This is a genomic window from Shewanella sp. P1-14-1, from assembly GCF_001401775.1.
In the GTDB taxonomy this organism is placed as follows: Bacteria; Pseudomonadota; Gammaproteobacteria; order Enterobacterales; family Shewanellaceae; genus Shewanella; species Shewanella japonica.
On record NZ_LKTL01000006.1, the window covers coordinates 115,343 to 209,224 of the forward strand.

Below are 93,882 nucleotides of genomic sequence, written 5' to 3' on the forward strand. Positions count from 1 at the left end.
AGACCCTTTAGCCACAGGTATGCTACCCGTTTGCTTAGGTGAAGCAACCAAGTTCTCTCAACACCTTTTAGATGCGGACAAGCGATATTTGGTGACAGCTAAATTAGGTGAAAGAACAGACACCAGTGATTCTGATGGTGAAGTTGTTCAGATCCGACCGGTTAAGTTTGAGCAAAAGCTGTTAGAGGATTCTTTAGAGCATTTTCGCGGTGACACCATGCAAGTGCCTTCAATGTTCTCTGCACTAAAGTATCAAGGGCAGCCTTTATACAAGTATGCTCGTGAAGGCATTGAGGTTCCTCGAGAAGCCCGTCCTATTACCGTATTTGAGTTGCTATTTGTTAGCCTAGAAGGCGATGACTTAACACTTGATATTCATTGCTCAAAAGGCACATACATTCGTACCATCATTGATGATTTAGGTGAAATGTTAGGTTGTGGCGCACATGTCACTATGCTGAGACGAACCCAAGTTGCAGGCTATCCATATGAGAAAATGGTGACGCTTGAGCAGTTAACTGATTTAGCTGAACACGTCGATAAAGAAGATGAGTCTTCTTTTAGCGTGTTAGATGATTTGTTGTTGCCGATGGACACTGCTGTAGCAAACTTCACTGAAGTTAATTTACCGGATGCTTGTGAGCAATTTATTATGCAAGGTCAGCCTGTTCAGGCTGCAGGCTTAAAAGCAGGTGAATTGGTCAGAATGACGTTAGGTGAGCAGCGTCGCTTTATCGGAATTGGCACCATGAATGATGATGGTTTGCTGGCTCCTAAGCGTCTAGTTGTTGATCACAGTGCAGAATAATCATTAATTACTAGCTTTTATCGACTGTTAAGTGTTTTTTATTGCGATAGTGACTGAATATAGTTAGAATGTCGCCCCCTCTGGCTGAGTTAGTGATTGGCTAGAGTTAATTTAATTTTTTCTGGAGATAAATATGTCACTAAGTAATGAACAAAAAGCAGCTATCGTAGCTGAATACAGCCGTGGTGAAAACGACACTGGTTCAACTGAAGTACAAGTTGCTTTATTGACTGCACAGATTAACCATCTGCAAGGTCACTTCAAAGAGCACATCCATGATCACCATTCACGTCGTGGTCTATTACGTATGGTTAGCGCACGTCGTAAACTTACTGCTTACTTAAAGCGTAAAGACGTAGCTCGTTATACTGCTCTTATCCAGAAGTTAGGTTTACGTCGTTAATAACGATGTTTAATTTGATTGTGTTTACATAGTCAAATTCTAACCGTAAAAAAGGAGGCTTAAGCCTCCTTTTTTATTATGTCCAATTTAGTCATACATCATCGCTTTACGTCTTTTTTAAAAGCAAGTCGCTGGCATTTAAACCTGTTCTAACGGCATACTCATTTCAGTAAAATATTGCGCTTCAAACTCGTCTAGCGGTAAGGGCTTACTGAAAAAGAAGCCTTGGCCAATTTGGCAATTATGCTGCTGAAGCCAAGTGAGTTGTTCTTGGTTCTCAATACCTTCTGCAACAATATCTAAATTCAGTTGCTGACCTAACATCAAAATGGTCGAAGCAATTGATGCATCATGGGGTAAATCAGATACAAACCCTCGGTCAATCTTCATCGTTGTAATAGGCAGATGCCTTAAGTATGACAATGATGAATACCCTGTACCAAAATCATCAACCGCTATACCAAAACCTGCACTTTTTAGCTGCTCTAGCTTAGCAATTGCTTGATCGACATCATTCATCAAAGAGGTCTCAGTTATCTCAATTTCTAAGAGTTCAGGACGAATTTGATATCTAAGCGCTAATTGTTTTATGTCAGAAACCAAACTGGCATCAGCGAACTGCTGCGATGCCACATTCACTGCAATTGGAATCGCATAATTGTATTTCTTTTCCCATTCACGAATGACCTTACAGCTTTGCTCGATAACCCAGCGGCCTATAGGAATGATTATCCCCGTTTCTTCTGCGATAGGTATGAAAGACATCGGCGGCACGAGTTCGCCATTCTTTTGCCAACGGATAAGTGCTTCACACCCCATAATTCGATTCGTTTTTAGATCAAGTTTTGGTTGGAAGTATAATAAGAATTCATTGTGCTTCAGGGCATCATGTAGTGAGGCTTCTGTTTTGAGCCTCACAGCGGCATTCTCGGTCATTTGTTGCTTAAAGAAAGCCCATTGATTAGAACCTGCAGCTTTAGCACTGTACATAGCGATATCAGCGTGTCGAATAAGATCCTCTGCGCCAGGGCCATCTTCAGGATAAATAGATATACCGATTGATGCCGCAGGGTGAATGGCGTGCTCGTTAAGTTGTACGGGGGCATTAAGTTGTTTTTGCAGTTTATCGACGAAGTCAGCTGCTTGATCTGGTGTTTCTATATCATCAGCGACAATAACAAACTCATCTCCACCTAATCTTGCTACGCTGCCTCTGTCACCTACAACGGTTTCTAAAATCCTCGCGACACGTGCCAAGAATTGATCCCCAATAGCATGACCCAATGAATCATTCACGTTTTTAAAGCGGTCTAAATCGATAAAGAGTAGTGCAAAGTGCCTTTTGTGAACCCGTGCTCGTTGAATAGTTACATCCAAAGTTTCGAGCAATAAGGTGCGGTTAGGCAAACTGGTTAATGGGTCCCGAGTTGCCATTTTTCTGAGTTTATTTTGAGTCTGACTAAACTGTAATAAAATCTGGTTGAACTTTGAGGTCACTAGCCCAAGCTCATCATCTTTGTGAGCCTTAGCCATAGGCAGTAAGTTTTCATCGGGTAAATCTGGGTCAATTTTATCAATTGCTTCACTAATTTGGGCAATGGGTTGAGTCAAAAAGCGGTGGAAAACGATAGTTAATACTAAGGTGAGTAATAAAGCTCGTGCTAACGTAGCAATAAAGCCGAGTTGTAACTGATTAAATAGGTTATTGGTCATCTCTTGTGTGTTGTAAAAGATGGTAAGCGTTCCAATCAGTTGCTGTTTTTTATTGCCTTCAAAATAAAAAGGGCGGTATAGCGGTCGTGAAATCTCATTTAAGTCTTTAAATAAAAAGTGGCTTAAATTGTCGTAGTTTTCAGAGAATTGTTTTGGTTGATTACTGGCTGTTACGAAAAGGCTACCATCATCTAAGGTAATGACTGCAGAGCTAATATTATCAATTTTGATAATACCCTCTAAGGTTTGTTCGGTTTGTTTATCATCTAGTGCCCAAACTGCATTAGAGGCAGTTTGTTCTACTGAATTAAGTAACTCTTCTTGAGAGGCGGTAAGCTGCTGTTTGGTTGTGACGACAACTAAAGCTATCTCGACAACAAAAATGGCAATCGCAAAAAACAAAGCAGTAAATACAACTAAGTTAGTTTGCTTCCATGTCAGAGATTTAAACCTTGGTGTCATTCAAACGATTCCATTTGTTTTTATTACATTTTCATAGAGCAGATATCGATTAGAGAGTAAATCTGCTGTGCCTAATCACTTATTAATTTATATCGCTTTCGCATCATCTCACTTTAGACAAAATCAGATTAAATGTCATTAATTATAGCGATAACCTTCCTCAACAAGAGAGGTGCTTCAAGCAGTTAAGCAATTTTGAGCGGCTTTGTCATCCTGCTGTCATCAAATGCAAGTATTTACAATGGCTGTTATCGGCTTCATTTTCGGTAAATTTAATTATTTTTTAGCGGTATATTGCGATGCGCTTTAACTATTGTAAAAAATTGCAGTATACTTATGCGCGTAATTTAAAGGTCAATAATTAAGGAATGGGTCACGTGAATCCAATTGTAAAGAGTTTTGAGTATGGTCAACATACCGTCACCTTAGAAACAGGTGTTATTGCACGTCAAGCAGATGCTGCAGTTTTAGCGAGCATGGGCGATACAACAGTATTAGTAACTGTTGTTGGTAAAAAAGTAGCGGATCCAAGCCGTGACTTCTTCCCATTAACAGTTAACTACCAAGAAAAAACCTACGCAGCAGGTAAAATCCCTGGTGGTTTCTTCAAGCGTGAAGGTCGTCCTTCTGAAGATGAAACACTGATTGCTCGTTTAATCGACCGTCCAATTCGTCCTTTATTTCCGAACGGTTTTAAAAACGAAGTTCAAGTAATCATTACGGTAGTTTCAGTTGATCCACAAATTGAACCAGATATGGTTGCAATGATTGGTACTTCAGCTGCGCTTTCTATTTCAGGTATCCCATTTAATGGCCCAATCGGCGCAGCACGCGTTGGTTACATTGATGGCGAATATCTATTAAACCCAACAGTTGATCAAGTTGCTGAAAGTGATCTTGATTTAGTTGTTGCTGGTACTGAATCAGCTGTATTGATGGTTGAATCAGAAGCAAAATCATTAGCTGAAGAAATCATGTTAGGTGCGGTGACTTACGGTCACGACCAGCAGCAAGTTGTTGTTCAAGCTATTGCAGAATTCAAAGCAGAAGCGGGTAAACCTACTTGGGATTGGACTGCTCCAGTACAAGATCAAGATTTAGTAGCTCAAATTAAAGAGTTAGCTGAAGAAGGCATGACTGCGGCTTACCAAATCGAAGTTAAGCAAGACCGTTATGCTCAAGTTGGCGTAGTTAAAGCGGCTGCTAAAGAAGCATTGATTGCTCAAAATCCTGATGTTGATACTCGTGAAGTTGACAACTTATTAGGTAGTCTTGAAAAAGACGTAGTTCGTGGTCGTATTATCAGTGGCAAGCCACGTATCGACGGTCGTGAACCAGATATGATCCGCGCATTAAACGTATTAGCGGGTGTACTTCCACGTACACACGGTAGTTCTTTATTTACTCGTGGTGAAACTCAAGCATTAGTAACTTGTACTTTAGGTACTGAACGTGATGCTCAAAAAATTGACAGCATCATGGGCGAACGTACTAATCGCTTTATGCTTCATTACAACTTCCCTCCTTACTCTGTTGGTGAAACAGGTATGGTTGGTTCACCTAAGCGTCGTGAAATTGGTCACGGTAAATTAGCTTGGCGTGGTATCAATGCTGTTATGCCTTCTGCTGAAGAATTCCCATACAGTGTTCGTGTTGTATCTGAAATCACAGAATCAAACGGTTCAAGCTCTATGGCTTCTGTTTGTGGTACTTCATTAGCGTTAATGGATGCGGGTGTACCTATCAAGACTTCTGTTGCTGGTATCGCAATGGGTCTAGTAAAAGAAGGCGACGACTTTGTTGTTCTTTCTGATATCTTAGGTGATGAAGATCACTTAGGTGATATGGATTTTAAAGTAGCGGGTACTCGTGACGGTATTACTGCTCTGCAGATGGATATCAAGATTGAAGGTATCACTAAAGAGATCATGGACATCGCACTGCAACAAGCATACGGCGCACGTGTTCATATTCTTAACGTTATGGACCAAGCAATTGGTGGCGCACGTGAAGATATCTCTGATCACGCTCCACGTATCACGACTATCAAGATTAATCCTGAGAAGATCCGTGACGTTATCGGTAAAGGTGGTGCAACTATCCGTGCACTTACTGAAGAAACAGGCACAACAATTGAACTTGATGACAACGGTACTGTGAAGATTGCATCTTCAAACGGTGAAGCAACGAAAGAAGCTATTCGTCGTATCGAAGAAATCACTGCTGAAGTTGAAGTGGGTCGCATCTATAAAGGTAAGGTTATCCGTATCGTTGATTTCGGTGCATTCGTTAACATCCTACCTGGTAAAGACGGCTTAGTTCACATCTCACAAATCAGTGAAGAACGTGTTGCTAACGTTTCTGACCATCTTGAAATGAATCAAGAAGTTGACGTTAAAGTGATGGAAGTTGACCGTCAAGGTCGTGTAAGACTATCTATCAAAGAAGCGAACGCTAAAGAAGAAGCTGCTGCAGAATAATATCTGACACCAAGCTTTAATTAAAAGGAGATCTTCGGGTCTCCTTTTTTGTGCCTATAATTTGTCGATAAATGCTTAGTGTAGACGTTATGGATATTGAATGAATACGTTGAGCAAGTCATGTAAGTTATCAATTTCAACCGTAGCTTATTAACTCTAAAGCTGGCTATATCATCAGTTATGCTGGTAAATGAAATTTTATTGGTATCTGCATAGCCCTTATGGAGATTGGTTGATATGATGCAAAGTAATTATAGAACCTGATAAGGTATTTAAATGGAACAGAAATTACGTACCACAGTTGTCGCATTATGTGTGGGTGCCAGTTTGTTATTGTCAGGTTGTGCCTCTTTATCTGGTAGTACCGATAGCGCAGCGAATGGCAAAATCATGGTTGCGCCAAATGTCCCAGACTACAAACTTGAAGTAACCTTAGCCAAATTAAATGAAATTCTTGGCACGATGGAACTAACGCCTGAACAACGAGCGCGTTTTCATTATGATCGTGGCGTAATATATGACAGCGTTGGTTTACGTTTACTTGCAAGAATAGATTTTCATCAAGCCATTAAACTACAGCCTAATTTAGCCGACGCTTATAACTTCTTAGGGATTTATTACACCCAAGAGGGGGAGTTTGAAAGTGCTTACGAGTCATTTGATGGCGTACTTGAGTTATCACCTGAATATGATTATGCCTATTTGAACCGTGGTATTGCTTTGTATTACGGCGAGCGTTATGAATTAGCCGCTCAAGACATGAAAGACTTTTTACGAAAGGATCCTTCTGATGGCTACCGTGCTTTGTGGTTATACCTAGTCGACTCACCAAGAGATACAGAGTCTGCACAGCTAGCATTAGCGGAAAATCGTCAGTCATTGAATGATCAGGCTTGGTCGTCAGTGTTAGTTGACTACTACTTAGGTAAAATGACTAAAGAGCAGGTTTTTGAGGCTGCTAAGGTCAATTTAAACCAGCCTAAAGAATATTCTGAGCGCTTATGTGAAGCCTATTTTTACATTGCCAAAAAAGCAGTTGAGCAACAAGATTACCAACTTGCTATTGATTACTACCGATTGAGCTTGGCAACTAATATTTATGATTTTGTAGAGCATCGCTATGCAAGAATCGAACTTGCTCAAGCGCAGCAGCAATTAATTGAACAAGAATCGGCTCAAACAAACTAATTGAGTGAATATCTAAAAGGCCGATAATGTTATTATCGGCCTTTTTCTATTTACTCCTCAGGGCTAAGATTTATAAGCTCAGATTTTCTAGTTCAAATTCTGCAGTTAAGCAAGGCTAGTTCAAACTTCACTGACATCGTCAATCAGCTTTTGGTTTTGACTCACCAATACTCAAGACTTTACCTAGCCAACTATCCTCGGAAACGCTATAATTTGCGCCATTTTATTTATGCTAGGGCAAAGTAACTCATGTCAGCTCACACAGTCGAGGTCGATAAACGTCGTACCTTCGCGATTATTTCGCATCCCGATGCCGGTAAAACGACTATCACCGAGAAAGTTCTTTTATTCGGACAAGCTATCCAAACTGCAGGTACTGTAAAAGGTCGTGGTTCAAAGCAGCACGCAAAGTCTGACTGGATGGAAATGGAAAAAGATCGTGGTATTTCTATCACGACGTCTGTGATGCAGTTTCCTTATAGTGATTGCTTAGTCAATCTTCTTGATACACCTGGTCACGAAGACTTCTCGGAAGATACCTATCGTACCTTAACAGCAGTTGATTCATGTTTAATGGTCATTGACTCTGCTAAAGGTGTCGAAGATAGAACACGTAAACTGATGGAAGTTACTCGACTTCGTGACACGCCGATTGTCACTTTCATGAACAAATGTGACCGTGATATTCGCGATCCTATGGAAGTGATGGACGAAGTAGAAAATGAGCTGAAAATTGCCTGTGCTCCAATTACTTGGCCAATTGGTTGTGGTAAATCCTTCAAAGGTGTTTACCATATTCTACGTGATGAAACTGTGCTTTATCAATCTGGTCAAGGTCATACGATTCAAGAAGTCCGTATCGTTAAAGGGCTTGAAAATCCAGATTTAGATGAAGCCGTTGGTAGTGAGCTGGCTGAGCAATTACGTGAAGAGTTAGAGCTGGTTATTGGTGCTTCACATGAGTTTGAACTTGAGCCTTTTTTGAAAGGTGAACTTTCACCGGTCTTTTTTGGTACTGCATTAGGTAACTTTGGTGTTGATCATGTACTTGATGGTCTAACAGAGTGGGCTCCTAAGCCACAACCTCGTGCAACCGAGATGGGTGATATCCATGCTGAAAATGAAAAGTTCAGCGGCTTTGTATTTAAAATTCAAGCTAACATGGACCCTAAACATCGTGACCGTGTTGCGTTTATGCGTATTGTTTCTGGTAAATATCAGAAAGGCATGAAAATGCACCATGTTCGTGCCGGCAAAGATGTGCGCATTTCTGATGCGTTAACCTTTGTTGCGGGTGACCGTGAGCAAGTAGAAGAAGCATACCCTGGTGATATTATCGGGTTACATAACCACGGTACTATTCAAATTGGTGATACCTTCTCACAAGGTGAGAAGCTTAAGTTTACGGGTATTCCTAACTTCGCACCTGAAATGTTCCGCCGTATTCGCTTAAAAGATCCGCTGAAGCAAAAGCAATTGCTTAAAGGTTTAGTGCAGCTAGCTGAAGAAGGCGCTGTGCAGGTATTTAGACCACTTGATACCAATGACCTTATTGTTGGTGCTGTTGGTGTGCTGCAATTTGAAGTGGTTGTAGGCCGTCTTAAGAGCGAGTACAACGTAGAAGCGATTTATGAAGGCATTAGTGTGTCGACAGCCCGTTGGGTTTATTGTAAAGACGAGCGTAAGCTAGAAGAGTTCCGCCGTAAGTGCAGTGCAAACTTAGCACTAGATGGTGGCGATAACTTAACGTATATCGCACCTACCATGGTAAATCTGAATTTATCAATGGAACGCTACCCAGATGTTGAGTTTGCCAAAACACGAGAAAATTAATCCATAAACTCTAAAGAGTCGGTATTGATGAATATTAAAGGCGGATTTTCCGCCTTTTTTTATGCTCAAATAGGCCAAATAAATCGGTTTGTATAAACGGAATAATCAGTATATTTTGGAGCAAGAAATACTTATCAGCATCGACTATTCCATTATTTGTGTGCGATAAGCTTTTAGCATTCAGTATCTTTTAAGCCGTTTTTGATAGGTTAAACTTAGCAACGACGATTAATAATAACCTGATGTGTAAATGATTTTAGTCAAAGGGAGAGATATACATGATTGATTCTCATGCACATTTAGATCTTGCTGACTTTGATCATGACAGGGCTGAATTATTTAATGCTATGGCATTAAAAGGAATAAACTCGGCTTTAATCCCTGCGATTAGTGAACAGCATTGGGAAAATCAATTAGCGATAGCACAGCAATATCATTGCTATTTTGCTTTGGGTATTCACCCTTGGTATGTTCCCGAAGACATTAACGCATCACTCGTATCACTGGAGAATATGCTCGCCAAACATGCGGCAAATGACAGACTTGTAGCCGTTGGTGAGTGCGGATTAGATAAGCTAAAACCAGACTTTGATAGACAGCAACAGCTATTATCTGGACAATTAAAAATTGCAATTAACATGGAGTACCCAGTGATTCTTCATGGAGTGAAATGTCACCAAGAGTTATTGTCATTATTAAACCGATTCCCTAATCCCAAAGGGGGCGTTATTCATGGTTTTTACGGTGCGCCAGAGTTGGCAAGTCGATATATTGAACTAGGATATAAATTGGGTATCGGTGGCTTATTACTCAATCCAAAAGCCAAAAAGTTAAGAAAAACGATCACTGAATTGGATATTAAACATTTCATAATTGAAACAGACTCGCCTAGCATGACCCCCTATAATGCAACCGAAAAACGAAATACTCCGCTTATTTTGCCAAATGTGGCCTCTGAGATCGCAAATTTACAGAAAAAAACAACTGTTTTTATATTAGAACGATTGAATAAAAACTTCTCCCAACTGTTTGAGCTGTCGTAATTTTTTTTTAAACATGGTTATTAATAAATATTAATGTTTCATAAGATCCTGAAATTAAACTCTAAAAGTATGATCTAATCCACGATTTTCATCTGCTCCTCAGTTATAATCATTAACGGAAAATAGGTGAGTTAACAACAATTATACAAATCGTTAACATAAATAAGGGTGATGATTAATGGATATACTAATGAGTCTAGTTGGGGTGGTTACCATACTAGCAATCGGTTATGCACTATCAAACAACAGAAAAGCTATTAATGTTCGTACTGTTGGTGGCGCTTTAGCAATTCAAGCATTCTTTGCTGGTTTTGTTTTATACGTTCCAGTTGGTAAAGACATTTTAAAAGGTGTTTCTGACGCAGTATCTAGCGTAATTGGTTACGCTCAAAATGGTATTAACTTCTTATTTGGCGACTTAGCCCAATTTAAAGTTGGTTTCATCTTCGCGGTAAACGTACTTCCGGTTATCGTATTCTTCTCTTCTTTAATTGCAGTTCTTTACTACTTGGGCATCATGCAGTGGATCATCCGTATTATCGGTGGTGGTTTACAAAAAGCATTAGGCACTAGCCGTACAGAGTCTATGTCTGCAACGGCTAACATCTTCGTTGGTCAAACTGAAGCTCCTTTAGTTGTACGTCCTTTCATCGCGACAATGACTAACTCTGAATTATTCGCAATCATGGTTGGTGGTTTAGCATCAATCGCGGGTTCAGTATTAGCTGGTTACGCGCAAATGGGTGTACCGATTGAGTACTTAGTTGCTGCATCATTCATGGCTGCTCCAGGTGGTCTTATGATGGCTAAGCTAATGCACCCTGAAACTGAAGAAGCTAAAAACGAAATGTCAGATCTTCCAGAAGATCCTGACAAGCCAGCAAACGTATTAGACGCGGCTGCTGCAGGTGCTTCATCTGGTATGCATTTAGCACTTAACGTTGGTGCAATGTTGATTGCTTTCGTTGGTTTGATTGCAATGATCAACGGTATCATCGGTGGTGTAACAGGTTGGTTCGGTCTTGAAGGTATTACTTTAGAGCTAATCTTAGGTTACATCTTCATGCCATTAGCATTCTTAATCGGTGTACCTTGGAACGAAGCATTAGTTGCTGGTTCTTTCATCGGTCAAAAGATTGTTGTTAACGAATTCGTAGCATACCTTAACTTTGCTCCTTACTTACTAGATGCATCAGCTGAAGGTTACCAAGTAGTAGCAGAAACAGGCATGATGATGACTGACAGAACCAAAGCGATTATCTCATTCGCATTATGTGGTTTTGCTAACTTATCTTCTATTGCAATTCTATTAGGTGGTTTAGGTGCAATGGCTCCTAGCCGTCGCCATGACTTAGCTAAACTAGGTATCCGTGCTGTTATTGCCGGTTCTTTAGCTAACTTAATGAGTGCGACTCTAGCTGGTTTATTCTTAGCGATTTAATTGTCTAAGACGACCTTGAGTTGAGTAAATGAAGGCTGTTGTTACCTCGGTAATAGCAGCTTTTTTTTAGGTTTTTTTACCTAAGTTAATTGAAGTTTAATCTCGCTAGCCCATTGGCTGGCATATGACTTGCTTTGTTAAATCACCAGTTTTTTATATTACTTTACTCAAAAAATGCAGTTTATTAGTCATAAATGTTCTAAGTTGTTAGTAGAAAGTAGAGATATTGTTCACATTTTGGGATTAAGTATTCGTATTTTTACCAAATAATATTGAGCTTTTATCCAATCTATGTACAATGCAAACGTTTATAAAAATCGCCACCCACGAAGGTGGTAAAATAAATATATCAATGGGGTTGATAATGAAAAACGTTAAAACTTTAGCTTTAGCTGCTACAACTATCGCTGCTATGTCTGCACCTGCAATGGCTGCTGACCGTGGTGAAGATATCCGTTCTGGTGATTACAGCTGGATGCAGTTCAATGCAATGTACGCATTTGACGAATTACCAAGTGCTGGCGAAAGTGGCCACGATTACTTAGAAATGGAATTTGGCGGCCGCGCTGGTGTTGTTGATTTATACGGTTACGTAGACGTATTCAACTTATTCACTCAAGATTCTGGTGACAAAGGCTACGGTGAAAGCCGTATGTTCATGAAGTTTGCACCTCGTTTCTCTTTAGATGCAATCACTGGTCTTGACCTTTCAGTTGGTCCTATCCAAGAAGTGTACTTCTCTACTCTATTCAACTGGGGTGGTGGAGCAATTGGTGAAGACGTAAACTCTTCTTTCTGGGGTTTAGGTGCTGACGTTATGGTTCCATGGTTAGGTAAAACTGGCATGAACTTATACGCTCACTACGACATGAATGGTAAAGATTGGAATGGTTACCAGTTCTCTGCTAACTGGTTCAAGCCTGTTCATAACTTCGATAACGGTACTTTCGTAGCGTTCCAAGGCTATGTTGATTACCAATTTGGTGCTGATGATGAGTACGGCGATGAGTTCGTTCCAATGTCTAGTAATGGTGGTGCAGCATACTTCGGTCTACACTGGCATTCAGATAACTACGCACTTGGTTACGGCCTAAAAGGCTACAAAGATGTATACCTTCTTGAAGATGGTGCTGGTATCGTTGGTCTAGAAACAACTGGTTGGGCTCACTACCTAACAGCTACTTACAAGTTCTAATCTAATTTGTAAGCTTTGGAGCCACATTATGTGGCTCCAAATTTATTGCAAAATATGTTAGTATTTACTTAAGTACATACAAAAATTTGTTAGAATGTATTTAGATAAATATTAAAGTCCAAACAATTTAAAATAGTGAACTAATATACTAGTGGTTCGGTATCAAATGTTTGGATTGATTTGCGCGCTAAAAGGGAATTTTCGCGGAATGGATGAAACAATTATTCTTTGTTTCACCTCTTCCGGTCTTCAAGGATTCAAGTCGTGGTACTCGTTATCAGATTGAATACTTAGTTCAGTAACTTATCAATTAATTTACTGGCAATGCTCGAAGGCCCGGCCTCTACATCAATCAACTGCCAGCTTTATGCATTGCCAAAACAAGATTTTTATTAGGTTTTTGTTTCGGAGAGCAAACATGAGTGATTTAAAAAAAGCAGCACAACTTGGTATCTCATTAATGGATTTAACCACATTAAATGACGATGATACTGATCAAAAAGTCATTGATTTATGCCACAAAGCGAATACTGCTGCTGGCCATACTGCTGCCATTTGTATTTATCCGCGTTTTATTCCAATTGCTCGTAAAACATTGAATGAGTTAGATTGCGAAGATATCAAAATTGCTACCGTAACTAACTTTCCACACGGTAACGATGATATTGCTATTGCTGTATTAGAAACTCGTGCTGCTGTTGCTTATGGCGCAGATGAAGTTGATGTGGTTTTCCCATACCGTTCATTAATGGCTGGTAACGAGTCTTTAGGTTTTGAGCTCGTTAAAGCATGTAAAGAAGCGTGTGGTGATGAAGCGATCTTAAAAGTGATTATCGAATCAGGCGAGCTTAAAGATCCTGCGTTAATTCGTAAGGCTTCTGAATTATCGATTGATGCTGGTGCCGACTTCATTAAAACTTCAACGGGTAAAGTTCCTGTTAATGCGACATTGGAAGCTGCAGAAATTATGCTGACAGTTATCAGTGAGAAAAACCGTAATGTTGGCTTTAAGCCTGCAGGTGGTGTGCGCGATGCTGCACAAACAGCTGAGTTCTTAGGCGTGGCAGAGCGTATTTTAGGTGCAGAGTGGATTTCTCCAGCTAGCTTCCGTTTTGGTGCATCAAGCTTATTAACTAGTTTACTTCATACTCTAGACCTTGCTGATGCTCCTCAAGGTAAACAAGGATACTAAGCAGGTCGATTTGCTTAGTTAGACGTCTTAACGGTTTTAATTGATAGCACCAAGTAACATTGCATTATTTATTTGGTGCCATCTTGTTAAGGTGAAACTCTTGATTTTAAGTATGAATAAAAGGGTTTCATTGGAGGAAATGTTATGTTTCTCGCTCAAGAAATTATTCGTAAAAAACGTAATGGTGAAGCACTTAGTTCTGCTGAAATTCAATTCTTTGTAGACGGTATTACCCAAAATACTGTTTCTGAGGGACAAATTGCTGCATTCGGCATGGCTGTTTATTTTCAAGATATGAACATGGATGAACGTATTGCACTGACCACAGGCATGCGTGACTCTGGCACAGTACTTAATTGGGATTCGTTATCGTTAAACGGACCGATTATTGATAAGCACAGTACTGGCGGAGTCGGTGATGTTATCAGTCTGATGCTTGGCCCTATGGCTGCGGCTTGCGGCGGTTATGTGCCAATGATTTCCGGTCGTGGTTTAGGCCATACTGGTGGTACTCTCGATAAGTTTGACGCAATTCCTGGTTATCAAACCGAACCTTCAAGTGAACTCTTCCGTAAAGTAGTTAAAGAGGCTGGTGTCGCCATCATTGGCCAAACTGGTGATTTAGTCCCAGCTGATAAGCGCTTTTATTCTATTCGAGACAATACAGCGACAGTCGAGTCTATTTCTTTGATTACTGCTTCTATTCTTTCAAAGAAACTCGCAGCGGGCCTTGATGCACTAGCGATGGATGTCAAAGTCGGTAGTGGTGCGTTTATGCCTACTTACGAAGCATCTGAAGAGTTAGCTCGAAGTATTACTGCTGTTGCTAATGGCGCGGGGACTAAAACCACTGCATTACTCACTGACATGAACCAAGTACTAGCCTCATGTGCAGGTAATGCTGTCGAAGTTCGTGAAGCGATTAATTTTCTCACTGGTAAATATCGTAATCCGCGTCTATATGAAGTGACTATGGGCTTATGTGCGGAAATGCTAGTGTTAGGTGGCATTGCCCAAAATGATGCTGAAGCTCGTACTAAGCTTAATGCTGTACTTGATAATGGTAAAGCCGCTGAGATTTTTGGCCGTATGGTGTCAGGTCTTGGTGGGCCGGCTGACTTCATTGAGTCATTCGATAACTATTTACCTCATGCATCGATTATCCGTCCTGTTTATGCCAGCCAACAAGGCTTTGCGCACAGCATGGATACTCGAGAGCTCGGCTTAGCTGTTGTTACTTTAGGTGGCGGACGCAGAAAGCCTGGTGATAAATTAGATTACAGTGTCGGATTAACCGATGTCTGTGCTTTAGGTGATGAGATTACTCAAGATAAACCTATTGCTATGATACATGCTCAATCAGAAGCGGCATTTGAAGAAGCTTCTGCCGCGGTACAACAAGCGATACATATTAAAGATTCGGCGCCAGAAAAAACGCCTGAAATTTATCGCTATATCCGCGCATCGGATTTATAAGGAGCTCAAATATGAAACGTACATTTATTATGATGCTGGATTCATTTGGTGTTGGTGCTGCAACTGATGCTGATAAATTTGGCGATGTCGGTTCAGACACCTTTGGCCATATTGCAAAAGCATGTGCAGAAGGTAAAGCAGATATTGGCCGTCAAGGTCCACTTAAATTACCTAACTTAGCAAAGTTGGGCTTAGGCCATGCAGGTTTCGAAAGTACAGGTAAATTTGCTGATGGCTTCGGTGATAACGTTGAGCTCATCGGCGCTTATGGCCATGCAGACGAGCTAAGTTCAGGTAAAGATACACCGAGCGGTCATTGGGAAATGGCAGGTGTACCGGTTCTTTATGAGTGGGGCTATTTTTCAGATTTAGAAAACTCATTCCCACAAGAATTGACTGATAAAATCCTGGCTCGTGCCGGTTTAACTGAGTTTTTAGGTAATTGTCATGCATCAGGTACTACCATTCTTGAACAGCTTGGTGAAGAGCATATGCGCTCTGGTAAGCCTATTTTCTATACTTCAGCTGACTCGGTATTTCAAATTGCCTGTCATGAAGAAACGTTCGGTTTAGAGAACCTGTACCGTTTATGTGAAATTACTCGTGAAGAGCTTGAGCCTTATAATATTGGCCGAGTGATCGCCCGTCCATTTGTTGGTACTGGTCCTGATAATTTTGCACGTACAGGTAATCGTCGCGACTACGCTGTTGAGCCACCGTCAAAAACCGTGCTAGATAAATTAGCTGCTGCAGGTGGTGAAGTGGTTAGCGTTGGTAAGATTGCAGACATTTACGCTCATTGCGGTATTACTCAAAAAGTGAAAGCAACAGGCCTTGAGGCGCTATTTGATGCGACACTTGAGCAAGTCAAACAAGCGGGTGATAACACCATAGTGTTTACCAACTTCGTTGATTTTGACTCTCACTATGGTCATCGCCGTGATATCGCGGGTTATGCCAAAGCGTTAGAGTATTTTGACCAACGTTTACCTGAATTATTAGCACTGTTAAATCCAGAAGATTTAATCGTGTTCACAGCCGATCATGGTTGTGACCCAAGCTGGCAGGGAACAGATCATACTCGTGAACGTGTGCCTGTATTGGCTATGGGGGCAGGTTTAGCTGCTGGCTCACTCGGTCGTCGTAACAGTTTTGCTGATATTGGTCAGTCAATTGCTAGTTACTTTGAACTTGAGCCGATGGAATATGGTAAATCTTTCATTTAACAATAAAAGATTATTATCTTCTAACGCTATTTTGTTAATAAATATAGTAGAATCGCACTGAGTAATTAAGGGGATGACTTAATTACTCATATTAAAGATTTAATATAAAAATATAGGGGTTTTTCATGGCTACACCACATATTAATGCTGTTGAAGGTGCTTTTGGCGAAACAGTTTTATTTCCAGGCGATCCATTACGTGCAAAATACATTGCTGAAACGTTCTTAGAAAATGTTGAGCAAGTGACTGACGTTCGTAACATGTTCGGTTTTACTGGTACTTATAAAGGGACTCGTATCTCTGTTATGGGTTCAGGTATGGGTATTCCTTCATGTTCAATTTATGCTCACGAGCTAATCAAAGAATACGGTGTTAAAAACCTTATTCGTGTTGGTACTTGTGGTGCAATCAGCACAGACGTTAAAGTTCGTGACGTGATTATTGGTATGGGTGCATGTACTGATTCACAAGCTAACCGTCTTCGTTTTAAAGGCCAAGACTTCGCTGCTATCGCGGACTACGGCTTAATGAATGCTGTTATTGAGTCAGCTAAAACACACGGTACTAAAATCCGTGTTGGTAACGTTTTCTCTGCAGATTTATTCTACACTCCAGATCCTTCAATGTTCGATACAATGGAAAAAATGGGTGTATTAGGTGTCGAAATGGAAGCTGCCGGTCTTTACGGTGTTGCACACGAATTAGGCGCTAAAGCTTTATGTGTTGTGACTGTTTCTGACCACATCAGAACCGGTGAAAAAACATCATCAGATGAGCGTCAAACTACGTTCAACGATATGATTGTGATGACATTAGATGCTGCTATCACACTTTAATTTATTTTAAAGTTTGATAAAAAGGGATAACAGTGATGTTATCCCTTTTTTGTTTTTTAAAAGAATTAAGATAAAGCCAAATAGCTTACTTTGGCTCGGCTTTATCTTTCTGCTCTTCTCTTGATTTAGCGGCGCTAGATGAGTTAGAAGCTTTCGGTGATTTAGACGCTTTCGCTTTAGCACCTTTGTTTTTCGTATCAATAGTCGTTTGGCTACCTTGATTCAAATCAGTTAGTTCTTGATATTCAATATCGGCCAATTCAGTATCACTGAGCTCTGCATGCTCATCTGAGGGGATGTGGTCTTTCAGATCTTCTCTGCTATCCATAACATCATCCATGACATCATCTATACCATCGACAGAGTCACTTTGATTAAGCTGTAATAAATGACTGTTCTTTCTTCCTTGTTTAGCTCGGGTTTTACGTCGGTCAAAGTCAGCTCGTTTAAATGACAGGGCGCGAGAGAGAAGCAAGCCTATAATTCCAGCCACAATTAACATGGTTTGTTGTAGCTTCATATTTTCTTGATACAAGGTTTTGATTTCGTCGAAGAATATTCGCAAGTTTACCCGTACTTCAATGTAGCCTAGGTTGTTGTCCCCTTGGAGTACATTTTCAATCATTGGCGGATAAGGCGAGAGTAACTCTTTAAGTTCTTCATCATCGGCATCAAGTGCTTCTTCGCTGACCGATTGAGCGAAAGCAAGCCTAACGCCTTGAGCATCATAAATGTGGACGGACATGACTTTAGGGTCATCGATGAGGGCATTTGCAAGCCACTGTAGCTGTTCATCATTTTGTAAGAACATCGCTGGAGCCGCACCATTTGCCGCTTGTTGGGCTAATAGTCTTGCCATAATCTGCGTTTGCGAATTGAGCAATTGTTGCCCGTTGTTGAGGCTAGATTTCCATAAATGAGTTAGCCCAATTAACAAGATTATCGCAATCACGATTTGAATTAATCTGCTGATTTTTTGACTTTTCTTAAGACCTTTAACAAAAATCACTTTAATCCTTGGTGTTTTTTCTATTTAATTAATACTAATCGAAATATTTAATTGTAGATAGTCGCAATCATTGAGGAAATGCAGTCGATGGAAAGTCAGAAAAACTCTAATGCTCTAACCTGGTTATTTTCAGGGGAAGATGGCTCTTTTTCTCATGGAGATTTTAGCTTAACTCGCTACTTTGAAGACGAATTTCTCAATAATATCCAAGTTAAACAGCCACATCGGTTTCGGGTTGTTTTTGATGAGGTAGATTTTGATGCTGTGTCTTCGTGGTTGAATCATCTTAATCAGGATTGTTCTGTGGCTGTGTTAATGCGCCATAACGAGCTAAAAGGGTTTGAGATCGCTTCATCCTCTCGGTTAGCGCAATTAATTGAATGCTTTCCTATTGACAGTAATGCAGAGCTATTTGAAGTCACACAAGCATTGCCGAGTATATTTAAACCGGGCTTATTGGTGATGGATATGGACTCGACTGCGATTCAAATTGAGTGTATTGATGAATTGGCCGCGATGGCTGGAGTTGGTGAAGCTGTTTCAGAAGTCACAGAAAGAGCAATGCAAGGTGAACTTGATTTTGAAGAAAGTCTTCGTCTTCGAGTAAGCAAGCTTGCAGGGGCGAGTGACAGTATTATTAATCAGCTTTGTCAGGATTTACCGCTAATGCCTGGACTTGAGTCAATTGTGGCTGAATTAAAGCCTAATGACTGGAAGCTAGTGCTAGCATCAGGTGGATTTACGCCGTTTGTTGGCCATTTAAAAGACTTACTGGGGTTAGATGCTGCCTATGCTAATGAGTTAGTCATCGAAGATGGAAAGCTAACAGGTGAGGTGACTGGTGAGGTTGTCGATGCGCAATATAAAGCCGATGTGATAGATAAAAGCGCTGTGAAATGGCAAATAGCTGCAGGTCAACAAGTGGCTATTGGTGATGGAGCCAATGATATTCCAATGGTTAAGGCGGCAGATTATGGTATTGCGTTCCATGCTAAACCTAAGTTATTAGCGGCATCAAATGCGAGTATACAGCGATTAGATTTACGCTGTTTAGTATTCCACCTTCAAGGTTAACTCGCCACTAGGGTAGCCTGCTTAGCTGGAGGTTAACCAGGTGAGGTAGTTAATTTTAAAACCGCATTACTGTTAAGCAGTAATGCGGTTTTTGTTGGCTTATAAAAAGCACTGAACCGTCGCTTATATTATTGATTAGATTTTTTACTCTAATTAACTTGAAGTTAACATTTATGCTGTTTAACCTAGGTATATTCCTTTCTGCTGATAAAACTTACCAATACCAATGAAGCAAGAATCTCACTTTCTGCCATATCGTGATGGCAAGTTACACATTCGACATATCAAGCCCTCTATGCCAATTGCTTCACGAGAACCTATACTGATGCTTCACGGCGCGATGTCGAACGGACGGGTTTTTTATAGTCCATCAGGGCGAGGTCTTGCCTGTTATTTGGCAGAGCAGGGCTATGATGTTTATGTGCTTGATACTGCAGGAAGAGGCTTGAGTGAGCCTAGAATTAATGCTTCATATTCTCTGGGACAAACAGAGGTGATTTTGGAGCAAATCCCTTTAGCTCATCAATTTATCCTATCCCAAACTGGCGCGGATAAAGTGCATTGGTGCGCTCATTCATGGGGGGGCGTATTAATGGCGAGCTGTTATATACGGTTTGAGTCATTACGCCCTGAGGTTGCCTCATTTGTGACTTTTGGTACCAAGCGAACCATTAAGGTTAAATCATTAAGAAAAACGATGATGGTGGATGTATTTTGGAACAGACTTGCTCCATTAATGACGCAATATCAAGGTTACTTAGCGGCAGATAAATACCGCATAGGGATGGATAATGAAAGCAGGCAATCATTATTACAGACTATTGACTGGGTCGGTGGTGATTGGGTAGACGCTGAAGATCACTTCGATTATTCCGAAGCGGTTAAAGGTATCAGCTGGCCGAAAACCTGGTTTATCGCTGCTCAAAAAGATTACGTACTAGGAAACCCTAGAGACGTAAAAGACATGATGCTTGAGTGTGGTTTAGAAAACGCTGATTATACACTCTTGTCAAAACGAAAAGGTTTTAAGCGTGACTATACTCATGGAGGAATGCTGACTGATAAAGTGGCTGTTTTGGATCACTTTCCATTAGTGAGTGATTGGTATAATCGATTTTAAAAACATAAAAAATACCTATAAAATAATAACGTTATTATGCTTGTGACAGGCGGTTTTGACGGCTAATCTTCTAGTAAATGCAGCTCTGGAAACCTGACTTCGACTTCTGCTGTAATATCTAACAGTTCACCACTACCAATAATTCGCCACAAACGTTCCTCTAAGGCTTTAGCTCTATGGCTGGCATGGATAGTAATGTATTCCATTTCACGGCGAATATAGCTCATATCGGGTTTTTCTGTTGCGCCCAAATAAATCCTCAATGCCATAAACTTGCCTACAGCTTGTGCATGACTAATAAATTTTATTTGTGCACTGCGATGGCTAAAATCACTGACTAACTGTGATTGAATGTTAATTGCTCCTCGACCTTGCCTTGATATCTGCAGAAAAACCTCAAAGTACTGCATGCCGTCTATGGGCTTCATTGATCTGACAGGATCAATAATGAGCTGTTTAAACTCGGTTTCATTAAACAATGGCGTGAGGTTGAAGCTGAGTGGTGTAGTTGAGCCCGCTGCAAATAAATGACTAATATCGTCGGTTTTGGTGCCAATTCCAATGCAGGCTAATTGAGCTGACTTTTTCGTTTTTTCAACAAAGTAAGGCACACTGACTAATTGTCGAAGCAATAAATTTTTCATCCCATCAGCCAGTTCTTTTAGCTCGCCCTCATCTTCTGAAAGCTGCTCAAATTTATCTCGGTTATGGTTGATTAGTTTATTGAGAAACTCCACTCCTTGGTGCGGTTCATGACCGATTAATGCGGATAAATGCAAAGTTTGCTGTTTCTTATTACCTTGAGTGCGAGCACGAATAAGTCGATATGGCAGTTGGCTTAATTGGATTTTTCCTGCGATTTCCTGCAACTTAGGAAAACTCAATATGACATCCGTAGCACTGCTAAACTGAGTATCATCTTCTAAGGTAAACTGGATACCACGTGATGAGATATCATGGGAAATACCTTGAGACTTCTTACCATTATTCTCAATTTCTATAATGGTTTTAAAGGCAAAGCGTGCTTCTCGTCTACGCTCGCTGAAAGGCATTGATAATCTTTTTATCGTATTTTTAGTCAGTTTCTTTTGATTAAAGATTTTAAGTTGATTGACGTTATCGCCTTCATTAAACCAAGCACGATAGTTTGGTCTAATATCTTCATTTGTTAAGTCTATAAGCTGTAATGTATAGGCAAAACGAGCCAGTTGTTGCTCTGTTAATGCTGAGTATTGCTGTTCATCACCAGGCAATGTCGAGGTTTTATAATTAAGCTTATGATCTACCTTTTGTTGGCATACTTTAAAAATTCGCCAGCTGGATTTAGAGGCCCCAAAACCGAAAAACAGCTGCATGGCCTGATGCTTTTTTAGTTCATGTAAGGTTGCTGAAAAATACTGAGTAATGCCTTTATTACTATGAGTAAAACAAAAGAATAGACTGTGATCTGCTTTATCAGGCGACTTGATTAAGTTAACCAATCGATTATTGGTGAGGAAGTTAGGTAATTGGTTAACTTCGTTTTCGTCAATAAAATACTGCAATATAGGCTGGTTGCCACGACTGAGTAACTGATGACTGATAAATGGCTTCCCATTTTCAACAGATAGATACAGTGGCATGTGTGACAGCATAGGTAAATAGTGACGCTCAAACCCTAAACCGGTGGCATTGACGATGACATCATTGACATCAACTTTGTAGCGAAACTTGTAACCACGAATGAGCTGACTGAGTAGTTTATCTAATTCTTTGCTATCTCCAAGACGTTTAAGGCGCATGATGGCGCTGTCATCTTTATTTTGTATATCAACAATTTGGTAATCTACACCATGTTGTAAATCTTCAAAAAAGAACTCTTCATTAAGCTCAAGTAGTTTTACTCTGAGTGGTTTATCTTGGTCAAAGCGATGTTTGGCGGGTAAACGAACTCTAGCGCCACCCACGGATAAATCTAAACTGGCACCTAAGACTTCGCCGCCGCCATCTTGTGATGCAGAAATACGAATGGAATAATTCATTCTCTCTTCGCTGCGACTGAAGTAGCTCCCTAATACAACACCAGGGACGACGAGTTCAGATAACTCTTCAGTGGGTTCTTGTTCTGTTTTGCGAAGACTTTCTTTGCGAAGTTTGTGTTGGCTCAGGACATGCTCATATACGCCAACAGTATATTTATTACGGTATAGTCCAAGTGCTTGAACAAGGGAAAGTTTAGCGGGCTCATCAAGAAAATGACGCTGTTTAGCAACGGTCACTTCTTCACATTGAAGTTCAGATTTATCTCGTAAATCAATAATTCGGGTGCAACTGGCTGAAAGGCGGTTGAGCTCCATTTTAACTAAAAAGCGAGTAGAGTTAGACTCATCGATGGTGAGTTTTTCAAAGACCTCTTTGAAGTCGGGCTCCATTAATAGCGGCTTGAGTTGTTCTATTAGCTGACTATGGTCTTCTATGCTCATTAGCTCTTTTCAGTTTAGATACGAGATATAGGTGATAAATATAAGCCTGACTGTTAATCTTATCGGCCTAAAGTAAGCTTACTTTATATAAATTTAAATTATGTGCCTGTTAAAGCAAGCAAGATAATCATTAAAATATATTATAAATGAATTGATAATTCATTCATTATCAAATTGGTTTAACTCTAAACGAAATGACATTGAAGCATGGCAAAAAATAAAACAGCGTTTGTATGTAATGAATGTGGGCAAGATTTTCCACGATGGCAAGGGCAATGTAGTGCATGTCAGGAGTGGAATACGATTTCTGAAGTGCGTATTGCAGCAGTTAAATCTACAACAAATTCAGTGGCGGGTTACGCAGGCTCTGTTGGTGGAGGTTCAAAAAAACTCGGTGAAGTTGAAGAGTTTGAAGCCGAGAAAAAATTAACGGGTATTGGTGAATTAGATCGAGTGTTATGTGGGGGGCTCACGACCGGCTCAGTCAATATTATTTCAGGCGATCCAGGCGCGGGTAAGACCACATTATTGTCTGATCTGATTGCAAGAATGTCTCAAAGCATGCCATCACTCTATTGTACTGCTGAAGAGTCGTTATCCCAATTTAAGAACCGAGTTAATCGGTTGAAGCTTAATTATAACGAAGATAACTTGTATTTAATGGCTGAAACCAGCGTTGAAGCGATTATTGCAGAACTTGAAGCCAAAAAAGTTAAATTTGCTGTGATTGATTCGATACAAGCTGTTGTGTCAGAAACGGCGAATGGCAGTCCAGGTTCGCCTTCACAGGTTAAAAGCAGTGCCCAAGCACTAACACAGTATTGTAAGCAGAATAATGTGACCATGTTTTTAGTGGCTCACGTCAATAAAAATAATGAAACAGCTGGGCCGCAAACACTGATTCACATTGTAGATTGTTTGACTCATATTGAATGTAATGATGGTCAAATCAGAACCCTACGTGCGAATAAAAACCGATTCGGTGATGTTGATACTGTGGGTATTTTCAAAATGACCGAACGTGGCATGATAAGTGTTGATAATCCGAGTGAAATCTTCTTATCTGGGTCAACAACCAATTCTCCTGGGGCTGCCATTACCTGTATTCGAAAGGGGAATCGCAACCTTTTACTTGAGATTCAATGCCTAACAACTGAAACAGAAGGCGAATTTCCACAGCGAGTCTGTGTCGGTTTAAATATGAACCGAATTAAAATGCTCACTGGCGTATTACGTAAACACACCAAAACCAAAATTTATCACGATACTTATTTTAATTTAGTCGGTGGGTTAAAAATTGATGAGTCAGAAACCTGTATTGATTTAGCACTGGTGACAGCACTCTTAAGTAGCTTGAATGATTTTGTGGTACCAAGAACCACATGCATTATGGGCGAACTCAGTTTAAATGGTGATGTTAGGCCAATCGACAGCGGTGTACCGCGTGTAAAAGAGGCGGTACAACATGGCTTTACAGAGGTGTTTATTCCGCATCGTAATTATCATAAATCGATGGAAGGTTTAGGCGCTAAAATTCATCCGATTAAAACCATTCATGAATTACTTGAGTTAATTAATTAGTTGGTTTTATCGCTTACGCTATTGTCAGCATGTGTTGACAATAGCGTTGAGCGGTTTAATCGGAAAAAGCTAGAAAGTTTAAAATTAACAAAGGTATAATCTTTATTTATTTGTAACGTTAAGCCTCATTCACTCAATCTCATCACATTTAAAATGGAATATAGCAGTGTTTATTCGATTTAAAGTCAGTTTATTATTGTGGTGTGTTTTCTCAACAAGTTTGTTCGCTAAAGAGTCCACTCCTCAAGTTTTGCGCTTATATCAGAATGAGTTTCACTTTCAGTACCATATTGAATTATTAAAAATGGCATTGGATAAAACGGCTGCTGAATACCCTGAGGCTAGAGTACAATTTACCGAACAAGTTACCCCTGGTCGCGGTTTAAAAATGTTGGAGCAAGGCGAAGTCAATGTCGCTTTTCTTGCTTCAAGTAAGCAACGTGAAAAGATGTTTATTCCGATAAAAGTCCCATTGTTGCAAGGCTTATTAGGGTATCGGTTACTGTATATTCATCAAGATAATCAAGATAAATTTAAGCAAGTTAACAGTGCAAATCAGCTAAGCCATTCATTTGTTGCTGGCTTTGGCTCACATTGGGCTGATTTAGACGTTTTACGCCATAACGAGTTGCCAACGCAGGAAGTTGGCACCGCGAAAAGTTTGTATCGTATGTTACAAGCGAAGCGTTTCGATTACTTCCCAAGAGGGGTGAGCGAGATTTGGGCTGAAAAGAAAAGGCTAGGCCCTGATTTGCCCGATCTCATTATCGAACCTAACTTAGCACTTGTTTATCATTTGCCTATGTATGTGTTTGTGAATAAACAGAATCCAGAGTTGGCGGAGCGGATTGAGAAGGGCTTACAAAGAGCCATTGAAGACTTATCGTTTCAGGAGTTATTTTTAAAATATTATAGTGACGCTATTTTAAAGGCGAAATTACCCCAGCGAACAATTATTCATTTAGAAAACCAAGATTACCTTAGCGAAAAACCTATCGATTCAAGCTGGTGGCTATAACTGACTTTGAGTCACAGCCAGATTAAGCATCGATAAGTTGATAACTTGATGCATTGAGTGTCTACCTACACATAGGGATGCTTAATCTAGATGCAGTAACTGTGCTAATTCTCTGTGCAATAACTCAGCATCACCAATGTTCAACTCTATGATTCTTTTTAAATGGCTAATGCTATCAAGGTCAATGTGCTGACACTCTAGCCCAAGTTGTTGGCTTTTATGATGCACGAGTACAGTATCCATATTCAGGACGATATCAGATTCAGGCAGTAAAAAGCTTAAGCCAATTTTTTGTCCTAACGTGAGGGATAAGGCTTCTGGCTCTGATACTAATGCGCCATTAATACTGAGATCTAATATATTGGTACGATAGGTTTTATCGTTAAAGCTGAGGGTGGCTGTCGCGGCAAACAATGTGCGAGTGTATTGTCTTCTTTCATCCATAAAATGTTACCTAGATTGTCACTCGATTTAAATTGAATAGGGAAGGAAGGGTTAATTTCACCATTCAAATAACCACTTAAGAATACGCTATCTGTATTTGATTGCCAATATAAGTCAGTTGTTATAAGAACCAACCTGATTAAAAATAACGCATTAAAAAAGGAGCATTCAGCTCCTTTTTAATGTTGAGTAAAATAAATTACTCAATGAGTTTACTGATTTACACTAGATGAGTAAATGAGCACAAAGTGCAATGACAGGCAGTGTAACGAGTGTACGTAGAATGAATACTACAAATAACTCAAAGAAGTTAACTGGGATTTTGCTACCAATTAATAACGCACCGACTTCACTCATGTAGATTAATTGTGTGACTGACAAAGCCGCAATCACAAAACGCGTTAAATCAGATTCAATAGAGCTTGCTAAAATAGATGGCAAGAACATATCAGCAAAGCCGACTACGATTGTGGTTGATGCGACATCAGCTTCCGGAATTTGCAGTAGTTCTAACAGTGGAATAAACGGCATACCTAAGTATTCAAAAATAGGTGTGTTTTCTGCAAGTATAAGGGCAATAGTACCAATGGCCATTACTACTGGGATAATACCGAACACCATATCCACGACATTTTTTACGCCTTCACGCAGTACATGTTTAACGCCGCCAGCACGAGATGCTTTATTGATTGCTTGCTCAAATCCCCACGACATAACCCCATGACCTTTAGGGATCATTTCATCATCAGGATGACGAGGTGTGTTATCTATGTATAAATCTTTTTTCCATGACAGTGGTGGTAACTTAGGAACCACTACAGCTGCGACAAAACCAGCTAAACATACTGTTAAATAAAACGGTACAAAAAGGTGTTCAAGTTTGACTTGAGAGATAACGACTAAGCTAAAGGTAATCGAAACAGCAGAAAAGGTTGTACCGATGACAGCGGCTTCACGCTCAGTATAAAGGCGTGTTTCATATTGTTTGTTGGTCATTAAAATACCGACACTACCATCACCTAGCCATGATGCCATACAGTCGATTGCACTTCTGCCAGGTAAGTTAAAGATAGGACGCATTAATTTAGTCAACATGGTTCCGAAAAACTCGAGCAAACCAAAATTTAATAATAACGGCAGCAACATACCTGCGAAAATGAACACAGAAAATAATACAGGTAGCAAGTCATTAAGGACTAATGCACCAGTATCTGCAGAATAGATAACTTCGGATCCAATCTCTAAATAAGTTAATACAATGAATATCGCACCTAAAATACGAACAACTAACCAAAAAGGTGACACATTGAGAAGGGTATTAAGAAAAGGCTTTTCTAATACCAACTTAGGCTTAAGTAATTTACTGATTACCGAAATGATAGCCATAAACACGACAATACAAGTCACCAATAAAGGCAATATGTCGGCAAAATGGCTTTGCACTGCTTTGGAAACAATAGCAATTGGAATCGTAATGGCGCCGTTATAACTGATAGGCGTCATGAATAATAACAAGCCTAGCAGTGACGGTATGACAAAGGTCAATATTGTCTTAATGTTGTATTTTTGTTTTTCTTGAGTCACTTTTTATATGCCTTTGCAATTGGCCAAATAAGCTTGGCTGATTGTGTCTAACCGTCCAGTGGGAAAAATGCTGAATGTCCATTCAGAAGTAATAAAGCGAGGCAAGGGTACCTGCTTATCTAGTCTATGTAAAACTATTCACTTTGGCGAATAGTTATTGAGTTATTTTGCTTATCTATATTCTAAAGGGTTTGGCAATAAATGCACGTAATAATTTGTTTGTAACCATAATGTTAGCTGGTTGTTGTTGTGTGTTTTGACCTTTGTTATTACAATTATTAAGGTGCTTTGTTCGATTGTGCATAGCAGGGTACTGTTGTCGTCATATAAATGAGTTACTAAACATTAGATGTGCATAGCGGTTTTATCAATGTAGATTCAGTATGATAAAGCAAACCATATAAGGAAATTTGACTGTTGTGATATTAAGTAAACGAGAAAAAATCGCCAGATTAGCTTACCTGTTTGGTTTGCTAGGGCTGCTTGGCCTTTTTCTTGGTATTAGTTTATCGGTATTGATGGAATATATTCAATTTGGCGATCAATACAGTTTACTGCAATTTTCTATCAGTGAACTTGGCACCTACAATCGTTCTTCTAGTGCGTTATGGATCAACGGAGGGCTGTTTTTTGGTAGTTTAAGCCTGACAATGAGTTGTTTATTTGGCTTACAGTTAAGTCGACGTATTTCCAGCGGACTCTTTTGGTTTTCACTCATCGTGACGTTTATTGCTTTAGCTGCAACGGGCTTATTTCCGCTTAATGTGTTTCATTTACACATCAAAGCTGTGTCTATCTACATTTACTTTGGTTTATTAGCTGCGATTTTTTGCTTTATAGAGTGCGCTATTGAGCGAAGAATTCGCTTGTTCTTACCACTGGTGTTGAGCTTTGTTATTGCGCTCATTCATGGCAGCATTTTAGCTCATGAATGTTGGCGGGAGAGCTTAGGCTTAACCCCGATTTCAGATGGTGAATTATTTCAGGCGATAGTTTCCCAATCGCCGAAACCTGATATTTGGTGGCTATCCATTTTATTCTGGTGCAGCATTGTCACTATGTGGTTATGGATATTGAGTATATGTCGCTGGTACTTCTTGCCCCTGCAACAGGGGCAATTAAGCAAGTAAACTACACTACACTTGTTGTAATCCTGCTTGACCAAACCAATAGCCATTACAGGCATTAACGTTCGAAGATGTGGTCTTATTGTCTGCTTCACTACTGTGGTTTTTAAGGTGGCTAATTAAGCTCACCAATTCATCGGCTCGCTTAATATCGTGAATATCATTGGGTGAGACCCTAAAGAAATTAACGCCCATGGCTATCATATCGGCTATTTCAGAGGTTAAGTCCAAATGAGCTGCAGATTGAGTTTGAATTCCGTTTAGACGTAATAGACTTTGCTGCTCTTGAGTTTGCGCCAAAATGCCTTTCGGATGCTGGCGGCATATTGTCTCGCAGTTATCTTTATTCAAACCAAAATGTTTTGCGGTAAAACAACGAGCCGAATGAGCGAGTGGAATATATCCATGGCCCATGACTTCGACTTCGAAGCTTGCCTTGGTTGGCTCACTAATGACACTTTTTAACCAAGCTTTTGATAATTCATAAGGCATGACAAACCGCTTCATTCCCATGGTTTGTAAAATGTCTAAACTGGCACGATTATAGTTATTAATCGTAGGGCCGCAGATAAAAGGAATATTAGCTTGTCTAGCAAGTTGCACGGCTGCCATGTCATTGGCTTCAATACTAAACTCACCATTATCAATATGCTTTTTAAGTTCAGTTAACTCTGACTGTGCTTCAATTAAAGCCATAGTCGATAACACCACGTTTTTGCCATGGCTTTTGAGCATATGTGCCAATTCAAGGTAATCTTTGAATTTTAAAAAGCGGCGGCGACTGCATACTGTTTCACCAAGATAAACAGTATCAATCTGGCTATTCGCAGCCTGTTGATAGAAATCTTCAATAGAGGCTTTATCCCAGCAATAGCTTACTGGCGCGAGAGATATTTTCATTATTATTACCTTACTGCCATTGACGTTCGTATGCGCCTAACGTGGTGACTTGCCCTTCAGAAACTTTAGCGAGTACTTGATTCCATCTAGCTTGCTCTGTAAATGACTCAGGGTGTGTTAAAAAGCTATCAATCGCTTCTCGCCAAACTCGGGTGACTTGCTCTACGTAGGCTGGGCTGCGCTGTCTTCCTTCAATCTTTAAAGACTTTATTCCTGCTGATGCTAACTGTGGCAGTAAGCTAAGGGTATTAAGACTTGTAGGTGACTCAAGTAAGTATTTGGCTTGTGTTTGATTTTCAGCGATATAACGACCTTTACACACAACTGGGTAACCTAATTGCTGATCAACATCAGAGGTATCAATGAGTACTTCATTTAAGCGTGTTAAGCATTTATGACCTTGTTCTTGCCATCTCACATGTTTTGCAGGAGAGCACGAACCACCCGTATTGGGTGATTGACCTGTGACATATGAAGATAAGTGACAACGGCCTTCGGCCATAATACATAGGCTGCCAAAGGCAAAAACTTCAAGATCAACGGTACTATTTTTAGCTAAGTCTTTAACTTGCTTTATGGATAGCACCCGTGGCAACACTGCTCGCTCAATATTGAAAGCCTGTTGATAAAAGTCTAATGCGGCTAGATTGGTGGCCGAAGCTTGCACTGAAAGGTGCAATGGCAAATGTGGATAACGGTTGCTGGCATAATGAAGCAGGGATATATCAGCGGTAATAAGTGCATCCATTTGCAGCTGGGCGGCTAAATCTATTGCCTGATACCAGCGGCTTTCCTCTCCAGGTTTTGGATAAGTATTTAAGGTTAAAAATACTTTTCTGCCTTGGGCATGGGCAAGCTTGGTGGCTTGTTTTAGTTGTTCTGGGGTGAAGTTTAAACCTGCAAATGAACGGGCATTAGTATCATCCTTTAAACCTAGATAAACGGCGTCAGCGCCCGCTCTAAAAGCGGCTTTTAATGAGGCTAAATTTCCTGCAGGGCACAAGAGTTCCATATTCTCTCTCTCAAATTTCGATTGAAAGTGAGTGTAAAGTTGAATGACGTCACATGATTTGATTTGAAACAGGTTTCAATTGATAAAATGTGAGTAAACTAGCTTAAATTGGAATCTTGTCAGTGTAGGAGTATGAATGTCTTTCGGTTTTTCAGGAAAGGTTGCTAAAAATTTGCTTAATATCGCCCCTAAAGTCGCCACCCAGTCTCTTGCTGTTGTCCCTGAAAAGGTAAAGTTGGATATTCTGGCTAAGATTTTGTCACTTTCGTTAAGTGAACAAATTAAATTTGGTGAGTTAGATTTTCTGCAAGGTAAGTGGGTTGCTATTTGTGTGCAAGACATCGCGCTCAACTTTGAAATTAGTTACGATCAACAGTTATTATTACGTCCTTTGACGCAAGCCGATGTAACTTTTACTGCCAATGTGCCTGAGTTATTACTGGTTGCTACGGCCAAAGAAGATCCTGACACGTTATTTTTTCAACGTAAGCTGCGTATTGAAGGCGATACCGAACTCGGCCTTGAAGTGAAAAACTTATTGCTCGGTATTGAGCTTGATACGTTACCAGCAGCGGTAAAGCTTAGCATTGAAAAGTTAGCTATTACGCTACAAACGTTACAAGGCTATGCTAATGAGCAGGCAGCCGCAACGGCGTAATATTCAGTCATAATGACTCAGATGATGAGCGTTAGACATGGGATGAATATAAACATCAAAAAAGGCGCTAATTAGCGCCTTTTTTGTCATGTAGTTTAAGGGTTAAACCTTACCTGTAATGACTTCATATTTATATTGCAGCTCAGCTGGGGTTTCTGCGTGGCTGGGATCAGGATCAATGCAATCAATAGGGCAAACCGAAACACAGGTCGGTTTAGCATAGTGGCCTACGCATTCGGTACATAGCGCAGGATCAATTTCATAGATCTCTTCACCCATGGTGATGGCCTCATTAGGGCACTCAGGCTCACACATGTCGCAGTTAATGCAGCTATCGTCGATTAGTAATGCCATCTAGTTCATATACCTTATAAAATTCATCTGTAACAATTGCTTATGTATATTCCATATAATGGTAAAAATTACCCTGTCCCGACGTTCAATGATTCATACAGCGGATTTTCATGCACTTAACCATGAATAATGACCTGAATGAAGACAAAGACTTAATAAGCGTTGAATGACTGCGCTGATCTAATGCGTTTTAACACGCTATAAATCTTTCAATCGATGATTATATCACACAGAGATAGCCCGCCTAGGGTTAAGCGAGAAATTCACCGGCTAGCGCATGTTTTGCAGTGGAGATTATCGCGACCACTGCTAATTCAATGAAAGGATTCATTTTTGAAGGGTTTGACCCTCTATTTCAGATTATGAAGTGAATGAGTTCGCTACTATTATGTAGCAATTATCATTTAGCTACTATGATTTAACTAAGCCCTCAGAACCACTTTTTGCTGACTTATCGGGAATAAAAAATGGAAGATAAAAGCCCAACCCAGCAACAGTATGATGATGTTTTATCATTTTCAGATCGATTACATCAATCAGGGTGCGCACCATACTCAGTGGCGAAATATACTCAGTCTTATGCGGCTCATCATCAGATAGATATCGCCATTGATGTTACCCCAACTAAAATTGTGACCATTTTCGAGCAACCCACTCAAAAAATGGTGATGCAAACTAAAAATCCACCGTCAGTCAATTTACGCAATTTGGTGGCAACCCTAAAGGCAATACACTCAAAAGAAAACTATCAAGGGGTGCCGAGTTACTCAAATTTTACTTTAGGCATTGCCAACCTATTACTGCCGCCTTGCTATTTGATGCTGGTGGGGAGCACGTATCTTGCGGCAATGATTTCGGTTTTTTTAGGGTTAATCGCCTGGTTAGCTCAACTAATGTGCACCGGGCAGCGAGCAATGCTGGTTGAGTTCATTGTGGCGTTTATTGCCAGTTTTGTGGTGGGGATATTAGCCGCTCAATTTCCTGAGTTACCGGTGTTAGCTTTATGCATCTCATCCATTGTACTGTTTATTCCAGGACTCACTGTCACCAATGGTTTAGCCAGTCTTGCCTTAAATGACTTTCGCTCAGGCATAGAGTTATTGGCCCAAAGTAGTTTGGTGGTAATAAAAATATTCATTGGCGTGGTGATGGGCTTAGGCTTATCAAGCTTGCTTGTCGGCCATGTAGCCGCTGCGCCATTTATTAATGAAATCCCTTTAGGTTTGCATATTCTGGCGTTAATTGGCATATCGGTTGCGATTGGACTGATTTTTAATGCCAGTTGGCAAGACATTATTATTGGCCTACCCGCTGCTGCAGTAGGCATGTGGGGGCCACATTGGTTTACCTCTGATTGGGTTATCGGCACTTGGATTAGCACCATGATTATCACTCTTTATGGGCTGTTAGCCGGTAAAGCACGTAAAGTGCCTGCGTTAGTGTATATTATCCAAGGGGTGATCATTTTAGTGCCAGGAAGCCGGATCATCGTTGGTGCCAGTGAGTCATTCTTTGCCACTGCAATATTGCCTATCCCCAGTATTGGTATGTCAGCATTATTGATGTTTTGTTCGATTATGGCAGGGCAGATCATGGTTTATTCTATTTTCAATGACCGCTTTTTGTTTAACCATAAACGCAACTAATCGATATTAATTGAGAAAAACTAAACACATGAAAAAAGCGCCTAATGGCGCTTTTTAGTTGTCATGTTTTGTCGACGTTTTTTGATTATCGATTAGACTGTCACATCGCGACGAATTGCTCTGCCAGGCTTAGCATCCATAAGCAATTGTCCCTTATCAATAATCGATTGGCCATTGACTAGTACATGCTGCATACCCACTGAAAGCTTATTGGGCTCAGTAAATGAGGCCATATCTTTAAAGCTATTGAGATCAAATACCACTATGTCAGCATCTTTACCCACTTGCATACGGCCTTTGTTACGCATTTGCGGCACAGCATCTTCGATGATATGACACGCATTGAGGCTGGTGCGCTTCATTGCCTCGACTAAATTGACTTCTTTATACTCAACCACGTATTTATTTACAAAGCGGGCAAAACACCCGACCGAGCGGGGGTGAGCAAAAGCATCGTTAGGCAATGGCCATACATCACCTTCAATCAATTTACCTTTGCTGTCCATCCACGGCATGGCATCAGAGGCAATAGCGGCGTTAGGAAACAACACCGAACGCTTCATCATGCGTAAGTCTTCTTTACTGTCGTCAGGCTTTAAGAAGTGAATAACGATTACTTCACCAGGGTTGGTTTTTCGTAGTTCATCGATTTTGGTTTGGGTCATAGGTACGCCATTGGCTTCCATGTAACTTGCATCGGGAACGCCAAAGCGGTCAATCCATTCTGGGCCAGCAAATAAGGCCGCGCCCACAGGTGTTGAGCCTGCGCCATAGGGGTAAGCTTCAGTGGTAATCGGCAAACCAGAATCAACAGCTTCTTGCACTAGGTCGGCGCAATCATCAATGTCTCGCACCGAGGTACTGTTGAGGTGACAAATATGCATATGTGCCCCAGTGGTGGCGGCTAAACTGATTAACTCTTGATAGGCTTCAAAGCTTGATCTGGGCTCCATGCCGTTGGCATAACGTACATGGGTGAAGGTCGGTACATCAAAACTTTTGGCCAGTTTAGCTAAGCCGTAATACTCTTTATGGCCATAGGCGGGAGCATAACCGCCATTAATACCAATCCCTAAACCACCTTCTTTTAAGCCTTGTTCAACATCAGACAATATCGTATTTAGCTGTGCGTCGGTGGCGAGATCATTTTGCCAATTTTTTAAACTAAAGGCATTCTGAAACCAAGTAATGGTGCCATCTGCGGGCGAAATTTCACTTTCAATTGCCATAATGCGGGCATAGGTCCAAGCTACTGAGGCGCCGTAGTTTATTGGGCGACCTTCTTTAGCGGTGTCATCATAATACTTACCAATGGGTAATAGGCCTGATTCCAACTCAAGGGCGGTGGTGACACCATCGAAGGCTTGAGCTCTGGCTGCGGGTAATTGTTGTCCATGGGCGTGAAGGTCGATAAAGCCTGGGGCAACCACAAGCCCGCTGGCATCAATGACTTTTTTACCTGTGAGCTTTTCTGTCGATATAGCGGCAATTTTGTCGTCTTTAATGCCTACATTGCGTACGGCATCTAAACCCGTTTCGGCATCAATGACACGGCCATTAGTAATCACTACATCAAACGGGCCTGTTTGATTTGGCATTAACTCTGGCTTTTGTGGACCCTTGTTAGTTTCTGCTGTGGCAGTCGATGAAAGTGTTATTGCAGCGGCGCCAATAGCCAGTTTTTTCATGGTATCGCGCTTGGTTTGATCAACTTCAGCGGTTAATTTGTCATCTTGATTTAACTCGGACATCATTTGCTCCTTTCTCGCCAATATCCTTGATTATCATGCTATTAATTATCAGCCAAGCATTTACAGCTTGTCATTAACAGCTTTAGTGGGCCGTTTACTGCATAGTCGTTTTATATTTAAACCACTAAGCTAGCTAACTTTTCACGCATTATTTTTTCGTCCATGCCACCTTTGGGGGCAATAAAGACTAAACGGGTTACTCTTGCTTCATCGTGTTCCCACGGCTCGCCAACAGTGACATTGGCGCGTTGGCCAGTACATTGAAATATACAGCGATGATCAGGTCGATCAGATAAATTTAAAATACCTTTCATGCGGTAGGCATCGACTGAAAACTGCTGTAATAGCGGATAGAGGCTTTGTAAAGACAGCGGCTTGTCGGTTTCGAAGCTAAAAGTATCAAAGCTGTGGTTTACATGGTCATGATGGTTGCATTGGCTGTGGTCATGGTCTGCACCTTGGTGCTGACAAGTATGCTCATGGCTAAGTTTTACTAACCGCTCAGGTACATCAAATAAAATCGGTAGTGCGACGTTTCCAAACTCCATTTCAACCAGTTTGGCAAAAGGGGCTTGGGTTTGGCACCATGCTTTAACTTTTTCCAGCTGCTCAGTTGCCACTAAATCAACTTTATTAACTAACACGATATCGGCGACTTGTATTTGTTGCTCTGACAAGCTGGCCATTGAACCTTCTAAACTTAAAATATTCTCAGCATCGATAGTGGTGATAATCGCGTTCAATGGCGCGTGTGCTTGTAGTTCAGGATCTTCAAATTGCAATGCCACTTCTTTAGGTTCGGCAATACCTGAGGTTTCAACAATAATATGATCAGGGCGCTCTTCAAGTGCCAGTATGCGCATCACTGAGACCACTAAACCTTCGGCAAGATTGCAACACACACAGCCATTTTCGAGGCTAATCATATTGTCGCTTTGGGATTTTACTAGCTCTGCATCGACATTAATTGAACCAAAGTCATTTACGATAACGGCCATACGCATGCCATCGGCATTGGTTAGGATATGGTTTAACAGGGTGGTTTTCCCGGCACCTAAAAAACCCGCTAAAATGGTCACTGGAATAGGTTTTTTATTCATTGACGTTTCTCTATATGATTTACTTTTTAACGAAAAAGCTCGGTATTACCCGAGCTTTATGATTTTAGGCATAATGGTTATGCAACCACTGGATTACGAACTGCTAAGCCAGGATTTACATCTAAATGCAATTCACCATTTTCGATAATAGGTGTACCATTTACGATCACATGATGCATCCCTTCTGAGAGTGCATTAGGCGCATCAAAGGTCGCTAGCACTTTGATTTCGTCAAGTTTAAATAAGACTAAATCAGCATCTTTACCCACTTGAATACGGCCTTTGTTTTTCATTTGAGGAACACTGTTTTCTAATATTCGACACGCATTTAAGCTCGTACGCTCCATCGCTTCGAGTAGTGTAACTGCTTTGTATTCATTGAGGTATTTACTGATAAAGCGAGTAAAACAAGCAAGCGATCTTGGATGAGCAATAGCATCACTTGGTAATGGCCATACATTACCTTCGATTAATTGCCCCTTAGGATTCATCCATGGCATTGCATCGGATGCAATGGCTGCGCCTGGAAATAATACTGAGCGGTCCATTTTATGGCGATCGGATTTACTTTCATCAGGTTTTAAAAAGTGCATTACTACCACTGTACCTGGCGCATTTGCTTGAAGCTCAGTGACTTTTTCTTGTGTTAAGGCTTTACCATTTGCTTCCATGTAGCTTGCACTTGGCACTCCCCAGCGCTCTAGCCAATCATCACCGCGGAAAACTTCTGCGCCGATCACTGATGAACCAGCACCGTAAGGATAAGCTTCTGTTGTCACCGATAAGCCTGCATCAACCGCATCTTGAACTAAATCAGCACAATCTTCGATATCTTGCACTGAGGTACTGTTAAGGTGACAAATATGCATGTGTGCACCGGTGGTTGCCGATAAACTGATCAGTTCTTGGTAGGCTTCAAAGCTTGATTTAGGCTCTGCGCTATTTAAGTAACGCACGTGGGTATAAGTAGGCATTTCATAGCGTTTAGCTAGCTTTGCTAATTCGTAGTACTCTTTATGGCCATAACCTGGTGCATAGCCAGCGTTAATACCAATGCCCAAACCTCCCTCTTTAAGGCCTTGCTCAACATAGTTTAAAATGGATTTAAGCTCATCTTTTGTCGCAAGGGTGTTTTGCCAGTTATTTTTAGAAAATGCTTGTTGAAACCAAACAATCGTACCGTCTGCTGGTGGCATTGTGGGCTCTTTTGCCGTGATACGAGCATAAGTCCATGCAACAGAGGCGCCGTAGTTAATAGGGCGGCCCTCTTTGGCTGTGTCATCATAGAATTTAGCAATAGGTAGCAACCCCGACTCCATTTCAAGAGCGGTGGTTACACCATCAAATGCTTGTGCTCGTGCAGCCGGAAGCTGTTGACCATGCGCGTGCATATCAATAAAGCCCGGCGCAACCACTAAGCCTGTGGCATCAATGACTTTTTTGCCTTGTAATTTATCTGTTGAAATGGCGGCAATACGATTGCCTTTAAGGCCGACGTTACGAATGGCATCTAATTTAGTTTCAGGGTCAATTACCCGGCCATTTTCAATAACAATATCAAATGGGCCCTTTTCATTGGCCATTAGCTTAATTTGCTGCTCAGTGAGTTTGTCTGATGCGGCTTGCAAAACTGAGGCAAATGGAAGCGCTGCAGTACCAACAGCACCCGCTGCAAGCTTAGTTAGCGTAGTACGCTTTGACTGGTCGACATTGTTAGTGGTTAAATCATTTAGCTTGGTATCGTCTTTCATTTTTTATCCTCATTTATTCATGCAATAAAAATAGTAAAAACTGGCAACATGTGAAACGGCAAGCACCATAAAAGCTACTTTAAACAGCTTTGCTCTAAATTTGGATAATGTAAAGTACACTTTGATACTTTTGTTGCGCAATCGTGTCTTTGGGGGCGAATAATAAATATTTCAGGGCTTAGGGTTACGGCTTTGTTAGCTTCGGTTGCTCGTATCGCTTTGAGTTTGTTACTGATATTGCGTTAATGATAAAATTTTGCCGCTGTAAAACTTATTACTGATATTAATTAATAGCATAGATTAGAGGAACTCACATTTGAAGGGTCTAACCCTTCAAGTTTTGACCAACCTTGGCCAATAATAAATAAATGATAGGTGATAACTGACTAAATGATAGGTCATGAGTTTTTATATGTAGTAGGCTGGATCTTGAGTGGGCGATAGAGTTGGGTAGGTGATAGAGTTGAGTAGGTGATAGAAGTTGAGTAGGTGATAGAAGTTGAGTGAAAGGTAGAGATTGAGTCAAAGGTAGAGATTGAGTCAAAGTGGTGGCTTGTATTGCATTGGCGGGTAAACACTTTCTCAACAGTCACAGTTATGGCCTAAAAGGCAATAACTGCAACAGCTGAAAACGGATAACCATCCCCTGGTTAGACTGACTTATGTAGCAGGTCTAGGTAACGGGTTCAATCGCTTGATGTGGATTGCGGCTATCTTGCCCTTGAGGCAGATTGCGCATTAAAATTGCTTTATCCAGCTCGACTTCTGCCGGCACAGCTAAGAATACAAAGTGCCCTGAACCTAACCCGGCTTCTACTGATTCACCTTTGCGATTAACTAATTCTGAAATGGTTAAGGTGATATTGCCTTGCGGGGTCATCAATTCAACACTGTCACCGACAGAGAACTTGTTCTTAACGTCAATTTCAGCTGCGCCGGCATCATTGCGTTTACCGGTAAATTCACCAACAAATTGTTGGGTATCACTGATTGAGTAGCCGTAATCATAGTTCTGGTATTCGTCATGAACGTGACGACGTAAGAAGCCTTCGGTATAACCACGATGCGCCAAGCCTTCAAGGTTATGCATTAGCGTGCGGTCAAAATCTTTACCTGCCACAGCATCCTCAATGGCTTGACGATATAACTGTGCGGTTCTCGCTACGTAATAAAAAGATTTAGTACGGCCTTCAATTTTTAATGAGTCGACACCCATTTGGGTTAAACGCTCAACGTGTTGAATGGCACGTAAATCTTTTGAGTTCATAATATAAGTACCATGCTCATCTTCATAAGCGGGCATATATTCACCTGGACGCCCAGGTTCTTGTAATAGGACAACTTCATCTGAAGGTTGACCAGCACCTAATGTCGGTGTCTCAATTTGCACACCGTTTGCATCGACGATACCTTGTGGGTTAACGGCGATGATATCACCAGTGTCAGTTTGCTTAGCTTCATGTACATCATATTTCCAGCGACAAGCATTAGTGCATGTGCCTTGGTTTGGATCGCGTTTATTGATATAGCCTGATAATAAACAACGTCCAGAGTAAGCCATACATAACGCGCCGTGGACAAACACTTCTAATTCAATATCTGGACACTGTTGACGAATCTCTTCAATTTCATCTAATGATAATTCACGAGATAAGATGACTCGTTTAATCCCCTGTTGTTGCCAAAACTTAACAGAGGCCCAGTTAATTGCATTAGCTTGCACTGATAAATGAACCGTTTGATCTGGGAATGCCTCACGCACCATCATAATAAGACCAGGATCTGACATGATCACAGCATCAGGCTTCATATCAATGACAGGTGCCATATCACGTATGTAAGTTTTTAATTTTGCATTGTGCGGTGCAATGTTACTGACGACATACAACTTTTTATTTAGCGCATGGGCTTCTTTGATGCCCATAGCCAGATTTTCCATTTTGAAGTCATTATTTCTAACCCGTAAGCTATAGCGAGGTTGGCCTGCATAAACAGCATCTGCACCGTATGCAAAGGCATAGCGCATATTCTTTAACGTTCCTGCTGGAGACAATAGCTCTGGTCTAAACATAATCACTCTCAATTTGATGGAAATTCGCACACAGCGCGGGGGGCGGCATTTTACTTAAGTATGGTCGCTGAATGCAAATAATTCATCTGTGATTGTGCTGCTTGTCTAATTTAATGTTTGCTAATTAATTGACATGCTTTATAAAGATTAGTGCTTTTTCTTTATTCTATTAAATGACATAGCTGATATAATCGAAACAAAGCAACAACAATAAAATTACAGGCGGGATCTATGACAACTGAACACCAATTATTGGTAGGGCTATTAAAGAAGCTAAAAGACGATGCTTTAGTGCTTCCGACACTGCCTGAAGTCGCCATGCGGGTGCAGGAAGTTGTTGCGCAACCAGACTCAAGTCTTAAACAAGTTGGCGACATTATTGGCCAAGATGCCGCAATTTCGGCGCGTATTATTAAGGTGGCAAACAGTGCTTTATATAGCCGAGGTAACAAAGCTGAAAATATCAGTGCTGCTGTCAATCGTATTGGACTAATACAAATAAAAGCGATTGTTACCTCTGTCGCATTAGAGCAATTATTTATCTCAACCAATGAGATGGTTTGGGAGGTGATGGATGAAGTGTGGCAAACTTCTATTGAGGTCACCGCATCAGCTGGTGCTATGTTGGCTATTTACAATAAACGTCACCCGAGTAAGAAATTAGACCCTGAAACATTAACATTGGCAGGCTTAGTCCATAATATTGGTGCTCTACCTGTGTTATCTGAGGCAGAAACAAAGCCTGATGCCTTTACAAGTATTGAACAGTTACGTGGTTTAGTCCGTAAAATGCAAGGACCAATTGGTCGTGCTATTTTAAAGACTTGGGACTTTGCGCCTGAAGTGATGGAAGTGGTTGAACGCTGGGCTGATCTTCATTATATGCCTGAGTCGGTGACCTATTTAGACTTTATTCGCTCAGCAGCTTATTATACTGGCGAGTTAAGAGCTGGGCCTGAATTGGAACAACGTCTAGATATTTTTGCAACTCGCGGCTTACCTGTAACACCGGAAGATCTAGAGAGTGACGAGTTTTTAGATGTGTATCATTCTATTAAGCAAAGTTACCAATAACAGCTGAAAATATAGCCGCCAAGCAGACATGAAAGAGCTTGGTAATGGAATTAACCCCAATTGAATAAGGAGCGATAAGTTGTGTTAAGTATTGAAATTATAATTGTATTGTTTATCGCCCTTATTTTGTTATTGGGTATTGTATTAGGCGGTTACTTCCAACAAGGCAAATTCATCGCAGAGCTGACTCAAACCTTAGAGTCGAATAATGCAACCCAGTCCCCACTTAACTTTAAACATACTCCAAGAGCATTCAAACCTCTGGTTAGAAACCTCAATTTATTCCAGCAAAACAACCCTATAACGCTTGAGCGAGATAAGTTGACAGGGTTATCTAATCGAGTTGGATTCAAGCGTAAAATGTTTGCCAAGATGCCTGCGACTGAGGGGATGCTCGTGCTGGTGGACATTCAGCAGTTTCGCTTTGTAAATGATCTCTTTGGATTTATTTTTGGTGACCAGTTATTAAAAGCTTTTGCATTACGAATTAAGGGGCTAAACAATCCGCCACAATTCGTTTCAAGAATGAACGGTAATGAGTTTTTACTTTTCTACCCTAAAGCTATTTCAGTTAACGAGTTATCTAATATAAAGCAGCATCTACAAAAGCCATTCGACATCGAGCAAACTCCAATCAGCATTAAAGTACAATTAGGGGTACTTGAGCTGCATGACCATCATGCGGATGTGAGTTTAATGCTACGTCGATTAGACTTAGCACTTAAAAAAGCCAAGCTCAGCCTAAACGATATCGCATTTTATAATCAAGATGATGACAAAGCTCAATATCGTGAATTGACAATCATTAATAGCTTGCCTAAAAGTCTGAAGCAAAACCAACTCCATATGGTGTATCAACCTAAGTTGGATATCAGCTCGGGTAAGTGTTCACAAGTTGAAGCGTTAATTCGATGGGAGCATGATGGCTTAGGTATTATACCGCCAACAGAGTTTATTCCTTTAGCTGAACATACTGGCATGATTGACTTAATCAGTAAGTGGGCTCTTGAACAAGTGTTACAGCAACAGGTTAAGTGGTTACAGCAAGGCATCAATATCAAAGTGGCAGTTAACTTATCCACTAAAGATCTTGAAAATCAGCATTTGCCAATTGATATCAGTAATTTGCTTATGCAGTACAAAGTGCCTGCTGAGAACTTAATGATTGAAATCACTGAAAGTGTATTGATGTTAGATTTAGCACGGACCATCGAAACACTAAAAGAAATTCGCGAGTTAGGAGTTAAAATTGCTATTGATGATTTCGGTACAGGGCATTCATCTTTAGCTTACTTACGTCACCTCCCCATTGATGAAGTTAAAATTGATAAAGCCTTTTTGGACGACTTTAACTGCGACTTACAAGCTAATAAGATTGTGAAAACTAGCATCGAACTGGCTAAGAGTCTTGGTTTTGATGTTACGGTCGAAGGGGTTGAAACCAAAGATGTATTTGATACCTTAATTGAGTTCGGAACTGATACCATTCAGGGGGAGTATTTTAGTAAGCCTCTTGTTGCAACAGATTTTGAGCTACGATACACGCAGCTCATTGAACAACCTTTCTTATTCCTACCAAGCTCAGATAACGTTAAACATTAAAGTGATTAACGCGCTTAAGACTGATTAAATTGTTGTTGTAACTGGCTAATCAAGTTGAGTGGCATAGGGGCCATCTGACGTTGCTGATTCATGCAGACCATCTCAATTGTGGCTGTCACAGCAGGCTTTTTAGCATTAGTACGCCAAATCTCTTGTTGCCAAACAGTACGGTACTTACTTTCAAAGTAATAACGCGTTCTAACATCAACGATATCAGCAAATTCAACCCCATCGTGACACAGCATATCTGTACGATATACCGCGAAGCCTAGCTGTTGCTGTTGCCACAATAAGTTCAGTACGTCTGCGCCAATCACATGCTCTCTCGCTCGTTCAAAATACTTTAAAAAGTTGGGGTGATATACCACGCCTGAAAAGTCTGTATCTTCATAGTAAATTTGTACAGGAAAGTGAAAAGTTGGGCTATATTCAATCGTTTTCTGAGTCATCTTGATGCTACTAAGTCATTTTATGAGGGCATTGTTACTTATTCTTAGACGTTACAACAGTGTTTTTCGGTTTGCTATGCCGATTCATTGACTGCTCAGACCAGAGTTTGGCTAATCCCCTTTAATATCTCGACAGAGGTTACTCAGTTCAAACCGTTGAAAATGCATATTTAGCCAACTTTGTTTTGCATAAATTTAGGCAGTAATACCGTTTCACCTGTTAGCATCTTATAAGCACTTTGGGTATTTACCGCTGGGCTGAAAATGTAACCTTGACCTGTATGACACTGGTACTGAATGAGTTTAATTAATTGCATTTCAGTTTCAATCCCTTCTGCGACAATTTGCATTTTTAGGTCATTACCTAAATTAATAATGTTTTTTAAGACCGCTTTTGCGGCTTCATTATCTAAAAAGCTATCGATAAAACCTTTGTCGATTTTTAAGGTATTTAATGGGAATCGGGTGAGGTAATTTAAGGATGAATACCCCTTACCAAAGTCATCTAAACTAAGTCTGATTTTTAAATCATGTAATTGGCTTAGCACCTTTTTAGCGGTTTCTACATTCTCAATCAAAAGTGATTCGGTAATTTCCAGTTCCAGCTTCTCTGCAGGGAAACCGGTTTCCACTAATATGGCTTCGATTTTTTCGCTAATATCTGGCTGAGATAACTGCACAGGGGAGATATTGACCGACACACTTCCTTTGAGCAAGCCTTCTTGGTGCCATTGATTTGCCGTGATACAAGCCTGTTTAATAACCCAATAACCAATTTCAATGATTTGACCATTACTTTCAGCTTCTGGAATAAACTTATCGGGTGGTATCAAACCTTTTTCGGGGTGGAACCAGCGCAGCAATGCTTCAAATGAACGGATATTACCTGTTTTAAGGCAAATTTTAGGCTGATAATACAACTCAAACTCATCATTGGTTAATGCATGTTGAAGCTGCTGTTTAATTGAAATTTTTTCTTGTAAGGCGACTGACAGTGCTTCATTAAAAAAGTAGGCGCTATTACGTCCTGCTTGTTTAGCAGCATACATCGCGGTATCGGCATGTTTTAGTAACGTCTTCGCATCCAGACCATCTTCAGGGTAGCAAGCAACCCCAATACTGGCAGAGCTCTTAATCCAATGTTCCTGTATTTGATAGCCTGTGTTAATTGCTAATCTTAGGCGTTCAATGATATTCACTAGCTGTGAAAGCTCGCCCGGATTTCGAAGAATAATTGCAAACTCATCACCGCCTAAGCGGGCTAATAGGTCATCACTTTTGAGGTTTGATGATAGGCGTTTGCTCACTTGAATAATCAGCTCATCACCTATGTCGTGTCCCATAGAGTCATTGACTTCCTTGAAGTAATCAAGGTCGATAAAAGCAACCGCAGCATGCTGATGTTTTTGATTCACAGTGGCTTCAAGTACAGTATTAAAACGGAATCGATTTGATAAGCCTGTTAACGTGTCGAAATTAGCTCGGTTTTTCAACTCTGTGACTTTTTGATAACGGGTTAACAAAAATAAAAAGGTCAATAACGCACACACAAGTACCAAACTAATGATGGCGAAATACCACCAGGGTTTTTTAATGGTGAATGAAAGCTCTGCAATTAACGGACTCCAAATACCATCGCTATTACTGCCTTGCACGACAAAACGATAATCACCTGCATGAAGGTTGGTATAGGTTGCTGTGGAAATGTTTTGCGAGTATATCCAGCGTTCATCAAAGCCATGCAGTTTATATCGATATTGGTTTTTTTGCGGCGCATTAAAATCCAGTGCAGCGAATGAAAATTGCACCATATTTTGTTCATAGTCTAAGGTCAATGCATCAATACTATGGTTACTGTTTAAGTGGATGTATTCTTCATTGGCAATTAATGCCGATGTTATATGAACCTGTGGGGAAAATTGGTTACTTTTAATTGCTCGTGTATCAATTTTAAAGGCACCGTTGTTTGTACCTATATACAACTCATCTTTTTGAAATGCGATGGCAGCATCTGAAAAAGAGCTATCTTTGTGATTGATAGCACTAGGAAATTTAGTGATTTTTTGAGTTTCGATGTGCATCTTGGCGAATTTAGATTGTGTCGTGATCCACAAATGCCCTTGACCATCGCCAGTGACACCTTTAAGAGTATTCGAAGCTAAACCATCTTCTTTAGTAATATATTCAAGTTGTAAATCGTCACTCCAGAAGTCACTCACTTCAATTTTGACCAGGCCTAGACCTTGGCTTGCGACCCAAACAGTATTGTTCTCATCTTGATATATTTTAACGGTACGAATATTTTGCGCTTCACTACCTAAAGGAAGGTGTTTGACTTCGTAGGTTTGTGTATTGACTCGGTATATAGCATTGGTTGTCGCTAGCCATAGCTCGCCATTATGGAGAAGCTGCTTATCAAAGGTGAAGTTTCCACCCGCGGCATAAGAATTATCATTGTGATGCAGCAGCTGCTTTAGTATCCCTTTGTCAGGGTTAAATAAAATGAGCCCTACATCAAGGTAGCCTGTGATCCATGCGTTGCCATGATTATCAGGCAGTGCTAAATAAAATTCGCTTTCAGGCAAACCATGAGGGTTATCTTTAGCATTACTGAAGTGGCGTAAACGTTCTGTATCAATATCATATACTGTCAAACCATCTGCTTGGGAAATCCACATGGTATTGGCGTCATCGATTGTTGCACTATAAATCATCGAAGGGGTTAACTCAGAAATAGGCTGCAAAGAGATTAAATCTTTATTTAACCTTAGTTTATCTATACCTTTTGTTGTGCTTATCCAAGTATTGTTATCTTTATCAAAATCGAACCAATAGACCATATTTCCGGATAATTCAGAGCTAATCGGTTTTGGTCTATATAAACGTGTTCCTTGTTTAAAATTAGAATACAGCGATGCGCCATTACCGGTACCAAACCAAACCCCACCAGACTGATCAACCATTACTATCGGGACATAATCACTTGGCATCGAATTAGGGTTAAATGCCTCATGAGTCAGGTGTGAAAAGCTCATGGTGTCTAATGTAATACGGCTAGCGCCTTTACCGTGTGTTACCCATAGCGTGTTGTCGTCTTTAAAGGTGAAACTTTGAATGTGATTGGATGGGAGCTGCTGATTACTCGGGTTATCCTTGTTGAAATGGATATTGTTGATGCTGCGAGTTTCTAAGTTGAGTTTGAATAATCCATTTCGATAGCTACCGAGCCATATTTCGCCATTCTTGGCTTTTTTGGCGCCATAGAAAATGACCGGGTCTAGTTGCTTTGCAAGTTCGCCTTCAAACTTCACTATTTCGAGTTGATCCGATTGGGTGTTGAGTGTGGCTAAGCCGTAGTCAGTGACGGCCCAAATAGTGCCATTGTGATCGCTAAAAACTCCACTGACTGAGGTTTCGTATGCTTGATTTTCATCAAATAATGAGTAGGCAGTGAACTGTTTGTTTTGCGGGTTATATTGGGTTAGTCCTGAACCGGTACCAAACCATAGTAAGCCATTTTCTTGTTCATAAATTTCTATAATCCAACTTGAACCTAAACTGGACTGGGTGGAAATCATGTTATGAATGATGATTTCATTGTCTTGGGTTAACTGGTTTAAGCCATCTTCGGTAGCTATCCAAATATTGCCACTACGATCTTCATGGATTTTGGTGATGTAGTTGTTGGATATGTGGGTCTTGTCAGATTCAGAGAACTGAAAATTGGTAAAGTTAACCCCATCATAGCGACTGGCTCCAGTATCGGTACCAAACCAAATAAATCCATCACGTTGTTGATACAGCGTGGTAATGCTAGAGGACGGCAGGCCATCACTAATCGTAAGGGTTTCCAGCTGAAATTGCTCAGCCTGAGCGTTTTGGGGTGACAGAGAAACAGCAAAAAAAATAGCCACAATAGAGAATAAAAGCAGATGTTTTAACGCTGATAACATTTAAAGCCCTTATTTTATGTGGTTATTATATCGTTACGCATTTTAACCAATTTTGTAAACGTATGTAATGCGGTAAAACAATACTTCTTGTGTGACTTTGTATCGGCAATCGTTACGTTTCTTGAGGAAATAGTTTGTTGAAATGTATTATTGCTCGAATTAGCAGCGGATTGTAAAGACTTTGCCCTGCTTAGACTGTTCTTTGTGCTACATAAGTGCGTTTAAGCAGGTTTGGTTGGAGGAGTGTTAGAGCTAAATTAAAAGCTGCTTATCGATAGGGGTATGATGGGAAATCACATCTAATAAAGATTTAGCGGTTAACTCTGTCACACTAATGACTTCGGTTTTACAGTTAAACTTTTGCGCTACTTTTGCCATCAGTAAGTCAAAGTCACCGTCACCAGAAAGCAAAATGACTTTATCTACTTGCTCGGCATAGTCTAAAACATCGATGGTAATGCCGACATCCCAGTCACCTTTGGCGCTGCCATCACTTCTTTGAATATAAGGTTTGAGTTTAACTTCAAAACCAATATGTTTAAGTGCATCTTGAAACTTAACTTGGCCATCGTCCGCCGGAGCGATGGCATAGGCAATGGCATATTCAATTTGAGTTGTATAATTGAGGTTTTGGAATAAGGCTCGATAGTTAAATGAACGCCCAAAGGCTTGTTTACATGTGTAATAGATGTTCTGCACATCAACAAATACGGCAACTTTTTCCATGTGACACCTATTATCCATTTTAATTAATTTAACTTGTTCAAGCAGGGTTTAGCCAAGGTAGGCTAAACCCTTAGAGCTAACTATGATTTGCTGGCACTTGCTTTTTGTTGCTCAATAGCCAAATTAAGTTGTTGCTCCACAAAGCCTGGCGACTTTGTTGCCCCTGATATGAGTCGATACATCGCTGGGATGACTAAGAGTGTCACTAGAGTAGCAAATGCCATCCCAAAGAACACTACCGTACCGACAGCGATGCGACTTTCTGAACCTGCACCTGTCGATAATATTAATGGGATTGCTCCAATTAAAGTAGTGAAGGCCGTCATGAGAATCGGTCTTAAACGTCTGGCTGAGGCATCGATAATTGCTTGTTCGAGAGAGAGCCCTTTATCACGCAATTGATTAGCAAACTCAACAATTAAAATGCCGTTTTTGGTGACCATACCAATTAACATGATCATGCCAATTTGGCTATAAATGTTGAGGCCTTGGCCGGTGAAATACAGCCCAAGGAATCCGCCGAATATGCCCATGGGTACAGTAAACATAACGACCAACGGATTGATAAAGCTTTCAAACTGAGCAGCAAGTACTAAGTATGCGACTAATAACGCAAGACCAAACACGATGAAAACGCTGCTCTGGTTTTCCTTAAAGTCTTTTGACTCGCCTGTATATGAAATGGTGATATCGCTTGGCAGCATTTCAATGGCTTTCGCATCGAGAAAATCTAATGCTTCACCTAAGGTATATCCTTCGCCTAAATTGGCTTTTAAGCTGATGGACTTTTGTTTATTCAAATGGCTAAGTTTTTGCGCTGAAGCCACTTCATCAATTCGGGTGATGGTATCTAAGGTGATAAGGTCGCCCTTTGAAGTGCGCATATATATCTGACTTAAATCGGCGACACTGTTAAAGCTGTTTTCATCGCCTCGTAGGTACACATCATACTCTTCGCCACGCTCAATAAAGGTGGTTTCGCTGCGACCGCCAAGCATGATTTCTAAGGTGTCTGAAACTTCAGTGACACTCACGCCAAGTTCTGCTGCACGCTCACGATCGACACTAACTAATAGTTCTGGGGTTGTTTCAGCATAATCAAGATCAGCCCCTTCTAATATCGGGCTTAAATCCGCTTCTTGTTGTAGTTTTTGCGCCCAATCAAACAACTCTTCATAATCGGAGCCACCTAATACAAACTGTACTGGCTCACTTGATTTACCTCTAAAGCCTGGCAACATTGGGCGTACCATGACGTCAGGGATACCTTCTAGTACTTTTGCGACTATCCCTAACGCTTGCTGGGCATTAATATTTCTGTCTTGCCATTCTTCCAGCTGAATAATAACAAAACCAGTCTGATCGCCAGCCCGGCCACCAAATGCCGGAGCTTGAATACTAAATGATTTTATAACGCCATCACCTAGCATAGGTAATAGTCGCTGCTCAACGATTTCCATATTGGCAGACATGCGATTGTAGCTAGTGCCTTCGGCGCCTTTAATGAAGGCAAAAATAACGCCTCGGTCTTCTTGAGGGGCTAATTGAGCAGGTACTTGATTTAACAACCAGCCACTACCAGCCACGCACGCAACAATAACCAATGGTGCAGCCATACGGAATTGCACAGCTTTACTCACGACACGGCGGTATTGTGTTTCTAGTGCATCAAATAACCCGTCTACCCATAAGTTAAAACGGTTAGGCTTTACATTGGCTTTTAGCAATTTACTACCGAGTACAGGGGTAAGCGTTAATGCAATAAGCGATGAAAATAACACCGACATTGCTAGCATTACCGAGAACTCAGTAAACAGTAATCCAACCATGCCTTCCATAAATGAAATGGGTAAAAACACCATAACTAATACTGCAGTAGTGGCGACAACTGCAAAGCCAACCTCGCGAGCTCCTTTGTAGGCAGCAAGTAAAGGAGGTTCACCTTTTTCAATGTGATGGAAAATATTTTCAACGACAACAATAGCGTCATCAACAACCAGTCCGATGGCTAGGATCAGCGCCATCAATGTGAGAAGGTTAATTGAAAAACCGAATGAGTTAGCCGCAATAAATGCCGCAATTAACGAGACAGGCACAGTCACCGCAGGAATTAACGTCGCACGGACTTGGCCGATAAAAATATACAGCACCAATATCACTAATACTGCAGTGATAATTAAGGTGTTATAGACCTCATCGATTGAGCGAGAAATGAAAATGGTAGAGTCATAATCGACCACGAGCGCCGTACCATCAGGTAAGAAGTCTTGGATTCTATCGACTTCTTGATGAACCCATTTCGCGACATCTAATGGGTTCGCATCAGATTGGGCCACAATGCCTAAAGAAAGGTTAGCAACGCCATCACTTTTAAAGGTTGAGTTCTCGTTCTCTGCACCGATAAATACATCCGCGACATCTTTTAGGTAAACAGGTGTGCCATCGTCGGCAGTACGAACGACTAAGTAGTCAAAGTCCTCTGGGTGGTTATAGAGTCTTGCTGTACGAACCGTCATGACCGTAGTGTCGTTACGAACTTCGCCGCCTGGCGTTTCAACGTTTTCAGTCTTTAGTGCTGATACGATGTCGTTGGCTGACACATTACGTCCTGCCATGAGTTCAGGTTTTAATTGAACGTACATGACTTTGTAAAGTCCGCCCGTGATGGAAATTGAGCTGACTCCTGTGATCAAGTTAAAACGATCTTCTAATACTCGTTGGGAGTAATCGGTGAGCTGAGTTCGGTCCATCGTTGATGAACTCAGGTTGACATAAATAGACGGCTCGCCTGAGCCATTGTCTTTAGATACTACAGGATCGTCAGCTTCATCTGGAAGGCGGCGCTGAGCTCTCGCTACAGCATCACGCACATCACTCACGCCTTCTGTTAAATCCCAGCCAAGTAAAAATGTGACTGTAATGCGGGACATACCATTACGAGTGACAGATTCAATTTCATCAACACCACTAATACCCGTTAACTCATCTTCAATCGTGGTGGTAATTTGGCTTTCCATAATAGTGGCTGAAGCGCCACTATAGGTGGTCATTACCGTGACTACCGGATTTTCAACATCCGGCATTTCTCGAATCGACAGTTTTGACAGTGAGACTAGGCCAAATACACCCAATAATAAGCTGAGTACAATAGCGACAACAGGACGCTTGACTGAAACATCAGAAAGCCACATTAGCTTTTCTCCTGCTGGTTACTTTCTTCTGCTGTGTTTTCATTGGCTAGGCGCTCAGCTGTATTTTGCTGTTCAAGCACATCCACTAATACCCCATCACGCATGTTAACTAATCCTTGAACTACAACATGGTCACCGATATTTAAGCCGTCAGAAATTAACACTTCGTTGTCAATACGAGCGCCCAATGTTACTTCTGTGCGTTTTGCTATGTTGTCTTCGTTGATGATATACACAAAACGCTTTGTGCCAGAGTATTCAATTGCTTGGACTGGAATGACAGGTTCAGAAACTGCAGGGAAGTTAAGTACTGCAGCCATCATCATACCTGGCTTTAAACGGTTTTCGGGGTTATCAAACTGTACTCTCACCCGTAAGTTTAAGGTGTCTTGATTGATGCGAGAGTCGATGGCAATGATTTTGCCTGTAAATACTTGTTCAGGCCAAGCACGACTTTGTGCACTAACGGCCATGCCATTTGAAAGTAACGATAAGTAATGCTCAGGTACTTGTAGATCAAGTCTCATGCTAGATAGATCGTCAAAAGCAAGCAATTCAGTACCAACCGAAATCATCTTACCAACACTAAAATCAATTAATCCTGCTGAGCCTGAAAATGGAGCTTTAAGTGTGTGATAGTTTAGATCGGCTTGAGCGGAGGCAAGGCGAGCTTGAGCCATATCGACATTAGCGCGTTGGGCATCAATTTCAGTTTGGGTAATGGCATTACTTTTGATTAGCTTTAAAAACTCTTTCAATTTTCTTTGTTCATCAGCAAGGTAGGCTGCAGCCTCGGCTGTTGCGGCTTTAGCTTTCGCATTATCGAGCTGAACAATAGTTTGACCCGCTTTAATGTCTTGATCTGGTTTAATGAGAATATCACTGATTTGGCCAGCAACCTGTGAGGAAATAAACACGGACTGTTCAGCATCTAATTTGCCAATCAATGATAACGATTGCGATAACTCATGTTGATCAACAATGCCTGTTACCACAGGAATAGTTCTTTGCGGTTTATTGTTGCTATCGGGTTTAGATTTACTGGCCTGGCTAATACCACTAAATGAAAAAGCGGCGGCCATAACGCCACAAACAATAATAAGGAATGCTAATTTTTTCATTGATGAACTCTAAAAATGCCTATGCTGATGTGAGTCTATTTTAATAAAAAAAGCAGCATATAAGGGTAAAGGAATGTAAAGCGTAGCAGATAAGACTGTAACAAAACATGCTGATAACATTAGTGTTTAGTTATTGGATCTGAGTTGTGAACTCGTGTCTAAGTTGGTATCAATTTTTTAACAGTTACCAGAGGGAAGATACAGTAAAGCAGGTTGATTCTTTAAATTGGTATGCTAGAAAACAAAAAAACCACTTAGTCATACTAAGTGGTTTTTTATTCTAATATGAGACGCTACAGTTTTGCTGAAGGTGTTCCATTAAAGCTTTCGTTTTGCTCTGTAGTCGATGCTTCAATTCCCATGAAATATTCATAGCTCTTGTTTGATAGGCTCATTTGAGGCTTATCTTTAGCTGCGACATTCGCTTGTTTAGGCTTCATTTTCATGGTTTGTTTTTTGGTTTTTTCGGTCTGTGGCAATGTCACTAAGTCATTATTACGAGATGTTTCGTTAAAGTTATAGTTGAAAACACCATTGCCTTGAATGAACTCAACACTCGACTTATCTTTCGTTTGATAAGAAGCCAAAATACCGTGTTGACCTAATGGCACTTCATGAAAAATTTCACGACCAGTCCCAACTTTAACACCATCGACAAACCAATCAGCGGCGACATTACTAACTAATGTAATCATGGCTGATTTAAGGCCTAGTTCTTCATTAATTAGTGAGTCAATTTTACTGTTATATGAAGGTTTGAATGCCATCTTAATTTTATAGTTTAAGTTGCCTGACATATTCATACTGGCGTCGATGACGTCATATGAAAGTAAAACACTGCGCTCATTCAAAAAAGGATCAGTTTTGATTGTATTAGTCACAATGTAGCTTTCTGAATCTTTCAAACAATCGTTAATTGACTGAAATTTACTACATAAGGTTGAACCATCTAAATCAACTGATTGAACCGTGTCAGCTTTTGAAACGTCAGCAATAACACGCTTGGTGATTTCACTTTTAAGTGCGGCTAGTTGCTCATCTTTGTTTGTGCGAGTTTCATTAATGACATCATATTCTGCCATTATCGATTTGTATTCTCTCTTAAGCGATTTACCGTCGATATCATACTTGGTTTCAAGTTGATCTATTTTAAGGACAAGATTTTCTAAATCACGGTAAAAAGAACTTAGGTTAGCGCGTGACAAGATTTTAGCTGGTAACTTAGAAACCAAATGTTCATATTCAGTTTGCTTGCTTTTAATCTCAACACTTAAGGCGTGGAAATCTGATTCTTTCTTTTTGTGCGTTGACAATTTATCGTTGGCAGAAATGAGTAAATCATCAATATTATACTTTTGCTCAATTTCTTGTAGTTTTTGGGTTTCGCTACTCGAAATAATCTCTAAACCAAATGAGCTGCTGGCATAAAAACATAATAAAATAAAAGTAATTCGACTATATCTCACTGATTCCTCCATTTTTGTGTAATTGTTCGTGCATAGCCTTGTGCTACTGCAACTGGTCAACAGTAAAATAATCCGTCAATAATTTTATAGTACTTAAGTTAATTTGTCTTTACAAATAGATTGTGGTTTTTTGACGCTTTTTTACAACAAGCCAACAGCAGGGCGGTTTGACTGATATATTGTTACCTTATTATACCTGATGTTGCTTTATCCTCTTGTGCTTAAGTTATTGTTAATGTTCTTTAAAGAACCAAGTTTTTGTTGGCTATGTTAGTTATGTTGTTAACGCGAGTGAATGAGCTCAACAGAGTAAGTTAACCATGAGGCATTTATAAATTTAACAAATTGCAGGTTTTCAGACAGTCGTCATTTTTATGACTGCCTTTATAGGTAAGTGGTTATTTTAGCGATTAGTGAAAGTAATTGCGGGTAAACATAAAAAAGTCCTATTTAAAGTGAAAACTCGAATTAACGAGTTTCACCATCAATAGGACTTTTATAATGGCAATACAATCAACTGACTAAGGCTATTATTAAGTGATTAATTTTAGTCAGAATCAGATAATGATAATCCTGTGACTATTTAGCAATACGCTTGTACTTTAAACGATGTGGCTCAATGGCTTCAGTACCAAGGTGTTCTTTCAACCAGGCCGTGTATTCAGTGTAGTTTCCTTCATAGAAGTTAACTTGACCTTCATCACGATAATCTAAAATGTGAGTGGCGATTCTGTCTAAGAACCAACGGTCATGAGAGATAACCATGGCACAACCAGGGAACTCTAATAACGCCTCTTCTAGCGCACGCAGTGTTTCAACATCTAAGTCATTGGTTGGTTCATCGAGTAGGAGTACGTTACCACCTGCTTGTAGCAGTTTGGCTAAATGAACACGGTTACGTTCACCACCAGATAAGGTACCAATGATTTTTTGCTGATCGCCACCACGGAAGTTAAAGCGCCCAACGTAAGCACGACTTGGGATCTCTGTGTTGTTGATACGCATGATATCTTGTCCATCTGAGATTTCCTGCCAGACGGTATTCTTGTCGTTCATTGAATCACGGAATTGCTCAACCGAAGCAATTTGTACTGATTCACCCACTTCGATGCTGCCGCTATCAGGTTGTTCAGCGCCTGAAATCATTTTAAATAATGTTGATTTACCCGCACCGTTTGCACCGATAATACCGACAATCGCACCTTTAGGAATTGAGAAACTTAAGTCATCAATCAACACTCGATCGCCATAAGACTTAGTTAAGTTATTAACCTCAATTACTTTGTCACCTAAACGAGGCCCTGGTGGAATGAACAATTCATTAGTTTCGTTACGCTTTTGATAGTCGTTGGTGTTCAATTCTTCAAAGCGAGCCATACGGGCTTTGCCTTTAGATTGACGACCTTTACTGCCTTGGCGTACCCATTCTAATTCTTTTTGAATGGTTTTTTGGCGGGCGCTTTCAGTTGCAGACTCTTGTTGTAGACGTGCATCTTTTTGCTCAAGCCAAGATGAGTAGTTACCTTCCCAAGGAATACCTTCACCACGGTCAAGTTCTAAAATCCAACCCGCAGCATTATCCAAGAAGTATCTATCATGGGTAATCGCAACTACGGTGCCAGTATAATCTTGTAAGAAACGTTCAAGCCACGCAACAGATTCAGCATCCAAGTGGTTAGTTGGTTCGTCAAGTAACAACATGTCTGGCTTTTCAAGTAGTAAGCGACAAATTGCGACACGGCGACGTTCACCACCTGATAGCACTTCGATTTTTTCATCCCAATCAGGTAAGCGTAATGCGTTAGCTGCTCGGTCTAAAATAACATCTAGGTTATGAGCATCTTGAGACTGAATAATTGCTTCAAGCTCACCTTGCTCTTTTGCTAATGCATCAAAGTCGGTGTCGGGTTCAGCATAAAGTGCGTAAACTTCATCCAGACGAGTCAGCGCGTTCTTAGCCTCACTGACTGCTTCTTCAATTGCTTCACGAACTGTTTGTGATTCATCAAGCTTAGGTTCTTGTGGCAGGTAACCAATTTTTAGGTCCTGCATCGGACGTGCTTCACCTTCGATTTCGGTATCTAAACCTGCCATGATTTTTAGCAAAGTTGATTTACCAGAACCATTTAAACCAAGTACACCAATTTTGGCGCCAGGGAAAAAACTAAGTGAAATATCTTTGAGGATTTGTTTTTTAGGCGGAACAATCTTTCCTACCCGCAGCATACTATAGACAAATTGAGCCATTTTTAAGGTTCTTTAGTGACCAATGATGATGATAATTCTACTTTATTTTTTGTTTAACTCAAATTTTGGATTAATCAAATTAAAGATAATTTCCAATGAAATTCATGTTCTAAATGCTGGGATTGTGACGCAGAGCAGAGTAGAATACCGCGCAACCCTATATATAAGAACTGCTGTTGGAGACACCAATGCTAAAGAAAGCTATGAATATCGCGGATTACGATCCACAACTGTTTCAAGCCATTGAAGATGAGACTCGTCGCCAAGAAGAGCACATTGAATTAATCGCATCAGAAAACTATACCAGCCCACGTGTTCTTGAAGCACAAGGTTCTCAGTTAACCAATAAGTACGCAGAAGGTTACCCTGGTAAGCGTTACTATGGTGGTTGTGAGCATGTTGATATTGCTGAAGAATTAGCTATTTCACGTGCTAAAGAGTTGTTCGGCGCAACATACGCTAACGTTCAGCCGCATTCTGGTTCTCAGGCAAACTCAGCTGTTTTCATGGCGCTTTTACAAGGTGGTGACACCGTTTTAGGTATGAGCCTGGCACACGGTGGTCACTTGACTCACGGGTCTCATGTGAGCTTTTCAGGCAAATTATACAATGCGGTTCAGTACGGTATCGATGAAACGACTGGCAAAATCGATTATGCAGAAGTTGAGCGTTTAGCTGTTGAACATAAGCCTAAAATGATTATTGCTGGTTTCTCTGCATACTCTGGCATTATCGATTGGGGTAAATTCCGCGAAATCGCTGACAAAGTAGGTGCTTACTTATTTGTTGATATGGCCCACGTTGCAGGTCTTGTTGCTGCTGGTATCTATCCGAACCCGTTACCACATGCACACGTAGTGACAACGACGACACACAAAACACTTGCCGGTCCTCGTGGTGGATTAATTTTATCTGCATCAAACGATGAAGATATCTATAAAAAACTAAATTCAGCAGTATTCCCTGGCGGCCAAGGTGGTCCATTAATGCACGTTATTGCAGCTAAAGCCGTTGCATTTAAAGAAGCATTAGATCCAGAGTTTACGACTTACCAAGAGCAAGTTGTTGCCAACGCTAAAGTGATGGCTAAAACCTTTATCGAACGTGGCTATGATGTGGTATCTGGCGGCACTGATAACCACTTATTCCTGCTTGATTTAATCAGCAAAGATATGACTGGTAAAGATGCTGATGCTGCCTTAGGCAAAGCTAACATCACAGTGAACAAAAACTCGGTGCCAAATGATCCACGTTCACCGTTTGTGACTTCAGGTTTACGTATTGGTTCTCCTGCAATTACACGCCGTGGTTTTACTGAAACTGAATCAGTTGAGTTAACCAACTGGATGTGTGATGTACTTGACGATATTAATAATGAAGCCACGATTGAGCGTGTGAAGAATCAAGTGCTTGAATTATGTGCTAAGTTCCCTGTTTACGGTTAATACCTTTCAAGTGTTCTGTAACAGGAACGTGATTGAGTAAGACTGGCTTTATTCAATTTATCTTGGCAGGATAATCTTATCGATAAGGTTAACCTTATAAAGTAAATAGGATAAACTTTAATGGCTGTAAGTACCGAGTACTTACAGCCATTTTCTTTTTAATTTCAGGAGCGAATATGCATTGCCCATTTTGTAGCGCGACAGATACTAAAGTGATTGACTCTCGACTTGTGGCTGATGGCCACCAAGTACGTCGTCGCCGGGAATGTACAGAGTGCCATGAACGCTTTACGACCTTTGAAGGTGCTGAGCTGGTGATGCCTAGAGTGATCAAACAAGATGGTACTCGTCAGCCATTTGATGAAGAGAAACTTCGTGGCGGTATGCTCAGAGCAGTTGAAAAACGCCCTGTTTCTATGGATCAAATTGAGCAAGCGTTAACAAAAATAAAATCCACGCTTCGTGCGACAGGCGAACGAGAAATTGACTCTGCTATGATCGGTAACTTAATGATGGAGCAGTTAATGGTGCTTGATAAGGTTGCCTATATTCGCTTTGCTTCTGTTTACCGTGCATTTGAAGATGTGTCTCAATTTGGTGAAGCAATCGCTAAGTTACAAAAGTAACCGCTTTATCATTACTTGCCGCTAGCAAAATATTGCTTTTTATCGTTTTGGTGCAATCAAGAAGGTTTTTATGTCTCAGTGGTCTATCCTTGATATTTCAATGATGAGTCTGGCAATTTCATTAGCAGAAAAAGGACGTTATACAACTCGGCCTAATCCAAATGTAGGCTGTGTGATTGCCGTTGGCGAGCAGATTATTGGTCAAGGTTATCATATTAAAGCGGGTGGTCCGCACGCTGAAATTCACGCTTTAAATGCAGTACAAACCACTCAGCAGCAAGATAAATTAAGCCAAGCCACTGCCTATGTCACCCTTGAACCATGCAGTCATTATGGCCGAACCCCTCCTTGCGCATTAGCGTTAATAAGTGCGGGGATAAAAAGGGTTGTTATTGCTGAGGTTGATGCCAACCCGCAAGTGGCAGGTAATGGTATTCGGATGCTACAAGAAGCGGGAATTGAGGTTGAAGTGGGATTATTAACCGAGCAAGCCAAACAACTTAATCTTGGGTTTACTAAGCGAATGCTCACTGGCTTGCCACTTGTTACCATTAAGCTTGCTGCCAGTATTGATGGCAAAACGGCATTGTCTAATGGGGTGTCTAAATGGATTACAGGACCTGAAGCTCGAGCGGATGTGCAAAAGTTACGTGCTCGACAATGCGCCATTATTACTGGTGTAGAAACGGTACTTGCTGACAATCCTTCGATGAATGTCCGTTATGAAGAATTAGGCAGTGTAAAAGAGCATTTAGCAGCAAATGAAATTAAACAACCATTAAGGGTTATTCTAGATAGTAAAGCTAGGCTAACAAATGACTTTGCACTGTTTGAAATAGCGTCTCCTATACTGTTGGTTTCATGTGTGGAATACCCCGCAGAAGTGAGAGAAAGATTTAACAATCATGTTAGTTGTATCACTATTGGTGCAAATGATGATGGACGCGTTGATTTACATGCGTTATTTACTTATTTAGGTAAGCAATGCAATACGGTTCTCGTAGAGGCTGGAGCAACATTAGCGGGTAGTGTCATCAAACAAGGCTTAGGTGATGAATTGTATTTATATCAAGCGATGAAGTTACTGGGTAGCCAAGGTCGTAATTTAGTCCAGCTTGATGATTACCAAGCCATGTCAGATATCCCTAAAATACAACTTAACGATACGCGTCGAGTCGGTGCAGATCTAAGAATGATATTTGCTCTATAAGCAACAAGATTTTTTGCCATTATTTAAACGGTATTAGGCAACGAACACTGTTAAATAATATTGAATAAGATAACAAGTGAGTATTTATGTTTACCGGCATTATTGAAGCCCTAGGCACATTAAGAAAAATTGATCGCAAAGGCGATGATATTCGTTTAAATGTTGCTAGTGGTAGTTTGGATTTATCTGATGTCAAACTAGGAGATAGTATTGCAACCAATGGTGTGTGTTTAACGGTTGTACAATGTTTACCTGATGGTTATGTTGCAGATATTTCAGCTGAAACTGTCGCACTAACTGGTTTTGCTGATTATAAAGTCGGACAAAAGGTTAACCTTGAAAAAGCGGTGATGCCAACGACGCGTTTAGGCGGCCATATGGTAAGCGGGCATGTTGATGGCATTGCAAGGGTTGAGCAACGAAATGTGCGCGGAAAAGCCATCGAGTTCTGGTTACTCGCACCAGAAGACTTATCTCGATATATCGCTCATAAAGGCTCAATAACCATTGACGGAGTTAGCTTAACAGTTAACGAAATTGATGGGCATCGTTTTAGGTTAACGATTGTGCCACATACAGCCGAAGAAACGACCTTGTTGGCTTTGCAAGCCGGCAGTATGGTCAACATCGAAGTGGATTTAATTGCACGTTATTTAGAGCGCTTGATGAACGCTGAAAAAGCCACAAAATCCGAAGGCGGCATCACTATGGAAATGCTAGCCAACGCCGGATTTATGCGATAGAAAATAGAATACCCGAATATATTTAGCCTATGTTGCTGATATAGAAAACTAAACATAAAGGTCTTAACATGGCACTACACAGTATAGAAGAGATCATCGAAGATATTCGTCAGGGTAAAATGGTTATCTTGATGGACGATGAAGATAGAGAGAATGAAGGCGATCTTATCATGGCGGCCGAAAAGGTGACGCCTGAGGCAATTAACTTTATGGCGACCTATGGTCGTGGATTGATTTGCCAAACGATGACCAAAGAGCGCTGTATGCAGTTAAATTTACCTTTAATGGTAACTAATAATAATGCACAGTTTTCGACAAACTTTACTGTATCAATTGAAGCTGCAACAGGTGTAACAACAGGTATTTCAGCTCATGATCGTGCTGTTACAGTTCAGGCGGCTGTTGCAAAAGATGCTAAAGCCGCTGACTTAGTTCAGCCTGGGCATATTTTCCCATTAATGGCACAAGATGGCGGCGTATTAACGCGTGCTGGACACACTGAAGCTGGTTGCGATTTAGCTCGATTAGCAGGTTTGGAGCCTTCAGGTGTGATCGTTGAGATTTTAAATGATGACGGCACGATGGCACGCTGTCCTGATTTAGAAGTGTTTAGTGAAAAACACGGTATTAAAATGGGGACAATTGCTGATTTAATTGAGTACCGTAATACCAAAGAAACCACTGTTGTGCGTGAAGCAGAATGTAAACTACCCACACGCTTTGGTGAGTTTACTATGGTGACATTTAGAGACACCATCGATAATCAATTGCACTATGCATTGGTAAAAGGTGAAGTGAAAGCTGATTGTTTAGTCCGTGTGCACTTGCAAAATACATTTAACGATTTACTTCACTCTGAGCGAGATCAAAAACGTAGCTGGCCACTAGAAAAAGCGATGGAACGCATCGCTAATGAAGGTGGTGTTTTAGTGTTATTAGGCCATGAAGAGCATTCAAGTGAGATGCTAGCCAAAGTAAAAGCGTTTGAAGCAGAAGACAAAGGTCAAGCACCAACAGCGGCGAAATGGGTCGGCACCTCACGTAAAGTGGGCATCGGTTCGCAAATACTCTCAAGTCTTGGTGTCAGCACGATGAGGCTATTGAGTTCGCCGAAACATTATCATTCGTTATCGGGCTTCGGTTTAGAAGTGACTGATTACATTGCAGAATAATTCACTAATTTAGTGAAGTTAACATTTATCATTAATTGCACAGGACTCAGGGCATTTTGCTGTGGTATTATACCGCCACTTTTGCCCAGAGCTGGGTGCTTTAGCTAATTTAGGTAAGATAATGAACGTAGTTCAAGGTAATATCGAAGCAAAAAATGCCAAAGTGGCGATCGTTGTATCGCGTTTCAATAGTTTCTTAGTTGAGAGTCTGCTTGATGGCGCAATAGATACACTAAAACGTTTTGGTCAGGTTGAAGATGACAACATTACTGTTGTTCGTGTTCCTGGCGCTGTTGAATTACCGCTGGCTGCACGACGTGTTGCTGCTTGTGGGAAATTTGACGGTATCATTGCACTTGGTGCTGTGATTCGTGGTGGTACTCCGCATTTTGATTTAGTTGCAGGCGAGTGTAACAAGGGTCTAGCTCAAGTTGCTTTAGAGTTTGATATTCCTGTTTCATTTGGCGTGTTAACCACAGATACTATTGAGCAAGCTATTGAGCGCTCTGGTACTAAAGCAGGTAACAAAGGTACTGAAGCTGCCCTTGGCCTACTTGAAATGGTTAATGTTCTGCAAGAATTAGAACAACAGTTGGTATAGTAGTAGGAAAAGTAATGAAGCCTTCAGAGCGCCGTAAGGCACGCCGTTTAGCTGTTCAAGCTATCTATTCGTGGCAGTTAAGCCAAAATAACGTTGCTGACGTTGAACACGAATTTTTAACTGAGCAAAACATTAACGGTGTTGATGTAGCTTATTTTCGTGAGTTGCTATCAGGTGTAGCAACAAAAGCGACTCAACTTGATGCGCTTTTAAAGCCACATTTAGATCGTGATATTGAAGACGTATCGCCAGTTGAGAAAGCCATTGTGCGCTTAGCTGCGTATGAACTCACTTATCGTAAAGATGTGCCATTTAAAGTGGCTATCAACGAAGGTATCGAATTAGCGAAAGCCTTTGGTGCCGATGACAGTCATAAGTTTGTCAATGGTATGCTAGATAAGCTTGTTACTCGTAAGTAATAAATAAAACGGTATCTTCGGATACCGTTTTTGTATGGCTTACCGATTTCTATAACAGTAGGTGGGCGGGCAACCGTACCAATTTTATCGTGAAAGAATTCCAACTTATTGAACAATTTTTCCGTGATAAAGGTCAGAAACGTCGTGATGTTCATCTCGGCATTGGTGATGACTGTGCATTAGTACAACCAGCTGAAAACAAATCTATTGCAATTTCTTGTGACACCCTCGTCGAAAATATTCACTTCCTACCTTCAATGCCTGCGCATGAGTTAGGCTATAAATCAGTGGCTGTAAACTTATCTGATTTAGCTGCAATGGGAGCTGATCCCGCTTGGATGACCCTGGCGTTAACCTTGCCTGATGTTGATAACGACTGGTTACAGCAGTTTAGTGAAGGGCTGTTTGAAGCTGCGGAATACTACAGTGTGAGCTTGATTGGTGGTGATACTACTCGTGGCCCACGCAGTATCAATATCACGATTCATGGTCAAGTTCCTACCGGTAAAGCCTTAACTCGTGGTGGTGCAAAAATCGGTGACTGGATTTATGTCACTGGTACCTTAGGTGATTCCGCATTAGGCTTGGATATTTTGCTAGGTAAGCAAGATGTTGACCCTCAGTTTAAAGAGTTTTTGATTAATCGCCATTATCATCCAACGCCAAGGATCTTGGCTGGACAAGCTCTGCGTTCATTAGCAACCAGTGCAATTGATTTATCTGATGGCCTTAACTCCGATATTGCTCATATATTAAAAGCTTCAAACGTTGGAGCCGTCATTGATGTCAATGAATTACCGTTATCGACTTCATTGGTTGGCTCAGTGGGGCCAGAGCAAGCAATCAATTATGCTTTGACTGGGGGCGAAGATTACGAGCTTCTTTTCACTGTACCTGAAGCACAGCGGGGCGCTTTAGATACAGCCTTAATTCACGCAGGTGTTAAATTTGTCAAAATTGGACAAATATGCGCGGGTGATAAATTAAGGTTGGTATCCAATGGCGAACCATTTGAGCTAGACCTAAAAAGTTTTGAGCACTTTTAATGAATCTATTATCAAACGATCCAGCGGTAAAAAAATTATCACTTAAAAATCCAGTGCATTTCCTAGCACTTGGGTTTGGCAGTGGGTTAGCAGCTAAAGCCCCCGGCACTTTCGGTACATTAGCAGCAGTGCCATTAGTTTACTTAATGGGGCACCTTAGCTTAACCGCATTTATTATTATCACTGTGTTAAGTACGTTTATTGGCTTTTATATATGTGATAAAGCAGCCAAAGACATGGGAGTCCATGATCATGGCGCCATTGTCTGGGATGAGGTTGCCGGCTTAATGATTACCATGATAGCTGCCCCTGCGGGCTTAATATGGTTGGTCATTGGTTTTGCACTATTCCGTTTTTTTGATATTTTGAAACCTTGGCCTATTCGTTGGCTAGATGCCAAAGTTCATGGCGGCTTTGGTATTATGATTGACGATGTTTTAGCAGGCTTTTTTGCATTAACCTGTCTGCAGCTTATCTATTACTTCGTATAAGTCTTGATTGATAATCACTAAAAAGCCCACCAATTGGTGGGCTTTTTAGTGATTAGTGCGCACTTTACTATCTTAGCTATTGAAGTAGCTCTCGAGCGTTAGCAAGTGTGTTTTCTGTAATAACATCACCAGCTAATAACCTAGCTAATTCACTGATCCTTTGCTCTTTATCAAGGGGTTTCATTTGTGTTTCAGTGCCACCACTTTTACTAAACTTGTTCACCAGCATATGTTGGTGACCATTACCTGCAACTTGAGGTAAATGGGTCACACAGATAACTTGAGTAGATTCCCCTAAACTGCGCAGCATACGTCCTACAACAGCCGCAGTTGGCCCAGAAATACCGACATCGACTTCATCAAATATGAGTGTCGGGGTGGCAACTTTTTTCGCAGTAATAACTTGAATACCTAAACCAATACGTGATAACTCACCACCAGAAGCGACTTTTGCAATCGGTTGAAGGGGTTGCCCTGGGTTAGTGGTCACTTGAAATTCAATTTGATCGCTACCAGTAACAGATTGAATGTCTGGGTTAAAATTGACTTCTATAGAAAACTTACCCTTAGGCATATTCAATTCGTGAATCGAACGAGTGACAAGTTTATTAAGCTCTTTTGCATAGCGAAGTCGGCTTTGGCTGAGTTTTTGAGCGCTTTTAATATAAGCTTGTTTACTGTCGTCAACTTGCTGTTGAATCTCATCTAGTCGGGTTGCATCGTTATTTAGCTCTTTTAATTCTATGGCTAATGCTTGATGGTGTTCAGCTAAATGTTCTGTTTGAACATGATGCTTTCTCGCCAGTTGCATGGCCTTGGAAATTCGTTGTTCCAAAAATGCAAAATGTTCGGGATCTAGCTCTATTTTGCTTAAATAGTCTTGAACTTCACTGGTACTTTCTTGTACCTGAATTAAGGCTTCATTGAGCATGTTTGCAACACTTTGCAATGCTGGATCAAATGATTGTAATTGATCGGCAAAACCTATCACCCGATTTAATGAGGACTCAATATTGTGCTCATCGTCCTCGCTAAGCAATTGAAGCGTTAATTGACAATTTTCAATTAAATCACTGCCGTTAGCCAAGCGTTTGTGTTCTTGCTCTATTTGCTCAAATTCACCTGCCTTTAAAGCAAATTCGTCCAGTTCTTCGACTTGGTATTGTAGAAGTTGTTTGCGGGCAATACGCTCTTGTTGGTTTAACTGTAATTGTTTTAATTCATTTTCAATTAGCTTACAGCGTTGATAGCTTTTACTGACATTGTCGATAAGGATACTGTGGTTGGCATAGCTATCGAGTAAGGTAAGTTGATGCTCACTTTTAAGCATGGCATGGTGAGCGTGCTGCCCATGAATTCCGACAAATAATTGTCCTAGTGCTTTAAGTTGAGTGAGTGGGACAGGGTTACCATTAATGTAGGCTCTAGAGCGACCGTCGGCGCTAATCGTTCGACGTAAAATACATTCTTCATCGACATCAAGATCATTATCTTCAAGCCAGCGTTTAGCATACGGCACATCTTCAAGCGAAAACCGTGCAGAAACTTCAGCTTTGTTTGCCCCTGGGCGAACGGTATTGGCATCGGCTCTATTGCCTAAGCATAGGCCTAGCGCATCGATAGCGATAGATTTACCGGCACCAGTTTCACCTGTGATGCTGGTCATTCCGGCTTTAAAGTCAAGTTCAAGAAAACGTACAATCGCAAAATTATTAATGCTTAATTGGCAAAGCATAATCAATCCCTGTGTAAAGAAACACCAAACCACTGTATTTATGAACAGTCTACACTGTTTTTATATACAGTAAAGTGCTGGTTGCTAATTTTTTTGAGTTGTATTTATGCGGAAGTTTTTAGCAGCAAGAAGTTTAGTATTTAGTTGAGCTGTTCAAGTAATTGTTCAATCAGGGGAAGGCTAATAAAGGTGGCAAGGGTACTAATCAAGATGCATTTAGCGCTCGATAACCCATAGGTTTGATAACGCTGTGCGAGTAAGTAAACACTTGCTGCAGTTGGTAATGCAGCTAAGATGACCCCCATGATAAGTAACTCGTTATCGACATTAAAATAGCGTAGTAAACCATAAGCAATCAATGGCTGAATCACGAGTTTAAGTATATTTAATATGCCCATTTCGATTGTAAGATGGTGAGGTGGTGTTTCAGGCTCTGTACCTCCATGCATTGCTTTAGCGAGAACCATACCAATCGCAAACAGCGCACATGGGCTTGAGGTATTGCCAATTAACCTCATCATCATGCTGATGCTATCAGGAATTGGGATATACAAAGCTGATGCCATGACTCCTAAAGTGCAACCAATAACAATGGGATTACTAATTAACGCATTCAACATAATAAGCACAGGGTGTCGTTTTTGCTTTTTATTGATGGCAAGTTCCATATTGACCATTGCAAAGGCAAACATAATGACAGATAACAAACTCGCAATAGCAGCAGCTGTGATTGCGTGATTGTTATCTGGATAAAGCATCATCATTAGTGGAATACCAATAAATGCGGTATTACCAAAGCTGGTATTTAACCCTCTGATAGCGGCTAGTGCCGGTTGTTTTTTATCTGCGATAGATGAAATGAGCACCGTAATGAAATAGGTCATAACCATTGCAATACCAAAGGCCGCAATAAAGCCCCATTGCATGATCTCATGTATATCGGTTTCGGCTAACGCAATGAATAAAATAGCGGGGAACGCCACGTAATAGACGTATTCGTTTAATGTAAAGTCGGTATCATGAGGAAGCACTTTTAGTTTTTGGACAATAAAGCCTAGCAACATGATGCCAAAGACAGCAATAAGGGGAGTTAAAATGTTGGCCATCATCTTCTCCTTATGTGTGTCTATTGGAAGTCAATGACATTGTTGATTTGACAGTCATTGGGTTGGCGAATAAGTTAATGATGCAAGTGCAACTCTGAGCGCACGAACGAGTGAGCTCAAAGTTTATCTATAGGCTGAATGCCCATAAATCTTGCCAATAAATATTCCTAACAAAAAACTCAGTTACTGAACACTGATCCCAATATTAGAAACACCAGCGTCGACTATTTCTTTACGTAACTCTTTAACGAATTCAGCTGATAATTTAGGGTTAGCTTCAATAATATCCAGTAGCATCCCTTGTAGTTCTTTTTCTTCCTGCATCACAGGATGTGCGAAAACAAACTTTTCTACGACTTCTTCGTTTAATTCATCTTGAAGTTCATCAACACTGATAGCTTCAATGTAGTTGGCTACTGTACTTGAAGATAATTTACTGATGTTGGTAATGTCTTCTTCAATTTTACCCTGAATACCGCCAAGTAAGGTGGTTAACGCGACAGCTGCATCCATTGCTGGGTAAACTCCGTATGCTTCAAAGTTACTTGGCTCAGGGGTGTTGTCTTCTAAGCGTTGTAAATGAATGTCATAGTTAAATTTAAGTTTTTTATCGTATTGAGATTGCCACAATAGCTCTAAGACAGTGCTGAGTGTTTTTGGCTCGCCAAATTCGCAAACTTCAGAAAATAACTGATAATTTGGCAACATGCGTTGGCAAAGTGCGGTAGCAAATAATTGCTTTTGAGGTAAAGACAACGCTTTTAAACGTTTAAAAAAACCGGGTTTATGACTCATTGGGTACATCCGCTGATAACTGTGATATCACTTGATTTGCTGCTGATTCTACCTTAGTTAACTCATCAAGTAACTCAAGTATTTCTGGTTCAAGATCTTCAATGCTGGTTTTGTGCTTTAGCGCAGACTCAATTTCTTGGCAAAGCTTCTGAGTGTTAGGTACACCACAGTAACAACTTGCCCCATGAAGTTTATGCACGGTCTGTAACATGAGTTCGCTATTGACGGTTTTAAGGGCTGTTTCAATGTTAACAACGTTATCAGGCAATGAATCAACTAACATCTGCAGCATTTCGAGGGCTAAATCAGGTTTTTGATTCGTTTGAGCAAGGCATAATTCCCAATTTAAAGTGTGCATATCAAAATGGGTAAACTTAGGTTTATTGATCCAGCGATCAATAACTCCTTTAAGGGCTGCCTCATCAATCGGCTTAGGCAGATAACCGTCCATGCCGCTACCTAAAATTAATTCTCGCTCTTCTGCAATTGCGTGGGCAGTGACGGCAATGATTGGCGTATTGCGGTTTTGTGACTCTTGACGAATCAACTTGGTAGCCGTGATGCCATCAGTGCCAGGCATTTGAATGTCCATAAAGATGACATCGAATACTTGTTGTTTAGCATACTTAATCGCATCATCACCGTTATTCACCGATACCACATTTACCACGAGTTCTTTTAGTAAGGTATCAATTAACTTAAGGTTCGCTAAGTTGTCATCTACGGCCAGAACATTAAGGTTTTTACGTTCATAAACTGTTTCAGGCAATGTTTCAGTTAATAACGCTGTTTGCGTTGGTGGATGTATCAACTGATTCGCTAAATCATAGTCACTGACCGGCATACTCATCAGTATGTCTGTATTAGGTCTTAATCCTTGGTTTAAGATTTCTTGTTGCTCGATACCGTCATGCAATAACACCAAGCAAGCTGTCTTTTCACGAGCAAGTTTTAAGAAGCTGAGTAACTGCTCATTATCTTTAAAGCCATGGCAGCCTAAAAGAATATAATCGTAGTGCACTTTACTCGAAGACAATGTGGTTTCTAAATGTGGTAGTTGTCCCACAGACGTTAAATGCATTCCCCAAGCTTCAAAGCGGCGATTAAAGGTATCACGAGTGAGCTCTCGTGATTCAAACAGTAATAGTGTTTTATCCCGCAAAGACTCTAAGTGTAATACTTCACCGATATGGAATTGACTTAGCTCAAGCGGCAGCATAAACCAGAATGTTGACCCTTTATTAGGCGTAGAGGTAAAACCGATTTGCCCGCCCATTTGATTGATTAAACGTTTGGTAATCACTAAGCCTAATCCTGTACCGCCAAAGCGTCGAGATATAGACGAATCAGCTTGCCCGAAAGCTTGGAATAAATATTCTTGTTGGCCTTCATCGATACCGATACCCGTATCAATCACTTCGCAGCGCAAGGTAATGTTTTCATCTCGCTGGCCAACTAAATGCATTTTTAAAATCACACTGCCTTCATCAGTAAATTTAATCGCATTACCAATTAAATTCGTCATGATTTGACCTACGCGCATTGCATCACCGCTGACACTTTCTGGCACGTTGTCATCAATATCGACAACTAATTCAATGCTTTTTTCATGGGCGCTACCCGCCACGATACTGATGGTGTCGGCAATGGTTTCTCTCAAAGCAAAAGGCATTTTTTCAAGGACCATTTTACCCGCTTCGAGTTTAGAGAAATCAAGAATGTCATTAATGATGCCGAGTAAGTTACTGGCACTTCTTTCAATGGTTCTGATGTAATCAAGCTGGCTAGAGTGCAGGGGCGTTTTAATCAGTTGTCGAGAAAAACCAATGACACCATTAAGCGGAGTACGTAACTCGTGAGACATGTTTGCTAAAAACTCAGATTTTATTCGGCTAGCTTCAAGCGCCCGTTTTTTAGCTAAGTCCAACTCAACGTTTTGAATCTCAATTTGCTCTAAGGTTTCACGTAGATCAGAAGTCGCTTGGTCAATATTTTGCTGCATTTCATCGTGATATTCAGACAAGGAGCTTGCCATGGCATTAATGCCACGTTTCAGTAAATCTAGCTCACCGATAAGTTGTCCCTCAAGGCGAGTATCGAGCTTTCCTTCACGGATTTTTGCGACGACCCGAACCATTTCTGTAATTGGGTAGTTCACATGCTTTACTAATCGAAAGGTGAAAAATAGATTTAACTGCACCCCGATTAATACAATAACAAAAGCCGCTATCGCTGCCCGATGTTGTTCTAATAATGCATTTTCTTTGTTTAATAATATTGAAATGTAGCCCAGTATTTGCTGACCTTCAGCATTATTGATAACGCTAGTTCCTGTCGGAGCAGGAGAGGCTGTTGCAATATAGTTATTGGTTTTGGGCGCAATACCGGTATGGGATAAAATAGGCACACGAATGACCATAGTATCGTCTATGGTTTCATATTGGCTGGCGATTAAATTTCTCAGCGCTAGTGGATATCGCATACTTTCGAAATCTTTATGGTAGTGCGAGGTGACAAACAGTTGGTTGTCGCTATCAAAAATGGCGATAGAGTGAATCAAAGAGGAGTTGTTTAATTGCGATGCGGCTAATAAGCGTTTAGTGGCTTCTCTATCTTCGGTGACAAGACCAAATTCACTTGCAATAGCCAATGGTTCGACAATACTACGGCCTTGGGCGATTAAGGTTTCTTCAAGTTCATAAAAACGGTTTATGGTGAAGTAACTTCCAAGTAGAATACCCACCATCACGGTAGGCGCTAACGCAAGTACAAGCACCCACGAACGGAGGCTGTATTTGGTCATGTTGTTAGCATTATTCATCGTGAAGTAATTATTCCTAAAGACTTTTATCAAATATGTTGTCTAGATTGCCAGAAATAGAGCACTCTTGACCAGTTTTTTATTCCATACCAGAGGCCAAAATGGCGCAATTTTTTAAAGCAAAACCGAACAAAACGAAGCAGTTATCAGCTAAGTTGAGTTTAACGGTAACACAACTTGATCACCTTGGCGCTGGTATAGCACAGCATAATGGTAAGGTCGTGTTTATACCTGGTGCGCTCCCTGGTGAAAAAGTGACGGTACAGCTAACAGAACAAAAGAAAAAATACGCTAAAGCGAAATTAATCGGTATAGACGAAAAAACACCAAATCGTGCCAAAGCAAAATGTCCACATTATCAACAGTGTGGCGGTTGTGATTTACAACACTTAAGCATAGATGCACAACGTCAACATAAACAAGCTGCCTTAACTAATTTAATGAGCAAACTGGCAGTAGATGTCGAAGACGGTATTCTTACTGAGCCTGTCGTCAGTGAAGATTGGCATTATCGCCGAAGAGCAAGGCTAGCTACGCTGTTTAATAAGAAATCAAAAATGCTCGAATTAGGCTTCCGTGCTGCCAATAGCAATAATATTGTGCAAATAAAACAATGTGATGTATTAGCGAAGTCATTATCAAATTTAATTACACCGTTTACCGCATTACTTAATCAACTTCATGCTAAGACAACGTTAGGGCATGTGGAGTTAACTGAAGCAGAAAATGGCGTGTTTGCGGTATTACGCATCACTAAAGCTTTGAAAGAAAGTGATAGTCAGTTACTCATCGAGTTTGCCAAAGCGCAAAAGATTCATTTGCTAACTCAAGATAATGAAGGTCAATTACAGTCTCTGTTTGTGGCAGATGAGCCTCCAGCCGATGTCATTACTGAGAATCATATTAGATTACCTTTTTATCGGTTAGCTGAAGGCCAAGTTCAGTGCCAGTTCAGTCCTGGTAATTTTGTGCAAGTGAATGCGGATATTAATCAAAAGATGGTTGCTCAAGCTATTGAGTGGCTAGCACCTAAAGAAAATGAACGAATTTTAGATTTGTTTTGTGGCGTAGGTAATTTTAGTTTGCCATTGGCGTTACAAGCCGCAGATGTGGTTGGGGTTGAAGGCGTGCCTGAAATGGTGGCTCAAGCCAATCAAAATGCGAAAGAAAACCAATTAAACAATATTCATTTTTACCATGCCGATTTAAGTGCTGATTTATCTGAGGCAAGCTGGTTAGGACAAATTGATAAATTACTTCTCGATCCGGCTCGTGCCGGTGCATATGAAAGCTTGCAATGGTTGTCTAAAATGAAACCTGCAAAAGTGGTCTATGTATCCTGTAACCCAGCGAGTTTAGCGCGCGATAGTCAAGTGTTAATTGAGCAAGGTTATCAATTAAGTAAATTGACTATGTTAGATATGTTTCCACAAACGCATCATATTGAAGCGATGGCATTATTTGAAACTCGCTAAGTTGAACCAGCCAAAGCAAGTCGGCTCATTTTTTGGTTAATGGCTAAAGGTTTTTGGGGAATGTTGCTCACGTAACACTAAATTCATTCTAGATGATTTATTATTGATATTACGTGTCGCCAATACCCAGAACAACTCACTTTTGGCCAAACAATAAGCTGAAATTTGAATTTTACGTAAGAATTTGTAAATTGAGTAATATTAATTTGACATAAAATACTCAACCCTCAAGATGACTATTTTTATCTGTGCAGGGCGAAATGCACTGCGTTAGTTTTGTTGATATTGCTTGTTTCATTGTAAGGGTAAAATAAGTACCGAAAAGGAAGTTTACTATGGTCTCAGTCCGAGAAGCACATTTCAATTCATCAGATTTTAATATCGATGAATGGGTTAAGCGTTATATAGAAAACGCCGAAGAAGCCCAAATGTTGCTGGAACTTATTCAACAGCTCGATGCTTTGCCAACCGCAACGCCAGATGTTCATCGTGGATTACTTGACCGAGCACGAGAGATGGTCGAGATTCTTGCCCCTTTAAACATGGACATCGAAACCCTGCAGGCCTCACTGCTTTTTATCGTTCATGATGAAGGCATATTATCCATTGAGGATATCGAAGAAAAATTTGGTGCAAGTTTAAGTAAACTTGTGGCGAGTGTTGTCACCATGGAAGCCATTGGTGCACTAAAAGTCAGTCAAGATTCTCGTGCAGCCGAACCGCAAATTGATAATATTCGTAAAATGCTATTGGCTATGGTCGAAGATGTTCGTGCTGTAGTAATAAAACTTGCTGAGCGGTTACGTTTACTTCGTGAAGTCAAAAATGGCGATGAAGAAACTCGGGTTTTGATTGCGCGTGAAGTTGCTGATATATATGCCCCTCTTGCCAACCGGTTAGGTATCGGCCAACTCAAATGGGAACTAGAAGACATCTCTTTTAGATACCTGCACCCAGTTGTTTATAAAGATATTGCTAAGCAATTAGACGGTAAACGTGTCGATAGAGAAGTGTTTGTCGATAAGTTTGTTACTCAGCTGCAAGAGCGTTTAGATAAAGATAATATTCGCGCTAAAGTCTACGGTCGTCCAAAGCATATTTACAGTATTTGGCGAAAAATGAAGGGTAAAGATCTTACCTTTGATGAGCTATTTGATGTACGAGCGGTGCGAATTGTCACTGACCGCTTGCAAGACTGTTATGGTGCTTTAGGGGTTGTGCATACCTTGTGGCACCATATTCCGCGAGAGTTCGATGATTATGTCGCAAACCCTAAACCTAATGGCTACCAATCTATTCACACTGTGGTTGTGGGCCCAGAAGGCAAGACCGTTGAAATACAAATCCGCACAGAAACCATGCATCAAGATGCAGAGCTCGGTGTGGCAGCTCACTGGAAGTACAAAGAAGGTACTGCTGGTGGTAAACAAAGTGGCTATGAAGAAAAAATTAACTGGCTACGTAAGATTTTATTGTGGCAAGAGGATGTGGCTGAAACTGGCAACCTTGTCGAAGAAGTGCGCAGTCAGGTTTTCGAAGACCGAGCATATGTATTTACCCCCAATGGTGAGGTAGTCGATTTACCGCTAGGTTCCACGGTACTGGATTTTGCTTACTACATTCACTCCCATGTCGGTCACAAATGTATTGGCGCTAAAGTGGATGGGCGTATTGTGCCGTTTACATACCAAGTTGAGACCGGTGAACGAATTGAAATCATCACCTCAAAACACCCTAACCCAAAACGCGATTGGCTTAACCCTAACTTAGGCTACATTAAGTCATCTCGTTCACGCTCTAAAATTCAGCACTGGTTTAAGCAACAAGACCGTGACAAAAACATGGTTGCAGGTAAAGAATTACTAGAGGCTGAACTAGCAAGAGTGTCGCTGAAACTTAAAGATGCTCAAGTTGCGGTTGAGCGTTTTAACATGAATTCTATGGATGACATGTTAGCGGCGATTGGTGGGGGGGATTTACGTTTAAACCAAGTGGTCAACTTTGTTGAAACTAGCTTGCGTAAAGAGCCGAGTACAGAACAAGAAATTGTCGAAGAAATCATTAAACGCTCCCATACAAAGCCTGCTCGAAAAGGCAAAGGCCAGGTCGAAGTTAATGGGGTAGGCAATTTATTAAGCCACATTGCAAGTTGCTGTAAACCTGTTCCTGGAGATGAAATATTTGGTTATATCACCATGGGGCGCGGCGTATCAGTACATCGTAGTGATTGCTCACAAGTTAAAGAGTTAATGCGTGCTCACCCTGAGCGCAGCGTGGAGGTCGTTTGGGGCGAGAACTATTCAGGTGGTTATCGCATTAAAGTCCAAGTGAGCGCTCACGATAGAAGTGGCTTGTTAAGAGATGTCACAACGGTGCTTGCGGCTGAAAAGTCCAATGTGATGGCGATGAGCTCAACATCGGATGAAAAAAATCAAACTGCTGCAGTCGACCTTGAATTAGAACTGTATAATTTAGATGGCTTATCAAGAATATTAGTTAAGCTTGGTCAGATAGAGGGTGTGATTGAAGCAAGACGGTTATAATCATTCGACTAGTTGAAAGTGATACGTTTTAATTAAGGTGGTAAATCAACTGGTTTACCACCTTTTTCTTTCATAGCTTTAGTTTACTGTTTGTCCCATTTTTAAAACGCGCAAAAGAGTATTTACCATGTCACAAACTCCAGATTCTGCTGAATTAGATGCCCTGTTAGTAAGCCAGCCAAAAAACATTATTCAACCATTGTTAAACATAATGGAAAAACTGCGAGATCCTGAAACGGGATGCCCATGGGATAAACAACAGACATTTGCGAGCATAGTGCCGTTTACGCTTGAAGAGGCTTATGAAGTCGCTGATGCCATTGAGCAAGCCGACTTAACATCATTACCAGATGAGCTAGGCGACTTGTTATTTCAAGTGGTGTTTTACTGTCAATTAGGAAAAGAGCAGGGCTTATTTGATTTTGCCACCGTAGTAGATAAAATTTGCGATAAATTAACCCGCCGACACCCGCATGTATTTCATCAACAAAGCGCTCTAAAGCTAGGTTCAACTAACAGTGCGCCAACTAACACTGTGCCAGCTAACAATGACAAGGCAATAGACAACTCCGAAAAAGTCAAACAGTCTTGGGAGGCGATTAAACAAACAGAGCGTGAACAAAAACAGCAGTTTTCTCTACTTGATGATATTCCAGTATCACTTCCAGCGTTAAATCGCGCGATTAAAATTCAAAAACGAGTTGCAAAAGTCGGCTTTGATTGGCCTGACTTAGCCCCTGTTGTCGCTAAAGTCCATGAAGAAATAGACGAAGTCATGGAAGAGGCGAAACATTTACAAGCTGAGCCAGAAATCTACCAAGCTAAAGTGGTTGATGAAATGGGGGATTTACTTTTTGCTGTAGCCAATATGGCGCGGCATCTAGGTGTTAATCCTGAATCTGCTTTACGACAAGCGAATCAAAAATTTGAGCGTCGATTTAGAGGTGTTGAAAGTTTAGCTGAAAAAAGTACAAAACCCATGAGTGAGCACACACTCGAAGAGCTAGACGCATATTGGGATACCGTTAAGCAAACCGAGCGAAGTAAATAATTGCAGGCTTGATAAGAGCAAGTTGTTTATAGAGATTGAACTTAACAATTTTGAGCTAAACAACGATGAACTTAACGACGATGAGCCCATTATCTAGCATTAATTAAGTCAAAAGTTGAAAGGTAGCGCCAGTCATTATTCATTAAGGTATCAGTCGTTAAAATACTGGGCGTTAAGCAATTAGGCGCTAAGGTACTTGTAACTAAGGTACTTGTAACTAAGGTTCTTGTGGTAAAGATATTGGAATAGATTTTGGTCATAAGTATTTGAAATAAAGTGTGGCATTCACAGCAGAAGCAATGAGTCTTACTTATCGCCGTGTTTAATCGCACCACTAAGAATAGAATCAATTGGTTAAATTACACTTTGTTGCGGGGATAGATGGGTAACTAGCTCGCTAAAACAGTGAGCATAAGTTTTATATCAATTTAATGAGTTTATTGTTTGTTGTTATCAGGCTAATTTGGTAGAATGTCGCCCCGTCCTAGTGCTTTCTTACAAGCACGTATTTTTCAAACTCACATTCTCAGGTTCAGCATGACTACAAGGTATATCTTCGTTACTGGTGGCGTTGTTTCTTCACTAGGTAAAGGCATTGCAGCAGCGTCGCTCGCAGCAATTTTAGAGGCGCGTGGCCTCAATGTAACCATTATGAAACTGGACCCATACATTAACGTTGATCCAGGTACCATGAGCCCGACTCAGCACGGTGAAGTATTCGTGACTGAAGATGGTGCTGAAACTGACTTAGACTTAGGTCATTACGAGCGTTTTATTCGTACCAAAATGAACCGTCGTAACAACTTCACTACTGGTCGTATTTACGAGCAAGTATTACGTAAAGAGCGTCGTGGTGATTATTTAGGCGCAACCATTCAGGTCATACCGCATATTACTAATGCGATTAAAGAGAAAGTACTTGAAGGTGGTGAAGGCCATGATGTTGCTATCGTAGAGATTGGTGGCACTGTGGGTGATATTGAATCATTGCCTTTCTTAGAGTCTATTCGTCAATTAAGTGCAGAGCTAGGACGTGATCGCACTTTATTTATGCATTTAACCTTAGTGCCTTTCTTAGGTGCTGCTGGTGAGATTAAGACTAAACCTACACAGCACTCTGTTAAAGAGTTGCGTTCAATTGGTATTGCGCCAGATGTACTTGTATGTCGTGGTGACCGTGCGATCCCTGTGAATGAAAAAGCAAAGATCTCGCTATTCTGTAATGTAGAAGAAAAAGCCGTTATCTCGCTTAAAGATGTTGACAGTATCTACAAAATCCCAGCGTTACTGCGCTCGCAAGGTCTTGATGAATTAGTTATCAAGCGCTTTGGTATTGATTGTAAAGAAGCAGATTTATCTGAGTGGGAAAATGTAATTTACCAAGAAGCTAACCCAACAGGTGAAATCACTATTGGTATGGTGGGTAAATACATTGAATTACCTGATGCTTACAAGTCAGTCAATGAAGCATTAAAACATGCTGGTCTGAAAAATCGTTTAACCGTTAATATCACATACGTAGATTCACAAACTGTTGAAGCAAAAGGTGCTGAAGTTTTAGAAGGCTTAGACGGTATCTTGGTTCCTGGTGGGTTCGGTGAACGTGGTGTTGAAGGCAAAATTTATGCTGCTAAATACGCCCGTGAAAATAACGTACCTTATTTCGGTATCTGTTTAGGTATGCAAGTGGCATTGATTGAGTTTGCTCGTAACGTTGCGAACCTTGAAAATGCGCATTCAACAGAATTTGATTCTTCAACTGACCACCCAGTTATTGGTTTGATCACTGAGTGGATCAATGAAGAAGGTAATATTGAGAAGCGTCATGAAGAGTCAGATCTAGGTGGCACGATGCGTTTAGGCGCTCAGCTTTGTCATTTACTGGAAGGTTCTAAAGCTGCAGCGGCGTATAATTCGAATACGTGTGTTGAACGTCATCGTCATCGTTTTGAAGTGAACAACAACTACGTTGAGCGATTAGAGAAAGCAGGATTAGTATTCAGTGGTCTTTCATCTGACCGCAAGTTAGTTGAAATGATCGAGCTGCCAAATCACCCTTGGTTTGTTGCGGGTCAATTCCATCCAGAGTTCACCTCGACGCCACGTGATGGCCACCCGCTATTTGAAGGGTTTGTAGCTGCCGCTGCTGCCCATCAAAAAGGTGATGCTAGCTAAATAATGAAAGCCATTGATGCCAACATCAATGGCTTTTTTTTATCCATAGACAATCTTGTGCGCTTTGATAGTTGCTGCGCTAACATAATAGGTCTATGCTATGCTGCGAATTGATTTTAAATTACCAAACTGAAAGTGAAATACCAATAGTGATTCATTATTTAGATTAATGTTACTGATTATTGGTATTGATTTTCTATTTTAATTTTATCTTACATATATCGAGGATATTATGGCTAACATTATTAACGTCATTGGTCGCGAAATCATGGATTCGCGTGGTAACCCAACAGTAGAAGCTGAAGTACATCTTGATGATGGCTCTTTTGGTATGGCTGCTGCACCATCAGGTGCATCTACTGGTTCACGTGAAGCATTAGAATTACGTGACGGCGACAAAGCACGTTACTTAGGTAAAGGTGTCTTAAAAGCAGTTGAAGCGGTAAACGGTCCAATTGCAGATGCACTAAAAGGTAAAGATGCATTGGCTCAAGCTGAACTTGACCAAATCATGATTGACTTAGATGGTACTGAAAATAAAGCTAAATTTGGTGCTAACGCTATTTTAGCTGTGTCTTTAGCTGCGGCTAAAGCTGCTGCAGCATCAAAGAAAGTGCCTTTATACGTTCATATCGCTGATTTAAACGGTACGCCTGGTGTTTACTCTATGCCACTACCAATGATGAACATCATTAATGGTGGTGAGCATGCTGATAACTCAGTAGATATTCAAGAATTTATGATTCAGCCTGTTGGCGCTGCTAATTTCCGTGAAGGTTTACGCATGGGTGCTGAAGTATTCCATAGCCTAGCGAAAGTCTTAAAAGCTGACGGTCATTCAACTGCAGTGGGTGATGAAGGTGGTTTTGCACCTAACCTTCCATCTAATGCATCAGCATTAGCTGCAATTAAAGTCGCTGTAGCGAATGCTGGTTACGAGTTAGGTAAAGACATCACACTAGCGATGGACTGTGCCGCATCTGAGTTTTATGACAAAGAAGCAAATATCTATGACCTTAAAGGTGAAGGTAAAAAGTTCACTTCAGAAGAGTTTAACTACTTCTTACAAGATCTAACGAAAGAATACCCAATTGTTTCAATTGAAGATGGTCTTGACGAGTCTGATTGGGACGGTTTTGCACACCAAACTAAATTGTTAGGTGACAAAATCCAATTAGTTGGTGACGATTTATTCGTGACAAACACTAAAATTTTGAAGCGCGGTATCGACAACGGTATTGCTAACTCAATCTTAATCAAATTTAACCAAATTGGTTCGTTAACTGAAACGTTAGCTGCTATCAAAATGGCTAAAGATGCTGGCTTTACTGTCGTTATTTCTCACCGTAGTGGTGAAACAGAAGATGCAACAATTGCAGACTTAGCTGTTGGTACTGCTGCAGGCCAAATTAAAACGGGCTCATTAAGCCGTAGTGATCGTGTGGCTAAGTACAACCAACTACTTCGTATCGAAGAAGCACTAGGTGAAAAAGCACCTTATAACGGTTTAAAAGAAGTGAAAGGCCAAGCTTAATTTCAAATCTTAGCTAAATCTTAAAAAGGTCACCACTAGGTGGCCTTTTTTGTTGTACTATAGCATTACTATTATTTTTAAATTTCGCCGAAAACCAACTATATGAAACGACTTTTACTATTACTTTTTATCTTAGTAGGCTTGTTGCAGTATCGACTATGGTTAGGCGAGAACAACCTTTCTCAGTATATGAATTTGCAAAAGCAAATTGCCAGCCAACAAGAAAGTAATAATAAACTTATTGCAAGAAACCTCGTGCTTAAAGAAGAGATTATTGATCTTAAAAGTGGCACTGAAGCAATTGAAGAACGTGCTCGCAATGAGCTAGGCATGGTAAAGGAAGGAGAAACTTTCTATCGTGTCGTAGGTAATAACCCTCGTAATAATTCTACCTTTGGTCAGTAAAAAATGATGAAGTCTGTAACATCAGATGTGATTGCCATTGTGCCGGCAGCTGGCATTGGCGCAAGAATGGGCGCCACTATTCCTAAACAGTATTTAGCACTTGGTGAGCAAAGTATTTTAGCCCACACCTTAGATAGCTTAATCGCTCATGCTGATATCAGTGAAGTCATTGTTGCTTTGCATCCTGACGATCGATTCTTTGAGACATTGTCTCAGGCTGAACATCCAAAGATAACAACTGTTATCGGCGGAGATGAACGAGCTGATTCTGTGCTCGCCGCTCTTAGCGCTATCTGTAAAAATGATCACAGCACTCAGCCTAAATGGGCATTGGTTCATGATGCAGCAAGGCCATGTTTAACCCAAACTGATATCGATAAATTACTGTCTTCTCGAGAGCGATTTCCACAAGGCGCTATTTTGGCTATGCCGGTAAGAGATACCATGAAAAGGTGTGAGTCATCGAGTCAGTCAATTGCAGAAACCGTGTGCAGAGATAATTTATGGCATGCATTGACGCCACAGCTATTCCCAGCAGGGCAGTTGCAACAACATCTATCATCAGCACTTGAGCAAAATATTACGATTACAGATGAAGCCAGTGCAATGGAGTGGGCTGGCGTGAACCCAGGCTTGGTCAACGGTAGAGCTGACAATATTAAAGTGACTCACCCTGATGATCTGCAACTTGCAAAGCTATTTTTAGCGCATATCAACAGCAAATAAGCTTGATAAACCTATACGCATAAACATTAACGAAAAGTGATAATGATGAATATACGAATTGGACATGGTTTTGACGTACACAAGTTTGGTGGCGATAAGCCACTTATTTTAGGCGGTGTCACAGTACCTTATGAGACGGGATTAATTGCTCACTCAGATGGTGATGTTGTGCTGCATGCTGTTTCAGATGCGATTTTAGGCGCTATGGCGCTTGGAGATATCGGTAAGCATTTTCCTGACACCGATGCTGAATTTGCAGGGGCTGATAGCCGTGTTTTATTAAGACATTGCTTTAATCTGGCAAAGCAGAAGCAATTTATTGTAGGCAACCTTGATGTCACTATTATTGCTCAAGCGCCTAAAATGCTACCTCATATTGAAGCCATTCGTCAGTGTATTGCGACTGATTTAGAGACGCATGTTGAGAATATTAATGTTAAAGCGACAACGACCGAAAAGTTAGGTTTTACAGGTCGCAAAGAAGGTATAGCCGTTGAGTCAGTTGTATTAATGACACAAAAATAGTTAAACCGTTTTCTTGTAAGTGCCGTTCAACTTACAACCCCAATGAGTTAGAGAAAATATCATGAGTTCGTTACATTACCTTTTTGGTAAGCCTGCATGTAAAGCTGATTTACGTACTGTAAACAGTGATTTTATCGTTAAAGAAATGCTCCCTTTCAGTCCAACAGGTGAAGGTGAGCATCATATGATCCATGTGCGTAAAGAGGGCTTGAATACCAATCAGGTGGCTGAAATCTTGGCTAAATTCGCTAAAGTTCATCAAAAAGAAGTGACGTACGCGGGCCAAAAAGATAAAAACGCCGTTACTGAGCAATGGTTCGGAGTCAGAATTCCGGGAAAAGAAACCCCTGACTGGCAGTCTCTTTCAACACAAGATAATAATGATGCAAAGGCGAATGAAGTTGACTTAGCGAATAAAGAAAATACCCCTCGCTTAACCATATTATCTAGTCAGCGCCATAGTAAAAAATTGCGTATTGGGGCATTACTTGGAAATCGTTTTGAACTCACCCTGCGCAATGTCAGTGACAAGGCTGAGTTTGAGAAACGTATTCAACAGGTAATGCAAACTGGTGTCCCTAATTATTTTGGGGAACAGCGCTTTGGCCATCAAGGTAAGAATTTGATTTTTGGCCAGCAAATGCTAGCTGGAAAAAAAGTAAAAGATCGAAAAAAGCGCAGTATGTATCTTTCGGCAGTTCGCTCTAATGTGTTTAATCAAGTGGTGTCTTATCGATTAAACCATCATAGTATTGCTCCTCTGACAGGAGATTGCGTCATGCTTGCGGGGAGTAAAAGTTTTTTTGTGACAGATAAATGGGATCCTGAAACATTAGCAAGATTATCAAGTAATGATATTCAGTTATCGGCGCCGTTATGGGGAAGAGGTAGCATACTCCCTCAAGCTGATGCTGCTAATGTTGAGCAAGCTGCGTTAATAGCACTAACAAACGATCTACAAGGGTTAGAGCAAGCTGGATTAGAGCAAGAAAGACGGCCTATGCTGTTAAAACCGCAAGCATTGAAATATCGTTTTGAACAAGACACCTTGCTCATAGAGTTCATATTACCTGCAGGTAGCTATGCAACTTCCGTTTTGCGAGAGTTATTGGATTATCAAGATGTGCAGGAAGTTGCACGTCAGCAAAGGGTTGCAGAACAACAAATGCAAGCAGAAAACCTACAAAAAGCGCAAGAGTCGACAAAGTGATTAATATACTTGTTAGTAATGATGATGGAGTAACGGCTCCTGGTATAAAAGCCCTTGCTGTTGAACTTGCTAAAATCGCGAAGGTAAAAGTGGTCGCTCCTGATCGTAACTGTTCTGCAGCGAGTAATTCTTTGACCTTGACTAACCCATTAAGAATTAATAACTTAGATAATGGGTATATTGCGGTTAATGGCACACCTTCCGATTGTGTTCATTTAGCAATTCGTGAGCTATGTGATAATGAACCCGATATTGTCGTATCTGGCATTAATGCAGGCGCAAACATGGGTGATGACACATTATATTCAGGCACTGTGGCAGCAGCGATGGAAGGGCGCTTTTTAGGACTGCCTGCCATTGCTGTGTCTTTAGTTGGTAAAGAGCTGATACATTATCAAAGTGCTGCAATTTATGCGGCTAGAATTGTACAAGGCTTGCTTGAACACCCCATTAATAATGATCAAATTTTAAATGTTAACGTCCCTGACTTGCCTGTAGAAGAAATCAAAGGCATACGCGTGACTCGCCTAGGCTCGAGACATAAAGCTGAAGGCATGATCAAAGCTCAAGATCCTGCAGGGCGAGATATATACTGGTTAGGCCCGCCAGGTAAAGAACAAGATGCGAGTGATGACACTGACTTTGGCACTGTAGAGCAAGGTTTTGTTTCAATCACTCCGTTAACTGTCGACTTAACTGCATATAATCAGCTTGCTGGTTTAGAGAACTGGATAAATAAACTATGAGCCAGGTAGCCTCAACAGTTGCCATTAATTTAGCGAGAAAGTTACACGAAGCTGGGATTCGTAATAATGCCGTCTTACAAGCCGTGTCTAATACTCCAAGAGAGCTATTTTTAGATGGCGCTTTGGCGCATAAAGCTTATGAGAATACCGCCTTACCCATTGGGCAAGGACAAACGATTTCTCAGCCTTATATTGTCGCAAGAATGACTGAATTGTTGTTACAACATAATCCTAGCAAAGTGTTGGAGATTGGCACAGGTTCAGGATATCAAGCTGCGATATTGGCTCAGTTAGTGCCCCAATTGTGTACTATTGAACGAATTAAAGCGTTGCAAATTCAAGCTCGGCAGCGATTAAAGCGTTTAGATTTGCATAACGTTTCTTTTAAATACGGTGATGGTTGGAAAGGGTGGCAGAACAAAGCTCCTTTTGATGCCATTATGGTGACTGCTGCTGCAGCTTCAGTGCCAGAAGCTTTATTGATGCAGTTATCAGAAGGCGGTGTGTTAGTGATCCCTGTTGGAGAAGACTCTCAGCAGTTATTAAAAATTACTCGTCACGGGAATGAGTACAGTTCACAGATTATTGAGGCAGTAAAATTCGTCCCATTAATTAATGGCGAACTCGCTTAATTAGGGTGATATTTCCTATCATTTTGGAGAACATGCTTGAAGTATCACAATTGGGTTTTCATCACTTTCATATTGCTTTCAATTGCGGGTTGTAGTTTTCAAGCTCATACTCCAGCACCTGTGAGTAGCATTTCGGCTTCTGCTGGGCCGAAATACAATAAAGGCTCGATCACCTCTGGCACTTACAAAGTAAAACGTGGCGATACTTTGTATTCAATTTCTTGGGGGGCAGGCAAGGATTTTAGCGATATTGCTAAATATAATCGCCTCAAAGCACCTTACACAATTTACCCCGGGCAGACGCTGAAACTCTATCAGCCTACACCTAGCAAAACGTCAGCTAAACCGGTTGCTGTAGCGAACAGTAAACCTAAGCCTGCAAAGAAACCTGTGGCAAAACAAACTACAGCTACAAAACAGGCTAGCACTAGCGCTGATAAAAATAGTACAAAAAAAGAGCTTGATCACAAAGCAAAGCCTGCGTATTCTGTAAAAACTACCCAAGAAAAAACGGTACAAGTAGCGAAAAATCCTGTTTCACGCTTACCAGATAAAGTAAGTAAGTGGAATTGGCCAAATAAAGGTCGAATAATAGGGTATTTCTCTACCACTCAGCAGGGGAATCAGGGCATTAAGCTTGCGGGTTCTCGCGGTGATATTATTAAAGCCGCAGCTGATGGAAGAGTGGTTTATGCCGGCAATGCACTTCGTGGATATGGTAATTTAGTCATTATTAAGCATAACGAAGATTTTTTAAGTGCATATGCCCATGCTGATGCAATATTGGTCAAAGAAAAACAATATGTAAATGCAGGACAGACAGTGGCAAAAATGGGTAGCACAGGGGCAAACCAGGTGATGTTACATTTTGAGATCCGTCTCCATGGTAAGTCAGTTAACCCATTAAATTATTTACCTAAACGCTAACTGTTTAGTTCACATTAAAACGGAGGATAGGCAAGTGCAGTAGATACTTAAATTTTATCAGGTTTGGGAGAGCACCATATGAGCCAGAAACAAAACGCTGCAGTAGCAGAAGAGCTTATGGATTTAGCTAAACAACCAGAAGAGGTTGCACTAAAGGCAGGAACTAAAGCCAAAACAGCACAGCAACCCGATATCGATCAACAAGTTCAAGATGATCTGCAAAAGAATCTTGACGCCACTCAACTATATTTAGGTGAGATTGGTTTTTCCCCTTTGCTTAGTGCAGAAGAAGAAGTCTTCTTTTCACGTAAAGCACTCAAAGGCTGCGAGAAATCTCGTAACCGCATGATAGAAAGTAACTTACGTTTAGTTGTTAAAATTGCCAGAAGGTATAACAACCGTGGACTAGCGTTACTTGATCTTATTGAAGAAGGTAACCTAGGACTTATTCGCGCGGTCGAAAAATTTGACCCAGAGCGAGGCTTTCGTTTTTCAACTTATGCGACATGGTGGATAAGACAGACCATTGAGCGCGCTATCATGAATCAAACTCGCACCATTCGTTTACCTATTCATGTCGTTAAAGAGCTTAACGTGTACCTTCGTACCGCAAGACAATTGGCTCAAAAATTAGATCATGAGCCCACGGCTGAAGAAATCGCAGATACGTTAGATGTTTCTACTAGCGATGTAAGCCGCATGTTAAAGCTAAACGAAAAAATCACTTCTGTAGATACGCCATTAGGCGGCGAAAATGATAAAGCCTTATTAGATGTCATTGCTGATGATGATTCGGTTGGACCTGATTACAAAGTACAGGATGAAGATCTATCAAATTCGATAGTAGGTTGGCTAAATGAGCTAAATACTAAGCAAAGAGAAGTGCTCGCGAGACGTTTTGGTTTATTAGGTTATGAGCCTTCTACATTAGAAAATGTGGGTGCTGAGATTGGCCTAACGCGTGAACGTGTCCGCCAGATCCAAGTTGAAGCTTTAAAACGATTGAAAGATGTTTTAGGTGCACAAGGCTTGTCAGTTGAAGCGTTATTCAGAAGCTAATTTGTAGGAATAAGCTTTAGTATGCTTTCAGTGAATAAGGACATTAATCATGTCCTTTTTTATTGTCTGTTGAAAACGAGGAATAAGAAACAATGAATAAAAATGTCATTAGTTTTATCAGTATTGTATGTGTTGTGATATTGACTGGTTGTCAAAGCACAAGAGACACAATGATAGAACAAGGTTATCCCCTAGCTTATGCCGATGGTTTTCAGGATGGGTGCGATAGCGGTAACAAGGCTGGCGGAAGTTTGTTTGATGAGTTTAAAAAAGATGTCAATCGCTTTAATCAGGAGCAGGATTATGCTCAAGGCTGGACTGATGGATTTAGACAGTGTGAAACTGAGCAAGAATCAATACAGCGCCAAGTAAGAATGAGCATCGAGCAACAGAAATTACAGCAACAGACCAAGAGTAATGAGTTAGCTGAGCAACATGCATTAGAGCGAGAAGTCATGAAAGGAGTTGATACGAGTAGTCTAAAATCATTAGAGAAGTGAGCAGGCTATACTCAATACTGTTAGTGAATAAAAAAACGCTGCGAAAACATCGCAGCGTTTCTTGTACTGAGTCTATAAATAGATGTATTAAAGCTGAGCTAGCCTTTTAAGTTCATACAACATATCTAAAGCCTGTTTAGGCGTTAAATTGTCTGGATTTATCTGAGCTAACTTGTCTGTTGCAGCAGATGACTGGGGTTCAGGTAATGTCAGATTTAATGCTTCTTGAATCGGTACTTGATTGTTATTAGCAAAGTCACGACTTTCAAGCATATGCAGTTTTTGTTTCGCCGCTTTGATGACGTGGGCTGGTACCCCTGCTAGTGAAGCAACTTGTAAGCCATAACTTTTACTCGCAGCGCCCTCTTGAACAGCATGCATAAAGGCAATTGTGTCCCCGTGCTCGACGGCATCTAAATGCACGTTAGCGGTTCCATTAATCTGTTCTGGCAATTGTGTTAGCTCAAAATAGTGGGTTGCAAACAAGGTTAATGCAGCCACTTTTTCAGCTAAATACTCTGCTGCTGACCAAGCTAGAGATAAACCGTCATAGGTCGAAGTACCTCGACCGATTTCATCCATTAAAACTAAACTTTTCTCTGTAGCATTATGAAGAATGTTAGCGGTTTCTGTCATTTCGACCATAAAAGTAGAACGTCCAGAAGCGAGATCGTCAGAGGCGCCGATACGTGTAAATATTCGATCTACAGGGCCGATAATTGCTTTTTGTGCAGGTACAAAGCTACCTATATGAGCCATAAGCGTGATTAACGCAACCTGACGCATATAAGTCGACTTACCCCCCATATTGGGCCCCGTTACGATAAGCATTCTTCGCTTAGGTGCGAGGGTGACTGGGTTGGCAATAAATGGTGTTTGGCTAACTAATTCGACCACAGGATGACGGCCAGACTCGATATGAATACCAATGTCATTACTGATTTCTGGACAATGATAATCCAGTGTTTCAGCTCGCTCTGCAAAGTTGCTTAGCACATCTAATTCGGATGCAGCTTGGGCAAACAGTTGTAGTTCATGCAATTTAGGTAAAAGTAAATCAAATAACTCTTCCCAAAGCTGCTTTTCAATTGCTAATGCCTTTCCTTGACTAGATAGCACTTTCTCTTCGTATTCTTTTAACTCTGGTGTGATGTAGCGTTCGGTATTCTTTAGTGTTTGACGACGCTGATAGCTCAAAGGAACTTGATCTGATTGTAAGCGACTCACTTCGATATAGTAGCCGTGAACCCGGTTGTAGCCGACCTTTAAGGTATTGATGCCTGTTTGTTCTTTTTCACGGTTTTCTAATTGTACTAGATAATCAGATGCCCCTTCACTTAGGCCACGCCATTCATCTAGTTGTGCGTTGTAACCCGCTTTAATTACGCCGCCATCACGGATAAGCATAGGCGGATTATCGACAATCGCATTTTCCAATAGCTGTTGCTGCTCTGGAAACTCGCCTAATAAATTGGCTAGACGTTGGAGTTCACTTTGTTGGCAGTGACCTAAAGTTTGCTGAATTTCAGGTAATAAAGCCAACGCCTGGCGAAGACGGGCAAAATCTCGTGGGCGTGCGCTGCGAATAGCTAGCCTCGCCATGATACGTTCGATATCGCCAAGGGCTTTTAATTGCTGGTGTAAGTCTGCATATAACCCCGTATCAATTAACTCAGCAACTGCTTGTTGCCTTTGGCTAATATGCTGTTGGTCACGCAGCGGTTGGTGGATCCATCGCTGCAACATACGACTTCCCATCGGCGTCGCTGTCTTATCGAGTACCCAAGCTAAGGTATTATCACGTGAACCAGATAAATTAATAGTAAGTTCTAAGTTTCGGCGGGTGGCGGCATCAAGAATGATAGTATCAGCCTGATTAAACATGGTAATGCTATTAATATGAGGCAAAGCTGTTTTTTGTGTGTCTTTGACATATTGCATTAAGCAGCCAGCTGCTTGTAGCGAAAGCCTAGCATTTGTAATACCAAATCCATGAAGATCTTTGGTACCAAATTGCTCTAGAAGTAATTGAATACTGGTATCGTAATCAAACTCCCATTCAGGTCTTCGACGTATGCCTTTGCGATTTTCAATTAATTGGCGGTCAAGTAAATCTTCACTGTAGAGCAATTCTGCAGGACTGGTACGTTGCAGTTCAGCTTCCAGTGTTTCTTCATTTTCAAGTTCAACAATAACAAATCGACCAGACGAAACATCTAAAGTCGCGTAGCCAAATCCACTCTTACCCTGATATACCGCAGCAAGTAAGTTATCCTGCTTTTCTTGTAGTAAGGCTTCGTCGGTTAAGGTACCTGGGGTAACAATTCTTACAACTTTACGCTCAACAGGTCCTTTGCTTGTAGCAGGGTCACCGACTTGTTCACAAATAGCGACAGATTGACCAATTTGAACCAATTTTGCGAGGTAACCTTCAACGGCGTGGTAGGGAAGTCCTGCCATGGGAATCGCGTTACCACCACTTTTCCCACGTGCAGTTAATGAGATACCTAACAGTTCAGATGCCAGCTTAGCGTCTTCATAAAATAATTCATAAAAGTCTCCCATACGATAAAACAACAGCATTTCAGGATGCTGTGCTTTCAGCGTTAAATACTGGCGCATCATGGGAGTGTGCTTTTCTAAATTTGGGTCTTCATTTACGGTCATTAAGTGATTGCTCTTACTTTATTTTGAATTAGGCTAAGTCTGGGTCAATATAGGCGGTCATCTTAACAACAATTGATTTGATACCCAATAGAATCGCAACGATGCTATGCCGTCTTGCCCTTGTTTACTGATTTTTTGAACAATACTTATTGTTGTAAACTCAGGTATTTACCCAACCTAGAAGTACTGTATACAGTGGTTTTGTTTGTCTACTATTTATCGTTATTAATATATTTTCGTTATTAACTGTATGATTTTTAATGTGTAAATAATAGTAAGGTAAAAAAAAGGAAAAAAATTATACAGTAACTATTGATACTGTATGATTATACAGTATACTGAGCTCATATTACGAAACAGACAAATTTATTCGTTACCAAGTTCGTTATTCGAACTGAGTCACCTTAAAGGGATAAAGAGAATGAAAGCAGATCCAAATAAAGAGAAAGCGCTGAATGCTGTATTAGGTCAAATTGAAAAGCAATTTGGTAAAGGTTCAATCATGAAGTTGGGCGCTGATCGCACAATGGATGTTGAAACCATTTCTACAGGTTCGCTTTCGTTGGATGTTGCCTTAGGTGCTGGTGGTTTACCAATGGGACGTATCGTTGAAATTTACGGTCCAGAATCATCGGGTAAAACAACGTTAACACTTGAAGTTATTGCTGCAGCACAACGTGAAGGCAAAACGTGTGCGTTTATTGATGCTGAGCATGCTCTAGACCCTATCTATGCAAAAAATCTAGGTGTCGATATTGATAACCTATTATGTTCACAACCTGATACTGGTGAGCAAGCGCTTGAAATCTGTGATGCGCTAACACGTTCAGGTGCTGTTGATGTAATCATTGTCGATTCTGTTGCAGCATTAACACCAAAAGCTGAAATTGAAGGTGAAATTGGTGATTCTCATATGGGCCTTGCCGCACGTATGATGAGCCAAGCAATGCGTAAGCTTGCAGGTAACTTAAAACAGTCAAATACGCTACTTATTTTCATTAACCAAATTCGTATGAAAATTGGTGTTATGTTTGGTAACCCTGAAACCACAACGGGTGGTAATGCACTTAAATTCTACGCTTCTGTACGTTTAGATATTCGTCGTACAGGTGCGATTAAAGACGGCGATGCTGTCGTAGGTAACGAGACTCGAGTAAAGGTTGTTAAAAATAAAATTGCAGCGCCATTTAGACAAGCTGAATTCCAAATTCTTTACGGTAAAGGTATTAACCGTACTGGTGAGCTCGTTGATTTAGGTGTAGCACACAAGCTGGTTGAGAAAGCTGGTGCTTGGTACAGCTACCAAGGCAACAAGATTGGTCAAGGCCGTGCAAATGCGGGTAAATACCTAGTTGAAAACCCTGCTGTAGCTGAAGAAATTGAAGCAAATTTACGTCAAATGCTATTAAGCACTGAAAAAGAAGCGGCACCAGCTGAGTCGGATGAAAACATCGATTTAGAAACAGGTGAAGTGTTCTAATCACGTTTTAACAGTAATGAAAATAACTATCGCGGTCGACATGAGTCGGCCGCGATTTCTTTGTGAGTGCTCTATTCATTGGCATATGTGATCGAACGCCGCGCATAAAGATATGACTTCATTAAAGACGTCATTTAGCTCGTATTACGGCACAGATTATTAAAAACCAATTAACCGATTACAGTAATCGCCCCTCATAGCAAGAAAATCGCTAATCTAAATACGCTTGGATCTCGCACCTTCAGTTTGTTTAAGTATATAATGTTGCCAATTTAAAGCTGATATTCAGCTTCATGATAAATAGAATTTATCCATTTAGGGCGATTTCATGTTTCAGACCACCACAGAATTAAGAAGCGCATTTTTAGCGTATTTTGGTAACAACGGACACCAAGTTGTCGACAGTAGCTCGTTAGTACCACATAACGATCCAACGTTATTATTTACAAATGCGGGTATGAACCAATTTAAAGAAGCTTTTCTAGGATTGGAAAATCGTGGTTATTCACGTGCAACGACATCGCAACGTTGTGTCCGTGCTGGTGGTAAGCATAATGACTTAGATAATGTAGGTTACACCGCCCGTCACCATACTTTCTTTGAAATGTTAGGTAACTTTAGTTTTGGTGATTACTTTAAAGAAGAAGCCATTTCATATGCGTGGAACTTTTTAACCCAAACACTGAAATTACCAACAGAAAAACTTTGTGTCACTATTTACGATACTGATGACGAAGCCTTTGAAATCTGGAATAAGAAAATCGGTGTTGCTGCTGAAAATATTATTCGTATTGGTGATAACAAAGGCGCTCCTTATGCCTCTGACAACTTCTGGCAAATGGGTGATACAGGTCCTTGTGGTCCATGTTCAGAGATCTTTTATGATCATGGCGAGCACATTTGGGGCGGCCGCCCTGGTACACCAGAAGAAGATGGCGATCGCTTCATTGAAATCTGGAATATCGTTTTCATGCAGTACAACCGTCAAGCTGACGGTGAAATGAAACCGCTACCAAAACCTTCAGTCGATACAGGTATGGGAATTGAGCGTATTGCAGCTATCATGCAAGGCGTACACTCAAACTACGAAATTGATATTTTCCAAGCGTTAATCAAAAAAGCGGCGGAAATTATTGGGGTTGAAGATTTAGAAAATAAATCACTGCGCGTAATTGCTGACCATATTCGTTCTTGTTCATTCTTAATTGCTGATGGTGTGATGCCGTCGAATGAAGGCCGTGGTTATGTATTGCGTCGTATCATTCGTCGTGCAGTGCGCCACGGAAATAAGTTAGGTGCAACCGATACGTTCTTCTTTAAATTACTGCCTACCCTGATTGAAGTCATGGGCGATGCGGGTAAAAGTTTGGTTGAAGCTAAAGCTATTATTGAAAAATCATTAAAAGCTGAAGAAGAACAATTTGCCAGAACACTAGAGCGTGGCTTAGGTATTTTAGATGCTGCGTTAAACGAGTTAGATACTAACGTTTTAGATGGTGAAACAGCCTTTAAACTTTACGATACCTATGGTTTCCCAGTGGATCTTACAGCTGACGTCTGTCGTGAACGTGATATTACCGTTGATGAAGCCGGTTTCGAAGCTGCGATGGCTGAGCAAAGAAGCCGTGCACAAGCTGCTGGTAATTTTGGTACTGATTATAATACTGGTCTTAAAATCGAAGGTGAAACTGAGTTTTGTGGTTACACCGAATTAAACGGTGAAGGCAGTGTTTCTGCAATTTATGTTGGTGGTGAATCAGTCGAGACGTTAGCAGCAGGTCAAGAAGCGGTAATCGTATTAGATAACACGCCTTTTTATGCTGAGTCAGGTGGTCAGGTAGGTGATAAAGGCTTACTTTCAATTGGCGAAAATGTTTTTGAAGTTGCTGATACGCAAATCTTCGGTCAAGCATTTGGTCACGAAGGTAAGTTAACAGCAGGTACATTGACTGTAGGCCAAAAAGTCACTGCAGAAGTGGATAAGAAATTACGTCACCGTACACAGTTAAATCACTCGGTGACTCACTTATTACATGCCGCCCTTCGTAATGTTTTAGGTACTCACGTAAATCAAAAGGGATCTTTAGTTAACCCTGAGCGTTTACGTTTTGACTTTGCGCACTTCGAAGCCGTAACTGCTGCAGAGCTCAAGCAAGTAGAAGATATGGTTAATACCCAAATCCGTCGTAACCATCAGCTAAAAACTGCTGTGATGGGTATTGATGAGGCAAAAGAGCAGGGCGCTATGGCTTTGTTTGGTGAAAAGTACGACAGTGAAGTACGCGTTGTGACTATGGGTGATTTCTCGATTGAACTCTGTGGTGGTACACATGTTGGCCGTACAGGTGATATTGGTTTATTCAAAATCACTTCTGAAGGCGGTATTGCGGCGGGTATTCGTCGTATTGAAGCGGTGACTGGCGCTGCGGCAATGGAGTATGTTGCTGAACAGCAAGCACAACTTGATAAAGCGGCTTCATTGTTAAAGTCTGACTCAGCTTCAGTTGTTGCTAAGCTTAAAGCGCAACTTGATAAAGTGAAGCAACTAGAAAAAGAAATGTCGCAGCTAAAAGATAAGTTAGCTGCTGCAGCTAGTGCAGATATTGCTGGTGAAGCCATTGAACTAAACGGCGTAAAAGTTCTAGTTAAAAAGCTTGAAGGCGTTGATCCTAAATCATTACGTGGTTTACAAGATGAGCTTAAGCAGAAGCTAAACTCAGCCATTATTGTGCTTGGTATTGCTAATGAAGGTAAAGTAAATCTTATTGCTGGTGTGAGTAAAGATTTAGTCGGTAAAGTGAAGGCTGGTGAGCTTGTTGCTATGGTCGCTCAGCAAGTTGGTGGTAAAGGCGGTGGTCGTCCTGATATGGCTCAAGCTGGCGGTACGCAACCAGAGAAACTTGATGATGCATTAGCATTAGTTCAACCTTGGTTAACAGAGCGTTTAGGCTAACGGTTAATTAAGATTAAAGTCACTCTCATAGAGCAATGAACATAAAGCATCTAATATTGATAGCGGGTAAAGATGTGATTGATTTACCAGTGATTGTTAGTTGCTTTATGGCTTGAGTGATTGTTCAAGGTTTGGCATAGTAGAAACGTAATAATGACAGCGGTATTACGAAACCACATTTTTGAATAAAAACAGATTTAACGCACTGAAAATCATGTAAGTATAGTTTTTTATGCTTATTTGGTTATGAAAGCGACAAATTGTTTTGAAGGTTCTGTTTTAGCTTTGTCTAAAGAATGAACGTCAAATGTTAACAGCTTGAAACAATCGGACTTTAAAAATACCGAATTTCTTTATTTTTTGATTTTTTACAGTAAAAAGCTTAAAAATTTTATTGATTTAGTGTCGTTACTAATGATTTGTATTAAGCTAACTATATTAAAACGCGCATATTACGGATAGAAGCTGGTGTATGCTGATTGGACTAAAGGAGCAATCGAATGCTGATTTTGACTCGCCGTGTAGGCGAAACATTAATGATAGGTGATGAAGTTACAGTTACTGTGCTTGGCGTAAAAGGTAATCAGGTACGTATCGGTGTAAACGCACCTAAAGAAGTATCAGTTCATCGTGAAGAAATTTACCAACGTATCCAGTCAGAAAAATCTGGCAATACGACCCCAGAAGGGGGCAATTTCTGATAAATCAGAATTGTTAGCTATACGAATAAGGCCAGCGAAAGCTGGCTTTATTGTTTTCGGATGGTAAATAATGCTGGATCAATGGAAGCTATCGCTGTTGCTTTAATCATTTTTAAGCGTTTTTAATCATCATTGCTGTGACGCTTCTTTTTTATCTTTGAGTCGTTGACGACTTGAGTGTTGTTCTAACCCTCTAATTATTTCGATCTTCATTTATTTGCTCTAATCATTATGCACACAATTATTCTCAAATAAGCTGATTTTTAGTTTATGGGCAGGTTTATCTACTTCATTTTAATGAATGACGATGACGGCTACAAAAATGATGGTTTATTGTTTTTATCTATAAAAACAAAAATCGGGTAAAAGAATTGATAAATATTGTGGCATATGTCGGCAATGTGATTAAAAACAGTTCAAATGAATATAGTTTCTGAAAAAGGGTTTGACTTATTTTCTTCAAACAGTAATATACCGCCCAAGAAAACGGAGAGGTGGCCGAGTGGCCGAAGGCGCTCCCCTGCTAAGGGAGTATGGGCTTTAACTCCCATCGAGGGTTCGAATCCCTCCCTCTCC

71 protein-coding genes and 1 tRNA gene (1 of these 72 running past the window's edge) are annotated in these 93,882 nt (G+C 40.7%); 48 read left to right on the forward strand and 24 right to left on the reverse strand.

Annotation, left to right across the window (positions count from 1 at the left end; translation table 11 throughout):
• On the forward strand, nt 1-808 hold the 3' portion of the coding sequence (gene truB, locus AN944_RS06105; protein ID WP_055023714.1) for a tRNA pseudouridine(55) synthase TruB. Its footprint begins 137 nt before the window's first position; only the last 808 of its 945 coding nucleotides appear in the window; the start codon falls outside the window, past its left edge; its stop codon occupies nt 806-808.
• A gap of 133 nt (nt 809-941) precedes the next feature.
• A complete protein-coding gene (rpsO, locus tag AN944_RS06110) occupies nt 942-1,211 on the forward strand; it encodes a 30S ribosomal protein S15 (protein ID WP_055023715.1) in 270 nt (89 codons plus the stop codon).
• 138 nt (nt 1,212-1,349) lie between these two features.
• On the opposite strand, the gene AN944_RS06115 is transcribed toward rpsO, so the two are convergent.
• Complete coding sequence (locus tag AN944_RS06115) at nt 1,350-3,386, reverse strand: bifunctional diguanylate cyclase/phosphodiesterase (protein WP_055023716.1); 2,037 nt, start codon at nt 3,384-3,386, stop codon at nt 1,350-1,352.
• A gap of 377 nt (nt 3,387-3,763) precedes the next feature.
• On the opposite strand from AN944_RS06115, the gene pnp reads away from it, so the two are divergent.
• From pnp to deoD, 10 genes are all read left to right on the forward strand, one after another.
• Nucleotides 3,764-5,866 (forward strand): polyribonucleotide nucleotidyltransferase, encoded by a 2,103-nt coding sequence (gene pnp / locus AN944_RS06120; protein WP_055023717.1) that lies wholly within the window; start codon nt 3,764-3,766, stop codon nt 5,864-5,866.
• A 276-nt stretch (nt 5,867-6,142) separates the two neighbouring features.
• Entirely contained in the window at nt 6,143-7,054 is a 912-nt protein-coding gene (gene nlpI, locus AN944_RS06125) for a lipoprotein NlpI (protein ID WP_055023718.1), read from the forward strand.
• Nucleotides 7,055-7,303: 249 nt separating this feature from the next.
• Nucleotides 7,304-8,887, forward strand: coding sequence for a peptide chain release factor 3 (gene prfC, locus AN944_RS06130; RefSeq protein ID WP_055023719.1), 1,584 nt, complete (start codon nt 7,304-7,306; stop codon nt 8,885-8,887).
• Between the two features lie 278 nt (nt 8,888-9,165).
• The gene (locus AN944_RS06135) at nt 9,166-9,930 is read left to right on the forward strand and encodes a TatD family hydrolase (RefSeq protein WP_055023720.1); all 765 of its coding nucleotides are present in this window, start codon (nt 9,166-9,168) and stop codon (nt 9,928-9,930) included.
• A gap of 178 nt (nt 9,931-10,108) precedes the next feature.
• Nucleotides 10,109-11,371 (forward strand): NupC/NupG family nucleoside CNT transporter, encoded by a 1,263-nt coding sequence (locus tag AN944_RS06140; RefSeq protein ID WP_055023721.1) that lies wholly within the window; start codon nt 10,109-10,111, stop codon nt 11,369-11,371.
• Between the two features lie 364 nt (nt 11,372-11,735).
• Complete coding sequence (locus AN944_RS06145) at nt 11,736-12,566, forward strand: outer membrane protein OmpK (RefSeq protein WP_055023722.1); 831 nt, start codon at nt 11,736-11,738, stop codon at nt 12,564-12,566.
• A 418-nt stretch (nt 12,567-12,984) separates the two neighbouring features.
• Nucleotides 12,985-13,758 (forward strand): deoxyribose-phosphate aldolase, encoded by a 774-nt coding sequence (deoC, locus tag AN944_RS06150; protein ID WP_055023723.1) that lies wholly within the window; start codon nt 12,985-12,987, stop codon nt 13,756-13,758.
• Nucleotides 13,759-13,902: 144 nt separating this feature from the next.
• Nucleotides 13,903-15,234 (forward strand): thymidine phosphorylase, encoded by a 1,332-nt coding sequence (deoA, locus tag AN944_RS06155; protein ID WP_055023724.1) that lies wholly within the window; start codon nt 13,903-13,905, stop codon nt 15,232-15,234.
• Between the two features lie 11 nt (nt 15,235-15,245).
• Nucleotides 15,246-16,460 (forward strand): phosphopentomutase, encoded by a 1,215-nt coding sequence (locus AN944_RS06160; RefSeq protein WP_055023725.1) that lies wholly within the window; start codon nt 15,246-15,248, stop codon nt 16,458-16,460.
• Between the two features lie 125 nt (nt 16,461-16,585).
• Entirely contained in the window at nt 16,586-17,296 is a 711-nt protein-coding gene (gene deoD, locus AN944_RS06165) for a purine-nucleoside phosphorylase (RefSeq protein ID WP_055023726.1), read from the forward strand.
• A gap of 85 nt (nt 17,297-17,381) precedes the next feature.
• On the opposite strand, the gene AN944_RS06170 is transcribed toward deoD, so the two are convergent.
• A complete protein-coding gene (locus AN944_RS06170) occupies nt 17,382-18,305 on the reverse strand; it encodes an AhpA/YtjB family protein (RefSeq protein WP_082419930.1) in 924 nt (307 codons plus the stop codon).
• An 87-nt stretch (nt 18,306-18,392) separates the two neighbouring features.
• Between AN944_RS06170 and serB the strand changes: the two genes are divergently transcribed.
• Nucleotides 18,393-19,379, forward strand: a complete 987-nt coding sequence (gene serB, locus AN944_RS06175; protein WP_055023727.1) for a phosphoserine phosphatase SerB — start codon at nt 18,393-18,395, stop codon at nt 19,377-19,379.
• A 226-nt stretch (nt 19,380-19,605) separates the two neighbouring features.
• Nucleotides 19,606-20,499, forward strand: a complete 894-nt coding sequence (locus tag AN944_RS06180) for an alpha/beta hydrolase (protein ID WP_055023728.1) — start codon at nt 19,606-19,608, stop codon at nt 20,497-20,499.
• Nucleotides 20,500-20,561: 62 nt separating this feature from the next.
• On the opposite strand, the gene AN944_RS06185 is transcribed toward AN944_RS06180, so the two are convergent.
• Nucleotides 20,562-22,961, reverse strand: coding sequence for a PilZ domain-containing protein (locus AN944_RS06185; protein ID WP_055023729.1), 2,400 nt, complete (start codon nt 22,959-22,961; stop codon nt 20,562-20,564).
• Between the two features lie 207 nt (nt 22,962-23,168).
• On the opposite strand from AN944_RS06185, the gene radA reads away from it, so the two are divergent.
• Nucleotides 23,169-24,542 carry a DNA repair protein RadA gene (gene radA / locus AN944_RS06190; protein WP_055023730.1) on the forward strand — a complete coding sequence of 458 codons (1,374 nt, stop codon included), beginning with the start codon at nt 23,169-23,171 and terminating at the stop codon, nt 24,540-24,542.
• Nucleotides 24,543-24,708: 166 nt separating this feature from the next.
• Nucleotides 24,709-25,560: a transporter substrate-binding domain-containing protein gene (locus AN944_RS06195; RefSeq protein WP_055023731.1), complete on the forward strand. Its 852-nt coding sequence runs from the start codon at nt 24,709-24,711 to the stop codon at nt 25,558-25,560.
• Nucleotides 25,561-25,641: 81 nt separating this feature from the next.
• On the opposite strand, the gene AN944_RS06200 is transcribed toward AN944_RS06195, so the two are convergent.
• Both AN944_RS06200 and AN944_RS06205 read right to left on the reverse strand, forming a co-directional pair.
• The gene (locus tag AN944_RS06200; protein ID WP_055023732.1) at nt 25,642-26,004 is read right to left on the reverse strand and encodes a PilZ domain-containing protein; all 363 of its coding nucleotides are present in this window, start codon (nt 26,002-26,004) and stop codon (nt 25,642-25,644) included.
• Between the two features lie 225 nt (nt 26,005-26,229).
• Entirely contained in the window at nt 26,230-27,507 is a 1,278-nt protein-coding gene (locus AN944_RS06205) for a YjiH family protein (RefSeq protein ID WP_144430151.1), read from the reverse strand.
• 500 nt (nt 27,508-28,007) lie between these two features.
• Here AN944_RS06205 and AN944_RS06210 point away from each other — a divergent pair, with 500 nt between their 5' ends.
• Nucleotides 28,008-28,718 carry a hypothetical protein gene (locus AN944_RS06210; RefSeq protein ID WP_144430147.1) on the forward strand — a complete coding sequence of 237 codons (711 nt, stop codon included), beginning with the start codon at nt 28,008-28,010 and terminating at the stop codon, nt 28,716-28,718.
• A 6-nt stretch (nt 28,719-28,724) separates the two neighbouring features.
• Here AN944_RS06210 and AN944_RS06215 read toward each other — a convergent pair whose 3' ends face one another.
• Nucleotides 28,725-29,615 carry a U32 family peptidase gene (locus AN944_RS06215; RefSeq protein WP_055023735.1) on the reverse strand — a complete coding sequence of 297 codons (891 nt, stop codon included), beginning with the start codon at nt 29,613-29,615 and terminating at the stop codon, nt 28,725-28,727.
• A 10-nt stretch (nt 29,616-29,625) separates the two neighbouring features.
• The gene (locus AN944_RS06220; protein ID WP_055023736.1) at nt 29,626-30,627 is read right to left on the reverse strand and encodes a peptidase U32 family protein; all 1,002 of its coding nucleotides are present in this window, start codon (nt 30,625-30,627) and stop codon (nt 29,626-29,628) included.
• Between the two features lie 136 nt (nt 30,628-30,763).
• Here AN944_RS06220 and AN944_RS06225 point away from each other — a divergent pair, with 136 nt between their 5' ends.
• Nucleotides 30,764-31,285: an SCP2 domain-containing protein gene (locus tag AN944_RS06225; protein WP_055023737.1), complete on the forward strand. Its 522-nt coding sequence runs from the start codon at nt 30,764-30,766 to the stop codon at nt 31,283-31,285.
• 102 nt (nt 31,286-31,387) lie between these two features.
• On the opposite strand, the gene AN944_RS06230 is transcribed toward AN944_RS06225, so the two are convergent.
• Nucleotides 31,388-31,639 (reverse strand): YfhL family 4Fe-4S dicluster ferredoxin, encoded by a 252-nt coding sequence (locus AN944_RS06230; protein WP_055023738.1) that lies wholly within the window; start codon nt 31,637-31,639, stop codon nt 31,388-31,390.
• Nucleotides 31,640-32,106: 467 nt separating this feature from the next.
• On the opposite strand from AN944_RS06230, the gene AN944_RS06235 reads away from it, so the two are divergent.
• Nucleotides 32,107-33,285 carry a threonine/serine exporter family protein gene (locus tag AN944_RS06235; RefSeq protein ID WP_055023739.1) on the forward strand — a complete coding sequence of 393 codons (1,179 nt, stop codon included), beginning with the start codon at nt 32,107-32,109 and terminating at the stop codon, nt 33,283-33,285.
• A gap of 92 nt (nt 33,286-33,377) precedes the next feature.
• On the opposite strand, the gene AN944_RS06240 is transcribed toward AN944_RS06235, so the two are convergent.
• From AN944_RS06240 to yegQ, 4 genes are all read right to left on the reverse strand, one after another.
• Entirely contained in the window at nt 33,378-35,036 is a 1,659-nt protein-coding gene (locus AN944_RS06240; RefSeq protein ID WP_055023740.1) for an amidohydrolase family protein, read from the reverse strand.
• 116 nt (nt 35,037-35,152) lie between these two features.
• Complete coding sequence (locus tag AN944_RS06245; protein ID WP_055023741.1) at nt 35,153-36,136, reverse strand: GTP-binding protein; 984 nt, start codon at nt 36,134-36,136, stop codon at nt 35,153-35,155.
• Between the two features lie 77 nt (nt 36,137-36,213).
• Complete coding sequence (locus AN944_RS06250; protein ID WP_055023742.1) at nt 36,214-37,887, reverse strand: amidohydrolase family protein; 1,674 nt, start codon at nt 37,885-37,887, stop codon at nt 36,214-36,216.
• A 673-nt stretch (nt 37,888-38,560) separates the two neighbouring features.
• Nucleotides 38,561-39,958, reverse strand: coding sequence for a tRNA 5-hydroxyuridine modification protein YegQ (gene yegQ, locus AN944_RS06255; protein ID WP_055023743.1), 1,398 nt, complete (start codon nt 39,956-39,958; stop codon nt 38,561-38,563).
• A 231-nt stretch (nt 39,959-40,189) separates the two neighbouring features.
• Between yegQ and AN944_RS06260 the strand changes: the two genes are divergently transcribed.
• Entirely contained in the window at nt 40,190-41,032 is an 843-nt protein-coding gene (locus tag AN944_RS06260) for an HDOD domain-containing protein (protein ID WP_055023744.1), read from the forward strand.
• A gap of 81 nt (nt 41,033-41,113) precedes the next feature.
• Nucleotides 41,114-42,634 (forward strand): bifunctional diguanylate cyclase/phosphodiesterase, encoded by a 1,521-nt coding sequence (locus AN944_RS06265; protein ID WP_055023745.1) that lies wholly within the window; start codon nt 41,114-41,116, stop codon nt 42,632-42,634.
• A gap of 14 nt (nt 42,635-42,648) precedes the next feature.
• On the opposite strand, the gene AN944_RS06270 is transcribed toward AN944_RS06265, so the two are convergent.
• From AN944_RS06270 to ettA, 7 genes are all read right to left on the reverse strand, one after another.
• Nucleotides 42,649-43,083, reverse strand: coding sequence for a thioesterase family protein (locus AN944_RS06270; protein WP_055023746.1), 435 nt, complete (start codon nt 43,081-43,083; stop codon nt 42,649-42,651).
• Between the two features lie 170 nt (nt 43,084-43,253).
• The gene (locus AN944_RS06275) at nt 43,254-47,036 is read right to left on the reverse strand and encodes an EAL domain-containing protein (RefSeq protein ID WP_055023747.1); all 3,783 of its coding nucleotides are present in this window, start codon (nt 47,034-47,036) and stop codon (nt 43,254-43,256) included.
• 252 nt (nt 47,037-47,288) lie between these two features.
• The gene (locus tag AN944_RS06280) at nt 47,289-47,762 is read right to left on the reverse strand and encodes an NYN domain-containing protein (RefSeq protein WP_144430148.1); all 474 of its coding nucleotides are present in this window, start codon (nt 47,760-47,762) and stop codon (nt 47,289-47,291) included.
• A gap of 80 nt (nt 47,763-47,842) precedes the next feature.
• A complete protein-coding gene (locus tag AN944_RS06285; RefSeq protein WP_055023749.1) occupies nt 47,843-50,953 on the reverse strand; it encodes a multidrug efflux RND transporter permease subunit in 3,111 nt (1,036 codons plus the stop codon).
• The gene (locus tag AN944_RS06290) at nt 50,953-52,074 is read right to left on the reverse strand and encodes an efflux RND transporter periplasmic adaptor subunit (protein WP_055023750.1); all 1,122 of its coding nucleotides are present in this window, start codon (nt 52,072-52,074) and stop codon (nt 50,953-50,955) included. Before AN944_RS06290 ends, AN944_RS06285 begins: the two co-directional genes overlap by 1 nt.
• 293 nt (nt 52,075-52,367) lie before the next feature.
• Complete coding sequence (locus AN944_RS06295) at nt 52,368-53,540, reverse strand: hypothetical protein (protein WP_065108634.1); 1,173 nt, start codon at nt 53,538-53,540, stop codon at nt 52,368-52,370.
• A gap of 579 nt (nt 53,541-54,119) precedes the next feature.
• Entirely contained in the window at nt 54,120-55,787 is a 1,668-nt protein-coding gene (gene ettA, locus AN944_RS06300) for an energy-dependent translational throttle protein EttA (protein ID WP_055023751.1), read from the reverse strand.
• A 188-nt stretch (nt 55,788-55,975) separates the two neighbouring features.
• Here ettA and glyA point away from each other — a divergent pair, with 188 nt between their 5' ends.
• From glyA to AN944_RS06345, 9 genes are all read left to right on the forward strand, one after another.
• On the forward strand, nt 55,976-57,232 hold the full coding sequence (gene glyA / locus AN944_RS06305) for a serine hydroxymethyltransferase (protein WP_055023752.1): 1,257 nt from the start codon (nt 55,976-55,978) through the stop codon (nt 57,230-57,232).
• A gap of 176 nt (nt 57,233-57,408) precedes the next feature.
• A complete protein-coding gene (gene nrdR, locus AN944_RS06310; RefSeq protein WP_055023753.1) occupies nt 57,409-57,858 on the forward strand; it encodes a transcriptional regulator NrdR in 450 nt (149 codons plus the stop codon).
• Between the two features lie 70 nt (nt 57,859-57,928).
• On the forward strand, nt 57,929-59,068 hold the full coding sequence (ribD, locus tag AN944_RS06315) for a bifunctional diaminohydroxyphosphoribosylaminopyrimidine deaminase/5-amino-6-(5-phosphoribosylamino)uracil reductase RibD (protein WP_055023754.1): 1,140 nt from the start codon (nt 57,929-57,931) through the stop codon (nt 59,066-59,068).
• 86 nt (nt 59,069-59,154) lie between these two features.
• Nucleotides 59,155-59,811: a riboflavin synthase gene (locus tag AN944_RS06320; RefSeq protein ID WP_055023755.1), complete on the forward strand. Its 657-nt coding sequence runs from the start codon at nt 59,155-59,157 to the stop codon at nt 59,809-59,811.
• Between the two features lie 68 nt (nt 59,812-59,879).
• Nucleotides 59,880-60,983: a bifunctional 3,4-dihydroxy-2-butanone-4-phosphate synthase/GTP cyclohydrolase II gene (ribBA, locus tag AN944_RS06325; RefSeq protein ID WP_055023756.1), complete on the forward strand. Its 1,104-nt coding sequence runs from the start codon at nt 59,880-59,882 to the stop codon at nt 60,981-60,983.
• 121 nt (nt 60,984-61,104) lie between these two features.
• Nucleotides 61,105-61,584 (forward strand): 6,7-dimethyl-8-ribityllumazine synthase, encoded by a 480-nt coding sequence (gene ribE, locus AN944_RS06330; RefSeq protein WP_055023789.1) that lies wholly within the window; start codon nt 61,105-61,107, stop codon nt 61,582-61,584.
• A 14-nt stretch (nt 61,585-61,598) separates the two neighbouring features.
• Nucleotides 61,599-62,003, forward strand: coding sequence for a transcription antitermination factor NusB (gene nusB, locus AN944_RS06335; RefSeq protein WP_055023757.1), 405 nt, complete (start codon nt 61,599-61,601; stop codon nt 62,001-62,003).
• 89 nt (nt 62,004-62,092) lie between these two features.
• Nucleotides 62,093-63,049, forward strand: a complete 957-nt coding sequence (gene thiL, locus AN944_RS06340; RefSeq protein WP_055023758.1) for a thiamine-phosphate kinase — start codon at nt 62,093-62,095, stop codon at nt 63,047-63,049.
• On the forward strand, nt 63,049-63,540 hold the full coding sequence (locus AN944_RS06345) for a phosphatidylglycerophosphatase A (RefSeq protein ID WP_055023759.1): 492 nt from the start codon (nt 63,049-63,051) through the stop codon (nt 63,538-63,540). Before thiL ends, AN944_RS06345 begins: the two co-directional genes overlap by 1 nt.
• A gap of 76 nt (nt 63,541-63,616) precedes the next feature.
• Here the strand turns inward: AN944_RS06345 and recN are convergent, their stop codons facing one another.
• The 4 genes from recN to barA form a co-directional block, all read right to left on the reverse strand.
• Nucleotides 63,617-65,275, reverse strand: a complete 1,659-nt coding sequence (gene recN / locus AN944_RS06350; protein WP_055023760.1) for a DNA repair protein RecN — start codon at nt 65,273-65,275, stop codon at nt 63,617-63,619.
• A gap of 140 nt (nt 65,276-65,415) precedes the next feature.
• Nucleotides 65,416-66,381: an AEC family transporter gene (locus AN944_RS06355; protein ID WP_055023761.1), complete on the reverse strand. Its 966-nt coding sequence runs from the start codon at nt 66,379-66,381 to the stop codon at nt 65,416-65,418.
• A 183-nt stretch (nt 66,382-66,564) separates the two neighbouring features.
• Nucleotides 66,565-67,176, reverse strand: coding sequence for a YjaG family protein (locus tag AN944_RS06360; protein ID WP_055023762.1), 612 nt, complete (start codon nt 67,174-67,176; stop codon nt 66,565-66,567).
• A complete protein-coding gene (gene barA / locus AN944_RS06365) occupies nt 67,166-69,997 on the reverse strand; it encodes a two-component sensor histidine kinase BarA (RefSeq protein WP_055023763.1) in 2,832 nt (943 codons plus the stop codon). The genes AN944_RS06360 and barA overlap by 11 nt, the downstream gene beginning before the upstream one ends.
• Before the next feature lie 101 nt (nt 69,998-70,098).
• Here barA and rlmD point away from each other — a divergent pair, with 101 nt between their 5' ends.
• The 14 genes from rlmD (at nt 70,099) to AN944_RS06435 (ending at nt 85,505) form a co-directional block, all read left to right on the forward strand.
• Nucleotides 70,099-71,472 carry a 23S rRNA (uracil(1939)-C(5))-methyltransferase RlmD gene (gene rlmD, locus AN944_RS06370; protein ID WP_055023764.1) on the forward strand — a complete coding sequence of 458 codons (1,374 nt, stop codon included), beginning with the start codon at nt 70,099-70,101 and terminating at the stop codon, nt 71,470-71,472.
• Between the two features lie 335 nt (nt 71,473-71,807).
• The gene (relA, locus tag AN944_RS06375) at nt 71,808-74,015 is read left to right on the forward strand and encodes a GTP diphosphokinase (RefSeq protein WP_055023765.1); all 2,208 of its coding nucleotides are present in this window, start codon (nt 71,808-71,810) and stop codon (nt 74,013-74,015) included.
• Nucleotides 74,016-74,226: 211 nt separating this feature from the next.
• Nucleotides 74,227-75,066 carry a nucleoside triphosphate pyrophosphohydrolase gene (gene mazG, locus AN944_RS06380; protein ID WP_235530862.1) on the forward strand — a complete coding sequence of 280 codons (840 nt, stop codon included), beginning with the start codon at nt 74,227-74,229 and terminating at the stop codon, nt 75,064-75,066.
• 537 nt (nt 75,067-75,603) lie between these two features.
• Nucleotides 75,604-77,241, forward strand: a complete 1,638-nt coding sequence (locus AN944_RS06385) for a CTP synthase (RefSeq protein WP_055023767.1) — start codon at nt 75,604-75,606, stop codon at nt 77,239-77,241.
• A gap of 232 nt (nt 77,242-77,473) precedes the next feature.
• Entirely contained in the window at nt 77,474-78,775 is a 1,302-nt protein-coding gene (gene eno, locus AN944_RS06390; RefSeq protein ID WP_055023768.1) for a phosphopyruvate hydratase, read from the forward strand.
• A 102-nt stretch (nt 78,776-78,877) separates the two neighbouring features.
• A complete protein-coding gene (gene ftsB, locus AN944_RS06395) occupies nt 78,878-79,180 on the forward strand; it encodes a cell division protein FtsB (protein ID WP_055023769.1) in 303 nt (100 codons plus the stop codon).
• Nucleotides 79,181-79,183: 3 nt separating this feature from the next.
• Complete coding sequence (gene ispD, locus AN944_RS06400) at nt 79,184-79,906, forward strand: 2-C-methyl-D-erythritol 4-phosphate cytidylyltransferase (RefSeq protein ID WP_055023770.1); 723 nt, start codon at nt 79,184-79,186, stop codon at nt 79,904-79,906.
• A gap of 45 nt (nt 79,907-79,951) precedes the next feature.
• Entirely contained in the window at nt 79,952-80,431 is a 480-nt protein-coding gene (gene ispF / locus AN944_RS06405; protein WP_055023771.1) for a 2-C-methyl-D-erythritol 2,4-cyclodiphosphate synthase, read from the forward strand.
• Nucleotides 80,432-80,492: 61 nt separating this feature from the next.
• Complete coding sequence (truD, locus tag AN944_RS06410) at nt 80,493-81,641, forward strand: tRNA pseudouridine(13) synthase TruD (RefSeq protein ID WP_055023772.1); 1,149 nt, start codon at nt 80,493-80,495, stop codon at nt 81,639-81,641.
• Nucleotides 81,638-82,387 carry a 5'/3'-nucleotidase SurE gene (surE, locus tag AN944_RS06415; RefSeq protein WP_055023773.1) on the forward strand — a complete coding sequence of 250 codons (750 nt, stop codon included), beginning with the start codon at nt 81,638-81,640 and terminating at the stop codon, nt 82,385-82,387. Before truD ends, surE begins: the two co-directional genes overlap by 4 nt.
• Nucleotides 82,384-83,019, forward strand: a complete 636-nt coding sequence (locus AN944_RS06420; protein ID WP_055023774.1) for a protein-L-isoaspartate(D-aspartate) O-methyltransferase — start codon at nt 82,384-82,386, stop codon at nt 83,017-83,019. The genes surE and AN944_RS06420 overlap by 4 nt, the downstream gene beginning before the upstream one ends.
• Before the next feature lie 36 nt (nt 83,020-83,055).
• Complete coding sequence (locus AN944_RS06425; protein ID WP_055023775.1) at nt 83,056-83,946, forward strand: peptidoglycan DD-metalloendopeptidase family protein; 891 nt, start codon at nt 83,056-83,058, stop codon at nt 83,944-83,946.
• A gap of 78 nt (nt 83,947-84,024) precedes the next feature.
• The gene (rpoS, locus tag AN944_RS06430) at nt 84,025-85,005 is read left to right on the forward strand and encodes an RNA polymerase sigma factor RpoS (RefSeq protein ID WP_055023776.1); all 981 of its coding nucleotides are present in this window, start codon (nt 84,025-84,027) and stop codon (nt 85,003-85,005) included.
• A 92-nt stretch (nt 85,006-85,097) separates the two neighbouring features.
• Nucleotides 85,098-85,505, forward strand: a complete 408-nt coding sequence (locus AN944_RS06435; protein WP_055023777.1) for a hypothetical protein — start codon at nt 85,098-85,100, stop codon at nt 85,503-85,505.
• A gap of 87 nt (nt 85,506-85,592) precedes the next feature.
• On the opposite strand, the gene mutS is transcribed toward AN944_RS06435, so the two are convergent.
• Nucleotides 85,593-88,172 carry a DNA mismatch repair protein MutS gene (mutS, locus tag AN944_RS06440; protein WP_055023778.1) on the reverse strand — a complete coding sequence of 860 codons (2,580 nt, stop codon included), beginning with the start codon at nt 88,170-88,172 and terminating at the stop codon, nt 85,593-85,595.
• A 421-nt stretch (nt 88,173-88,593) separates the two neighbouring features.
• On the opposite strand from mutS, the gene recA reads away from it, so the two are divergent.
• From recA to AN944_RS06460, 4 genes are all read left to right on the forward strand, one after another.
• Nucleotides 88,594-89,652, forward strand: coding sequence for a recombinase RecA (gene recA, locus AN944_RS06445; RefSeq protein WP_055023779.1), 1,059 nt, complete (start codon nt 88,594-88,596; stop codon nt 89,650-89,652).
• Nucleotides 89,653-89,980: 328 nt separating this feature from the next.
• The gene (alaS, locus tag AN944_RS06450; RefSeq protein WP_055023780.1) at nt 89,981-92,605 is read left to right on the forward strand and encodes an alanine--tRNA ligase; all 2,625 of its coding nucleotides are present in this window, start codon (nt 89,981-89,983) and stop codon (nt 92,603-92,605) included.
• 500 nt (nt 92,606-93,105) lie between these two features.
• Entirely contained in the window at nt 93,106-93,306 is a 201-nt protein-coding gene (gene csrA, locus AN944_RS06455; RefSeq protein WP_055023781.1) for a carbon storage regulator CsrA, read from the forward strand.
• 488 nt (nt 93,307-93,794) lie between these two features.
• Nucleotides 93,795-93,882: transfer RNA gene (locus AN944_RS06460), tRNA-Ser, on the forward strand.

Bases quoted from the DNA above. Each gene is read 5' to 3' on its own strand.
- rpsO (WP_055023715.1), top strand. From the start codon at position 942: ATGTCACTAAGTAATGAACAAAAAGCAGCTATCGTAGCTGAATACAGC.
- AN944_RS06115 (WP_055023716.1), bottom strand. From the start codon at position 3,386: ATGACACCAAGGTTTAAATCTCTGACATGGAAGCAAACTAACTTAGTT.
- nlpI (WP_055023718.1), top strand. From the start codon at position 6,143: ATGGAACAGAAATTACGTACCACAGTTGTCGCATTATGTGTGGGTGCC.
- prfC (WP_055023719.1), top strand. From the start codon at position 7,304: ATGTCAGCTCACACAGTCGAGGTCGATAAACGTCGTACCTTCGCGATT.
- AN944_RS06135 (WP_055023720.1), top strand. From the start codon at position 9,166: ATGATTGATTCTCATGCACATTTAGATCTTGCTGACTTTGATCATGAC.
- AN944_RS06140 (WP_055023721.1), top strand. From the start codon at position 10,109: ATGGATATACTAATGAGTCTAGTTGGGGTGGTTACCATACTAGCAATC.
- AN944_RS06145 (WP_055023722.1), top strand. From the start codon at position 11,736: ATGAAAAACGTTAAAACTTTAGCTTTAGCTGCTACAACTATCGCTGCT.
- deoC (WP_055023723.1), top strand. From the start codon at position 12,985: ATGAGTGATTTAAAAAAAGCAGCACAACTTGGTATCTCATTAATGGAT.
- deoA (WP_055023724.1), top strand. From the start codon at position 13,903: ATGTTTCTCGCTCAAGAAATTATTCGTAAAAAACGTAATGGTGAAGCA.
- AN944_RS06160 (WP_055023725.1), top strand. From the start codon at position 15,246: ATGAAACGTACATTTATTATGATGCTGGATTCATTTGGTGTTGGTGCT.
- deoD (WP_055023726.1), top strand. From the start codon at position 16,586: ATGGCTACACCACATATTAATGCTGTTGAAGGTGCTTTTGGCGAAACA.
- serB (WP_055023727.1), top strand. From the start codon at position 18,393: ATGGAAAGTCAGAAAAACTCTAATGCTCTAACCTGGTTATTTTCAGGG.
- AN944_RS06180 (WP_055023728.1), top strand. From the start codon at position 19,606: ATGAAGCAAGAATCTCACTTTCTGCCATATCGTGATGGCAAGTTACAC.
- AN944_RS06185 (WP_055023729.1), bottom strand. From the start codon at position 22,961: ATGAGCATAGAAGACCATAGTCAGCTAATAGAACAACTCAAGCCGCTA.
- radA (WP_055023730.1), top strand. From the start codon at position 23,169: ATGGCAAAAAATAAAACAGCGTTTGTATGTAATGAATGTGGGCAAGAT.
- AN944_RS06200 (WP_055023732.1), bottom strand. From the start codon at position 26,004: ATGGATGAAAGAAGACAATACACTCGCACATTGTTTGCCGCGACAGCC.
- AN944_RS06205 (WP_144430151.1), bottom strand. From the start codon at position 27,507: ATGACGCCTATCAGTTATAACGGCGCCATTACGATTCCAATTGCTATT.
- AN944_RS06215 (WP_055023735.1), bottom strand. From the start codon at position 29,615: ATGAAAATATCTCTCGCGCCAGTAAGCTATTGCTGGGATAAAGCCTCT.
- AN944_RS06220 (WP_055023736.1), bottom strand. From the start codon at position 30,627: ATGGAACTCTTGTGCCCTGCAGGAAATTTAGCCTCATTAAAAGCCGCT.
- AN944_RS06225 (WP_055023737.1), top strand. From the start codon at position 30,764: ATGTCTTTCGGTTTTTCAGGAAAGGTTGCTAAAAATTTGCTTAATATC.
- AN944_RS06230 (WP_055023738.1), bottom strand. From the start codon at position 31,639: ATGGCATTACTAATCGACGATAGCTGCATTAACTGCGACATGTGTGAG.
- AN944_RS06235 (WP_055023739.1), top strand. From the start codon at position 32,107: ATGGAAGATAAAAGCCCAACCCAGCAACAGTATGATGATGTTTTATCA.
- AN944_RS06240 (WP_055023740.1), bottom strand. From the start codon at position 35,036: ATGTCCGAGTTAAATCAAGATGACAAATTAACCGCTGAAGTTGATCAA.
- AN944_RS06245 (WP_055023741.1), bottom strand. From the start codon at position 36,136: ATGAATAAAAAACCTATTCCAGTGACCATTTTAGCGGGTTTTTTAGGT.
- AN944_RS06250 (WP_055023742.1), bottom strand. From the start codon at position 37,887: ATGAAAGACGATACCAAGCTAAATGATTTAACCACTAACAATGTCGAC.
- yegQ (WP_055023743.1), bottom strand. From the start codon at position 39,958: ATGTTTAGACCAGAGCTATTGTCTCCAGCAGGAACGTTAAAGAATATG.
- AN944_RS06260 (WP_055023744.1), top strand. From the start codon at position 40,190: ATGACAACTGAACACCAATTATTGGTAGGGCTATTAAAGAAGCTAAAA.
- AN944_RS06270 (WP_055023746.1), bottom strand. From the start codon at position 43,083: ATGACTCAGAAAACGATTGAATATAGCCCAACTTTTCACTTTCCTGTA.
- AN944_RS06275 (WP_055023747.1), bottom strand. From the start codon at position 47,036: ATGTTATCAGCGTTAAAACATCTGCTTTTATTCTCTATTGTGGCTATT.
- AN944_RS06280 (WP_144430148.1), bottom strand. From the start codon at position 47,762: ATGGAAAAAGTTGCCGTATTTGTTGATGTGCAGAACATCTATTACACA.
- AN944_RS06285 (WP_055023749.1), bottom strand. From the start codon at position 50,953: ATGTGGCTTTCTGATGTTTCAGTCAAGCGTCCTGTTGTCGCTATTGTA.
- AN944_RS06290 (WP_055023750.1), bottom strand. From the start codon at position 52,074: ATGAAAAAATTAGCATTCCTTATTATTGTTTGTGGCGTTATGGCCGCC.
- ettA (WP_055023751.1), bottom strand. From the start codon at position 55,787: ATGGCTCAATTTGTCTATAGTATGCTGCGGGTAGGAAAGATTGTTCCG.
- glyA (WP_055023752.1), top strand. From the start codon at position 55,976: ATGCTAAAGAAAGCTATGAATATCGCGGATTACGATCCACAACTGTTT.
- nrdR (WP_055023753.1), top strand. From the start codon at position 57,409: ATGCATTGCCCATTTTGTAGCGCGACAGATACTAAAGTGATTGACTCT.
- ribD (WP_055023754.1), top strand. From the start codon at position 57,929: ATGTCTCAGTGGTCTATCCTTGATATTTCAATGATGAGTCTGGCAATT.
- AN944_RS06320 (WP_055023755.1), top strand. From the start codon at position 59,155: ATGTTTACCGGCATTATTGAAGCCCTAGGCACATTAAGAAAAATTGAT.
- ribBA (WP_055023756.1), top strand. From the start codon at position 59,880: ATGGCACTACACAGTATAGAAGAGATCATCGAAGATATTCGTCAGGGT.
- ribE (WP_055023789.1), top strand. From the start codon at position 61,105: ATGAACGTAGTTCAAGGTAATATCGAAGCAAAAAATGCCAAAGTGGCG.
- nusB (WP_055023757.1), top strand. From the start codon at position 61,599: ATGAAGCCTTCAGAGCGCCGTAAGGCACGCCGTTTAGCTGTTCAAGCT.
- AN944_RS06345 (WP_055023759.1), top strand. From the start codon at position 63,049: ATGAATCTATTATCAAACGATCCAGCGGTAAAAAAATTATCACTTAAA.
- recN (WP_055023760.1), bottom strand. From the start codon at position 65,275: ATGCTTTGCCAATTAAGCATTAATAATTTTGCGATTGTACGTTTTCTT.
- AN944_RS06355 (WP_055023761.1), bottom strand. From the start codon at position 66,381: ATGGCCAACATTTTAACTCCCCTTATTGCTGTCTTTGGCATCATGTTG.
- AN944_RS06360 (WP_055023762.1), bottom strand. From the start codon at position 67,176: ATGAGTCATAAACCCGGTTTTTTTAAACGTTTAAAAGCGTTGTCTTTA.
- barA (WP_055023763.1), bottom strand. From the start codon at position 69,997: ATGAATAATGCTAACAACATGACCAAATACAGCCTCCGTTCGTGGGTG.
- rlmD (WP_055023764.1), top strand. From the start codon at position 70,099: ATGGCGCAATTTTTTAAAGCAAAACCGAACAAAACGAAGCAGTTATCA.
- relA (WP_055023765.1), top strand. From the start codon at position 71,808: ATGGTCTCAGTCCGAGAAGCACATTTCAATTCATCAGATTTTAATATC.
- mazG (WP_235530862.1), top strand. From the start codon at position 74,227: ATGGAAAAACTGCGAGATCCTGAAACGGGATGCCCATGGGATAAACAA.
- AN944_RS06385 (WP_055023767.1), top strand. From the start codon at position 75,604: ATGACTACAAGGTATATCTTCGTTACTGGTGGCGTTGTTTCTTCACTA.
- eno (WP_055023768.1), top strand. From the start codon at position 77,474: ATGGCTAACATTATTAACGTCATTGGTCGCGAAATCATGGATTCGCGT.
- ftsB (WP_055023769.1), top strand. From the start codon at position 78,878: ATGAAACGACTTTTACTATTACTTTTTATCTTAGTAGGCTTGTTGCAG.
- ispD (WP_055023770.1), top strand. From the start codon at position 79,184: ATGATGAAGTCTGTAACATCAGATGTGATTGCCATTGTGCCGGCAGCT.
- ispF (WP_055023771.1), top strand. From the start codon at position 79,952: ATGAATATACGAATTGGACATGGTTTTGACGTACACAAGTTTGGTGGC.
- truD (WP_055023772.1), top strand. From the start codon at position 80,493: ATGAGTTCGTTACATTACCTTTTTGGTAAGCCTGCATGTAAAGCTGAT.
- AN944_RS06420 (WP_055023774.1), top strand. From the start codon at position 82,384: ATGAGCCAGGTAGCCTCAACAGTTGCCATTAATTTAGCGAGAAAGTTA.
- rpoS (WP_055023776.1), top strand. From the start codon at position 84,025: ATGAGCCAGAAACAAAACGCTGCAGTAGCAGAAGAGCTTATGGATTTA.
- AN944_RS06435 (WP_055023777.1), top strand. From the start codon at position 85,098: ATGAATAAAAATGTCATTAGTTTTATCAGTATTGTATGTGTTGTGATA.
- mutS (WP_055023778.1), bottom strand. From the start codon at position 88,172: ATGACCGTAAATGAAGACCCAAATTTAGAAAAGCACACTCCCATGATG.
- recA (WP_055023779.1), top strand. From the start codon at position 88,594: ATGAAAGCAGATCCAAATAAAGAGAAAGCGCTGAATGCTGTATTAGGT.
- alaS (WP_055023780.1), top strand. From the start codon at position 89,981: ATGTTTCAGACCACCACAGAATTAAGAAGCGCATTTTTAGCGTATTTT.
- csrA (WP_055023781.1), top strand. From the start codon at position 93,106: ATGCTGATTTTGACTCGCCGTGTAGGCGAAACATTAATGATAGGTGAT.